The sequence below is a fragment of the Enterococcus sp. AZ104 genome, from assembly GCF_050546705.1.
In the GTDB taxonomy this organism is placed as follows: domain Bacteria; phylum Bacillota; class Bacilli; order Lactobacillales; family Enterococcaceae; genus Enterococcus; species Enterococcus faecalis.
Window position 1 is genome coordinate 1712571 of record NZ_CP172952.1, and the last position, 115343, is coordinate 1827913.

The 115343-nt window shown below is 36.1% G+C and carries 96 protein-coding genes, 1 tRNA gene, 1 other RNA gene and 2 other annotated features; of the genes, 20 read left to right on the forward strand and 78 right to left on the reverse strand.

The genetic code is table 11. The features are described 5' to 3' along the window. Nucleotides 1–288: 288 nt before the first annotated feature. The 4 genes from IGJ37_RS08290 to IGJ37_RS08305 all read right to left on the reverse strand — a co-directional run bounded on the left by IGJ37_RS08290 (nt 289) and on the right by IGJ37_RS08305 (nt 4482). Nucleotides 289–1152 (reverse strand): AraC family transcriptional regulator, encoded by an 864-nt coding sequence (locus IGJ37_RS08290; RefSeq protein WP_016634797.1) that lies wholly within the window; start codon nt 1150–1152, stop codon nt 289–291. A gap of 84 nt (nt 1153–1236) precedes the next feature. Beyond that, a complete protein-coding gene (locus IGJ37_RS08295; protein ID WP_002362072.1) occupies nt 1237–3318 on the reverse strand; it encodes a DNA topoisomerase III in 2082 nt (693 codons plus the stop codon). 130 nt (nt 3319–3448) lie between these two features. Beyond that, nucleotides 3449–3814 carry a DUF1033 family protein gene (locus IGJ37_RS08300; protein ID WP_002409799.1) on the reverse strand — a complete coding sequence of 122 codons (366 nt, stop codon included), beginning with the start codon at nt 3812–3814 and terminating at the stop codon, nt 3449–3451. A gap of 98 nt (nt 3815–3912) precedes the next feature. After that, on the reverse strand, nt 3913–4482 hold the full coding sequence (locus tag IGJ37_RS08305; RefSeq protein ID WP_002356965.1) for a TetR/AcrR family transcriptional regulator: 570 nt from the start codon (nt 4480–4482) through the stop codon (nt 3913–3915). 132 nt (nt 4483–4614) lie between these two features. Between IGJ37_RS08305 and IGJ37_RS08310 the strand changes: the two genes are divergently transcribed. Together IGJ37_RS08310 and IGJ37_RS08315 are read left to right on the forward strand one after the other, a co-directional pair. Further along, nucleotides 4615–5130, forward strand: a complete 516-nt coding sequence (locus tag IGJ37_RS08310; protein ID WP_002356963.1) for a YbhB/YbcL family Raf kinase inhibitor-like protein — start codon at nt 4615–4617, stop codon at nt 5128–5130. A 16-nt stretch (nt 5131–5146) separates the two neighbouring features. Next, nucleotides 5147–6379 (forward strand): multidrug efflux MFS transporter, encoded by a 1233-nt coding sequence (locus IGJ37_RS08315; protein ID WP_002369152.1) that lies wholly within the window; start codon nt 5147–5149, stop codon nt 6377–6379. 186 nt (nt 6380–6565) lie between these two features. Here the strand turns inward: IGJ37_RS08315 and mnmA are convergent, their stop codons facing one another. The 4 genes from mnmA to IGJ37_RS08335 form a co-directional block, all read right to left on the reverse strand. Further along, a complete protein-coding gene (gene mnmA, locus IGJ37_RS08320; protein WP_002356960.1) occupies nt 6566–7690 on the reverse strand; it encodes a tRNA 2-thiouridine(34) synthase MnmA in 1125 nt (374 codons plus the stop codon). Nucleotides 7691–7915: 225 nt separating this feature from the next. Then, complete coding sequence (locus IGJ37_RS08325) at nt 7916–8260, reverse strand: DUF1831 domain-containing protein (protein ID WP_002356959.1); 345 nt, start codon at nt 8258–8260, stop codon at nt 7916–7918. Nucleotides 8261–8327: 67 nt separating this feature from the next. Continuing rightward, nucleotides 8328–9473, reverse strand: coding sequence for a cysteine desulfurase family protein (locus IGJ37_RS08330; RefSeq protein WP_002360007.1), 1146 nt, complete (start codon nt 9471–9473; stop codon nt 8328–8330). Between the two features lie 156 nt (nt 9474–9629). Further along, complete coding sequence (locus tag IGJ37_RS08335; protein ID WP_002362076.1) at nt 9630–10604, reverse strand: ribose-phosphate diphosphokinase; 975 nt, start codon at nt 10602–10604, stop codon at nt 9630–9632. 212 nt (nt 10605–10816) lie between these two features. On the opposite strand from IGJ37_RS08335, the gene IGJ37_RS08340 reads away from it, so the two are divergent. From IGJ37_RS08340 to IGJ37_RS08350, 3 genes are read left to right on the forward strand one after another with little or no spacing between them, the layout of a single operon-like run. Further along, the gene (locus tag IGJ37_RS08340; RefSeq protein WP_002360005.1) at nt 10817–11566 is read left to right on the forward strand and encodes a metal ABC transporter ATP-binding protein; all 750 of its coding nucleotides are present in this window, start codon (nt 10817–10819) and stop codon (nt 11564–11566) included. Then, nucleotides 11563–12432, forward strand: a complete 870-nt coding sequence (locus IGJ37_RS08345) for a metal ABC transporter permease (RefSeq protein WP_002369145.1) — start codon at nt 11563–11565, stop codon at nt 12430–12432. The genes IGJ37_RS08340 and IGJ37_RS08345 overlap by 4 nt, the downstream gene beginning before the upstream one ends. Then, on the forward strand, nt 12419–13345 hold the full coding sequence (locus IGJ37_RS08350) for a metal ABC transporter substrate-binding protein (RefSeq protein ID WP_002356954.1): 927 nt from the start codon (nt 12419–12421) through the stop codon (nt 13343–13345). Before IGJ37_RS08345 ends, IGJ37_RS08350 begins: the two co-directional genes overlap by 14 nt. 54 nt (nt 13346–13399) lie before the next feature. Here IGJ37_RS08350 and IGJ37_RS08355 read toward each other — a convergent pair whose 3' ends face one another. The 5 genes from IGJ37_RS08355 to IGJ37_RS08375 all read right to left on the reverse strand — a co-directional run bounded on the left by IGJ37_RS08355 (nt 13400) and on the right by IGJ37_RS08375 (nt 19138). Further along, a complete protein-coding gene (locus tag IGJ37_RS08355) occupies nt 13400–14938 on the reverse strand; it encodes an ABC-F family ATP-binding cassette domain-containing protein (protein ID WP_002362078.1) in 1539 nt (512 codons plus the stop codon). A gap of 369 nt (nt 14939–15307) precedes the next feature. Further along, entirely contained in the window at nt 15308–16501 is a 1194-nt protein-coding gene (locus tag IGJ37_RS08360) for an amidohydrolase (RefSeq protein WP_002360000.1), read from the reverse strand. A gap of 14 nt (nt 16502–16515) precedes the next feature. Next, the gene (locus IGJ37_RS08365) at nt 16516–17349 is read right to left on the reverse strand and encodes a MetQ/NlpA family ABC transporter substrate-binding protein (RefSeq protein WP_002366917.1); all 834 of its coding nucleotides are present in this window, start codon (nt 17347–17349) and stop codon (nt 16516–16518) included. A gap of 19 nt (nt 17350–17368) precedes the next feature. Beyond that, entirely contained in the window at nt 17369–18049 is a 681-nt protein-coding gene (locus IGJ37_RS08370) for a methionine ABC transporter permease (RefSeq protein ID WP_002359998.1), read from the reverse strand. Nucleotides 18050–18067: 18 nt separating this feature from the next. Next, on the reverse strand, nt 18068–19138 hold the full coding sequence (locus tag IGJ37_RS08375; protein ID WP_002374501.1) for a methionine ABC transporter ATP-binding protein: 1071 nt from the start codon (nt 19136–19138) through the stop codon (nt 18068–18070). A gap of 85 nt (nt 19139–19223) precedes the next feature. Then, nucleotides 19224–19474: a binding site (T-box leader), on the reverse strand. Between the two features lie 199 nt (nt 19475–19673). Next, nucleotides 19674–19919, reverse strand: a binding site (T-box leader). Between the two features lie 263 nt (nt 19920–20182). Between IGJ37_RS08375 and IGJ37_RS08380 the strand changes: the two genes are divergently transcribed. From IGJ37_RS08380 to IGJ37_RS08390, 3 genes are all read left to right on the forward strand, one after another. Continuing rightward, nucleotides 20183–20255: transfer RNA gene (locus IGJ37_RS08380), tRNA-Thr, on the forward strand. Between the two features lie 157 nt (nt 20256–20412). Further along, nucleotides 20413–21903: a glucosyltransferase domain-containing protein gene (locus tag IGJ37_RS08385; RefSeq protein WP_252671326.1), complete on the forward strand. Its 1491-nt coding sequence runs from the start codon at nt 20413–20415 to the stop codon at nt 21901–21903. A 212-nt stretch (nt 21904–22115) separates the two neighbouring features. After that, a complete protein-coding gene (locus IGJ37_RS08390) occupies nt 22116–22295 on the forward strand; it encodes a hypothetical protein (RefSeq protein ID WP_002383739.1) in 180 nt (59 codons plus the stop codon). A gap of 87 nt (nt 22296–22382) precedes the next feature. Here IGJ37_RS08390 and IGJ37_RS08395 read toward each other — a convergent pair whose 3' ends face one another. From IGJ37_RS08395 to IGJ37_RS08560, 34 genes are all read right to left on the reverse strand, one after another. Next, nucleotides 22383–23348: a hypothetical protein gene (locus IGJ37_RS08395; RefSeq protein ID WP_252671328.1), complete on the reverse strand. Its 966-nt coding sequence runs from the start codon at nt 23346–23348 to the stop codon at nt 22383–22385. 175 nt (nt 23349–23523) lie between these two features. Beyond that, entirely contained in the window at nt 23524–23814 is a 291-nt protein-coding gene (locus IGJ37_RS08400) for a hypothetical protein (protein ID WP_002359936.1), read from the reverse strand. A gap of 47 nt (nt 23815–23861) precedes the next feature. Beyond that, nucleotides 23862–25100 carry an aminoacyltransferase gene (locus IGJ37_RS08405; protein WP_156235161.1) on the reverse strand — a complete coding sequence of 413 codons (1239 nt, stop codon included), beginning with the start codon at nt 25098–25100 and terminating at the stop codon, nt 23862–23864. 310 nt (nt 25101–25410) lie between these two features. Further along, nucleotides 25411–27219: a glutamine--fructose-6-phosphate transaminase (isomerizing) gene (gene glmS, locus IGJ37_RS08410; protein WP_002356940.1), complete on the reverse strand. Its 1809-nt coding sequence runs from the start codon at nt 27217–27219 to the stop codon at nt 25411–25413. A 442-nt stretch (nt 27220–27661) separates the two neighbouring features. Continuing rightward, the gene (locus IGJ37_RS08415) at nt 27662–28495 is read right to left on the reverse strand and encodes an energy-coupling factor transporter transmembrane component T family protein (protein WP_002359933.1); all 834 of its coding nucleotides are present in this window, start codon (nt 28493–28495) and stop codon (nt 27662–27664) included. Continuing rightward, nucleotides 28492–30198, reverse strand: coding sequence for an ABC transporter ATP-binding protein (locus tag IGJ37_RS08420; protein WP_002378495.1), 1707 nt, complete (start codon nt 30196–30198; stop codon nt 28492–28494). Before IGJ37_RS08420 ends, IGJ37_RS08415 begins: the two co-directional genes overlap by 4 nt. Before the next feature lie 100 nt (nt 30199–30298). Next, a complete protein-coding gene (locus IGJ37_RS08425) occupies nt 30299–30850 on the reverse strand; it encodes an ECF-type riboflavin transporter substrate-binding protein (RefSeq protein WP_002356937.1) in 552 nt (183 codons plus the stop codon). Nucleotides 30851–31079: 229 nt separating this feature from the next. Further along, nucleotides 31080–32435 (reverse strand): phosphoglucosamine mutase, encoded by a 1356-nt coding sequence (gene glmM / locus IGJ37_RS08430; RefSeq protein ID WP_002356936.1) that lies wholly within the window; start codon nt 32433–32435, stop codon nt 31080–31082. Further along, nucleotides 32428–33591 carry a CdaR family protein gene (locus tag IGJ37_RS08435; RefSeq protein ID WP_002362088.1) on the reverse strand — a complete coding sequence of 388 codons (1164 nt, stop codon included), beginning with the start codon at nt 33589–33591 and terminating at the stop codon, nt 32428–32430. The genes glmM and IGJ37_RS08435 overlap by 8 nt, the downstream gene beginning before the upstream one ends. Then, nucleotides 33588–34472, reverse strand: a complete 885-nt coding sequence (gene cdaA, locus IGJ37_RS08440; protein ID WP_002389035.1) for a diadenylate cyclase CdaA — start codon at nt 34470–34472, stop codon at nt 33588–33590. The genes IGJ37_RS08435 and cdaA overlap by 4 nt, the downstream gene beginning before the upstream one ends. A 195-nt stretch (nt 34473–34667) precedes the next feature. Further along, nucleotides 34668–38399, reverse strand: a complete 3732-nt coding sequence (gene nifJ, locus IGJ37_RS08445; RefSeq protein ID WP_325814869.1) for a pyruvate:ferredoxin (flavodoxin) oxidoreductase — start codon at nt 38397–38399, stop codon at nt 34668–34670. Nucleotides 38400–38655: 256 nt separating this feature from the next. Beyond that, on the reverse strand, nt 38656–39996 hold the full coding sequence (gene glnA / locus IGJ37_RS08450) for a type I glutamate--ammonia ligase (protein WP_002356929.1): 1341 nt from the start codon (nt 39994–39996) through the stop codon (nt 38656–38658). Between the two features lie 42 nt (nt 39997–40038). After that, on the reverse strand, nt 40039–40422 hold the full coding sequence (locus IGJ37_RS08455; RefSeq protein WP_002388239.1) for a MerR family transcriptional regulator: 384 nt from the start codon (nt 40420–40422) through the stop codon (nt 40039–40041). A 202-nt stretch (nt 40423–40624) separates the two neighbouring features. Further along, the gene (gene hflX / locus IGJ37_RS08460; protein ID WP_002356926.1) at nt 40625–41866 is read right to left on the reverse strand and encodes a GTPase HflX; all 1242 of its coding nucleotides are present in this window, start codon (nt 41864–41866) and stop codon (nt 40625–40627) included. A gap of 3 nt (nt 41867–41869) precedes the next feature. Continuing rightward, nucleotides 41870–42799 (reverse strand): tRNA (adenosine(37)-N6)-dimethylallyltransferase MiaA, encoded by a 930-nt coding sequence (gene miaA / locus IGJ37_RS08465; RefSeq protein WP_002362093.1) that lies wholly within the window; start codon nt 42797–42799, stop codon nt 41870–41872. Beyond that, on the reverse strand, nt 42800–43546 hold the full coding sequence (locus IGJ37_RS08470; protein ID WP_002362094.1) for a glycerophosphodiester phosphodiesterase: 747 nt from the start codon (nt 43544–43546) through the stop codon (nt 42800–42802). It abuts the gene before it with no gap. A gap of 108 nt (nt 43547–43654) precedes the next feature. Then, on the reverse strand, nt 43655–45466 hold the full coding sequence (locus IGJ37_RS08475; RefSeq protein ID WP_252671334.1) for a DUF3329 domain-containing protein: 1812 nt from the start codon (nt 45464–45466) through the stop codon (nt 43655–43657). Next, nucleotides 45463–46437: a GDP-mannose 4,6-dehydratase gene (locus IGJ37_RS08480; protein WP_002395291.1), complete on the reverse strand. Its 975-nt coding sequence runs from the start codon at nt 46435–46437 to the stop codon at nt 45463–45465. The genes IGJ37_RS08475 and IGJ37_RS08480 overlap by 4 nt, the downstream gene beginning before the upstream one ends. A 180-nt stretch (nt 46438–46617) precedes the next feature. Next, nucleotides 46618–48042 carry an O-antigen ligase family protein gene (locus IGJ37_RS08485; RefSeq protein WP_002362097.1) on the reverse strand — a complete coding sequence of 475 codons (1425 nt, stop codon included), beginning with the start codon at nt 48040–48042 and terminating at the stop codon, nt 46618–46620. After that, the gene (locus IGJ37_RS08490) at nt 48042–49172 is read right to left on the reverse strand and encodes a glycosyltransferase (protein WP_002389251.1); all 1131 of its coding nucleotides are present in this window, start codon (nt 49170–49172) and stop codon (nt 48042–48044) included. Before IGJ37_RS08490 ends, IGJ37_RS08485 begins: the two co-directional genes overlap by 1 nt. Continuing rightward, nucleotides 49172–50704 (reverse strand): lipopolysaccharide biosynthesis protein, encoded by a 1533-nt coding sequence (locus IGJ37_RS08495; RefSeq protein ID WP_002362100.1) that lies wholly within the window; start codon nt 50702–50704, stop codon nt 49172–49174. Before IGJ37_RS08495 ends, IGJ37_RS08490 begins: the two co-directional genes overlap by 1 nt. Nucleotides 50705–50737: 33 nt before the next feature. After that, the gene (locus tag IGJ37_RS08500) at nt 50738–51706 is read right to left on the reverse strand and encodes a glycosyltransferase family 2 protein (protein WP_086318079.1); all 969 of its coding nucleotides are present in this window, start codon (nt 51704–51706) and stop codon (nt 50738–50740) included. Nucleotide 51707: 1 nt separating this feature from the next. Then, nucleotides 51708–52763 carry an NAD-dependent epimerase/dehydratase family protein gene (locus IGJ37_RS08505; RefSeq protein WP_002362103.1) on the reverse strand — a complete coding sequence of 352 codons (1056 nt, stop codon included), beginning with the start codon at nt 52761–52763 and terminating at the stop codon, nt 51708–51710. An 11-nt stretch (nt 52764–52774) separates the two neighbouring features. Beyond that, nucleotides 52775–53476, reverse strand: a complete 702-nt coding sequence (locus IGJ37_RS08510; protein WP_002384310.1) for an IspD/TarI family cytidylyltransferase — start codon at nt 53474–53476, stop codon at nt 52775–52777. A gap of 463 nt (nt 53477–53939) precedes the next feature. Further along, nucleotides 53940–56621, reverse strand: a complete 2682-nt coding sequence (locus IGJ37_RS08515) for a DUF5776 domain-containing protein (RefSeq protein WP_252671336.1) — start codon at nt 56619–56621, stop codon at nt 53940–53942. 242 nt (nt 56622–56863) lie between these two features. Further along, nucleotides 56864–57712, reverse strand: a complete 849-nt coding sequence (locus IGJ37_RS08520) for a LicD family protein (RefSeq protein WP_002362106.1) — start codon at nt 57710–57712, stop codon at nt 56864–56866. A 15-nt stretch (nt 57713–57727) separates the two neighbouring features. After that, nucleotides 57728–58486 (reverse strand): glycosyltransferase family 2 protein, encoded by a 759-nt coding sequence (locus IGJ37_RS08525; RefSeq protein WP_002356910.1) that lies wholly within the window; start codon nt 58484–58486, stop codon nt 57728–57730. A 134-nt stretch (nt 58487–58620) separates the two neighbouring features. Beyond that, on the reverse strand, nt 58621–60018 hold the full coding sequence (locus IGJ37_RS08530; protein ID WP_252671338.1) for a sugar transferase: 1398 nt from the start codon (nt 60016–60018) through the stop codon (nt 58621–58623). A 105-nt stretch (nt 60019–60123) separates the two neighbouring features. After that, entirely contained in the window at nt 60124–61425 is a 1302-nt protein-coding gene (locus IGJ37_RS08535) for an EpaQ family protein (RefSeq protein ID WP_142665376.1), read from the reverse strand. A gap of 28 nt (nt 61426–61453) precedes the next feature. Then, nucleotides 61454–63457: a DUF7657 domain-containing protein gene (locus tag IGJ37_RS08540; protein WP_002383759.1), complete on the reverse strand. Its 2004-nt coding sequence runs from the start codon at nt 63455–63457 to the stop codon at nt 61454–61456. Beyond that, on the reverse strand, nt 63458–65599 hold the full coding sequence (locus IGJ37_RS08545; protein ID WP_002378512.1) for a glycosyltransferase family 2 protein: 2142 nt from the start codon (nt 65597–65599) through the stop codon (nt 63458–63460). Nucleotides 65600–65610: 11 nt separating this feature from the next. Continuing rightward, entirely contained in the window at nt 65611–68754 is a 3144-nt protein-coding gene (locus IGJ37_RS08550) for a glycosyltransferase (RefSeq protein ID WP_010709670.1), read from the reverse strand. Beyond that, the gene (locus tag IGJ37_RS08555) at nt 68744–69961 is read right to left on the reverse strand and encodes an ABC transporter ATP-binding protein (RefSeq protein ID WP_002356901.1); all 1218 of its coding nucleotides are present in this window, start codon (nt 69959–69961) and stop codon (nt 68744–68746) included. Before IGJ37_RS08555 ends, IGJ37_RS08550 begins: the two co-directional genes overlap by 11 nt. A 12-nt stretch (nt 69962–69973) precedes the next feature. Further along, nucleotides 69974–70768, reverse strand: a complete 795-nt coding sequence (locus IGJ37_RS08560) for an ABC transporter permease (RefSeq protein ID WP_002356900.1) — start codon at nt 70766–70768, stop codon at nt 69974–69976. Between the two features lie 247 nt (nt 70769–71015). Between IGJ37_RS08560 and IGJ37_RS08565 the strand changes: the two genes are divergently transcribed. Then, on the forward strand, nt 71016–71357 hold the full coding sequence (locus IGJ37_RS08565) for an EamA family transporter (protein WP_002356899.1): 342 nt from the start codon (nt 71016–71018) through the stop codon (nt 71355–71357). 46 nt (nt 71358–71403) lie between these two features. Here the strand turns inward: IGJ37_RS08565 and IGJ37_RS08570 are convergent, their stop codons facing one another. From IGJ37_RS08570 to map, 14 genes are all read right to left on the reverse strand, one after another. Then, nucleotides 71404–72282, reverse strand: a complete 879-nt coding sequence (locus IGJ37_RS08570; RefSeq protein WP_325814871.1) for an acyltransferase family protein — start codon at nt 72280–72282, stop codon at nt 71404–71406. Between the two features lie 14 nt (nt 72283–72296). Continuing rightward, a complete protein-coding gene (locus IGJ37_RS08575; protein WP_258078091.1) occupies nt 72297–72440 on the reverse strand; it encodes a hypothetical protein in 144 nt (47 codons plus the stop codon). Continuing rightward, complete coding sequence (locus tag IGJ37_RS08580) at nt 72433–72798, reverse strand: DUF2304 domain-containing protein (protein ID WP_002362112.1); 366 nt, start codon at nt 72796–72798, stop codon at nt 72433–72435. The genes IGJ37_RS08575 and IGJ37_RS08580 overlap by 8 nt, the downstream gene beginning before the upstream one ends. Beyond that, on the reverse strand, nt 72798–73523 hold the full coding sequence (locus IGJ37_RS08585) for a glycosyltransferase family 2 protein (protein ID WP_002359897.1): 726 nt from the start codon (nt 73521–73523) through the stop codon (nt 72798–72800). The genes IGJ37_RS08580 and IGJ37_RS08585 overlap by 1 nt, the downstream gene beginning before the upstream one ends. Before the next feature lie 58 nt (nt 73524–73581). Continuing rightward, nucleotides 73582–74424 (reverse strand): dTDP-4-dehydrorhamnose reductase, encoded by an 843-nt coding sequence (rfbD, locus tag IGJ37_RS08590; protein WP_002362114.1) that lies wholly within the window; start codon nt 74422–74424, stop codon nt 73582–73584. A 92-nt stretch (nt 74425–74516) separates the two neighbouring features. Next, nucleotides 74517–75545 carry a dTDP-glucose 4,6-dehydratase gene (gene rfbB, locus IGJ37_RS08595; RefSeq protein WP_002359895.1) on the reverse strand — a complete coding sequence of 343 codons (1029 nt, stop codon included), beginning with the start codon at nt 75543–75545 and terminating at the stop codon, nt 74517–74519. Nucleotides 75546–75569: 24 nt separating this feature from the next. Then, complete coding sequence (rfbC, locus tag IGJ37_RS08600) at nt 75570–76142, reverse strand: dTDP-4-dehydrorhamnose 3,5-epimerase (protein WP_002356893.1); 573 nt, start codon at nt 76140–76142, stop codon at nt 75570–75572. 12 nt (nt 76143–76154) lie between these two features. After that, the gene (rfbA, locus tag IGJ37_RS08605) at nt 76155–77021 is read right to left on the reverse strand and encodes a glucose-1-phosphate thymidylyltransferase RfbA (protein WP_002364387.1); all 867 of its coding nucleotides are present in this window, start codon (nt 77019–77021) and stop codon (nt 76155–76157) included. Nucleotides 77022–77142: 121 nt separating this feature from the next. Continuing rightward, the gene (locus IGJ37_RS08610; protein WP_002362119.1) at nt 77143–77856 is read right to left on the reverse strand and encodes a glycosyltransferase family 2 protein; all 714 of its coding nucleotides are present in this window, start codon (nt 77854–77856) and stop codon (nt 77143–77145) included. Nucleotides 77857–77859: 3 nt separating this feature from the next. Next, complete coding sequence (locus IGJ37_RS08615) at nt 77860–78687, reverse strand: glycosyltransferase (protein WP_252671340.1); 828 nt, start codon at nt 78685–78687, stop codon at nt 77860–77862. Then, on the reverse strand, nt 78687–79475 hold the full coding sequence (locus IGJ37_RS08620) for a glycosyltransferase family 2 protein (protein WP_002359892.1): 789 nt from the start codon (nt 79473–79475) through the stop codon (nt 78687–78689). Before IGJ37_RS08620 ends, IGJ37_RS08615 begins: the two co-directional genes overlap by 1 nt. A 121-nt stretch (nt 79476–79596) precedes the next feature. Further along, nucleotides 79597–80733: an MraY family glycosyltransferase gene (locus IGJ37_RS08625; protein WP_002366956.1), complete on the reverse strand. Its 1137-nt coding sequence runs from the start codon at nt 80731–80733 to the stop codon at nt 79597–79599. Nucleotides 80734–80839: 106 nt separating this feature from the next. Then, nucleotides 80840–81751, reverse strand: coding sequence for a YihY/virulence factor BrkB family protein (locus IGJ37_RS08630; RefSeq protein ID WP_252671342.1), 912 nt, complete (start codon nt 81749–81751; stop codon nt 80840–80842). Between the two features lie 15 nt (nt 81752–81766). Then, nucleotides 81767–82531 carry a type I methionyl aminopeptidase gene (gene map, locus IGJ37_RS08635; protein WP_002356886.1) on the reverse strand — a complete coding sequence of 255 codons (765 nt, stop codon included), beginning with the start codon at nt 82529–82531 and terminating at the stop codon, nt 81767–81769. Nucleotides 82532–82705: 174 nt separating this feature from the next. Between map and IGJ37_RS08640 the strand changes: the two genes are divergently transcribed. Beyond that, nucleotides 82706–83149, forward strand: coding sequence for a flavodoxin (locus tag IGJ37_RS08640; RefSeq protein ID WP_002356885.1), 444 nt, complete (start codon nt 82706–82708; stop codon nt 83147–83149). Nucleotides 83150–83223: 74 nt separating this feature from the next. Here the strand turns inward: IGJ37_RS08640 and IGJ37_RS08645 are convergent, their stop codons facing one another. Next, nucleotides 83224–83697 (reverse strand): TspO/MBR family protein, encoded by a 474-nt coding sequence (locus IGJ37_RS08645; protein WP_002356884.1) that lies wholly within the window; start codon nt 83695–83697, stop codon nt 83224–83226. 157 nt (nt 83698–83854) lie between these two features. Continuing rightward, nucleotides 83855–84427, reverse strand: coding sequence for a TetR/AcrR family transcriptional regulator (locus tag IGJ37_RS08650; RefSeq protein WP_002356883.1), 573 nt, complete (start codon nt 84425–84427; stop codon nt 83855–83857). Between the two features lie 250 nt (nt 84428–84677). Here IGJ37_RS08650 and IGJ37_RS08655 point away from each other — a divergent pair, with 250 nt between their 5' ends. Then, a complete protein-coding gene (locus tag IGJ37_RS08655) occupies nt 84678–85916 on the forward strand; it encodes an aminopeptidase (RefSeq protein WP_252671344.1) in 1239 nt (412 codons plus the stop codon). Nucleotides 85917–86175: 259 nt separating this feature from the next. Then, nucleotides 86176–86556 carry a PH domain-containing protein gene (locus tag IGJ37_RS08660; protein WP_252671345.1) on the forward strand — a complete coding sequence of 127 codons (381 nt, stop codon included), beginning with the start codon at nt 86176–86178 and terminating at the stop codon, nt 86554–86556. A 91-nt stretch (nt 86557–86647) separates the two neighbouring features. Here the strand turns inward: IGJ37_RS08660 and ffs are convergent. Beyond that, an RNA gene (gene ffs, locus IGJ37_RS08665) (signal recognition particle sRNA small type) lies at nt 86648–86734 on the reverse strand. A gap of 39 nt (nt 86735–86773) precedes the next feature. Next, complete coding sequence (gene tadA / locus IGJ37_RS08670; protein WP_002362126.1) at nt 86774–87295, reverse strand: tRNA adenosine(34) deaminase TadA; 522 nt, start codon at nt 87293–87295, stop codon at nt 86774–86776. A 77-nt stretch (nt 87296–87372) separates the two neighbouring features. Here tadA and IGJ37_RS08675 point away from each other — a divergent pair, with 77 nt between their 5' ends. Further along, entirely contained in the window at nt 87373–88224 is an 852-nt protein-coding gene (locus tag IGJ37_RS08675; protein ID WP_174121147.1) for a PucR family transcriptional regulator, read from the forward strand. A 56-nt stretch (nt 88225–88280) separates the two neighbouring features. Next, the gene (locus IGJ37_RS08680; protein ID WP_033593133.1) at nt 88281–89126 is read left to right on the forward strand and encodes a PhzF family phenazine biosynthesis protein; all 846 of its coding nucleotides are present in this window, start codon (nt 88281–88283) and stop codon (nt 89124–89126) included. A 26-nt stretch (nt 89127–89152) separates the two neighbouring features. Here the strand turns inward: IGJ37_RS08680 and IGJ37_RS08685 are convergent, their stop codons facing one another. Together IGJ37_RS08685 and IGJ37_RS08690 are read right to left on the reverse strand one after the other, a co-directional pair. Continuing rightward, a complete protein-coding gene (locus IGJ37_RS08685; protein WP_002356871.1) occupies nt 89153–89491 on the reverse strand; it encodes a hypothetical protein in 339 nt (112 codons plus the stop codon). Nucleotides 89492–89574: 83 nt separating this feature from the next. Then, on the reverse strand, nt 89575–90279 hold the full coding sequence (locus tag IGJ37_RS08690) for a zinc metallopeptidase (protein ID WP_002384290.1): 705 nt from the start codon (nt 90277–90279) through the stop codon (nt 89575–89577). A 198-nt stretch (nt 90280–90477) separates the two neighbouring features. Between IGJ37_RS08690 and IGJ37_RS08695 the strand changes: the two genes are divergently transcribed. Then, nucleotides 90478–90831, forward strand: coding sequence for a YxeA family protein (locus tag IGJ37_RS08695; RefSeq protein WP_002387247.1), 354 nt, complete (start codon nt 90478–90480; stop codon nt 90829–90831). A gap of 37 nt (nt 90832–90868) precedes the next feature. On the opposite strand, the gene IGJ37_RS08700 is transcribed toward IGJ37_RS08695, so the two are convergent. Together IGJ37_RS08700 and treP are read right to left on the reverse strand one after the other, a co-directional pair. Next, nucleotides 90869–91873 (reverse strand): nucleoid-associated protein, encoded by a 1005-nt coding sequence (locus IGJ37_RS08700; protein WP_002356866.1) that lies wholly within the window; start codon nt 91871–91873, stop codon nt 90869–90871. Nucleotides 91874–92000: 127 nt separating this feature from the next. Next, a complete protein-coding gene (treP, locus tag IGJ37_RS08705) occupies nt 92001–93467 on the reverse strand; it encodes a PTS system trehalose-specific EIIBC component (protein WP_002388267.1) in 1467 nt (488 codons plus the stop codon). Between the two features lie 211 nt (nt 93468–93678). On the opposite strand from treP, the gene gloA2 reads away from it, so the two are divergent. Together gloA2 and IGJ37_RS08715 are read left to right on the forward strand one after the other, a co-directional pair. After that, nucleotides 93679–94059: an SMU1112c/YaeR family gloxylase I-like metalloprotein gene (gene gloA2, locus IGJ37_RS08710; protein WP_002356864.1), complete on the forward strand. Its 381-nt coding sequence runs from the start codon at nt 93679–93681 to the stop codon at nt 94057–94059. A gap of 21 nt (nt 94060–94080) precedes the next feature. Continuing rightward, a complete protein-coding gene (locus IGJ37_RS08715; protein ID WP_252671347.1) occupies nt 94081–94563 on the forward strand; it encodes an SRPBCC family protein in 483 nt (160 codons plus the stop codon). Nucleotides 94564–94606: 43 nt separating this feature from the next. Here IGJ37_RS08715 and IGJ37_RS08720 read toward each other — a convergent pair whose 3' ends face one another. Next, nucleotides 94607–95719: an FUSC family protein gene (locus IGJ37_RS08720; protein ID WP_078130995.1), complete on the reverse strand. Its 1113-nt coding sequence runs from the start codon at nt 95717–95719 to the stop codon at nt 94607–94609. A 172-nt stretch (nt 95720–95891) separates the two neighbouring features. Here IGJ37_RS08720 and IGJ37_RS08725 point away from each other — a divergent pair, with 172 nt between their 5' ends. After that, nucleotides 95892–98033, forward strand: a complete 2142-nt coding sequence (locus IGJ37_RS08725; RefSeq protein ID WP_325814873.1) for a GH92 family glycosyl hydrolase — start codon at nt 95892–95894, stop codon at nt 98031–98033. 40 nt (nt 98034–98073) lie between these two features. Here the strand turns inward: IGJ37_RS08725 and IGJ37_RS08730 are convergent, their stop codons facing one another. The 8 genes from IGJ37_RS08730 to IGJ37_RS08765 all read right to left on the reverse strand — a co-directional run bounded on the left by IGJ37_RS08730 (nt 98074) and on the right by IGJ37_RS08765 (nt 111683). Next, nucleotides 98074–99555, reverse strand: a complete 1482-nt coding sequence (locus IGJ37_RS08730) for a response regulator transcription factor (RefSeq protein ID WP_002359882.1) — start codon at nt 99553–99555, stop codon at nt 98074–98076. Between the two features lie 11 nt (nt 99556–99566). Continuing rightward, complete coding sequence (locus tag IGJ37_RS08735; protein WP_002387241.1) at nt 99567–101297, reverse strand: sensor histidine kinase; 1731 nt, start codon at nt 101295–101297, stop codon at nt 99567–99569. Continuing rightward, nucleotides 101251–101886, reverse strand: coding sequence for a YesL family protein (locus IGJ37_RS08740; RefSeq protein WP_002362905.1), 636 nt, complete (start codon nt 101884–101886; stop codon nt 101251–101253). The genes IGJ37_RS08735 and IGJ37_RS08740 overlap by 47 nt, the downstream gene beginning before the upstream one ends. Before the next feature lie 70 nt (nt 101887–101956). Then, nucleotides 101957–103423, reverse strand: a complete 1467-nt coding sequence (locus tag IGJ37_RS08745) for an ABC transporter substrate-binding protein (protein ID WP_002359878.1) — start codon at nt 103421–103423, stop codon at nt 101957–101959. Between the two features lie 23 nt (nt 103424–103446). Continuing rightward, nucleotides 103447–104370, reverse strand: a complete 924-nt coding sequence (locus tag IGJ37_RS08750) for a carbohydrate ABC transporter permease (protein ID WP_002359877.1) — start codon at nt 104368–104370, stop codon at nt 103447–103449. Between the two features lie 11 nt (nt 104371–104381). Continuing rightward, on the reverse strand, nt 104382–105338 hold the full coding sequence (locus tag IGJ37_RS08755; protein WP_002356852.1) for an ABC transporter permease: 957 nt from the start codon (nt 105336–105338) through the stop codon (nt 104382–104384). Nucleotides 105339–105876: 538 nt separating this feature from the next. Further along, nucleotides 105877–110394: an isopeptide-forming domain-containing fimbrial protein gene (locus tag IGJ37_RS08760; protein ID WP_430598900.1), complete on the reverse strand. Its 4518-nt coding sequence runs from the start codon at nt 110392–110394 to the stop codon at nt 105877–105879. 473 nt (nt 110395–110867) lie between these two features. Further along, complete coding sequence (locus IGJ37_RS08765) at nt 110868–111683, reverse strand: MerR family transcriptional regulator (protein WP_002383586.1); 816 nt, start codon at nt 111681–111683, stop codon at nt 110868–110870. Between the two features lie 66 nt (nt 111684–111749). Between IGJ37_RS08765 and IGJ37_RS08770 the strand changes: the two genes are divergently transcribed. Together IGJ37_RS08770 and IGJ37_RS08775 are read left to right on the forward strand one after the other, a co-directional pair. After that, the gene (locus IGJ37_RS08770; RefSeq protein WP_002370396.1) at nt 111750–113477 is read left to right on the forward strand and encodes an ABC transporter ATP-binding protein; all 1728 of its coding nucleotides are present in this window, start codon (nt 111750–111752) and stop codon (nt 113475–113477) included. 52 nt (nt 113478–113529) lie between these two features. Next, nucleotides 113530–115308, forward strand: coding sequence for an ABC transporter ATP-binding protein (locus IGJ37_RS08775; protein WP_002388273.1), 1779 nt, complete (start codon nt 113530–113532; stop codon nt 115306–115308). Nucleotides 115309–115343: the final 35 nt, after the last annotated feature.

Sequence of the window (115343 nt, forward strand, 5' to 3'; positions counted from 1 at the left end):
CTTGTGATGAAAATTACGGATTGCTTGTGGTGATAGTTTGTTTTTTAACAACATGGCTCTAAAACAAATTTTTTGAACTTAATGCAATTTCTTGAGTTTTGGTACCATTCTAAACAACATGACTCTAAAACCTCGGAGAATTATTTTTTCTCCATGATTCCGTATTCGCATCACTTATCCATAGCTAGATTTCAGTTTAGAAGGTCTGATTTTTTTCTTCACGTTTATTATACCAAACTTTCTCCTTCTTGGCGGAAAAACCCACCATTTTTCAATGGTGGGTTTTCTTTATTTAGTAGCTGTAACAGCGAGCCAGATTTCACTATACTTAGCTTCTGCTGGTCCTTGATATTGCGTAAACGAAATTTCTGGTGCTGCAACGACTTGGTAACCAGATGAAGGCAACCATTCAGAGAATATCCTTGCCCAGGTTTCTTGTAAAGTTTGTGGGAAAGGACCTTCATTTGGAAAAACCGCCCATGTATGAGCAGGTACGCTTAGTTGCTCCAAATCTTCATAGGTATTTTCTTGCGAAGTGGCAAAGCCAATCATGTGTGTCATTTCTCCACCCTCTATTGTTCGTCTCTCTTGAAAGTCAAAAGAAGCATTTACTACTTGATGAGGATATACATCATCAAATGTATGCATTTCCGCTCGTTGTTGTGGTGTAATGCGCTGTGCTAATTCCATGATTGCTTGATTTTCCCCTTGATACTGCAAGGGAACCTTCTGACTAACTCCGACTATTTGAAACGCTGGTTTTTCAATCAATTTAACATCCATTGATTGTCCTCCTTTAATATCAATATAGAAAGAGAATTTAGGGAACGTTTTTTGGATTTGTGTTTTCATTACTTCAGAAGGGGCTTGTCCTGACCAATCGCGAAAGGCTCTTGAGAATCCTTCAATACTTTGATAACCATATTTAAAAGCTACATCTGTCACTTTTTCACCAGCAAGTAATGCTAAATTTGCTTCCGCCAAACGTCTCTTTTTAATATACTCAGCCAGACTCATCCCCGCAATAAACGAAAAAGTTCGTTTAAAATGGTAAACAGAAATCCCTGTCTTTTTTGCCAATTCATCGAAGGATACTTCTTCCGTTAAATGTTCTTCAATATAATCCATTGCTTGATTTAAATTTGCGAGCATCCGTGTCCCTCTCTTTCTATTTGAAAGTTTACTAAAGACCAACAAGGATGACTTGATTATTTAGAGCCAACATTCGTCAAGTCGCTACTCTTGATTCATAGCGGCTTTTAAGGCCTGCGCTAAAGCACTTTCTTCTGGTTCGTCTGGTTGTGAATATTTTTTCATCAAACGACGTTCTTCATGTTTAGTCATTTTTTGTTTTCGTTCTTTTTTATCGGGAATTTTTTCAGTAATCGAACAGAATTTACATTTGAAAGAACGACCATTTTTTCCTTCTATGATGACCATTTTTTTATGGCATTGTGGGCAACGGTGATTGGATACTTTAGGATCTTTTCGCCGACGATAAGAACATTCTTGGTTTGTACAAACGTAAATCTTCCCATCTTTCGTATTTTTCTCCCGTAAGTTTGAGCCACAATCTGGACATTTTTTTTGCGTAATGGAAAAATCTTGATATTTTTTCTCGCTTTGTTTAATTTCACGGACTAATTTTTTCGTATCCTCTTCAATATCCTTTAAGAAAAGTTGACTCTTTTGTTGACCCGAAGCGATTGCTTCGAGCGACTTTTCCCATTTTTCCGTTAGTTCAGGTGTCACAAGTGATGGATTCACCAAGTCTAATAGTTGCTTTCCTTTGGCAGAGACACTTAAACCGCTATTGGTTCGTTCCATCAATTCTGATTTAATCAGTTTTTCAATAATTTCAGCTCGCGTTGCCGGTGTGCCTAAACTGTGTTTCTCCATTTTTCCTAACAACGTTCCTTCGGTTAATGGTTTTGGCGGCGACGTTAATTCTTTGTTAATGGTAAAGTTTGGCGCAACGGTCATGCCTTTTTGCCATTGGACAGTGGATAGCGGCTGTTCGGCTGTTGTTTTCCAGCCAGCAACAACTACTTTATTTTGATGAAAGACAAATGTTTCTTTTCCAAAAGCGACTGTAACTTTTGTTTGTTTGGTTTGATTTGGCTCAGCAAACAAACCTAAGAATCGTTGAACAATCATTTGATAGATTTTTTGTTCATCATTGCTTAGCTTTTCATAACGAGGACGTTGTTCAGTTGGAATCAACCCATGGTGATCCGTGACTTTTGCATTTTGGAAAACTTTTTGTTGTTTAACAACAGCCCCATTTTTAAGGTAGCCTTTCACTTCTGGTGAAAAATCAGCAATGGCTTGAAGGCGCTCTTTCATCGTTCCTTTCATATCCGTTGTTAGATATTTGCTGTCAGTTCGAGGATAGGAAACAATTTTATGGGTTTCGTATAAACTTTGTACAAGAGACAACGTTTTCTTTGCAGAAAATTGGAATCGCTGGTTGGCTTCACGCTGGATTTCGGTTAAATCATATGGTAACGGCGCATTTTCTGTTTTAACTTTTTCTTGGATATCGGTAACTAAGCCCTTTTGTTTTGAGAGTTCTTTGACTAATTGTTCTGCTTCCTGCCGTTCTTTTAAAGCGTATGGATTTTTTTGGGTCATCTTTGCTTTTTCTGATTCAACAGATAACGAGATAGTAAAATAAGTTTGAGGCTTAAATTGTTCAATCGTTTTTTCTTGTTGGCGTACCATTGCTAAAGTTGGTGTTTGAACACGACCTGCGGATAAGTTATCTTGATATTTCACTGTCAAGGCCCGTGTGACGTTTAGCCCCACTAACCAGTCAGCTTTTGCGCGCGCCAAGGCAGAGTAATACAAATTATCGTAGTCTTTCGCTGGGCGAATTTTCTTAAACCCGTCTTTAATGGCTTTGTCTGTTTGAGATGAAATCCATAAGCGTTTGACTGGTTTGTTAAAACGGACATATTCTAAAATCCAGCGGGCTACTAATTCACCTTCACGACCAGCATCGGTGGCAATCACGGCTTCAGAAACATCTTTACGATTGGCTAATTGTTTAATCGCTTTTAATTGATGTCCCGTTTTCGGTAACGGTTTAATCCCTAAATTCTTAGGAATCATCGGTAAAGTTTCCATTTGCCACGTTTGCCATTCTTTGTTTAAATCTTCTGGCATTTTTAGTCCTAAGAGATGGCCTAAAGCCCATGTGACAATCACGTTGGGTCCTTCATAATAATTCTTATTTTTTTGATTTGCTCCTAAAACGCGGCTTAAATCTTTTGCTACGCTAGGTTTTTCAGCAATAATTAATTGTTTTGCAACCACTAGTTTCGCTCCTTTTTGAGTGCTATCTTTTCGTATTATACCAAATATTAGCTCGATTTTCTCTAAATTCCGAGAATAGAAAAAGAGTTTAAAGAAAATTCCCTGAGGTTTTTCTTTAAACTCATGCGTTTCAAATAACTTTCCGTTTGCAGAATTTTGTTTTGCCAAAATGATTGGATATTGTGGTAAACTCAGCTTTATTTTCAAAAGTAACCGCATGATGATTTTCTAGTAATGCTAAACCGAAGTATTGTTGTAAATCTTCATCGCATTCTTCACACCAGCGTTCTTCCCCATCATTCCAGAAAGCCGTTAAATAGTTAGGCTTTGTGTTGACGTATGTATAATTCTGAGAAAGTTTTTGCCAAACTTCCACATAATATGTCTCTGCATCGGTCAAGTTATCGAAGTTTTTTTCTTGAACAATGTCCTCTTGCCAATCATCAAAAAACCACCAAGGTTCATTATCGCCATACATTGTAATTACTTGATACATTGAACCGCTCCTTTTTTTTGCTACTGTAGGTATCATAGTCACTTTCTGAAAAAGTTGCAAGGATTTGGTTTCGGACTGAGAAATTTTTGAAATTTATTTTATCCTGCCACTTCTAAAGAAGCAATAAAATCTTCAATCATGCGACGATAACTTTCTTCCGGCGTGGCTTCTTCGCGTTGAAAATAACCTAAAAAACGTAAGGTAATATAACCATGGATTAAGCTACGTAATTCTCGGCTTTTGTGCAGTCGTTCTTCATTATTAAATGGATAAAAAGCTAAAAGTTGTAAGATAATTTGATTGGTTTCATGGATGCCTTCAATTAATTGTTGGTTTTGCGTTTTCGGCACACTGATAAGTAATTCATAGACTGCAGAATTTTCAAAAGCAAATTGTTGGTACGTTTCAGCATATATCCGAATTGCTTCTGCGCCACTCTTACCCACTAAGGCTCTTCGCAATGCATCATTTAATTCTTGAATTAACAAGTCCACTAGAGCATTTTTTACTTCAGCAATATTTTTAAAGTGATTATAGAGTGAAGGATACTTGATGCCTAAATCAACGGCTAAATTTTGAAAGGTTAATTGTTGAACGCCCAATTCTTCCGCTAGGTTGCGGGCACTTTCAAGGATTTTGGCTTTCGTTAAATTCCGTTTTTTTGCCATCTTTCTGACGCCTCCAATTCTTAAATTTTGGACAAGTATTAGTTTATCATATCTATTGACTCTTTTTAAACTATAAATTATAGTTTATAATAATAATTTGTAAACATTATTTTTGAAAGAAGGCTGTTTGGCATGCATATTACCAACCGTTCTCATTTGGCCGATCGTTATGGCAAACGAACCAGTGCAGAATTTTTATTACACGAACGTCCTATTTTATCTTTTCCTATTTCTTTAGCGGCCATTCCTAAAGAAGCCCGTTATTTATCCTGGGAATTAATTGATTATGACACGATTCCTCTAATTGGTTTCCCTTTTATTCATTGGTTAGCTGCCAATGTTCCTGTAACCAATGAGATTCCTGAAGACTTTAGTCGAACAGCACTCAAGCCTACCATTCAAGGAAAAAATAGTCTTGCTTCTCCTTTGGGGAAACAGATGATTCCTGCGCTTGCCACTGAAACGTTACCTGAGTTAACCGAACGTTATCTGGGGTTAAGCCCTCGCTCTGGTGTGCACACCTATACGTTATATGTGTACGCTACAAAAAATCCACTAAATTTAAAAGAAGGCTTTTTTGCGAATGAATTGCATCAAGCATTGAATGATCAACTACTCGCCAAAGCCAAATTTGAATTTCTTTACTAGAAAGTGAGGAAATAGAATGTATGAATTAATTAAAAGTAAAATTTTCCGTCCAAGACAACCTTGGGAAAAAAATCTGCTCGTTTTATGGTTTGGCACATTTATGGCTGGTATTGGCTTTAGCTTAGTGATGCCATTTATGCCTCTTTATATCAACACATTAGGTACTTTTACCCACCAACAATTGAATTTTTGGAGCGGAATCACGTTCTCTTCCACTTTTTTAGTCACAACCATTGTTTCACCTTGGTGGGGCCGTTTAGCCGACCGAAAAGGACGCAAATTAATGTTATTACGTGCTTCATTAGGGATGGCTATCGTCATTAGTTTAATGGGCGCAGTCACAAGTGTTTATCAATTGATTGGCTTGCGCTTATTACAAGGTGTTTTTTCTGGTTATATCAGTAATGCGACTGCGTTAGTTGCTACAGGCACACCTAAGGAAAAAAGCGGTCAAGTTCTTGGTACTTTAGCCACTGGTTCTGTTACCGGCACATTGCTAGGTCCTCTTTTGGGCGGTGTCACTGCTTCTATTTTCGGTTATCGGCCAACCTTTTTCATTACTGGTACGATTTTATTACTCGTTTTTGTTTTGAGTCTCGTCTTTGTCCATGAAGAGTTTGTGCCAATTGAAAAAAATCAAGCCGCATCTGGGAAACAAATTTTAAAAAAACTAGAACATCCCCACGTGATTCTTGGAATGTTTATTACGACATTAATCATTCAAGCTTCCAATAATTCAATTAGTCCCATCATCAGTTTATATATTCAACAATTGTTGGGTGGTCACGGAAATGTCACCTTAATTAGCGGAGTCATTGCTTCTATTCCAGGGATTGCAACGTTAATAGCCGCCCCTCGTTTCGGCCGGTTAGGCGATCGTATTGGCAGTGAACGCATCTTGACAATTGGCTTAATTTTAGCCATTTTCGTTTACCTACCAATGGCCTTTGTTCAAAATGTCTGGCAGCTTGCCATGCTTCGTTTCTTAGTTGGGATTTCCGATGCCTGTTTACTACCAGCTGTTCAAACGTTGATCACTCGTTATTCCCCAAGTGACGCTGCAGGTCGTATTTTCAGTTACAATCAATCTTTCCAAGCGACAGGAAATGTGATTGGTCCTATGATTGGTTCAAGCGTATCTGCCGCTTTCGGTTATCGTGGAGTCTTTATTTCCACTTCTTGTCTGGTTCTCCTTAACCTTCTATGGGTTCGTCGAAGCACCGCCGAATTAAAAAAAAGAGAAAAATGATGACTAAGTTATACACAGAAAAGTTATCCACAATTTGAATTTTTAATTTTTCTCTTTTTCTTATTTTAAAAAAAATAGGCATATAAAACAAAAAAGAAAAGCGGATATTTACTGGTTTTATGACCAGCATATCCGCTTTTCTTTTGGTTAACTCTGCGCTTTTTGTTTCACAACTCGTGAAACTTTTTAGACGTATTGTAGTTCTTTTTCATCTTGGTAGGCGCGATCAATTAAGCCGCCCCCTAAGCATTCCATTCCATCATAAAAAACAACAGCTTGACCTGGAGTGACTGCGCGGGCTGGTTCCTTAAACGTAACGGTTGCTTTTGTGCCATCTTCAGATAAGGAAACATGCACTGGGATATCTGCTTGACGATAACGGAATTTAGCCGTACAGTCAAACTCTTTTGGCATTGGTGTATCAACAGTAAAATGAACCTCACTAGCTTCTAAATGTGTTGCATATAGTTTTTCATGGTGAAATCCTTGTCCCACATATAATGTATTGGTAGTTAAATCTTTCCCAATCACAAACCATGGTTCTTGTGTTTTACCGCCGCCACCAATTCCTAAGCCTTGGCGTTGACCGATAGTATAATACATCAGACCATCATGTTGTCCTTTGATTTCGCCATCTTCTGTCACCATGTTGCCTTTTTTAGCTGGTAAATAATTACTCAAAAATTCTTTGAAATTCTTTTCACCAATAAAACAAACGCCCGTTGAGTCTTTTTTCTTGGCTGTGGCTAATCCAGCACGGTCAGCAATTGCACGAACTTCTGATTTTTCCATGCCACCCAATGGAAACATTGTTTTTGCCAATTGGGCTTGTGATAATTGGCTTAAAAAATAGGTTTGGTCTTTATTATTATCAATTCCACGTAACATATGCACTACGCCATTTTCATCCGTTTCTACTTGCGCATAGTGGCCAGTTGCAACATAGTCAGCGCCTAGTTGCATAGCATAATCTAGGAATGCTTTAAATTTAATTTCTTTATTACACATGACATCTGGATTTGGTGTCCGTCCTAACCGATATTCTGCTAAAAAATATTCAAACACACGGTCCCAATATTCTTTTTCAAAATTGACCGAATAATACGGAATCCCAATTTGATCCGCTACTTTTGCGACATCTTTATAATCCTCAGTTGCGGTACAGACACCATTTTCGTCTGTATCGTCCCAATTTTTCATAAAGATCCCAATTACATCATAGCCTTGCTCTTTTAAAAGCAACGCTGTGACAGATGAATCGACACCGCCACTCATGCCTACCACGACACGCGTTTTGCTGTTATCTGCCATTTTATCACCATCATTTCAATTAGATTCTGAAATCATCCACGATTTGAAGGTCGTAACTTTTCAGTGCTTTTCATTATACTATTTTTTTGAAATAAGTAAAGCAAGCCGGGCGTATAATGAGAAAATACTTGGAACAAAGACACAGCCAACAAGCTGTTGCTTTCAAATAAACAGAAAACCTGAAGGAACAAGCTACTTTCACTTGTTTCTTCAGGTTTCTCTAAATTATTCTACTTTCTCTAATACACCACGGCTAATTAAGCCATCCATTAAGAAAAAGTATTTTTCTTTACTCATTTCATGTTGTTCATTCTTGAAAATATTCATTGGTTTTAAACCATTTGCCGTTGTAATGGACATTTTCAACTCTTTTAGATCAGCAGTGATCGTAATTTTCAATTTGAAGCCTTCATTTCTCTGAGGCGTTGGATCTAAGGAACGAATCAATTGAAAGTTCCCTGATTTTGTTTCAGTAAAGCCGTTATCTTTTAATGTATAGCGTTTTGCACTAGGATGTACTTTGTAAAAAACTGTTGAGCCTTCAACAGCAGCCGTTGTTGTAAATGCCATGGGTTCCACCTCATTATTTTCATTGTTATCTTCATTATAGCGAAAACCTGTAGCTGCCGCAATCAGATTATTTTTTCAATTGTTGAATCACTGCAACTAGTACTTCAGAAAAAGTCGCAATTTCTTCTGGTGTGTTCCCGTAGCCAAAACTAATCCGGATTGATTCTTTAATAGCTGAGGAATTTTCTCCATACATCGCTGTCAACACGTGCGAAGGATCCACAGTTCCCGCTGTACAAGCCGAGCCTGTTGAAATCGCAATACCTCTTAAGTCCAAATGCATTAAGAGCAAATCACTGGGAATTCCTTTTAAATGAAGATTTAAGACATGCGCTAAACGATTCGTTGGTTCACCATTAATTGAAAAATCAATATTGGCTTCTTCTAACGCTTTTAAAATAATCGTTTGAAAACTTTGATAGGCTGTTTTTCTTGCTTGCTTTTCTGCAGAAGTTAGTAATGAAACGGCAGTACCCATGCCAATAATTCCAGCTAAGTTTTCCGTGCCCGCACGTCGTTTTTCTTCTTGTTCCCCACCATGTAAAAGAGGTGGTAATTGGATTGCATCGCTTTTAAATAAAAAACCTACGCCTTTTGGACCATTGATTTTATGAGCGGAAATACTTAATAAGTCGATCCCTAATTCATGAGGTAAAATGACTTCACTTCCATAAGCTTGGACGGCATCTGTATGAAAAATCGCCGAATGATTTTTAAGAATTGCACCAACTTCAGCAATTGGTAATCGATTTCCAATTTCATTATTGCCATACATCATTGAAACCAAGATCGTTTCTTCGCGTAAAGACTTTTTGAATTGATCCATTGAAATCTGACCATTTTCATTCACAGGCAAGTAAGTCACTTCAAAGCCTAACGTTTCTAAGTATTCCATCGTTCGTAATACAGCGGGATGTTCAATTGCCGTAGTAATAATATGTTTTCCTTCCTTTTGACGAGAAAAAGCAACTGCCAAGATGGCTGTGTTATCCCCTTCTGTGCCACCACTATTAAAAATAATTTCGTGGGGTTTGGCTTGTAAGCTCTCGGCAATCGTTTGACGCACTTCTTCCAGAAGACCGTGTGCCTTTCGTCCAAACTGATGAATACTTGATGGATTGCCAAAAGTCGTTTGCATATTTTCAGTCATCGCTTGAATGACCGTTGGATGAAGCGGTGTTGTTGCCGCATGATCTAAATAAATGGGTTCCAAATGACTCGTCCCTTTCCTTATGTTCTGGCGTTATTCTAGCATAAAAAGCTTAAAACACAAAATCAGAATACTTTCTCTTCTATTTATAAAAGAGATAAGAAAAATAGGCCCAACACTATTAAAGTTGTTAGACCTATTTCTAGTTTAAGGAATCACTTATTCTCCTTTTGGTTCTAAACGGAATAATGGACTCATTGGTTTATTTTCATGGATACGAAGTAACGCTTCCCCCATTAACTCAGCGCAAGAAATAATATTCAAGGTTGCTGGTTGGCGGTCTGCTGTCGTATAAACAGAGTCAGTAATACTAATTTCCTTAATTGGCGCATTTTCTAAGGTTGCTTTTGCGCCTTCTGATAACAAACCATGCGAGGCGCAAGCATACACTTCTTGCGCACCATTTTTCATTAAAACTTCCGCCGCTGTGGCTAACGTTTGACCAGTATTCAAAATGTCATCAACAAGAATACATTTTTTCCCAGCGACATTCCCAATAACGTAACCTTCTTGGCGCACCCCATCAATCTCTTCATGGTCTACAATTGCTAAGGTCGCATCTAAGTACTCCGATAAACTACGTGCGCGTTGAACGCCACTGTTTTTAGGCGAAACAATCACAATTTCTTCCCCTACTAATGCTTGTTGACGATAATAATGAGCGAACAAAGGCATTGTAAATAAATTATCTACTGGGATATCAAAAAATCCTTGGACTTGAACAGTATGCAAGTCTAATGTTAACAAACGTGTTGCGCCTGCCTCTACTAACATATTAGCAACTAATTTCGCAGTAATGGGCTCTCTTGGTTTCGCTGTGCGGTCTTGGCGAGCATAACCATAGTAAGGCAAAATAACATTAATTGTTTTTGCGCTAGCACGTTTTAATGCATCAATTAAAATAAGCAATTCCATCAAATGATCATTTACAGGAGCATTCGTTGCTTGGATGATGTAGACATGATCGCCACGAATACTTTCTTCAATATTAATTTGAATTTCGCCATCACTAAATTGGCGCACGGTGCTTTTTCCTAATTCTGTTCCTACTGATGCTGCGATTTTTTCAGCAAGTGGTCGATTTGCATTTAAACTGAAGATGCGTAAGGTGTCATCTTGATAGTTTTCGGTCATGATATCCTCCGTCAATATAAAATAATAGTCGTTTTCATTCATATTCTACCATTTTTTGTCATAAAAATCATGGGATCCTCCTTAATTTATTGAAAGAAACGGTTTTCTTTGTGAAAAAAGCGCTTGTATTTAGGTGCACCTAAAAATTATTTGCATTTTCTTAAACTATCCCTTATACTGATTTTAAGGCAAACCTAAAAAGGAGGAATTTCATGAGAAAAAGCTTTAACTTAGCTGTTCAAGCGTTAACCGTTCAATATCAAGGACGGACCGCTTTAAATAATATCCACGTTACTATTCCCTCCGGTAAAATTACTGGAATTATCGGACCAAATGGTGCTGGAAAGTCAACATTTATTAAAGGGTTATTAGGCTTGATTAAAACAAAGGAACGTGATGTTTTGTTAAATAATCAAGCGATTGACCAACAAAAAACAACCATTGCCTATGTAGAACAACGTAGCGCCTTGGATCTTAGTTTCCCAATTAGCGTTTTTGAAACGGTCTTGCTAGGAACCTATCCAAACTTGGGACTATTAAAACGCCCAGGAAAGAAAGAAAAGCAAGCAGCCATGGCTGCATTAAAAATGGTGCAATTAGAAGACTATGCGCAACGCCAGATTGGCGAACTTTCTGGTGGCCAATTACAACGTGTGTTTATCGCCCGTGTTTTGGCCCAAGGTGCTGAGGTGATTTTTTTAGATGAACCTTTCGTCGGCATTGATATGTCTAGTGAAAAAGTGATTATGGATATTCTTAAATCATTAAAAAATCAAGGTAAAATGATTATCATTGTTCACCATGATTTGCACAAAGTGTCCCACTATTTTGATGAATTAATCGTTTTGAAAAACCGGCTAATTGCTGCGGGTCCTGTTGAACAAACATTTACTGCAGAAACGCTCCAAGAAGCATACGGTGATTTGTTAGGTGATTTATTAATACAGGGGGTTGCAAAATGATTGCTGCATTTATTGATGGTTTATTCCGTTATCAATTTTTACAAAATGCCCTTTTGACGTCTGTAATTGTCGGACTCATTTCAGGGGTAATTGGTTCATTCATTATTTTACGTGGGATGTCTTTGATGGGTGATGCGATTTCCCATGCTGTTTTACCAGGGGTCGCTGTTTCTTATATGTTTGGTTTCAATTATATTTTTGGCGCTTCTATTTTTGGCTTATTAGCTGCATTATCGATCGGCTTTATTACCCAAAAAAGTCCACTAAAAAATGATACTGCCATTGGTGTTGTCTTTAGTTCTTTTTTTGCTTTAGGGATTATTTTTATCTCTTTTGCAAAAAGTTCCACCGATTTATATCATATTCTGTTTGGAAATGTATTAGCGGTCGCAGATACCGATATTTTAATTACTTGTGTCGTCGGTGTGATTGTTTTGATTTTTGTGGCATTGTTTTATAAAGAGTTGCAACTCACTTCTTTTGATCCCACAATGGCTCAGGCTTATGGTTTAAATATTCAATTTTTCCACTATGCATTGATGTTTTTACTAACATTAGTCGCTGTTTCTTCTTTGCAAACCGTCGGAACTATTTTAGTCATTGCCATGCTGATTACACCAGCGGCAACAGCTTATCTATTAACAAATCACTTACCGACAATGATTGGCTTAGCCTCTACTTTTGGGATTTTAAGTTCAGTGATTGGCCTATTCTTTAGTTATTCTTATAACTTAGCTTCTGGTGCGACGATTGTTTTAACCGCCGCCTTATTCTTTTTATTGGCTTTCTTTTTCTCACCAAAGAAAGGCCTAGTATTTGTAAACCGTGAGAAAGAAATGGAGGAATCAACGAATGAAAAAATTTAGTTTATTTTTTTTAACACTTTTAGCAGGGTTAACGTTAGCTGCTTGCGGGAATCAAGCCGCTGAAAAGAAAGAAAAATTAGCAATTGTGACAACGAACTCGATCTTATCCGATTTAGTGAAAAATGTTGGGCAAGACAAAATTGAGCTGCATAGTATTGTGCCAATTGGGACAGACCCTCACGAATATGAACCGTTACCAGAAGACATTGCGAAAGCTTCTGAAGCGGACATTTTATTCTTTAACGGCTTGAACTTAGAAACAGGCGGAAATGGCTGGTTTAACAAATTAATGAAAACGGCCAAAAAAGTTGAGAATAAAGATTACTTTTCTACAAGCAAAAATGTTACGCCACAATATTTAACAAGTGCCGGTCAAGAACAAACAGAAGATCCGCATGCTTGGTTAGACATTGAAAATGGCATTAAATATGTAGAAAACATTCGTGACGTGTTAGTAGAAAAAGATCCAAAAAATAAAGATTTCTATACAGAAAACGCGAAAAATTATACCGAAAAACTTAGCAAACTACATGAGGAAGCCAAAGCTAAATTTGCTGATATTCCTGATGATAAAAAATTATTAGTTACAAGTGAAGGTGCCTTTAAATATTTCTCCAAAGCTTATGATTTAAATGCCGCTTATATTTGGGAAATTAACACAGAAAGTCAAGGAACACCTGAACAAATGACCACGATTATTGATACCATTAAGAAATCAAAAGCACCTGTGTTATTTGTTGAAACCAGTGTCGATAAACGTAGTATGGAACGGGTCTCAAAAGAAGTGAAACGACCAATTTACGATACACTTTTCACAGACTCTCTTGCCAAAGAAGGAACAGAAGGCGATACGTACTACAGCATGATGAACTGGAATTTAACAAAAATCCATGATGGCTTAATGAGTAAATAAATAATAAAGAAGAAAGAACCAAGTTGACTCCCCCTCAACTTGGTTCTTTCTTCTTTATTTAACTAATTCCTCAATATCAATTACTCGATCCACAATTTCCTCATAAAAATCTGCTTCATGGGAAACCAGAAAAACCGTTCCTGGGTAAACGTGAATTGCTTCTTGTAAACTTTTTTTGGCCGCTTCATCAATATGATTGGTTGGCTCATCTAAAAATAACAAATTACTTGTTTGCATCATTAGTTCCGCTAGTTTTACTTTTGTTTGCTCACCACCACTTAACAGGGCTAGCGACTGCATTGCTAACTTATCTGGTAAACCTGCTCTAGCCAAATGACTTCTTCGCTCTTTAATCGTTGTATCTGGAAAACGATCTGATAAATAGTCTAGCGGCGTTAACTGCTCATTAGGCCACGCCAAGTCTTGGGTAAAATAAGCAATTTTGGTATTCAGCGGATAATGAAATTCTCCATCTAATGAAGGAATCACTTTCGTCAACGTTTTAATTAATGTTGATTTGCCAATCCCATTAAAGCCTTTCAATGCGACTTTTTCACCGACATGAACCATTAAATCTAACGGTTCTAACAAAGGTTCCCGATAGCCGACAACTAACTTCTGGGTCGTTAGTGCTTGCGTTGCAACTAACCCTTGATAAGGAAATTCAATCGCTGGCTTAGTCAAGGAACCTGGCGGAGTCAATCGTTCCAACCGGTCCAATTGTTTTTGTCGACTTTTAGCCATCGTTGCTCGATTTCCAGCTTTGTATTTACGAATATAGGCTTCCATTTTTTCAATTTTTTCTTGTTGGGCCTGATACTGTTTCAAATAGGTTTGTTTATTCTGCTCTTTTTGTGCAAAAGATTTTTCTACATTTCCAGTATATTTGGTTAATTTGCCAAACTCAATATCTGCGATGCAATTCGTCACTTCATTTAAAAATTGATAATCATGAGAGACTAATAGAAAGCTTCCTTCAAAATTATTCAGATAGCGAACAAGCCATTGAATATGTGTATCATCTAAATAGTTGGTGGGTTCATCTAAAAGTAACACATCAGGGGCCTCTAACAATAATTTTGCTAAAATCACTTTTGAACGTTGACCACCGCTTAGCTCCCCTAACTTTTTATCCAAACCAATTGCTTGTAGTCCTAACCCATTGGCTAAATCCTGAATAATCGTGTCGATTTGGTAAAAATTACTTTCATCTAAATCTGTTTGTAATTTGCCTGCTTGTTCTAAAAGTTTTTCCGAAGCCGTTTGACTGTATTCTTCATAAAGCTTTGTCAGTTTCGCTTCTTTATCAAAAAGTTCTTGAAAGGCTTGTTTCAAAAAATCAACCATCGTTAGTGATTGTTCTACAGAAACATGCTGATCCAAGTACCCAATCTTACAATTTTTTTGCCACTGAATCGTTCCTTCGTCTGGCAATACTTCCCCCGTTAAAATTTTAATTAAGGTGGATTTGCCGACACCATTTTGGCCAGTTAAGCCTAAATGATCCCCCTTATTCACTTGCAATGAAGCCTCTTCATACAAGACCTTTTCGCCAAATCGATGCGTTAAATGTTCAATAGTTAAAATACTCATTTTCGTCACTTCTTTCTTGTTAACTGATTATTTTGGGACAACAAAAAAAGAACCACGTCTGCACGTCGTCCATCCTGACAGAAATCCCGACAACCGCTTGTACGTACACTCAAATAAGACTAGCTTTTCTAGTCAAAAAATGTCCTATCAAGCGATGAAGAAATTAATTGCTCGGCTCCACAACAGTGCTTCATCTGTTCTTAAACTATCGGGAGCTACTTTTCTTGTTAATTTATCAGTTAAAACAAAAAACATGTGAATCACCTTTCTTATGCTTGTATTCTACCATAGAATGACAAGAAAGCAAGCCACGTTGGTTTATAACGAAAGGAGCCCACAAACCATCATTTTGTCGGCTCCCTATCCCTGTTATTCTGATAAATAATTTAATGCATAGCGTACGTGGTACTCTGCTGCTAAAAGTAAGGCACGTTCATCAATATCAAATTGTTCATGATGGTGTCCAAAATGAGTAGCAGGATTTTCAGGGTTTCGTGAACCGACCCGTCCATAGATACCAGGAATTACCGCTAAGTAATCAGCAAAATCATCCGCCCCTAAACTTTTAGGATGATCGGTCACAACATTTTCAAAACCAACAATTTCACTGGCTACCTGCTGTGCACGGTTGGTTGCTTGTTCTTCATTAATTAATGGATTCGCTGCCGCATAAACAGAAAAATCAGCAATTTCTGTTCGATGAGACTGGGCAATTTCATGGGCAATTTCTTCGACTCGTTGTAAAACAAATTGGCGCGTTTCCTGACTAAATGTTCGAACAGTGCCTTCAATGGTTGCCTGGTTTGCTACAATATTATAGCGTGTTCCTGCTTGTAAAACGCCAATTCCTACTACGACGGAATCTAAAGGATCAATCTCGCGCGCTACAATTTTTTGTAATTCCACAACGATACTGGCCGCTGCTAAAACAGCATCCCGGCCATTCTGTGGTTGGGCGACGTGACTACTTTGACCACTGACTTCAATTTTAAAAATATCACAAGAGGCGTTGGTGGCGCCTTTGGTAGCGACTAATTTTCCGACCGGCACACTAGAATCTAAATGAATCCCAAACACTTGGTCGATTGCTTCTAAATAATTTCCTTCCACAAATTGTCGAGCGCCTGCACCAATTTCTTCAGCTGGCTGGAAGGCCAGTTTAATCGTTCCTGAAAAGGTATCCTGATGTTTTTTGAGCACTTTAGCTGCACCTAGCAATGCTGCCGCATGACCATCGTGTCCACAAGCATGATTGAGTCCTGGATTTTTAGAAGCATAGGCAGTACCTGTTGCATCTGGTAATTCCAACGCATCAATATCTGCACGTAATAAAATCGTTTTGCCAGCGCCAAGACCTCCTTCAATGGTTGCTAAAACACCCGTTTCCCCTACTTCTACAAAAGGAATAGCTAAGGCTAGTAGTTCTTCTTTAATTCGCTTAATCGTTTCATATTCTTTTAAACTTGCTTCAGGATATTGATGAAAATGACGTCTTAAATGGATTATCCATTCATTTTCTGTAGCAATAGCTTCTTGGATTGTTTGAATCGTTGTTGTACTCATTATAAATGCCTCCTTTATTTTTTACCAAATGTTTCCCAGGCTGGAACATTGGCGCCTTTTGATGTTTCTGCAATGACCTTTTTCGTTTCTTCTTGTTGATATTCTTCTACAACTTTTTGATAAAGTTTATTCTCTTGATCTTCTTCTCGGGCCACGACAATGTTCACATAAGGTTTCGCTTTTTCGTTTACAGGTTCTAAGAAAATAGCATCTTTATCTGGTGTATACCCAGCATCGACAGCCATGCCGCTATTAATCACTGAAGCATCGACATCTTGTAAAGCACGCGCCGTTTGCGTAGCATCTAATTCAGTTATTTTCAATTGGCGTTTATTTTCAGTAATATCACTGACAGTCGGTAATTGCTGTTTCGCAGGATCAACTTTTATCAGTCCTGCAGTTTGTAATAAAATTAATGCCCGCCCACCATTCGTTGGGTCATTAGGAATAGCAATTTCTCCGCCGTCTTTAATTTTCGTGATATCTTTCAATTTATTAGCGTAAATTCCCAATGGTGCATTGACTGTATTGCCAATTGATACTAATTTCGTCCCATGTTCTTTATTGTAATTGTCTAAAAAGATTTGATGCTGAAAGGCATTTAAATCAATTTCTTTTTCTGCTAATGCTGCATTTGGTTGCGTATAGTCTGTAAATTCTACCAATTGTAAATCAATATTTTTCTTTTTCAAACGGTCTTTGACCGATTCCCATTCATCATTTTTTGTTCCTACAACCCCTAGTTTAACGGTTTCTGTCTTAGTATCCTTCGCAGACCCCGATGCACAACCTGCAATCGTAAAAGCTAATACCCCAATAAGTCCAATCAATTTACTAAATTTTTTCATTTGTCATTTCTCCTTTTTTCTAATGTGATGTTTTTTTGATTAATTGATTACTAATGGCTTGACTGATAAATACCATAATTAAAATAATTAACGTGGCCATAAATGTCACATCGGTTTGAAACCGATTGTATCCTCGAGTAATCGCTAAGTTGCCCAGACCACCGGCTCCAATCGCTCCTGCCATGGCTGTTAATCCAATCAAATTAATAATTGTCACCGCTGAAACACGAATAATACTTGGTAACCCTTCAATTAGATAAACCCGAAAAATAATCCCTAAGGGACTCGTCCCCATGGCTTCTGCCGCTTCAATAACGCCAGGATCCACTTCTAATAACGCATTTTCAATTTGGCGCGCGAAAAACGGGATTACGCCAATAACTAATGGGACTAACGCTGCGGTTGTACCAATTGTCGTTCCTGCCAAAATTCGTGTTAATGGTTGAATCAGTGCGAGCATAATAATGAAAGGAATAGAGCGGCAAACATTAATAATTTTTTCTAAGACACTATACAGGGGTGGATTTTTCAAAACACCACTGGGGCCAGTACTGACAAGCACGACACCCAATAAGACTCCTAACACACCAGCAATCAATGCTGTCCAAAAAACCATGTATAATGTTTCCCATGTACTTTGAAGAAACTCTTGTTTTAATTGGACAACATTCGGAAAATATTTCTCAAATAATTGATACATTCTCAGTTCACTCCTTTTTTAAATCACCTGTAAATTCTGCTTTCTCTTCGTTTGCTGATAGGTTTTCAAAACATTGGTTCGCACGCCTTGTTTCGCTAAATAAGCAAGGGCTTGTTGACGCTGGGCCTCATCACCAGAAAGCACCACAATTAAATGGCCAATAGGAACATTTTGAACAATTTCGACATTGCCATAAAGGATATTCGTATACACCTGATATTGGCTATACAATTGTGCAATTAATGGCTCGTTCGTTTGATCTCCCACATAAGAAAACTCAATTAATTCTTGATTTTTATCTAAATCAGCTAATTTAGGATGTTCAAGAATCGTGGTTAATGCTTGATCAATATGAGTTGCTGTCCGAATAAAATCTTTGGTTAAAGGTTGTTGGGGTTGACTAAAAATCGAAACAATATCGTTTGATTCGACAACGCAGCCATTTTCCATCACCGCGACTTTATTACAAATTTCTTTAACCACTTGCATTTCATGGGTGATTAAGACAATCGTCAAGTTCAGTTCTTGATTTAACTTTTTTAACAAGGCTAAAATCTGTCCCGTTGTTTTTGGATCTAACGCACTCGTCGCTTCATCACAAAGTAAAATTTCAGGATCATTTGCTAAAGCGCGGGCAATCGCAACCCGCTGTTTTTGCCCTCCTGATAGTTGACTGGGGTAAGCGTCCCGTTTTTCACTTAGTCCAACTAGCTCTAATAAATGGCTGATTTTTTGACGCCGTTCACTTTTACTTAGCCCAGAATATTTTAATGAAAAATCGATATTACTAAATATGGTCCGCTCTTTCATCAAATTAAAATGTTGAAAAATCATTCCAATCTTTTTTCGTTGTTGTCGTAATTCCTTTTTAGAAAAAGTTAAAATATTTTCTTTGTTAATAATAACGGTGCCCGCTGTTGGTCGTTGCAATAAATTAATTACCCGTACTAGCGTACTTTTTCCAGCACCGGAATAACCAACGATTCCGTAGATATCCCCTTTATCAATTGTCAAAGAAACATCTTGGACAGCCTGAATTTCTTGTTTTTTTTGTTGAAATGTCACACTGATATTTTTTAGTTCAATCATTCTTTATCCCCCTTCATTCTTACCAACCTGCATTTTTTCATAAAAAAGAAAAAAGCATCCTCAACGACACAACTCGAGTTGTATCGTTGAGGACGCTTTTTTGCGTGTTACCACCTCATGTTCAGAATTTGCTCACACAAATTCCCTTTTCAAGTACGGAACAATATGTTCGATACCCTAGCTCGATAACGGGAGCCCCCGTCGCCGCCTTGTGTTTAACACTCGGAGCGCTTGCTCAATAGCCATTTTCCAAAACGTCTTTGTCACCTATTCTCAGCTACCTAGGCTCTCTGTTAGACAAATCAAGTCTTGTACTTACTATATCACTGCTTTTTTATTTCTATTCATTTTAAACTGATTTTCATCTGTTTTCAAAATTAAACAGACTAGAGTTAATGTTCTCTTCGAACAGCTTGTACTGTTCATCACTTACAAAGGCCATCCTGCGTCGAGTAATCGCAGACAGCATCTACTCTGTCGCTTCGCGCCAGTCGTAGTGATTCACAGCAAAAAGCCCTTCACTAGCGTTTTGCTAGTAAAGGGCGAATGATTCGCGGTACCACCTTTTTTCGAAATATAACTGATTCTTTATATCTCATCTCTTATCCAAGTCTTTATTAACTTGGTGCACATGGTAACGGGTGCTTATCCGAAATTGCTTACTTATCAGCAATTTATTCTCAGAGGCCATCTTCAACTTTTCTGAACCTTGTCCCTTTTCACCAATCAGGACTCTCTTTTGAAGGTCATCAAAATTTACTCTTCTCTTCAACGAATGAATAGTTATCTGTGATGTTGATTTACACTTTACTAGAGAAAAAAGAGATTGTCAACAGTTTTTCTTAGAAAAAAATCATTTTTCTTTTTTTACGAAAGAGCAATTGACAAACTTTCGTCTATACGTTATTCTATTTCTTGTGCACGAGATTTGTACGATTTTTCAAAAGGAACTTTGACGATTACTCGTCGCAGTGTAGCCTTTGAAAGTGAACTCTATGGGTTTCACTTCGTTGCAATCCTCGAGTTAGTTTAGCCTTTGAAAGTGCCGCCTTAGCTCAGTTGGTAGAGCACCACCATGGTAAGGTGGGGGTCGCCGGTTCAAGCCCGGCAGGTGGCTTTTTGGTAAAATCCCAACTCTTTAATAAAGAGTTGGGATTTTTTTGTTTTGCCTACCCTTAGTGTTCTGTCAAGATGAGAAAATAACAAAAGCAATTTCTTCATTCCACTCGTTATGGTATATTTTAATTGTTAAATAATTATTGGAGTGGAGTACAATGATGAAACAATTCCCTACAGAATCAAAAAAATTTGATTTAAAGAATTGGTGTATTGAAAATAAAGCCTATCTTCTATTGATCATTTTAATTTATCAAGTGGCAGTTTTATCCATCGGCATTATCAATTTCCCTTACTTAGATGATAATGCTCGCCAAGTCGCTGGAATGACAGATTTTGGTACGACTTACGCACGTTGGGGCAGTGAATTTCTCTCATGGTTTGTTCAAGGAAGTCGTCATTTGACAGATCTGGGCTTGACCACACCGATTCTAACAGGTCTTATCTTATCTCTCACAAGCATACTGGCAATTTATATCATCAATGACCAAAAAATTAGCTGGGGTTCCTCTTTAGTAGCTACTTTAATTGGACTCAATCCTTGGTTCCTCCAATGTCTTAGTTTCAGGTTTGATAGTCCCTATATGGCATTGAGTATTTTTTGTTCGTTTCTTCCTTTTTATTGGTGGCAGCGTAATTCTTTTACGTTTTTCTTGGTTTCTGTCTTTTCACTGTTTGTTATGTTTAATACTTACCAAGCATCGTCAGGAATTTATATAGTTATCGTCTTATTCCTTACTTTCAAGCAGTTACTTGCTGGAGAAAATTTCTTTGCTCTTTGTAAAAAAGTCGCACTTGCTGCTATCGCTTATCTACTTTCTATAGTCAGCTACCTTATCGAGTTAAAATTTGTACCTTCTGCAACAAACAACATTGGGGGCAGTCAGGCCTTACCAAGTTTGCACGATATTCCCAGTGTGGCTTATCAAAATAGTTACCATTATTTTTCAGAGCTATTGAACCAGAGTAATCGTTTATGGCTTTTATTACTGCTCCTACTGCTTGTTTTATTTTTTATTAGTCATCTATCAAATAGCAAAATCAACTTAGGCTTAAGTTTCCTTTATTGTATCTTGTATTTAGGACTTGCTTCTCTCTTAAGTTTTGGTATTTTTATTGTCTATTCAAGAAATATCGCTGGTGATGCGCCTCGCTATATTTACGGATTTGCTGTTTTTGTTACAATCAGCATGTTAAGTTTATTTAACAATCGACAAGTGAAAGCAATTTATCTAACTTCGTTACTTGTGGCCAGCTTGTTATCTTATTATATTTTATCGTTTGTTTTGGTGTATTCTTCCACATTAAACTATCAAAAAGAAGCATTCAATCGCCAAGCAGCTGTTTTAACAGATGATTTAAAAAATGTTGTAACAAACGAACGTAAAAAAGTTTATTTAAATACGTTTTTCAAAAATTCAACTGTTTATGCTAATACAAGTCGAAACTACCCAATTCTTTCAAAAATTGTGCCACCAAATGACGGTCTATATTTCCCTAATTACGTTTGGTTCAATACTTCATCGAATTTAGGAGTAGAGATGGCACCACTGACCGATACGGATATGTCTAAAAATCAAAAAGTAGTAAGTAATCACTTTTATGACATTTATACAAACAACAAAGAAATATTTGTGTTTATGAAATAATTTGTTTCATCCAAAAACACTTCTTTTGCAATAAACGTGACTGTATGGTTTGATTAAGATGGATTAAGTATTCTTTTCGGTAAAGCTAGTACTTCCTGAGACTTGCTTATTTCCCATTTTTCTTATGAAGTAACAAAATTTTTGAGAAAAAACAGCTCGTTTTCTATGTTATGATAGAGAAGTGAAAATCACCAGAAAGGTTGTTGCGGACTATGAGAACTCGTCAGAAAAAATTATTTTTATTTTCAATGATTTTATGGTTAGTTGAATTTTTAATTACACGGATTTCTGATTCTTTTCCAGGAGCAACGCCATTGTTCGTTGTGATTTGCTTGATTCAAGGAATTCTTTTTACTTATTTCTGTCTTGCTTTTTTCTATTATCCGCAATAATCAGTCAAGAAAAGCAATTAGAGCAGATTCAGCAAATTTCTGAAACCGAAAAAATGGCACGTCCTCGTTTTTAGGACGTGCCATTTTTTAAAGCATTATTTGTGTAAAAGCCGTTCGTATCGGCTGTTGAACTTTTTGAACAGCAGCGATTTGATGGCCTTTTGCTTCAGTCAATTCTTTTTCAATATATTCAGGATAGTAGGTTGCCAAATAACCCAAGACCCAGATAGTTGGATCTGAAATAACCGTCTCTGCTAATGGATACAAATAGGCAAAATGCAACCGAATTTCTTCTTCCAAATGCTGTAGCATAATTGGATCATCATTTTCTAAACGATTCCTAAGTTCAGTATAAATTTCGGAATAGATCGGCGTATTTAACGGTCCAGTTTTTCCTTCTAGTAAGACTGTCTGAGGCTGATTGTCATACCAAAGAAAAGTCAGTGGTTCTGAAAATTGCAACAGTGCTAATTCTTCAATGAACCATTCCCGAGCAAAATAACTAAGTGCTTGGTTCATAACTAAATCTTTTGCGACTTCCACAAATACTGGTTTAGGCAAATATAAACTGGTTTTAATGTTCGCTAATTGTTGATAAACGGGCAATTGATCGCTTACTAACAAGTTCCTTTTAATTGCTTGAATTTGCTGCGTTTCTAATTGTCGATACGCCTCTTCCACTTGCATTAATTGCTGTTCTAACGTTTTTTGTTGTGCTAGCGTTATTTTATTAGTTTGAAGTAGTTGCTTCAATAAAATATATCCTTCAATAAAGCGACGGCTCTGACTATAAATTTGCATATAAATTGCCGCTGTTTCAAGGTTCTCAAAATAAGTCTCTTGGAACGCTTCTGCCAATGCTAGTGCTTCGTTAGCTTCACCCATTTCCAACAATAATTGGACAATTTTTTGGTTTACTGGCGGCGTTTGTTGTAGCTGATAGGCTTGTTGAAAATTTTCTAAAGCGGCGATCTGATTATGTTCTACAAGTGCTTCTTCTCCTTGTGCAATAAAACGTTCATAGTTTTTTGGAAATTCATGAATGGTACTCATATCTAACCTCCTTTATTTCTTATTTAAAGCAGATGAGCCTGGGACAAAAATCACTTTGGATTTTTGCTCCAGGCTCAAAACCTGATAACCGGCGGGAACAGAACTAACACTACGCGTTGCTCGGAGCTATACACTTCTGTCCCAACCTCGATTTTAACTATTCAAACGGACTTTTTTAGTAAAGATTACGAATAATAATTGCCGTTTCTAGGTCGCCTTCAGCGTTCATCTTCTCCGCCTTTTCTTCTAAACTATACCCAGCAAAACTTTCGTTTGTTAAAACATCTGCTACTGTAAATTTAGCAACTTTTTCAATACTGACTGCATCTGGTGCTACTTCTTGCACGCTATCCCAGCCTGTATCAATAAAGACTTTTGTATCTTCTGTAATCGCTTCGTTTGCTTCTAACGCCTGCATAATTTCTTTTAACTGTGCATACGTCATAACCTCAACTTGATTTTCCATTTAAACGCCTCACTTCGTCCATTCCTTTTAAGGATTAGATTTTAATTTTAGACTTTTTCTTTAATTGTTTTTAATGCGTGGTATAAGGCATATTTCATTGGTTTGGCTTTCCATTGAAAATTGCCCATTAATTCTTCGACATGACCGCCAAAGGATTGTTTGAATTTAAGAACCCCATCACTTCCATCAAAGACACCGTCAACGCCATAAAAATTATATTTGGGAATGTTATTTTCTACTGTGTAAGTTAACATTTTATGTTGAATTAAATACGGTGCATAGTATTGTTTATATTTTTCATACGTACCACTAAACAAGTAAACCACTTCTTGTGGATGAACAATGAATAAGGCGCCTGCTAAAATTTCAGGTTCATCTGATGTTTTCATTTCTTTAGCTTCGTCAATCCGTTTGCGCACGGTACGAACTTCATCTTCAAATTCACGTTTCTGGTTATTTTTTTTACGGCTTTTAGGATTGGCAATTAACGCTTCATTGACTTCGTTGAGTGTCTCTTGTAATTTGCGTAATTTCTCATGAAGATTTTCTAAATAAGTAGCAAAATTTAGTTCCGCCACCATAAATTTCGCTCGTTCGCCAAACTCTTCATAAACAGCTTGGTAATAAGCTAAATCCTTATCTTCAAAATTACGTCGTGCACTTGTTTCTTCCGTTAATTTCTTAAAGAGAGGTAACTCTTCGTAACGAAGTTCTCGGGTTGTTACTCCATATTCCCATGTTTTCTTGATGTCATATTTAGCATCTTTTCCATAAGATTTCCAAAGATTTTCTTCTGTTAATCCAGCCATATCTTTGACAAACAGCCAACGTGGCGCGCCATCAAAATTGTGCACATCAAACCCTTGGTGTTCAAAACCAATTGATGTGAAATAGTCAAATGTTTCTTGATTGACCTTTTCAACTTCACCGCCATTAAAATCACGTAAACAAATTTGTTTATTTGGAGTAAAGGTTAAATAAAGGCCATCATTTTTTTTCACATATTTTTTTAAGCCTGTGAAAAAGGCTTCTACACATTTTTTATCTGTATAATCCATCAAAATTCCGCCGTCAATGTCGAAAGCATAACCAATTTTGACTTTTTTCTTGCTTAGGATACACGCAGCAATTAGTTGGCCTTCTCGTTTGACGCCAACGTATTCACAATGCCAGCCACGTCGTTCCAATAAATGTTTCATTTCGGGTGTTTCTAAAAAGTTACCTGCAGGATGTGTCATTGCAAAGGTAGTAAATTCTTGTTCAGTTAATGTACTAAACTGATCCATATCAAACAACTCACAATCTTTTTTTGTTAAATAAATTAGCACTTTTCAGCTTAACCTACTTTTTGCTTTCTTTCAAACAAAGTTACCTCACTGGCTAATTCTTATTTTTCGGTTCTTATTAATTATATCTAATTTTGCTAAAATGCAAACAGTTTTCAACGGAAAAAAAGAATTTCTTTGGAATCTTTCATTTTTGACTGAATATCTTTCTTTTATAAAAAATATCTGAGACAAAAATCTAAAATGATTTTTGTCTCAGATATTAAAACTCATGAAAACCCGTTGAACATCTTTCTCTCAGGTTCTTGATTTACTCAACAGTTACACTTTTGGCTAAGTTCCTTGGTTTATCAACATCGTAGCCTCTTTGTAAGGTTGCATAGTACGCTAATAATTGACCTGGAACAATGCTAACTAAGGCAGAAAGTAACGGATGAACATCTGGAATAATCAGTTGGTCCTGTGGTTTTGCCAAGGATTCCAAGGCAATCACAATATTTCTTGCTCCACGACTTTCGACTTCCTTTAAATTGCCTCTTGTATGGGCTGCGACTTTGGCATCTGTCACAATCCCAATCACAGGTGTTCCTTCTTCAATTAAGGCAATCGTTCCATGCTTCAATTCACCTGCCGCAAAGCCTTCTGCTTGAATGTAGGAAATTTCTTTCAACTTCAAGGCCGCTTCCATCGACACATAATAGTCGACTCCTCGCCCGATATAGAAGGCATTTCGAGTATACGTCAGATAATCTTCCACTAAGGCTTTCATTTGTTGTTTTTCATCAATCAAGGTTTCCATGACAGCTGCTACCACGCTCAATTCGTGAGCCACATCAAATGAGACGGCTGCTAATGTTTGGCGTTCTTCACCAATTGCTTTTGCTAAAATAGCTAAAACAGCGATTTGAGCAGTATAAGCTTTGGTGGAAGCGACAGCAATTTCTGGTCCTGCGTGTAATAACAAGGTATCGTCCGCTTCACGTGATAATGTTGAGCCAGCAACATTTGTTAATGTAAGTGATGGATGCCCTAATTCATTAACCTGTACCAGTACTTGGCGACTATCTGCCGTTTCACCACTTTGACTTAAGAAAATGAAGAACGGTTTTTCAGATAAAATAGGCATGTTGTAGCCAAATTCGCTTGATAAATGAACTTCCACAGGAATACTGGCAATCGTTTCAATTAAAGATTTTCCGACCCAACCTGCATTATAACTTGTCCCACAAGCAATAATGTAAATTCGGTCACATTGATTAATTTTTTCAAGTAACGCCTCATCTAAAGTCACTTTTTCACCTTGAGTATACGCTTGAACAATTTTGCGCATCACTGCAGGTTGTTCATCAATTTCTTTGAGCATATAAAACGGATATGTTCCTTTTTCAATGTCATTTAAATCTAATTGCGCTTCAAAAGGTTCTCGGTTGATTACTTGTCCTTCTGGCGTTTCGATTACTACTTTGTCCGCTGTAACAGTTACAATTTCACCATCAACAATCTCAACAAATTGATTGGTTTCTTTAATCATCGCCATCGCGTCACTACAAATAACATTAAAGCCTTCACCTAGACCGATAAGTAATGGGCTTTTATTTTTCGCTACATAGATAGTATTGGGGTCCATTTTATCCATTAATGCAAAAGCGTATGAACCTTTAATTTCGGCTAAAGCCGCTTTAAAAGCATCTTTTGTTGAAAAACCATTTTCAGCAAAATGAGCAATTAATTGAACGACGATTTCAGTATCTGTATCACCAATTAAGTGAGCACCACTTAAAAATTGTTCTTTTAATTCTTCAAAGTTTTCAATGACACCATTATGCACTAATGCAAAGCGTTGATCGCTTGAAACATGGGGATGTGCATTGGCGACAGTTGGTTCGCCATGAGTGGCCCAACGAGTATGACCAATACCAACTGTTCCATCGATTTCTGGCGTTAATTTTGCTGCTAAATCGGCAATGCCCCCAACTGCCTTAACTACATGGGGCTGTTGGCTTTGATCATTCACACAAATCCCAGCAGAATCATAACCTCTATATTCCAATTTTGTTAATCCTTGAATCAAACTTTCCGTGACATTTTCTTTCCCAATCATTCCGACAATTCCACACATAATGCTAATTCCTACTTTCCAATTGAAATTCTGTATTTACTAGGTCCTGTTTAACTAGCAAATCCCATTATATGTTTCTACCTGCGTGATAACCTCTTTGTTCTAACTTCACAATTAGTTTTTCTTTGTTATCTGTAGAGTGCAGTCCCTAGAGCCACCCGCCGAATCTTCGATAAGCTCTCTCCTCGTCACCTGAACGTTCAGGTCTGGCGCTATCCGATATTGGTCTATATACCTCCTTTGTAAATATATTCCGTAGAAACATAAACAATCATACAATTAAAAGTAGGTACTTGTCAACAAAAATCTAAAAACCGAAAATTGGTCTAGTTCTTTAAAGTTACAAAAAAAGAATCTAGTACACTCATAGTAAGAGAAAGTACTAGATTCTTAATAATAAAAAAATATCCGTTCTATTTATAGAACCTTATCAATTTGTTATTTATTGGAATGGATTATAAAACCGGCCACCATTCACATGGAACAACCAGAAACTGATTCCTAATAAGCATAAGGCAAGTAACATTACCGAAAAATCACGCAGATGAAAAGGTTGTTGCGCATACCACGTTCGATTTTTCTTTTGACCAAAACGCCTTAATTCCATAGCGGTACTCACAGTTTCAATTCGATCTAAACTAGATAGGATTAAGGGTAAAACGATTTGTGCTACGCCTTTGATTCGTTGGCCTAACCGTCCCTTTTTAGACATCTCATAACCTCGCGCTTGTTGTGCTAAAGAAATATTAAAAAAATCTTCTTGGATATCGGGAATATAACGAATAGCCAGCGCTACTGCATAACTAATCCGATAACTCACACCAATTCGATTCAGGCTGGAGGCAAATTCACTAGGATTTGTTGTTAATAAAAAGATTAATGCCAACGGAATCGTACAGAAATATTTTAAAACTAAATTAAATTCATAAAATAATTCTTCTTGTGTCAAAGTAAACCGTCCGATTCCTTCCCAAATCACGGTACGTGATTGATATAAATCAACCCCATATTCAGGTGCAAAAAGGTAAACCGTTAAGATATTTAACAAAGAAAAAATAGCAATAAATTTAATAACAAAAGATATTTGATGCCATTTAATATTTGATAATTTTAACAAAACAAGCGAAACCACAGACATTCCTAACAGATAACGAGTATCATACGTGGTCATACAAGCCACAGAGACAACGATTAAAAAGACTAATTTGCTTGTGCCGTTTAAGCGATGAATCCAGGTTGAATCAGGATGATAGCCTAACATTTGTCGTTCACTCATCCAAAACGCACCTCACGATCGTAAGCAACAAATTTTTCCGTAAATAGCAAGGGATTTTCCAAGCCTAACGCTTTAGCAAAGGTAAACAAGCTCGTTTCTTTTAAAGAAGCTGCTTGAATTAATTTTTCATCTGTTAAAACAGCAACTGGAGTCGCATCTGCTAGTAAACGTCCATCACAAACTACTAACGCACGTGTTGTATATTCCAACATTAAGTGCATATCGTGAGTGATCATTAAAATAGTCACACCTAAGCGGTTCAATTCTTCTAAAAATGTCATCATTTCTGTATAATGTTTAAAATCTTGTCCAGCTGTTGGTTCATCTAAAATTAATAATTCAGGTTCTAAAACTAAGATTGATGCAATAGTTACCCGTTTTTTCTGCCCAAAACTCAACGCAGAAATCGGCCAGTTCCGGAAGGGATACAGCCCACAAATATGTAAAATATTCGTCACACGTTCCTCAATTTCTGCTTGTGGCACATCTCGTAAAACTAATCCTAAAGCTACTTCTTCAAAAATCATTTTTTTAGAAATCATTTGATTGGGGTTTTGCATCACATAACCAATTTTATCTGCACGTTCTTTGATTGAATAATTGGAAAAATCCTGTCCTTCCCATAAAATCTTGCCCGATTGAGGCGTGATGAACCCGCAAATTATTTTAGAAAGTGTAGACTTCCCGGCACCATTTTTTCCTACAATGCTGATCATTTCTCCATGATGAATAGTTACTGAGAAGTCATCTAACACTTTTTCACCGTGACGATCATATTGATAGGACACTTGTTCCAAACGTAATAGTTCAGCTCCTTTGACTGCACTAACTGAACTAGGTTGGACAGACCACTGTGTCATTTTAGGCAAAACCATTTCGCCTGATACTTCGGCTAATTTGTCTAAATGACTAACTTGTGTTAAATCAATCCCAGCATATTTCATGGCTGTAACGTACAGAGGTTCACGAATCCCTTGTTGGGTCAACGTATCTTGACGTAACAATTCATCTGGCGTTGTATCAGAAATAATTGCGCCCTCATTCATGACAATAATTCGATCAACTGATTCGCAAAGAACGTCCTCTAAGCGATGTTCTATTATTAAAACAGTCGCTTTTGTTTCTTGTTGAATGGTGTCAATCAAAGTCATTGTTTCTTGTCCCGCTCGTGGGTCAAGATTAGCCAAAGGTTCATCAAAAAGTAAAATTTTTGATTGGTTAATTAGAACGCCCGCCATAGATACACGTTGTTTTTGACCACCTGACAAATCTTGTGGACGGTGTTGCAATAACTGATTCAGCTCAACAATCTCGGACCATTTGTGGACCGCTTTTTTCATTTCTGCTTGTTCAACTGCATCGTTTTCTAAAGCAAAAGCAATATCCTCAGCAACCGTTAAACCGATAAACTGCCCATCGGTATCTTGTAAAACAGTTCCTACATCAAAAGACAAATCAAATAGACTTGTTTCTTGGATATTTTTACCAGCAACCGTAGCTGTTCCTTGAATCTCACCTTCATAAATATTGGGAATTAACCCGTTGATACATTGCGCCAATGTTGATTTACCACTACCACTAGGCCCAACGATTAAAACCTTTTCTCCTTCATAGATGGTTAATTGAATCCCCTTTAATGTTGGTTCAGATTGGCTATGATATTGAAAGGAAAAATTATTAAAAGTAATGATTGGTTTTTTCATTCGGCCTCACCTCAGTTTCTCCATAAAAGAAAGGGTCTGAGCATTAGCAAAGTAATTACTAGGGCAGACCCTTAACCATTTAAATTATTTCGACAGTTTCTTAATCTTTTGATAAACTGCCTTTCTTTGTTCTTGTTGATGCATAAGCTTTCATCAACAATGTTCCAATAATCCCCACAGCGACAATATTTGAAACAGTCGCGAATACGCCTTGTGTAAACACTTTACTTGCGGGTTCACTATAAATCAAAATATCCAAGCTAGGCGCGATTAAGCCCCAAACGACGATATTGCCAAAGGCTTGGAAAATATTGAAACGCACCATGTCATTTGTTGTGAATTCACCATGTTGAAGATCCATTTTACGACCAGCGAAGCCAAAAATAATACCAATAATTCCTGAACAAATAATCCAGCTCCACCAAGCGCTACCATACGTCGTAAAATCTTTTAACGTGTGACCGATCAAACCAATTAGCCCTCCAGCTACTGGTCCAAAAACAACTGACATTAAAGCAAGAAATGGATACGACGTTTCTAAGTTCGTATTAGGAATCCCAGTTGGAATCACAACGAATCGACCTAAAATAACAAAAACTGCAGAGCCAATTCCAATTGCTACAATTGTCTTGACGGACATTTTTTCTTTCATTTCGCTCCTCCATTCTATAACTCCATTGATTTACAGCCGCTCCCTTCTTGATTTTATCGAATAAAAAAAGAAGATACGCGGTGCATCTTACTTCTAAAATAGTACCCTTTTAACCGCTCTATGTCAATGATAGACGGAGCTTATTAGCTATTTTCTTTTTTTGATTTCCAACAAAGAAACCAGACACTTAACGCAAGCTAGCATTAAGTGTCTGGTTTCTAATTGGTTCTTATTCAACGCCGATTTCTGCACGTACTACTTCAGCAATTTTATCAACGTAATAATCAACTTTTTCTTGTGTTGGCGCTTCGGCCATCACACGTAACAATGGTTCTGTTCCAGAAGGACGAACTAAAATACGACCTTCGCCATTCATTTCTGCTTCTGCTTGTTCGACAACTGCTTTGATTGCCGGAACTTCCATTGCACCATTTTTATCTGTGACACGAATATTGACTAATTTTTGTGGATAAATCGTCACTTCATCCGCTAATTCAGATAATTTTTTGCCCGTTTGCTTCATAACATTCAACAATTGTATCCCTGAAAGCATGCCATCACCTGTTGTGTTGTAATCTAAAAAGATCATGTGACCAGATTGTTCGCCACCAAAATTGTAATCATTTTTACGCATTTCTTCTACAACATAGCGGTCACCCACTTGCGTTACCACATCTTTTAAGCCAATTTCTTCTACAGCTTTATGGAAACCTAGATTACTCATCACTGTTGTAACGATTGTATCTTTTTTCAAACGTTTTTTCTCAGCTAAATATTTGGCACAAATATACATGATTTTATCACCATCGATAATTCGTCCTAATTCATCGACTGCAATAATTCTATCACCGTCGCCATCGAAAGCCAAACCAGCATCTGCGCCTTTTTCAACAACCATTTCTGCCAAAGCTTCAGGATGAGTGGAACCCACACCATCATTGATATTCAATCCATTAGGACTTGTTCCCATTGTATAGAAATCTGTCTCTAAATCCGCGAAGACACGATTGACTGCTGTTGCAGTTGCTCCGTTGGCCGCATCTAAACAAACAGTCATATCTGCTAAATCGCCAGGAATACTTTGAACTAAAAATTGCGAATATTTTAGTAAGCCTTCTGGAAATTCATCTAATGAGCCTAAGCCTTCTGCAGAAGGTCTTGGTAAGGTGTCTTCTTCTGCATCTAACAATGCTTCAATTTCTGCTTCTTGATCGTCTACTAATTTGAAGCCATCTGCCCCAAAAAACTTAATCCCATTGTCTTCCGCAGGATTATGTGAAGCTGAAATCATTACGCCAGCGGATGCTTTTTGTAAACGAGTTAGATATGCTACACCAGGTGTTGAAATCACCCCTAATTGGAAAACTTCAATCCCGACTGATAATAACCCAGCAATCAATGCTTGTTCCAACATCTCACCTGAAATACGTGTATCGCGGCCCACGAGAACACGAGGTTTTCTTGAACTATCTTCATGTTGACTCAACACATAACCACCGTAACGCCCTAATTTAAAAGCTAATTCAGGTGTTAACTCCTTATTTGCAATTCCTCTTACACCATCTGTTCCAAAATATTTACCCATTTTGATTCTCCTTAGTCACTTGATTCTCTGTATTTTCAGTTGAACCAGCAGTTGTACTTTCTACTGTTGATCCCTCACTTGTTGTTTCAGAAGTATTTGATTCTACTTGACTGGATGTACTTGGTTGTACTGCTTGGCTACCTGAGCCAGCCGTTGTTGAACTTGCAGGTTCCCCTGAAGTTTCATTTGTATTTGATGACTGTTGTTGATTGTACACGGGGCTCAAAGAAACGTCAACCTCATCTGGTGTAACTACGTATTCTCCATTAACGGGAATAGTCACTGATTGTTTTGTTTCTTTACGAATATCAGAAATATCTACCGGTACCTCAATTGATTCTAGCGTATCTAAAATTGATTGCGGGCCACTGACCCTAACTTGGTACGTTGATAAACTATAATTGTAATGAGCGATCCCAGCAGGTGGCGTACCTGTCATACTAACATTCAGTGGTACATCTTTTGTTGGCGCAGTTAAGCCTACCGTTACTTTGACTTGTGGTGCTGGATTTTCGATACTTAGGACTTGACCTTTGGCATCTAGCGCTTGGACATTTACCGTTTGTTTAATCGTATCAATTGTTTGTTTGGCACTTGAGACTGGCGCAATCACTTTGTCAATTGCTTTCGCTGTTTCTTCTCCAGTTGTTACTTCTACAGTTTTTGGATCTACAGAAATATTTTTTACTTTGTAGCCTTCTTTTTCAATGTTATCAGAAAGTTGTGCTTCTACATCGAATTTTTTTGTTACTCTCTTTTCAATCGTTACAGTCACTGTTTTCGGTTCAATTTCAGCTGTAACAGCTGAACTTAGTCCCCGAACTGTCAAAGGCACTTCCGAAGTCCCTAATGGCAATTTGGTTAAGTCTGCGACCACTTGGAAATTTCGTGTGTCAGCATTTGATTCCATGTTTAATTGAATGCGGTTCGCACTACGCAAATGAACATTCACACTCTCTTCAAATCCAGAGACATAATATTTGTCTTTATCGTATTGGACTTGGACAGGAATATTATTCAATGTTTCACTATACGTTTGGCTTGAACCTGAATTGGAGGGATTATTGCCTGTTGCATTGGCATTAAAAAATAACAACAATGCAAACAGCAATGAAAGCAAACCATTAAACCAGCTTTTTTGGGAGGCTTTTCTCATTTGCGTTTAACCCCCTTTGTAACATCATCGATAAAATGCTGCAAAGCACTTTTTTTATCTTCCGATGATTCCGAAATTAACTCCTTACGCAAAATTGTTAAATACTCTTCTTGCGTTAGGCCAGGAATTAATTCATTGTTCAACGTCAAACTAACGTCACCAGTTTCTTCAGAAACAACAATCGTAATGGCGTCACTGACTTCACTGATACCGACTGCGGCTCTATGGCGCGTTCCAAATTCTTTTGGAATTAAATTGCTCTCTGATAGCGGTAAATACGCACTAGCAACAGCAATTTTTTCATTTTTGATAATCACTGCACCATCATGTAGTGGTGTATTTGGAATGAAAATATTAATCAGTAATTCACCAGTAATATCGGCATCCAAATCAATACCTGTCTCAATGTATTCATCTAAACCAGTATTGCGTTCAATGGTTATCAAAGCACCAATTTTCCGTTTTGACATGTACTGAATGGCTTTGTCAAAGGCCTGAATAATACGCTCATCTTCTTGTTGCGCACCTTTATTCGGGCGGAAAAACGAACTTCTCCCTAGATGTTCCAGCCCTCTTCGCACTTCTGGTTGAAAAATAACAACCGCGGCGATTACACCATACATGATGACTTGATTCATTAACCAAGATAATGTATGTAGACCAATTATCTCACTTAGAATGCGGATAATGATAAAAACAGCGACACCTTTTAATAGTTGGACTGCTTTTGTTCCACGAACAAGCATGATTAATTTGTAAACGAGGTACCATACGACTAGGATATCTATGATATTGATAACAAAATCCTTAGATAAGAAATCCGTTGAGATGACTTGCTGCCAATAATTCAAATCTAATAATTGATTCAATTGAAACGACATCATACCCCTCACTTCTCTCTCAAGATTTCCTAACAAGTATACCACATTATTTTCTTTCATCACAGAACGCAAGCGGAAACATCAAAAAAATTTAGGAACTTTTTCAAATAACTTGAAATTTTTCATCAAAAAATCGCATTTCTAACTAAAAAACGTGTCTAAGCAAAAGCTCAGACACGTTTTTTTGATTTCTATTTAATCTTGCCCACGTTGTTTTCTCTTGGCTGCTCGTTCAGCGCGACGGGCAGCCCTTCTTGCTTCCGCTTCCGGATCAACTACGCGTTCTTTTTTCACTCGTGGCTTCTCGTTCTCTGGCGTATTTATTTCTGGTTCACTTTGTTTTTCTAGTTTTGCTCGAATTTTTTCTTCTTGACCAGCTAAACGAGCATAATTATAGAACCGTCTCTTAGCATCATTAATTGTTTTATTAAATAACAATTCCGCTGTATCTGGTTGACTGGATTCTAAGGACGCAAAGCGAACTTGTTGGCGCATAAACTCTTTCATTAATGAAAAATCTGGTTTTTTGAAATCCAATGTCATTGGTTCTTTGCCTTTTTCTCGCAATAATGGATTATAGCGATATAAAGACCAGTAACCTGAATGAACCGCGTCTTTCGCTTCTTTCAACGTTTGACTCATCCCACCTGCTAAACCATGTGTAATACATGGTGTATAAGCAATAATAATCGATGGTCCAGGGAATTTTTCTGCTTCTTCAAAAGCTTTAATCGTCTGCATTTGGTTTGCACCTGAGGCAATTTGAGCGACATAGACATTTTCATAAGTCATTGCCATCATCCCTAAATCTTTTTTAGAGGCATACTTCCCACTGGCAGCAAATTTCGCAATCGCTGATGCCGGAGTTGCTTTGGAAGTTTGGCCACCTGTATTGGAATAGACTTCATTATCTAGAACTAACATATTTACATCCGCGCCACTAGCTAACACGTGGTCAATACCGCCGTAGCCAATATCGTAAGCCCAGCCGTCTCCACCAATCATCCACTGACTTGGTTTAACAAAAAGATCTTGATCGTCATAAATTGCTTCCAATAAAGGTTGATTCGTTTTTTCTTCAAGCAAAGCTGCACGTAATTTAGCTGCACGTTGTTGCGTACCTTCACTTTCGGACAGATGTGCTATCCAATCTTCCATCAATAAACGTAAAGAATCACTGGCTACAGAAAAAGCTTTGGTCATTTTACTAGCTAAACGTTCGCGACGCGCTTGCGTTGCTAACAACATGCCGTAACCAAACTCGGCATTATCCTCTAAAAGAGAATTTGACCAAGCTGGACCTTGTCCTTGTTCATTAGTAGTGTAAGGTGTCACACCCGCTGCAGCACCCCAAATCGATGAGCAACCTGTTGCATTAGCAATCAGCATTCGGTCACCAAACATTTGCGTCAATAATTTAACATAAGGCGTTTCGCCGCAACCAGAACAAGCACCAGAAAACTCTAATAAAGGTTTATTAAATTGCGAACCTAAAACAGTATTCGGTTTTGCTGGGTTTTCCTTTTGACGTAACGTCATAGCAAACGCCCAGTTCATAGCCTGCTCTTTTTCTTCTTCATAAGGTTTCATTACTAAAGCTTTCCTTTTAGCTGGACAGGCTTCAACACAAAGACCACAGCCAGTACAATCTTTGACTGAGACTTGGATACGATATTTCAAGCCGTCGGCACCACGTAGATCACGCACAATGAATCCTTCTGGCGCTTCAGTCATTTCTTCTTCATCGGCTAAGAATGGTCGTATCGCCGCATGAGGACATACAAAGGCACACTCATTACACATAGTACATCGATCGCTAATCCACTCAGGTACTTCTAATGCAACTCCACGTTTTTCAACTGCCGCAGTTCCCAAAGGCATCCGCCCATCTGTCATCCCATTTTTCGCTAGTGTCGCAACAGATAACGCATTGCCTTCTTGACGATTAATCGGTTCAACAATTTCATGAACAAAATCACTAACATTTTCTGAACGTTTTCGAGGTTGAACTTCAAGCGTTCTCCACTCTGCTGGAACAGGTACCTGATGCAACAATTCAACGGTCTTATCGATTGCTTGAATATTTTTTTCGACAACTTTCATGGACTTATGACCATAACTTTTCAGTGCTTCTTCTTTTAAAATTGGCAACACTTGCTCAAAAGGCATAATTTGCGCTAATTTGAAGAAAGCTGTTTCCATCGCGGTATTAATTCGCCCGCCTAGTCCGACTTCACTAGCTAATTTCACTGCATTGATTGTATAAAACTGAATCTCATTTTCAGCTAGATACCGTTTTAATTGATTGGGTAAAAATCGTGCGAGTTGTTCATCATTCCAAATGGTATTTAAGAGGAAAGTACCACCTTTTTTTAACCCTTTTACTAAATCATAGGTATGCAAATAAGCGGCTGTATGACAAGCCACAAAATCAGAATGTTCAATGAGGTACGTTGAACGAATAGGCGTCTCGCCAAAACGTAAATGAGAAACGGTCAACCCGCCTGATTTTTTTGAATCATAATAGAAAAAGCCTTGAGCATACTTGTCTGTATGATCACCGATAATCTTAATTGCTGACTTGTTCGCCCCTACTGTCCCATCAGAACCAAAGCCCCAAAATTTAGCTTGATAGGTTTTCGGATTCGTCAAATCAAGTGGTTTGCCAACTTCTAATGAAGTATAAGTTAAATCATCATCAATCCCAATTGTAAAACGCTTCTTCATGGCAGAACGTTCTTTCATTAATTCATCAAAAACCGCAACAATTTGATTTGGCAGCACATCTTTAGAACCTAAACCATAGCGCCCACCAATAATTGTTGGGCGAATGTCCGCTTCATACATCGCACTTTGGACATCCAATAATAACGGTTCGCCACCAGCACCGGGCTCTTTCGTCCGATCCAAGACAGCAATTGCTTTAACTGATTGTGGTATTTTTTCAAGAAATGTTTCAACTGGAAATGGTCGATAAAGATGGACATTAAGGAAGCCAACTTTTCTTCCTTGTTCTTGTAAATAATCAACCGTCTGTTCAATTGTTTGTGCAACTGAACCCATCGTGACGATCACTTCTTCTGCATCTCCTGCGCCATAATACGTCACTAAATCATAATTGGTTCCCCGTAACCGATTAATTTCTGTCATATATTTTTGAACAATACCAGGTAATTTTTCATAATAAGGATTTATTGTTTCTCGTTGTTGAAAGTGAATATCTGGATTTTGGTTCATTCCACTAACGGAAGGGTGATTCGGGTTCATGCTCCGACGACGAAATTCGGCTAATTTCTCTTGGTTTACTAAGGGTGCTAATTCTTCATAGTCAAGAACTGCCACTTTTTGAATTTCATGACTTGTTCTAAAGCCATCAAAAAAGTTCATAAATGGAACACTCGCTTCAATCGAAGCTAAGTGAGCCACTGGTGCCAAATCCATCACTTCTTGCACACTGCTTTCTGACAACATAGCAAAGCCTGTTTGGCGCGCGGCCATTACGTCTCCTTGATCACCAAAAATATTTAAAGCATTTGTGGTTAAAGCTCGGCTCGCCACATGAAAAACAGATGGTAATAGTTCTCCAGCTATTTTGTACATATTAGGAATCATTAAAAGTAACCCTTGTGAAGCCGTATAGGTCGTGGTAAGCGCGCTTGTTTTTAAAGAGCCATGGACCACGCCGGCAGCACCAGCTTCCGATTGCATTTCGACTACTTTCACAGGTTGACCAAAGATATTTTTCTTACCTTCGGCCGACCACTGATCAACAAGTTCAGCCATCGTTGAACTTGGTGTTATTGGATAAATGGCTGCTAATTCTGTAAAAGCATAGGAAATATAAGCTGCTGCTGCATTCCCATCCATTGTTTTCATTTTCCGCATGTTTTTCTCATCCTTTATATCTAAAAAATAGAATAGTTGCACGCATATTCTTGTTTATTATAGCGGAATTTCACAAATTATGAAAGATTTTGTCAATTTTTTTGCTTAAAAATAAAAGAGAAATTGAGAAAAACCCCCTTCCCCCCTATAAACAAACTATTTCACTGAATTAAAATTACTTTATTTTGTGAAATAGAAATTATCTATTCGTTCACAAACTAAAAAATGAAAGAGGGAGATAAGCGTTTCGACTTATCTCCCTCTTTCTAAACATTAAGATTATTAAAAGTAACAGCTTTTAGTACAACTCCAAATATTGTTCTCTTTCCCATTCAGAAACGGTTTGACGGAAGGCTGCCCATTCCATTCGTTTCGCTTCTACAAAATTGGCAAAAATATGACGACCTAATGCATCAATCATTACTTGATCTTTACGTAATTCTTTGATGGCATTGTGTAAGGTTGATGGCAAATCTTCAATTTGTGCATGTTGACGTTCTTCCTCATTCATCACATAAATGTTACGATCAACTGCTGGCGGTGGCGTAAGTTCATTACGAATACCATCCAAACCTGCTTGTAATAAGACAGCCATTGTTAAATACGGATTCGCTGAAGGATCGACAGAACGTAATTCTAAACGAGTCGATAAACCACGAGATTCAGGAACTCGAATGAGTGGTGAACGATTTCTGCCGCTCCAAGCTACATAAACAGGTGCTTCATAACCTGGTACCAAGCGTTTATAAGAGTTCACTGTTGGGTTACATACCGCAGTATAGGCACGGGCATGTTTTAATAAACCACCTAAGAAATGATAAGCAGTTTGGCTTAAGCCCATCTCTCCTGACTCGTCATAAAAAACATTACCTTCTTCATTAAATAATGACATATTGCAGTGCATACCAGAACCATTAATTCCAAACAAAGGTTTTGGCATAAATGTTGCATGCAAGCCATGTTTGCGCGCAATAGTTTTCACAACTAATTTGAATGTTTGAATATTGTCACAAGCATCAACTACATCAGCATATTTAAAGTCAATTTCATGTTGACCAGGTGCTACTTCATGATGCGAAGCTTCCACTTCAAAGCCTAAACTTTCTAACTCTAAAACAATATCACGGCGACAATTTTCACCTAAATCGGTTGGCGCAAAATCAAAATAGCCACCTTTATCATTCAAGTCAGTGGTAATTTCACCATTCTCATCTAATTTAAATAGGAAAAATTCTGGTTCTGGTCCTAAGTTAAACGAAGTAAAGCCTAATTCTTTCATATCTGCTAAGGCGCGTTTTAAATTACCGCGGGGATCTCCGGCAAAAGGGGTACCATCAGGATTGTAAATATCGCAAATTAAGCGCGCAACTTTTCCATGGTCGCTTTCCCACGGAAAAATCATCCATGTAGATAGATCAGGGTATAAATACATGTCACTTTCTTCGATACGAACGAATCCTTCGATGGATGACCCATCAAACATCATTTTATTATCTAATACTTTATCTAGCTGACTCACAGGAACTTCAACATTTTTAATTGTTCCCATAATGTCGGTAAACATTAGTCGTAAAAAACGTACGTTTTCTTCTTCTGCAATATGTTTAATCTCTTCTGCCGTTTTGGCTTTTCTTGTCATCGGTCTGATCCCCATCCTTCATTTTTATTGGCTGCTGAAACGTTAAAGCCTTGGTACATTCGATTGGAACGGATTTTGCTGAGTAAGTCCTCCTTGCGAAAGGATTTCGTCGTATAAAATCTGACGAACATCTGCATCGGTTAACGGACGAGTTGCCTCGGCGGTGTTTTTTTGTTCTTCTAATTTCATTTCATACACACGCTTAATCCCTGCCATGTTCAATCCATCAGATAAATAATCTTTAATTTCTAACAAAACATCAATATCATTTAAAGAATACATGCGTCGGTTGCCCTCACTACGTTCTGGATGAATCAATCCCTGTTCTTCATAGTAGCGAATTTGTCGAGCGGTCAAATCCGTTAGTTTCATAACTGTACCAATTGGAAAAACTGACATGGAACGGCGTAACTCTTTTTCTCTCATCTCCATCCTCCTCTCTTAGTTATTTCTTAGAATAACAATAGAATGACAAATTGTCAAGAACTTATGTTAGATTTTCTAACATAAAACAATAAACCTGATAAATATGGACTTTCCCATCTTTTCATGGCTGATTTTCTCCTGCTAACCAAAAAAATAGAAATGATTTGTTTTTACAAATCATTTCTAATCAACTTACCATTTTTTATTCTTTTTCGGATTCAGCCAACCATTTAGACTCTTTTTTCGCAAAGCCTTTCACGATATACCGATTTTCATTTTCAGCATATTCTTCTGAAATCATTAGTGTCATCCGGCGAAGTTCACTTAATAGCTGTCCGTCAGTTGGGCTAATTTCTAATTGATAAGGCTCGAGTAATTCCATCATTTGGGCACGGATAGCTTGAACCAGTCGTTCTTTATCTTCAGAAATTTTAGTTGAGATCAATACATTGGGAAATAAGGTTGGGACAAATTCTTTGCTGTCCACTTGATCTCTTTTATTATAAACCGTCAAGCATGGAATATTTTCCAACGCTAATTCTTTAATCAATGTTTGAACTGTGCGTTCATGTTGTAACCGATCTGGCGCACTTGCATCCACCACATGGAGCAGTAAATCCATCGTCCGACTTTCTTCCAATGTCGACTGAAAGGCTTCAATCAGTTGTGTTGGTAAATCTTGAATGAAGCCGACCGTATCGGTCAGCGTAACTTCCATGCCTTGAGGCAATTGCCATTTTTTAGTTAAAGGATCTAACGTTGCAAACAATTGATCCTCTGAATAAGTTCCTGCTGTTGTCAACATGTTGAGAATGGTTGATTTGCCAGCATTGGTATAACCAATCAAGCCAATTTGAAATAGTTCTGAATTTTGTCTTTTCTGGCGGCTTCGTTCACGATGAGCAGTGACTTCTTTTAACTCACGACGGATGCCTAAGATTTTATTCCGAATGTGTCGGCGGTCCGACTCTAATTTCGTTTCACCAGGCCCGCGTGTCCCAATACCTCCTCCAAGTCGTGACAACTGTTTTCCTTGACCAGCCAAGCGAGGCAATAAATAATCCAATTGTGCTAATTCAACTTGTAACTTTCCTTCTTTGGAGCGCGCACGCAAAGCAAAGATATCCAAAATTAATTGTACACGATCAATTACTCGCACAGCTAACGCTTCAGATAACAGTTGATTTTGACGCGGTGTGAGCTCATGATTAAAAATCACAAGATCCGCTTCATAGGCATCTGTTAATTGAATTAATTCTTCCAATTTCCCCTTACCGATTACGGTTTGTCGATCAACTTGTGGTCGTTTTTGTGTTAAAACAAACACCACTTCTCCATTAGCGGTTTCCGTTAAATTCGCCAGTTCCTCCATTGATGCAGAAAATGTCTGATAATTTTTTTCCGTTTCAACTCCTACTAGAATCACTTTTTCATGAGTGGTCATCGCCTACTCACTCTCCTTCTGTTGTAGCCATTCCGCTACTTCTTTTTCCAACTTGGGCAAATCTGTTGGCTGTTGAACCAAATCCCACCAATGCGCAGCCATTCGATTTCTAAACCAAGTCAATTGACGTTTGGCATATCGCCGCGATTGCTGTTTGACTGTTTCAACCGCCATCTCTAATGATTGTTCACCGGAAAAATACGGAAAAAATTCTTTATAGCCAATACCTTGAGCTGCTTGTGCATGTGGTTGCTGAAACATCTGTTTTGCTTCTTCCAACAGTCCTTCTGTCATCATTTGATCCACCCGCTGATTAATACGCTCATACAATAAAGCGCGATCTGTTTCCAAACCTAACAAATAATAATCATAGAGACGAGCTGGTTTTTCCTTCGGGGTCAAAATACTATAACCGGTTTTATCAAAGACCTCTAACGCACGAATGACTTTTTTGCGATTATTAAAATGAATGCTGTCAGCCGCTAGAGGATCCTTTTGTTGTAATAACTGCCATAAGGCTTGATTCCCTTTTTCTTCCGCAAATAAATTATACGTTTCTCTAATTTCAGGCGAGTCATCTATCTCACGACTTCCTAGTTGAAAATCATAAAGGAGTGATTGAATATACAAACCTGTTCCTCCAACGATAATTGGTAGTTTCCCTTTTTCAGTAATTTCTTTGATTTTTTGACGACCCTCTTTCTGAAAATCAGCGGCAGAATATGTTTCGCTGACTTCACGGCAATCAATTAAATAGTGAGGAATTCCTTCTTTTTCTGTTTCTGTGACTTTAGCGGTGCCAATGTCTAACGAGCGATAAACTTGCATGGAGTCACCGCTAATAATTTCACCATTAAATTTTTTTGCTAAAGCAATACTTAATGCTGTTTTCCCCACCGCAGTGGGTCCTACAATAACTAATACTTTCTCCAATTATGTTTCTCCTTCTTCTTGCCAATTTTGACGAGCAAATTTTGCTTCCTCAGGAAAATCTGTATGAACGCCTGCCAATTTTAGCTGAAAACAATTTTCCATTTCTTCCATCCGATTAACAGTCCACGGCCGCAGCGGTTTGCCAATTGCGATAAGTTCTTTTTCATGAGCCAACACCCAAGACATTTTTGGATGTAAACTATCGACAAGCGCGAATGCCGGTCCCGCTTGACTTAAATCCTCTGCAGATTCATAAATAAAGGCAATTTCTGTCTTAGGATCAGCTTTTTTTAATTTAACTAAACTCGGAAAATAAAAACTGGAATATAAATAACGAAACGGCCAGTTTTTTTGCTTCATTTGTTGGACGACTTTTTTCTCAATTCCTTCATAATGGATAATATCCGTTTTAAGTTCAATATTCAAAAAACCATTGAATTGTTCTTCTACAAGACAATTTAAAACATCTTCCAATGTTGGAACACATTGAACAGAAGGATTTTTCTGAAACCAGCTTCCAGCATCTAGTTGTTTTAATTCGTTTAATGTTAACTGTTGGATTTCACCATGACCATCTGTCGTACGATCCACCGTTTCATCGTGCATAACGATTAAATAACCATCTTTAGAAAGGTGAACATCTAATTCAATTCCTTCAGCACCAACACGAACAGCCTCTCTGAAAGCAATACACGTATTTTCAGGGTGGGTGCCTTTGCTTCCTCGATGTGCAATAATATCTGTCATGCTCTCACTCCAATCTTGTTTATTGTACCATTGGAGTGAGGTGGGTTCAAATAATGTAGAAAAAAGAAGCCTCTCACAAATGAGTGGCTTCTTTTTAATATATAACAACTAACGCATTCCTGGAGCATTTTTTTCTGTAATATCAAAATTTACCGAATCAATAACTTTGTTAGTATTATTATCAATAATCACAAAGTTCAAACCTTTTTTATTTCTAGACATTTCTGTATCATTTATTTTTACAGAAGCGAATGTTTGATTTTCATAATTAGTATAACTTGAGAATACATCATAATTTAAAGCTTCAAATTTACCAGATAGTCTCGATAATTCTGCATTTGTTTCAACTGTTTTATTGTCTTTTGAAATCACTGCACTTAAAGTCCACGCATTGTTACCTTCGAATTTTACGTCTACCCCTAAGTCTTTTAAAAGCGACTCTTCCGCTTGTGAAAGATAGACTTGATTACCATAACCACTTAATAAAATAGTATATTGCGTATCAATTAATTTTTGTAAATAATCATTAAGATTAAAAATATTCATCAACTCTGGGTTACCATTTCTATATATATTGTCCCAATCTTTTTCTGAAACACTTCGCACAGACTCCAAGCCGTAATATTTTGCAACAGAACGATTAACTTGTGCATCTGAATTAGTTTTTACATGCGATAAATGATTAGAATAAGCTGAATATTTTGTTGTATTACTATATGATATATCTGGAAACACAGGATTGATATTTCCTTTTTTCTCTTGCTCAACTAAATAACTATATTGTTTTGTCAAATCTAATTTTGACAAGAATACATCACTTACACCAACCATTACGTTCATGAAGAATGTACATACCAAAATCACATACAAAACACTGTAAATTGGAGAAAACCTGATATTTACTTTATAATTTGGCAGTGACATAGAAAAAGCGATAATCAAGAATAATACGGCTCCATAATATGAACGTCCGTAATCTAATGCTGCTGGAGAGATGGCTAAAACTAGCATAGTAGCCATTCCAGAAATAAAATATACAACACTTAGGTATACTCTTTTTTTATCTTGACTAATATAAGCATATAAAACAAGCAACAAAATCAGTATAACTAAAAATAATGATAAATTTTCTTTCATTTGTTCAAATATTGTAATGATTCCTGTCATGGCCTTTCTTGGTAAAGACCAAGTACTTCTAGCAAAATAAGTAGCGCGAATCTTATTTCCTGGTGCTAAAGCCATTAACGCCAAACCTATAGCGTTACCAGCAACACCCGTGAACATCCATAAAGAAAGCTTTCGTTTTGTATAAAACTGCCAGCCAAGATACCCTAAAACGATAAGCAAAGCTCCTCCAGAGGTATTTTCATTACACCAACCAGCCAAAATTCCTAAAGCAAACATCAAAAAAATCATTAATTTTGTTTTCGTAAAGACGTGTTCTTCAATGATTTCTCTATGATACACATAAAGGAACGAAAGAATAATTAAACTTCCCCAAAGATAATTAGCTGAGCCTGTCTCCCACAAAAACACTTCTCCAAAGGCTGGGGTAAACAACCAAAATAGCACTTGAATAATAATAAATCTAAATGAATTATACTTTTCATCTTGCTTTTGTAAAGTAAGTCTATAAACTAAATATGTTACTATTGTGTATGCCAAAGCATTAAAAACATTAAAAATCCCTTTTGGTAACAATAAAAATATTCTTGCAATTACATGGACCACTGAACGTCCTGTCCATGTCATGTATTGATTGTATTCATCTATAAGTATCGTCATCCAACTTTTCGTTTTATAAAGGTATTCATAGTCATCTGCAAGTAATGGTGTTAAATTATTTAAAGTAAGCATCACCAAAAATGTAATAATAATTGAGCATATAAATATCTTCTTTTTATTCAATTTAACTTTCATCTCTGCTTACCTTCCGCTTTTAGTTCATACTTAACATATTTATCCAAACCGGATTGAATACTATATTTCGGTTCATAACCAATGGCACGTAATTTAGATATATCCGCTAAGGAATCTTTGATGTCCCCGGCTCGCGCTTCTTTGTATTCAACTGGCAAAGTGACTTTCATAATATCATTTAAAGAAGAAATTAACTCATTTAAATCGGTTGCTTTCCCTGTTCCGACATTATACACTTCCCCAAGTGATTGGTCAGAATGAGCGACAAGATTCAATGCTTGAACCACGTCCTCAACAAAGACAAAATCACGAGATTGTTTTCCATCACCAAAGATATTGAATGTCACTTCTTGATTGGCTAATAAGCGTTTGTAAGAGTCCATCACAATCGAAATAACGCCAGAATAAGGCGAATTAGGGTTTTGGTTTGGCCCATAAACGTTAAAGAAGCGAACAGCGCTTGTCGGAACATCATATAAATGACAATAGTTTAACACATATTTTTCAGAAGCAAATTTATCCACTGCATAAGGCGTTAATGGACGAATTACTGATTCTTCCTGTTTTGGTAAAGTTGGCTCATCACCATAAACCGCTGCAGAAGAAGCAAACACCAAACGTTTTAAATCTTTCTGGTACTTCCGAATTAATTCCAGTAATTGTAACACACTCTCAAAATTCACTTGGTGTGTTTCTACTGGACGTGCTACTGAATCTGCTACACTAGCAATCGCTGCTAAGTGAAAAATGTAATCGAACTGATACTCTTGTAGTACTTTTTCCATTAATTGTTGATCAATCACGCTACCTTCAATGAACGTGATATTTTCAGATGTGTTTAAATTTTCAGTTTGGCCCATTGATAAATCATCAATGACCACAACTTGATTGTCTTTACTATAATAATTTGCTAAGGTTGAGCCGATAAAGCCGGCACCGCCTGTGATTAAAAAGTTCCTCAAGTTTCCCACTCCAATTAAATTCATTTTGGTCTGCTTTCATAATGAACGGATATATTAAAGCTTTTTTATACCACTTACCCTTTTAAACTCTATTTAGCAGTATAAGTTTACTATAAGTATAAGAATTAATATAGATTGTATATTTAAAATCTAAACATAACACACATTATTGTACAACTTTTGGCAAATTTATTTTTGACTTCTTTTTATTGAAATTTCCTTTAGATATCCATTTAATGCACCTAAATAACTCCAAAACAAGAAAGAGCCTACTGTATTTACTAAAATAATTTCATTATTAAACAGACCTGAAAAAACTAAAATGATTTGAATAGTAAGTAAAGTTAAAAATTGTAAATTTAACTCCCTTTGATAAAAGTAATAACAAAATATAATTTTTATCCCATTAAATATCAAAAATATCATAAAAGGAATAAACCCAAGTAGACCAACGCTTGTTAAGATATTCAAAAAAGTATTATGCACTACTATTGACTTTTGGGAAATAAAAGTATTTGGCAATTTATCATGAGCATACGATAATAGATTTCTTGGAGAAGTTCCATAGATAGGAGAAGTTTTGAATATTTCAACCGAACTTTTCCAAATAGAGAAACGCATGTTTGATATATCCGAATTATCCACAACATCTTTACGATCTAAACTTATAGGTTCTTTTCTCTTTCCCGTAATTTCTCCGTTGACCTCTTCTTTTTTATACACTGCTGAGTAAATCTTATTAGGTACAGTAACTAACACATCTTTTGTTCCATTCTGAACTATTAAATAACCGAACAAGACTAATAAAGTAAACATACAAGAATATAAAATTTTTTTTAATACAGGTGTCTTTTTAACCCCTTGTTTGTAAAAAATTATTGAAAAAGCAAGAAACCCTACTGCTAAATAGCTTAAAAGTAAAGCGCTTCTCGATCCTGTTAATAACAAAGTAAAGAATTGGACTACAATATTGACTACTAAAAAAATTTTGATAAATATTTTTTTTGTATTTAAATACTTAAACAAATAATATAAACATAATATAATAGTAACTAAAGCAGTAGTTGCACCATAATTAGGATCTCCAAAAACTCCAAATAATCTAGATTCTAGAAAACCTATTCTTATGTGGTCTCTAGGTCCTGGTCCATAGACATAAACGTAACTGTATTGAAAAAGATACATAACTAGAGATATAATTGATAATAGAAACATCCCTACCATGACAATATAATTTATATAATCTATTATTAGAAAACTATTCTTTTGTCTTTTGACAAATTGGTATATTCCAATCACATAAATACTATTCCATACTAGCAATTTTAAATTACTACTCATTCCGTAGTTCCTATTTAATATTATAGATATCAGGAACGCAAGCAAAAATATCAAAATTAACCAATCAGTCCAATCTTTATTTTTTTCTATTAAAAAATTATATAATTCATAAAGAACTACAAAAAAACCTAAAAAAGCTAAAAAGGAAAACAGGATGCTGTCTAATGTTGATGGCAACAAGCTGTATATATTCATAGATCTAATAATCAATGAAAAAATCAAAATAAGTAAATATGATTTTTCCAAATAAAAAATTTTTTTTAAATTATCCATTATTTCACTCCTAAATTGTCTAAAAGTTGTATCCAATGTACTTTTATTTCGTCCATATTAAAATCGTTAACTCTTTTTAAAGAGATATTCTGCCATTTTAAACGCTCTTCATAACTATTACATAGTTTATTTATTTCACTAGACATTTTATTAATTTTGTAGTTTTCAATTAAAACACCATATCTACCATTATCTAAAATTTCTTTAGCTCCACTATGTTTAAAACTTATTACTGGTAACCCGCACTCCATTGCTTCGATTAAGACAAGCTGAAATGATTCAATTCTTGAAGTAGATATAAAAATTGAACTATTAACATAATGATCTATTAATGCCTCCCCATTCAAAGCTCCAACATATTCAATTACATTTTCTACGCCATTTTCTTTTATAAGACTTAAGAATTTTTTTACTTGATTCTTACTACCATTTGCCGCCACTCGTATTTTCCAAGTACTAGGTATAGTTTTTGCTACTTCAATAAGATAGTCAAGCCCTTTAATTTCCACATCTAATCTAGAAGTAAAAGAAATTACTCTTTCCGTTAATTTAGACTTCACACTAGTATTAAAAGTAACAGGATTATGAATTATTACTGAATTATGATTGAATTTACTGTAGGCTTTTAAATCTGTTTGTGTTAAACAAACTATTCTATCAACACTTGCTAAAGATTCTTCATATGACTTTAAATAGTTTTTAACTAAAGAGCCAAAAGTCTGTTCTGCAGATTCATGCATCCATGCTATTTGTTTAACTTTGGGATATTTTTTTTTCAAAGGAATTGCAAAAATAGATACCGCAGTAAAAGAATTTAGAATAATACAATCTATATTAAATGTTTCTATTAATTCGGAAAGCTGTTTTATTTCTCCTTTATAGTATTTATATGGCGTAAACTTTCCTCCACTAAAGATATACTCTGTACCTTTTTTTAACTTATCTAACAATTTGCTATGTCTTCCTTTAAAAAAATATATTTTTTCTTCAGGAAGATTAGAATAATTGTCTGTATACTTGTATGAATAATATACTAGATTGTGATTCTTGTTCAGTTCTTTCCCAAGTGTTGCAGCAATGATATTAGATCCACCATAACCAAGAGAAGGACTGACTATGCAGATATTCATCAAGATTTCCTCCCTAAGACTTTTTTTGCAATATTCAGTAGATATTTAAACTCACTTGAGCGTGAGTAAAAAACTAAATACAGAACTCCACCAATAAAAATTGATATAATTGCTTTGTATATTATACTAACTAAACCACTATAATCAATTAAAGATTGTGTGTAAACAGTGATTAGAGTTGCTAGACCTAACAAAAAGCAATATTTTGAAAATAACTTTATATATACAGACATACTTACCTTAAGCCCATACTTAAAAATGTAAAATACTTCTACCCATAACACATAGCCTAGTGAAGATATTAATGTACCTAAAAGCACACCGTTTATGCCCATATTAAAAAATATTAATAAGATCAATGAGCAAGTCAAATTAATTGTGGCTTCAATAATAGATTTCCATCTTTGAATCCAATATAGACCATATGAATCTATAAAGACAAAGCTTGTATTTCTAAACATTTGAACCACTAAATTAATAATAATTAAAAAAACTGTAAAAGAAGGCAAAACATATTTATCACCAATCCACCAAATTATAAATGGATTAAGCACTGAAGCAAGAATTAAAGTAGAAAAATATAACATTGAATAATTTACAAATAAGTGTTTTTTAAACAAATCCAATGCATCTTTTGTGCTTGCGCTAACAATATAATTACCGATACTAGCAGTTATTGAGTTAGTTACTTGTTTACATAGATTTTGTACATTATTAACTATCATTGTATAGTTCGAGTAAAAACCGACTGCTGATAGACCAACAAAACTAGAAATTAGGATACTGTCAGTTCCCATAACAATAACTCCGCCAATTTTAGAACTCATATTTCCAATTACATTTTTTTTAATACTATTCATTTTTTCTTTAGATAGTTGTTTTTTTGAGTATCTTTTCAATTCATTGTAATCTTTATCTACTTTTAAAGAAATACTTACATTTCCCAATAGTGTAAAAACTAGTTGGACAATTAGATATAGTGAAAAACTTTTATAATGTATAAGTAAATATATTTGAAAAACATTACTTAACAGTAAAAAAACAAAGTCATTCAAATTTACAATATACGTTCGTTGATGTGCTATCAACAGTGATCGCTTATACGTAAAAAAATAACTTAAAACAGAATTTGATAAGTACAATAAATAATACAAAATAAATTGATTACTAATTGAATAGTCACCAGAAATATAAGGGAAAAGCGGGATAATGCTGACTCCTATAACCGCAACTCCAACCCCTATAAAGTGATAAGCTTTCTTATATAAATCCATTAACGCATTTATCTCTTCTTTATCACCTACTGCTATAGGCTTATACATAGAATATACAATAGAGGTACCTATTCCAAGTTCAGCTAAAGATAAAATGCTAAGTACATTCGTAAAAAGACCATTCAGTCCTAAATAAGTTACCCCTAAATATCTTATAAAGAATGTCCGTACCACAAATTGCATAATTAATTTTAGAAAAAATACTAAAGTAGAAATAGATGAGTTCATTATTGAATAGTAAAGACGTGATTGTTTCATATAACCCCTCCGCTTTAATTTTTACAAACTCAACTAATCAAGTTTTTTCAATCGATACTCTACTAGTTTTTTATACCATACACTTCCAAAACTTAAAGCAACAATTGCAATTTTTCTTGATTTAGTGAATCCTTTATAAGATAATATAAAATTTCTATTTTTTTTTAAAAATTCAATAATTTCTTTTGTCTCGGGAATTTGCTTATAGTTACTTGATAAAATTAGCTTATCTAAAACATAAAAATACGCCCAACATAATCTACGATTATACGAATCTTTTAAATCAGGAAAATGATTCAATATTTTTTTCTGATTATACTGCCAAGCCTTTATGACATCCAAAGTTTTCTTAGAAAATTTTTGGCCCATTATACTATCATTTCTTTGTAAATAAAAGTATTTTTCTTCATTTGATACAATGATTTTATCAGTTTCAAGTAATATATCTATAATTATATAGGCATCTTCAAAAGTTTCACCCTCTAAATATCGGTTGTTATAAAAAAGTTCTTTACGATAAAGTTTATTCCAAGCATATGCATAAAAATCTGTTCCTTCTAAAACCGACTTTATCGCTTCTTTTTTATTTAATAGAATTTCTTTTTTTTCTTTGCTAGTATTCTCGTACTTATCATCACGAAAAGGAATTATTTCCACAGAACTAATATCGGCATCATAAAATTTCAAATTCTCATATAACACCTCATACATATCTTCAGCAATATAATCATCACTGTCAACAAACCCCAAATATTTTCCTCGGGCAATATCAATTCCAGCATTTCTAGCGCTACTTAAGCCACCATTTTCTTTGTGAATAACACGAACACGACTATCTTTTATTGCGTATTCATCACATATTTTACCACTATTGTCAGGAGAACCATCATCGACCAATATAACTTCAAAATTAGTAAATGTTTGTGCTAAGATTGAATCCACACATTTTCTTAAATATGGTTCTACTTTATAAACGGGAACAATAATACTAATCTCACACATTTCACTTCTCACCTTTAACTAATTCTACTGTATTTTTCAAAGACTCTCTTAATTCAAATATTGGGTACCACCCATTTTCTTTAATTTTCTTATTATCAAGTATTGCTGTACTAGCTGTTGAAAAACCTTTTTGTTCTATGCCATCTGGCAAATCAAAAATTACTTTTTTATCACTGATTTCAGCTAATTGTTGCGCTAGTTCTTTTAATCGCAAATCAAAATTTTCTGAAGAAACGTTGTATGCCTCTCCCTTTTTACCTTCAAGTAACAAATGAAGAATAGCAGAAACAGCATCCCCCACATAGATATATGAAAAATACTGATTTCCTTCACTTTTTAAAATAATATCTTTTTGTTCAACAGCATTCAAAATAAATTGTGAAGAGGCTTTCGTATCAGATAAAAGCATTGTGGGGCCAAATGTACGACAAAGTCTTGGAATCACAATATCAAGATCATATTTTTCAATATAAGCTTGACATAATGACTCACTAACTCTTTTCCCTTCAGGATAACCTGCTCTCAAAGTGTTGCAATCGATATATCCACAGTAATCCTCTGTGAACTTTTCTACATCACCACGATTTTCCCCATAAATTTCTACCGTTGATAAGAATAACACTCTAACAGGACGGGTTGCTACAGCATGCTTCAATACTTGCTCTGTACCAACAAGATTAGTCATAATTGTACCAATTGGATCGGTTACGTAAGCTCTGGGGTGCGTATTGCTCGCACCATGTATCAAATAATCAGCTTGAACCTCTTTTGGTATAGAATTCGTGACATCACCTTCAATAATTTCAAAAGTGTCTAACTCAAGATACTTTTCAAACCGCTTTTCAAGTTTTAAACGGTTCCTTCCCATTGCATATATCTTGATTTGTATTCCTAATTGTTCATTTGCAGCCATCAACGTGTCTATCAAAAAAGATCCTATCATTCCAGAAGCACCAATCATCAAAATTGATTTTTTATCTAAATTAACCAGATTAACTGCGTGATTCATCACTTTTTTCAATTCAGATTGATAAATTGGATTATCTATTAACTCCATGCCTATATCTCCTAATCCTTCATCTTTAAATAAGCTTTAAATAGTTCTAAGTCATCCGATGTAGTCAATTTAATATTTTTATCCGAACCCGCAGCAAAATACAATGTTTCGCCTAAATCCACCATCATAGTATTTGTGTATGACGATTCAGAAATACCAATATTCTCACGGAATGCTTTTTCGTAAGCCCAAGTTAATTTTTCAAATTTATAGGCTTGTGGTGTTGACACGCGACGTAATGTTTCACGATTAATATATTGTCGAGTTGTTTCCTCAGTTTCTTTTACAAAAATTTGTTCATTATATGGCAACGAAGTCACTGCATTTCCGTATTCTTGACACTTAACAATTACATCAGATAAAACTAATTCATCAACTAATGGGCGAATTCCGTCATGGATAACAATAGTATCTTCTGGGTTTGAATGTTCTTTTAAGAAATTAACCCCATTGTTAATTGATTCTTGACCAGAATTTCCTCCTGGAATAATCCATTGTAATTTGTCAATATGGTACTCTTTTGCATAGGCATCTAGTGTTTGTTCCCAACCTTTTTTACACACAACTAAGATTCGATCAATGAGTGGATGCTTTTGAAAAGATTCCAATGTGTAGATAATTATCGGTTTTTCCTCTACCATAATAAATTGTTTAGGAATCTCCTGCCCCATTCGTTTACCGACCCCACCGGCAATAATTAAAGCTGTAATCATTTGATACAAAATCCTTTCTCTAACTAGTCAACCACTAGTTTTATTTCAATTTTGTTTAACTTATATATTCATCAACACAGCCAAAACTGCATTCAATCTTTTACATTTTCTCATAACTATCAGTAAGTTTCAATAATTTATCGTAGACCTTAATCGAACTGTAAATATTGGCGGTGTTTTATTTTATATATTTTAATAGTCTTAGGCTTTATCGTATTTCTTTTTTTATTTAGATATTGATTGAATAAAAAGATGATTGTTATGCTTTTCATCAATTTTAACAACACTTTTAGCCCCTTTATAAATAGCGAAAATTTTTGACCAATAAAATCTTTTTCTCTATAAAAAAACACCTTTGTCGAACTCGTATAAAAATAAGTCCAACAAAGATGTCAATATATATATTTAACCTTTCAAATATTCTCTTTACTTTAATTAATTAGGCTGTTTATTGACGGAGAGCTTAACCTACTTTTGCTACATACCACTTATTAGCAGTTAAATACCCTTGGTTCGTCTTTAACCTTGGTATACCATTATTCGTATATTCGATTGCTTCAACTTCAACAATCGTATTCTTCTTAACGGCCTGTCCTTTTTTAGTAAACTCAACATTATTGTAGAAGCTATCATCAATTAAGAGCTTAACTTTTTTTGGATTAGTAACAAAGTAATTGTTATTGGTATTTCCAGCAGCTGTCACATAGTTTTTATTTGCAGTAAGATAGCCTTCTTCTGTCTTCAAGCGAGGAACACCATTAGAGGAATACTCAATGCCCTTAACTGGAACGACAGTCCCAGAGGATAAGGTTCTGCTAGCATTACTAAACTCTACATCAGTATATAGTTTATCTGACACTCGCATAATAATTTGGTGCGGGTTTTCAGTAAAGTAATTATCTGAATTTGATACCAATTTTGTAACATATGTTTTGTTAGCAGTTATATAGCCTTTTGCAGTCTTTAATCTAGGCAATCCGTTTTCAGTATAATCAACACTTAAAACTTTGATTAATGTATCTTTGGAAACAGACTCACCTTTTTTACTGAAATTTACATCTTGATAATAATAATCATTTGTTTTCATAACTACATACTCTGGATAATCATATAGATAATCTTTGATATTTGGTACAACTTTTTGGGCATAACTTTTATTCGCTGTTAAATAACCATTTTGGGTAATCAAACGAGGAACTTGATTTTCACGGTATTCGATTCCCACAACAGGAACTAAACTTCCCTTGGAAACAGCCGATCCTTTATATAAGAAGTCTGGATCCCCATAAAAATTATCACTATTTTTCATAATAATTTGCCCTGGATTAACCGTATGATAGTTGGCAATCCAAGATCCAGTAGCTACTACATAGTTCTTGTTAGCCGTGAAATAATACCCATTTGCCGTCTTCAATCTAGGAATTCCTGATTTTGTTTTCTCAATAGCAGTTACTTTTAAAACACTGCCTGCAGTTACTTTATTTGCTTTTGTCTTGAATTCTACATCTTTGTAATAGGTATCTTCATTTCTGGTAATTACTTGTCCAGGATTAGATGTGTAGTAAATATCTTCTAACCCTTTATATTGTTCAACTATATTTTTATTTGCAGTCAAATATCCTTTCGCCGTTTTCAATCGAAATATACCACTTTGAGTATAAGCTAAATCTTCAACTTCTACTATTGTTCCCTTCGAAACCTTAGACAATGTTTGCTTAAATTCTGGGTCAGCATAGAAATAATCATCGCTTTTCAAACGAACTTTTTTAGGATTTGTCGTAAAATACAAATCAATATTGCTTTGTGCCGCTAATACATAATCTTTATTTGCTGTTAAATAACCTTGGTCTGTGACCAATCGAGGAATTCCTGCTGAACTATATTCAATCCCCTTAATGGTAACTAGTGTATTTTTTTTAACTCGCCAACCAGGAGTTCTAAACGCTACATCTTGGTAAAAAGTATCGTCATTTTTCATGATCACTCGACCTGGATTAGTTGTGTAATACTTACTTAAGTCAGGCCCACTACTATTACCCATATTTAAAAAATTACTATAGGTCATGGAAATATCAAACGGACGCCCTTCATAATTAGCTAAACCAGGGAAATACATTTGCGAAGACCATTGCCAAGCACCATGGTCATTATTCCACTGCATGGAACTATCTGGAGTATATGGATATTGCGCTACCCATACTCTGTCTCTTCCGAAGGCGGAGGTGTCGATATAGCCATTTGTTAACCACCATTTGCCAACATACAACGCATCATTTTTATACCCTAGTGCCTTTAATTGCTGGTTAAACGCAACAGAATTAGCATGGGCGTTTCGCCCATTGTTTGTAAGCGTTGGATCTTCCGCATCATTAAACATTATGGTATTTTTATCTAAGCCAGAGTTAGCCGCCGCCTGAGCAAAATATCTTGCTTCATCTTGTGCTGTCGCAGCAGAGACATACATACTATAGTGATATGCTGAAACTTTTAAGCCCGCAGCTTTGGCATTTCTAATTTGGCCCGCAGCATATGGATTAACATACCAAGTTCCTTCTGTCAATTTAATCGAGACACCTGTTACACCATAGCTTTTAATTTTTTGATATTCAGCTACTGAAATGTCTCCATTCCAACTAGAAACGTCAATAAAATTCTTGCCAGGCAAATTAGGATCATTCGCATAGACGTTCGCAACTGTTGCTCGCGCTACCCTAGAAGAAAGGCCGTTTTTCATAGCATATGTTCCTTTTTTATGGTTCGTTCCTTCACGTGCTGCTTCTTGATAATCCGCTTCATCTTGGTCAATGGTCTTTTTTTCTACTTCAGAGCTTTGTGAGGCTTCTGTTTTACTATCTGTTGTGTTTGTTTCTGAAACAGAAGAATGTTCTTCCGTTGTACTATTTGTTGAAGAATCAAGAGACTCTTCTTTTGTGCTTGAAGTAGAACTATCTCTTTCAGAGGTATTTTCTTCTGTAACAGAAGATGTATCCTCCGTTGAATTAGTCGTTGTTTCTGACGTAGCTTGAGTGACCAAGCCAGTCTCCCCCGTTGTTTCTGTTTTTACAAGCTCTTCTCCTGATGCAATCACACTAAAACTATTTAATAATACGGTACAAATTAACATACCTGAAATGATTTTTTTCATGAAACTCTCCTTATATATTTAATAATATGTATCTTTCTTAAACACTTGCCATTCGCTCTCGAAAATGTGTATCCTATAACCTTCAACTAATTGTTTTCACATTTTAAAACTAACACCAATTATTATCTCATACCTTTATTTCAAATTCAATTACGCTTTTTTAACATTCCTATATCAATTTTTTACTTTTAAATGGTAAAAAGATGAAAACAGATCTTTAATCGATTGTTTTCATCTTTTATTTATTTTTTAAGATATTCTGTGTACGATTTTTTAGTATCAACAATTAGCGCTTCATGATGGGGTTGGCGATCTTCCTCTGGTGGCAATTGCATATAATCCCCAAAAACCTGTGTTAAGTAGCGCTTGTAACCCACTGGTATTGGCATTTTTGTATCTTCAAATGGAACAAAAATAGCAGATTTAAAATCTTCCAAATGATAAATATTACCCATGTAGCGTGGTCCGACACATAATTCTGTAACATAAGGAGTGGAGCCGAAGGAATACTTAGTCATTCTTTTTTCAGCAAAGCGCCAAATATGATAGCGAACCTTTTTCGATGGAAAGATATTCAATAATACCCGACTCCCCGTTGCTAAAATGCCACCATGTTTTTCTGGTACCACTTGTGAACAGAATAAAGCATAAATTAATGCCCAAATTTTTTGTTTCTTCCTTTGAAAATTTCCTTTTGGCGCACCATCTAAAGGAAAAATATCGATAGGAATACCATGAGGAATCGCTAATCCATCTTGATAGGTTTTAATAAACGTTGTCTGTGCATCCCTAATTGTCATAAATGAATTATGATCATTATAAGTTTTTGAAGCAACTAACAATGGATAACGTTCTGTATCTGCATATTTAGGCCAAAGCACTTTCAATTTTTCATAATCTGGTCTTGGCATAAAGAAATCTAAGTCATCATCCCATGGAATAAAACCTTGACTGCGGATTGCTCCAATACAACCGCCTCCACAAAAATAACAGGTTAGATTATGTTCTTCACAAAAAGCCACAAAATATTTTGACATGCGTAAAACGACTTGTTGAATTTCTACTAATTGCGTCTGTGTTGTTTGTTCCACTTTTCCTTTTCCTCCCTATTCATTCTTTGCATATTTAAATGTTGTATAGAATAAAAAACGCATTAAGTAGAATGAACTTTTAATAACTGAAAATTGTTCATTTTGACGCAAAATTTTCCAAACCCAACTGATTGTATTCCATTTGTTAGAAGATGTAGAGGTGGTTAGCTTACGATAAATGGCTAATTTTTCGTTAATAAAATAGACCGTATTTATTTCTTTCAAAATGTTTAACCAAGTAGCATAGTCTTCATGTTTTAAATCCGGCATTAAATGGCGTTTAAGCAGATTAGATTCGACTACGACTGTTAAGCAGCCGATAGTATTTGTTTTTAAAAGATCTTGATAGGTTTGTGGTCCCTCACTAAAATTACGCTCATGAGTAATGTTGCCATTTTCATTACATACAAAATAAGAACTACATGTAAATAAAAGTTTTTTTTCTTCCATCCACTTGATTTGAACTTCTAATTTATTAGGAAGCCATAAATCATCACTATCTAAAAAGGCAATATATTGTCCCTTTGAAGCTTCAATTCCTTTATTTCTGGTCTTTGCAATGCCCATGTTCTGTTCATTTTTCAGTAAAAAGATTCTTGAATCTTTTTCCATAAAGGCAAGTGCAATATCAATAGAATCATCTTTACTTCCATCATCAATGAGTAATAATTCCCAATTCTGATAGGTTTGTTCCAGAACGCTTTCAATAGATTTTGATAAAAATTTGCCTGCATTGTACATGGGCATAATAATTGAAACAAGTGCTGTTTCCATTTGTTCACTCCTCGTTGCATTTTATGTAAGAATGTAACAGTTTATATTATCGCATAGCTCTTTTATTATTTCAACATTCCTTGTTTCCAAAAAAAGTTTGAGACATAAGCTTAAATAACTTATGTCTCAAACTTTTAACGGTAAATTCTAATAGCATTCTCTTTACAATAATCCATCGTCAATTCTTCACGTTCTTCAGACTCATCCAATCCTCTTGATGATACTTTATCAAAGAGAATTTTGATGGTTTGAAGCAGAATTTTCATATCCAACAGTAATGAATAATTCTTGATGTACAGTAAATCAAAGTTCAATTTACTATTGTAGTCAGAAGCATACTTCCCATAAACTTGGGCATAGCCAGTAATCCCCGCACGTACATTGTGACGTAAATAGTAATTCGGGTTTTCCTGATTAAATTGATCAACAAAGAATGGTCGTTCAGGACGTGGTCCGACAATGGACATATCCCCGCGAATAACATTGATTAGTTGTGGCAACTCATCAATACGTAAAGCGCGCAAGTATTTACCAACTGTAGTGACGCGACTGTCGTTACTTGTAGATAAGACTGGACCTGATTTTGCTTCTGCTGTTGCCGACATCGTTCTAAATTTTAAAATCGAGAACTCACGTTGATTTAATGTAATCCGAGTTTGTTTGTAAATCACTGGTCCCGGTGAGGTTGCTTTGACTAAAATCGCTGCAATAAGCATTAAGGGTGAGGTAATCACAAATAGGCAAACAGAGACTAAAATATCGAATAAACGTTTAATAAAATTCTCTTCTGGTTGGATTTCAAAATTTGAGACTTCGATAATACTTTCATCTTCAAAGTTCATCATGTTTGGTTTTAACATAATTAGATTTTCAAAACTTGTATCTAAAAAGATTTTTTTCTTGTGTTTGACAATTAATTGATACAATTTTACTTTTTCGTTCTCATCAACATTACTTGAAACATAAACAATATCGATTTCATCGATAATTTTTTTTAAGTTTTCATAGTAATTGCTGACAACAACGCTCGTTACTTTATGCTTGTTATTTTTATCAGACATAAAGTTTTGAATTGACCGCATAACTTGATTTTCTTTACCTAGTAAAACAACTTTTCGCTCATTGCTGACCTTTAAGTAAAGATAATAAACAAGAATTCGCCAAAGACTTAGAACAATAATTCCGATTATAAAGGAATATCCTAAAACAGAACGCGGGAACGTAAACCAACGTCCGGCAAATGTCACAATCATAATCGTTAAAGTCATTAAAATTTGACCAATCACCGTGACAAAAATGATGTCACTAATTTTGCGATTATAAAAAATATACGCACCTAACAACAAATTCAAAAAGATAAAAAAGATTGAAATGTAAATTGCAGATTTTTCATAAGCCACAAAGTTAAATGAAGGAATTTCTCGGCCAAATTTCACCATAAACCCTAAGATGATTGATAAATTATAGAGCAAAACGTCTGCTAAAATAATTACAATTCGTCTTGCATTACTCCATTCACTTTTTGATGTCATTAAAAACTTCCTCTCTTCACTTCCAGTAATTACATTATTTGTAATAACATGCAACCCCTATAATACCATAATGTCAGCGGACAAGAAAGTTCTATAGGATGAAAATTATCTGCGATGTCTTTGGACACGACTTAATTCTTCAGGTTGGTCCCAGCCCTCTTCGTCAACAGGTGCTATCGGGCGCTCTTCATTGCTAACAGGACTTGTTTGTTTCACTCGTTTTCTTCTTTTAGATGTCGTTGGTCTTTCATGTCTTCCTCGTTTTTTCTCTGGCCGGAAGTAGAAGGCTAGCCCAAGGAAACTATAAACAATCGGCATCCAATGAGGCGCTAATAAAATATCTTCCATAAATGAATGAATCCAGATTAAAAGGAAGCCTAAAAGTAAACTAACTTGCAAACGATCCAATGTTTTTTTGCGGAAACCAATCAATAAAATCATACTGACTAAAAAACCAAATAAAATCAGATAGCCAATGACACCAAAATTACTTAACGTAAATAGAAAAGCATTATGTGTCCCCAGCGGTTTCCATGAGGCCACAAAAGGCTCCATACCGACTTTAATATGTTGAGGATCAGATAACCATTTAGCAAAAAACTCATGCCAAATTCGTTCTCTTCCTGTAAATAAATCAACAGTATCCGATTCCGCACATAAGTAAAACAACAATGGTCCCAATGCAGCTACTCCGACAAAACCAAACAGCCAAACTTTCGAACGTTGCAAGAAACGTTTTGGTAAAAGATTATCCACCAGAATAAAACCAACTAAAATGGCAAAAGAGGTTTTGGATTGACTGACCCATGTACCTAAAACACCACCAATGTATACAGGTAAAAGCAGCAGGTTAAAAACCTTATTTCTATATGCTTTGATCAAACTACTGGCCATCATTGTTGAAAACATCAACGTTGCACCAATCGTATTGGTATTAATCCAAATACTTTCTAGTTTATTTGATTCTTTAAAAATTTCGTCTGCTGGAATCAACTGAGGCAACTCCACGGACATCCGATACAAAGTCGCACTCAAAGCAACTAAAGAGACAATTAATAAAAGCGTTTGATCCAAACGATCAAAGACACAAACTTTAAAACAAAGGACCAACAAAATAATTAAAGGAATCATTGTATCTGTTTGCATCGTGCTATGACGGATTGATTCCGTAAAGTGAAACAAGAGCCAGGTGGCTAGCGCCAACGCTACGGTCAGCCAGTCAATAAATTTTAATTTCGTACAATTTAATAGCAGTACAAGTATTACTGCTATTAATAATAAAATTGAACTATTGGCATACATATATTTTGTGACTGGCGCATCAATTCCTACGACCCACATCGTATACGAGCCGATCATTGTAACTAATAAAATAAGTCGACCGATTCTATTCAATACTTTTCCCATATTCAAACCTCATTCCATGAATGAATCACTAGTCGTTTATTCGATAAATATATGCCCCGTTCTGATCAGGTCCATATAATTTTTCAAAATGAATCGTTGGTGTGTCTAACGGTTCTAATGGTTTATAAACGACCGCATATTTAATCCCATATTCTTTTAATTTTTCTGGAGATAAACGAGCAATAATCGCATCTTTTTGCATCAACTCTAAAACAGGGGTCTGATTTCCTACTTCAACATTGATGTGCGCATAGCGATTATAAATAAATGTGTCTTTTCCTTTTGGATCTAATGGTTTCCAAGCCTCTAAGTCAGGTGTAAAAGCAACACCGTTAAATGTATGCACACCTAACATTGGCAAATAGCCATACATCAAGCGTTCGCCCACCCACAATTGGTTGGGGTCTTTTTTGTTAATTTCTTCCACTTCTACCGCTAATTTTTTTCCATAGACAGCAGAAACGCCTCGAGAAATTGGATTAACAAAGGCACCAGAAACCATAATGATTCCTAATAAGACAAGGACAAATAACGTGCGCCAACGTTTAAATAAAGCAACAATTAAAACGGTAGCGACAACTAAGACACCAATGATGTCCATTCGTGTAACGTATAACCGTAAATTGCCCGTATATAAAACAAAGAAATACAGAACAACATTTAATCCTAGCGCCCCTAACCAGGCCATCATTGGAATTTTTGCTTGGCGATTCCATAAATAATCGATGAACCATAAACTTAACAACACAGCGGCAAACCCGAAGGATAACATCGCCCGTTGTTCTGGCACATAAGACCACAATGTCAACTTAGCAAAAATTGTTGGAAATTGAACGCTCATCCAAACTAAGTTAAATAAACAATACACGAATAAGACAAAACCGTAAATGTTTTCTTTGATTTTTTTATAAAAAATAAATGGTGAGAGCGGCAAAATAACAAAAAATAATTGATAAAAACTACTGATTTCCGAATTATTTGAATATGGAACATCTTGAAACGGCATTTTCCAATTTGTTAAAAATAACAAAATATCGCGTTTAGGCATATCGCCACCTAAACTTACCCGTTTTCCTGGATAAGCGGTATCCATTACTGCTTTTAAGGAATCCAATGAGCCATATAACGATCCGCCAACAATAATCGCCGTCATCAAGAGTGCCCCACCTATCAGGACCCCATCCCACTTATCCAACTTAATTTTTTTACGAAATTCTAAAAAGAATAAAATTAAAAATAATAAAATCAAATAACCAAGTGGTACTTGTAACGCAGGATAAATAACTAAAACAAATCCTGAAGCCATAATAACAGCCGTTATCGCACAAATGACACGACGTCGAACACTACTATGATAATAGAAATAATTATAAATTCCCACTAAAAAACCTAAGCCAAAAAATACTAAATCTCCAACTGGCGAGACAAACCACCATTGAAGGGCCGAAGAAAACGGAATCCAAACACTTGCTAACAAAGCTAAATATTTATTCCGCCGTGTGACGATCAAACCAATTTCAAAAGAAAATAAAATTAAGCCAATTAATTTAAGATTCCAATACCATGATAAGCCATATTCTTTGCCTAATAGTACATAGCCCCACGTAAAAGGTTTCGCTAACGTGGCCAAATTCCACGCTGGTGAATTATAGCCTACCACCATGTCTTGCCCATTTAACGTAATCACATCATTATGTGTTTTCAAACCTGTTTGTGTTTGTGAGAGGCTAAAGGGGGTTTGAACGAGCCATTCATCCGAGCGAACACCTCTTGGTTCACCAGCAATTAATGAACTTTTTTGGCCATCCGCATATTCAGAAACATACGCATCCCACATGTTTAATGAACTACCATGGACTTTAAAGGCGACCAGTAAAATAAAAATGACTGCCGCTAGCAGATAGCGCCAGCGTAACAAATGATCAACCAAGCGAGCGCTCTGCTCAGCTTGGTTGCGTAATGGTTGTTTTTCTTTTCTTGTAGTTAGTTGTTGTTCCATCTTTTCGCTCCATTTCGTCATCCGCAATTGCATCTAGTCAATTCGTAATGAAAAGTTGGGAATATCCCTTGTCAGATTAGGATTATAAAATGGATCATTTTCAATTAAAGGTCCCCATTTTTCTTCCATCATCACTTTTTCTTGTTCAAAACGTTTTTTCTTTTTGCCTTTATCATCATATCCACGAGTTTGAGATTCAAAATGATAAAGCTCTGCTTCATGAAGCCAGACGTTGTCACGTCCTAAAGCTTGGACTTTCAGGCATAAATCAACATCATTGAAAGCTACGGTAAACGCTTCTTCAAAACCACCAACTGCATCAAAATCTGCTTTTTTCATAAGTAAGCATGCGGCAGTTACTGCTGAATAATTAACATTAATAGCTAACCGACCAAAATAGCCTAAGTCACCATGGGGATAACCATAATGACCATGTCCAGCGACACCACCTAATCCTAAAATAACGCCTGCGTGTTGGACCGTATTATTTGGATACAATAATTTCGCACCTACACAGCCAATCCGTTCTTGCTGAGCAAATGAAACCATCAAGGTTAACCAATTCTCTGTAATCACTTCGGTATCATTATTTAAAAATAATAAATACTCTCCGTGCGCTTTTTTCGCTGCACGATTGTTAATAGTTGAGAAATTGAATGGAATATCGATTGATTCAACGAAAAAGCGACCAGGTAATTGTTGTTCAAATTCTGCATATAATTCGTGCATTTTTGGATCTGTACTTCCATTGTCAGCCATAATAATCTCGTAATTTTGGTAGGTTGTTTTTTCAATAATCGATGAAACACAACGTTGTACGTCTTTATAGCCATTTTTAGTTGGAATAATAATTGAGACTAACTTTTCAGATTCAATGTCATAATAAACATCGTATAAGCCATTCGCCGCCCCATGCGTTGCATGACCATTAATTCCTCGACGAACGAGCGCATCTTGCACGGCTCTTAGCCCCGCTTCAAAAGCATAACCTTTGGAGCCCTGATCCACTGCTGTTGAGGTTGGCAGCATCCGCCAATAGTAAAGAACTTTTGGAATATGTTTGATGCGTTCTTTTGTCGTTTTTTCAGTAAATCTTAAGACTAAATCGTAGTCTTGAGAACCTTCGTAACCTTTTCGAAAGCCGCCAATTTCTTCTAGAATACTCCGACGATACACGCCTAAATGCGAAATGTAATTGGTTCCTAAAAGTAAATCAGGTGACCAATCTGGTTTAAAGGCTGGATCAGAACGATTTCCATCCATGTCAATCTTATCTTCATCACTATAAATTAAATCCAGTTCTGGGTTTTCATTCAGCACTTTAACCACTTCATAAAAAGCATTGATCGCTAATTCATCATCGTTGTCTAGTAAGGCGACAAATTCTCCGGTAGCAATCGCTAAAGCAGAGTTGGTTGCTTCGGAAATATGACCATTTTGTTCACGAAAGACGACCCGAATTCGCTCATCCAATTGCTGGTACTCTGTTAAAATCTTTTTGACATTAGGATCTGTTGAGGCGTCATCGGCCATACATAATTCCCAGTTAGTATAGACTTGATTCAAAATAGAATCAATGCACAACCGAAGCCATTTTTCTTCAACATTATACACTGGCATCGCAATGGAAATTTTAGGCTGATAATGAAATGTTGCGATTTCTTGCGTCATCGCTTCTATGTCTAGTACTTCATTTCTAGCTAACCAGTTAGGATACGAAGCTTGATTTCTTAGTTTCTCAATTTTCGCTCGTTGAATGGTATGAGAAATACCATTTTTAGCCATATACTTAAATCCTTTTTTGGCTTTTATCCAAAGACGAGTTACTTTATCTTCTGTCCCTGGAATCACTGGATATTTTTTATTCAAGGGAAAATCCACCGTTATAACATGTGCTGATGATTGAAAATGAAAAGGGAGTACTTTTTTTTGTTTAATTCCTTCAAGTGTAACAACAAAGCCAGCTTCAATCGCAGGCTCTGTTTGATAAATTTGATTAACATCTTCACGTAAAACGCGCTGAATGTTATAAGCGGACACTTGGTTTTCATTATTAATTGTGAAAGTTGGGCTTTCTTTAGTGATTGTATCTAACGCCCAACCTGTAATGGTTAAATTATTTGTTGTTTTGTCGCGATAGATACTATCAAAGATCACCTTAATGTCTTCATTCATGTGCATTCTCCTTATAGATGTTTCGGATTTCGGTAGGGATCAACTAAAGCTTCCGCGGTCCATTTTTCCGCAAGTTCTTTATAAGATCCTTTTTTATCATGGTTTTGCATTTTTTCGTCTGCTTTCAAAATTGCATAGGACACATATACATTTCGTTTACCAGCGCTAGCAAATTGTAACGATAAATCGACACCCATCCATTCTTTTCCTAAGCTTTCGTTAATTCCTTCTAAATTTAGGTAAAGTTGTTTGTTGAATAGTAAGCAGTCTTCAGTTGCTGCTTGAATATTTCTTGGTAAAGCAATTCTGTAATAGTAACCTAAGCTTTTACCAGGGGTGCCTTTTTCAGGATAAAGTAATCGACCTTTGTCTGTATCAACTGATACTCCCACTGTTTCCACGCGATAGCGTGCGTCAACTACGCGGCCAGTCACTAAACCAGAGGTCTCTTGTTGACCAATGTTCATTAACTCTTTTAACCAATCATTTTTCGTTGGTACCAATCCAGCATTTAATAAAGCCACATATTCTCCCTTAGCAGCTTGAATCATGCCATGACGAGTTTCTGTTGAAACATAACGAAGACGGTCATTTTGGATATTTATTTGATTCTCGAAGCGTGCAGGCAATAGAATTTCATAATTTGTATAGGCAGTTTTTTCTAATAATTGACGTAAGTAACTACTCATATTCTCTGTATCATTCGTAATAATCAATGATACCATCGGCACATGATCATAAAGATAGTTAATTTTATAGGAACCATAAAATTCGGCAATCTCTACTTGTGCTTTTAAGCCACGGCGTTCCGTTGCCGCTTGGACCGCTTTTTGACCAGCTACATAGGCGTAACCTTTGCTTTCAGGGTTTAGAGCAGTCGATGATTCAATGGCACGCCAATGATACATCATACCAGGAATGTGCTTGATTTTCGTTGCTTGTTCCGTTGCTCGCAATACGAAATCATAGTCTTGAGCGCCGTTATATGCTGAGTTCAGTCCGCCTACTTTTTCTAATAAATCACGTTTCACAACAACAAAGTGTGTAATGTAATTATGGTTTAAAATCAGTTCTGGATTCCAGTCCGATTTGTAAAACGCGTTGAAGCGACGACCATTTTCTGTAATTTTATCTTCATCAGTATAAAGAAAATCAATCGTTGGGTCTGTGTTTAAAGCTTTGACCACTTCATATAATGCTTGTGGCGCTAATTCATCATCGTTATCCATGAAACCAACAAAATCGCCAGTAGCAATCGACAAAGCTGAGTTAGTTGCTTCTGAAATATGTCCGTTTTCTTCGCGATAAATAACTTTGATTCGTTGATCTAGTTCTTTATATTTTTCTAGCATGGGCTTAATATGTTCGCTTGGCGATGCATCATCTGCTAAACATAACTCCCAATTTTCATAGTACTGATTTTGTAAAGAAGAAACGCACGCTGCAAGCCATTTTTCTTCGACATTATAAACAGGTACAGCGACAGAAATTTTAGGCTGAAATTGGAACGTTTTAATTTCCGCTAAAACTGCCTCCACGTCAACAGGGGCTTCTGCTTTTTCTTGTCGTTTAAAGTACCACTTCACTGAGCCCATCAAACCACGTGTCTGAATCGAACGCCATGCTCGATCAAATTTCGTGCCTGGTTGAACCATGTTTGGACGCTCCACCACGTATTGAACCTTCTGGCCTGATTTGGTGTCAATGTTTAACGTGTAGGCTGGTAAATCTTCTGGATCTTTAATCGTAATTACAAAACCATAATCTTGATCGCCTTCTAATTCAAACATATCAATAACATCACGACGGTATTCTGTTTCCACCGTATAAGTGACTGATTCACTAGCTTCTGCAATGCTGAATCTTAGCGGATAATTTGTTTGTTTGTCATACGCCCACCCTCTGATAACAGAAACGTTATTTTCTACATCGCGAGCAATATCATCGATGGTTAAATTAATCATTTTATCAAATTTAGTTAACGTGATTCGTTTATATTTTCCAGTAGGCATAGGGGCAGTCTCCGTCTGTTTATTCATTTCTTCTAAAAATTGATTTCTTTCATCTAACAGTGCATGAATAAAGGTATTTTCACGTTCTGAATAGTTGCCTTCAAAGAAATAATCAATGTCTACTGTCAGGTCTTTGCCTGCCATTTGTGCATCGGTTACTTCGATTACAGGTACTTGCGTATCTAAGAAATAATAGATATTCTCTTGTACCAGAAAAGCATTCGTGGCTGCGACTGGGACTGTCTCGCCGTCTATCGTCATGGATAATTTAATAATTGCCCCCGTTAAACTTGGGAATAATTTTATCAGTTGGACGTCTTCTGGTATCTTCAGTTGGAACTGTTTTGTTTCAGGTTTTTGTAAATCAACTGGTTGATCCAACTCAGTCTCTTTTTCTTCGCCGCAATTAATTAAAATATGAACGTTTTTTTCATTGTATGAATTTACTGGTGTCACTCGCTCTGGCTGTTCTACTGGTTCAGCAGTCAAGGCAAAAAAGTACTGATACACTTCGCCAAAGGGACGCGCTTTAAAAGCTGCTTGTACTTCTACAGGTAACGCTTCATACGTCGTAGGAATTTCGTTGTAGCCAACTTGATTAAATGTAAAATCTTCTTTGGCAATGTATAAACCAACTTCTGCAAAAACTTTTTCAAATCCTTCTTGTAAATAGAATGATTTATGCGTAGCATCCAACAGCCCAGTTTCATTCCACGTTAAACGATTATTAAATAAATCAATTAAGACAGAATTATGCGCCAAATTAGGGAAAGTGATTAAGATTTGACCGCCTGGTTTTAAAAACGGTTTGACTTTTGCTAAGGCGCTTTGAGGATTCATTAAATGTTCCAACACATCTGCAAAAACGATATAATCAAACGTCTTACCAGCAAAGTATTCGACCCAATCATTTTCATCAATATTGCCATAAAAGGCATCTGTTGAAAATTGACTGACATGATCATAAAGTTCTTTGTCTAATTCAACAATTGAGACCTGGCACTTTTTTTCTTCCATCAAATAGCTAGTCATTCGCCCATTACCTGGACCAAATTCCAAGACATCACTATTTTCTTTGATTTGTGCTACGATTTTCCCAACACTGGTACTCTCGTCTGTTTCCATTTCAAAATCATACTTCATCTTTTGTCGTATCCTTCCATTTATGATCTAAGATGACAATTCCTTCTCCGGCATAACGACCGGTAATAAACATCGTCACGTATTTTGTTTTGTAGACTAATGGGACTGTTGCATGTTCCTCAAAGAAAGCAATATCAAAATAATATTCACCTGTTAATAATGACATTTTTTCATATTCTAAATAAAAAACATTCCGTCCTTTTTTCCAAGGAATTTGCACACCATCTAATAACGTATTTAAGCCACAGACATAATGGTTGTCCACTGTTCGAATAGCGACTCCACAAACAGGCTTCTTAATTTGGTCATTTTTGACAGTATATTCAATTTTTACAATCACTTTTTCATCTTGCGTTACCATTTCTAATGGTTCATAATCCGCATTTAAAAGTTCCGCATGATCCACTTCAATAATATCTGGTGTTGGGGTTTCATCTTTCATGGTCGCTTCGCGGTCAACCGTTTTAATTGATTTCTTTTTCAAAAAGTTTTCGTAGTTGGTCGTCACGTCCATCGTATCTCCATATTCAACGACTTTCCCGTGTTGCAACCAAAAAGTTCTGTCACAAAAACGACGGATGGAGTTTACATCGTGAGAAACAAATAAAATTGTTTTACCAGAATTTTTAATTTCCGTAAATTTTTCCATACATTTTAATTGAAACTCTAAATCCCCGACAGCCAACGCTTCATCGACAATTAAAATATCTGGGTCCACGTTAATAGCTACCGCAAAAGCCAAGCGGACAAACATACCACTAGAGTACGTTTTAACTGGTTGATACAAATGATCGCCGATGTCAGCAAAATCAATGACATCTTGGACACGCTCTTCCATCTCTTCTCGGGAAAAACCCAAGACCATTCCATTTAAGAAAATATTTTCATATCCTGAATATTCAGGGTTAAAACCTGAACCTAATTCAAGCAACGCTGAAATTTTCCCATTAATCACCATGGACCCGGAGGTTGGCGTTAATACTCCTGTAATAATTTTTAACATGGTTGATTTTCCAGAACCATTTTCGCCGACAAAGCCAATCATCTCGCCTTTTTTAATTTGCATCGTGACATCGTCTAACGCATAAAACAAATCGTGGTAGGATTTTTTGGTTGGACTAAGCGCTTCTTTAAACCGATCGGACGGCTTTTTATACATGTTGTATGTTTTGGTAATATGTTGGATATCGATTGCATATTCTGACATGTCGTTCTCTCCTTATAGTACATCTGAAAAATGTGGTTTTAAGCGTCTAAACACGGTTGAGCCAATTAATAGTAAAACAATAGTAACTCCCCAGAAATATAAGCTATATTGCCAATGTTCCCAGAACCATGCACCGCCTAAATAAGATTCGCGGTATCCTTGAACAATATAATATAATGGATTGATTTTTAAGATTGTCGCAATCATTCCAGTTGGTTGCCATAAAATTGGCAATGTCCACATAACTGTTTGCATAATGATATTGATAAATTGCATAATATCAGGTAAAAATGGTTGTGTTGAAGCAGTAATCCACGTAATTGCTGTTAAAAAGACTAATAAACAAGCTAAGTAGTAAATTAATTGCAAACTGTACAGACTTGGGTAATAACCGTTAGCTGTAGTAATTACAAAACCAATTAGAATGAAAAACAAGTGGGTGTACAAGTTCGATAAAATTTTAGATGTTGGTAAAATTTGTACATTAAACACGACTTTTTTAACTAAATAACTATATTCACGAAACACATTCGTGGCTGATAATAACGAATCTGAAAAGAAGAACCAAGGTACCATCCCTGTTACTAAATAGACAATGAATGGCATATTGTCGCCAGCTCTAGAACGAAGGCCTACAGAAAAGACAAACCAATACGTCAAAACAGTTACTAATGGCGTTAAAAACGCCCAGACAATTCCTAGTGCTGAACCAGCATACTTGGCCTTAAAATCATTAAATGAAAATTGTAATAACAATTTTTTGTTCTGAAAAATATTCTTGAAAATTGAAAATGTTTCTTTAAACATATACTTATTCCTTCCGTAATAAACTATTTTTATCTAAAATTTTTGGATACAAAAATGCCATTTTAAACAACATTTCTATTTTATCGATAAACGCCTAGCTTTTCAATAGTAGACCCCTTTTTATAAAGAAAAATTTAACTGATTTCGCTATATTAAAAAATCTTGTCCAATTTTTAGGAGATTATGCTACAATAATGGAGGTCTTGCATTTTTTTGCACGGAAATTATTTTTGAGAGAAGGGAAATTATGGTTCTTTTTATTATTTACGTATTTCTGTCTTCTGCTGGTCTGGTCTTATTTAAACTAGGTTCTAGCAGTTTGAACATCCAACTCCAACAAACAATCTTTTCAATGAATATCTCACTTATATCTTTATTAGGTTTATTTTGTTATTTAATTAGTTTTATTTTATGGATGTTAATTATTAGTCGTTCCGATGTTTCTTACATTGTTCCTTTAGGCGTTGCCTGTACAAACATCGCTATTTTAATTGCTTCAAATCTTATTCTAAAAGAGACAATCACAACGAATGCCCTTATTGGTGCTGTGGTTATTATTGTCGGCATTGTGATTATGAATCTTAAATAAAACAACAAAGACCTTAAACTCCAACTTAAGGTCTTTGTTGTTTTATTTAATATAGATTTTTAAGCCAATAAAACTGTCTCAGTTCACTTAATTTAATGATAATATAACTAAAAACAATTAACAAAAAAACTTGTACAACATATGTTTTAAAGTTATCGTACGTTAACTTTTGAATCCCTAATTGACTAGCTGCATAAAATAGTAAATATTTTATCGGATTTTGCGCTAAATAAATAATAATACTAGATTTTCTTAAAAAGTCACTTCCAGGAATACGTATATTTTCTAAATTAAAACTTAAAATAACCACTAACACAGCAACTATTGGTAACGTAAAATAATTTTGTGCATCATAAAAAACACCTAATTGTTGCGCAAATTTCACTTCCTTTAGTCCTACATAAGAAAAAATAACAATACCTAAAACTAAGAATAAATTATTTAAAGGCTTTTCAAATACATAGTTTGCTAAAAAATAGCCTATAATCACATAACAAATCGTAGAAATCATCGAAAAAGATATAGAACCATAAAAAGGCACTTGTTTAATCCATTCAATGTCAAAGTACCACTTACCATAAGTAGAAGTAAATACTCCTATCAGAAAGCTAACAATTCCAATTGTTAATAATACTTTCTCACCAAAATAACTTCGGATGTAATAAATAATAAATACACTCATTACTAATGCGATTAAATACCAAGAAACACCTATTCTGGGGACATAGCCTAATAATATGCTCAGTATAAATGATATTTTTCCTCTTAAATCCATTTCCCCTTTAACAAAATTCATAATAGATACGATAAAGAAGGGAATGTAAAAGATAAACCACGAAAGATATACTTTTAAGATTCTTTTTATATAATTGAATAGTATTTTTTTATCTTTTTCTTTTTCTCTAAAAGAAATTTTTTTAAACAAAAAATATCCAGATACTATGAAAAAAACGGAACAGAAAAGCGGGCTAATATTTTCAAATCACTACCCAAAATAGATTTAGAGGGAAAGGTATGAATTCCAACTACACTTAATGCAGCAATAAATTTGAAGGCATCCAATACATCATTGTTTTTAGTCATTTTTCCCCTCTCTATTCTCCCATTTTTCTTCAGATTTCATGATAGATAATTCTTGCAATAATGTTTTAATGCGATTTTCGTGTTTTGAAATCAACACAGAATTTTTAATTTCCATGATTAACAGGACAATCACCGCAGCTGATAATAAGAAGTTTGATGTTGTTTCAAACCCAAAGACCATTGCTAACCATTCTGCCACATGCGGGAAAATAGCAAAAATAATTAAAACAATTGAGATTAATAACCAAATCAAAGCATTTTTTAGGAGAAAAATATTTTTATTAATTCCTCGAATAATGTATAAGAAAAAGCCAATTGCAAATAAAAATAAAGCTAGCCATAACACGGTTGGTAGCATTAATCTCCCTCCTTCATAAAGGCAGCAATCAGAATTGCTGAGCCGACTTCTAGCATATACTTCACAGAAGCCAAGGCACGAATCGAAGAAACACCACCAAGCCGTTCCATCATATTGACAGGTCTTTCAACAATCACAAAACGTTTTTTAATTAAGTGAACAATCGATTCTGGCTCAGGATAATTTGTCGGATAACGCTTTGCAAAAAAAGCAATCACTTTCCGATTTCCCGCTCGATAACCAGAAGTCACATCATAAATTGTTTTACCAGAAGCCATTCGAATGCAAAAAGATAACAAACGAATACCAAAACGGCGCATTTTCGTACTTTGAAAAGCCGCTTCGTTTCCAGGAATGAAACGAGAGCCAATCGAAAAATCACATTTACCCTCTGCTAATGGTTCCAGTAAAATAGGTAAACTATTGATATCATGTTGACCATCACCATCAAACTGAACCGCCACATCATACTCATTTTCTAAGGCATATTTATAGCCGGTCTGTACCGCCCCGCCAATACCTAAATTCAACACTAAATGAATGGCATTAATTTGGTTGACTTCTAAAATTTGTTTGGTTCCATCTGTCGAGCCATCATTAATTACCACATAATCCAATTCATGTTGAAAATGCGTAACTTCCTGTTTAAATGTTTCAATGGAAGCAATCGTCCGCAAAATGTTTTCTTCCTCATTGTAAGCAGGAATGATTAAAAGTACCTTCATAAAGAGAAACACCTTTCCACTTTTTCTCTAACAAAACCCCTCACTTACACAAAACAATTTATTGTTGAACATTTTCTAACATTTGTGCTAAGGCTTCTTGCCAAGTAGGAATTTTAAAGCCTAACGCTTCTGTTTTACTTAAATCCATGACAGAATATTGTGGTCTTTGCGCCTTTTGTGGAAATTGAGTTGAATCCACTGGCAGTACTTCCACTTCAGTATCTTTTAAAATTTCTTTAGCAAACTGATACCAGCTACAGCTGTTTTCATTAGACAAATGATAAACACCAAATGGCGCTTTTTCTGCAATAACAAATGCCATAAATTCGGCTAACGTTCTTGTCCAAGTTGGGCGGCCAAACTGATCGTCCACTACCGTTAGTTGGTCTCTTGTTTCCGCTAATTTTTGCATGGTAAAGACAAAGTTATGACCGTATTGACCAAATACCCATGATGTTCGAATAATATAATAATCGTCCAGGATTTCTTGGACCGCTTGTTCACCTAATAACTTCGTCCGACCATACTCATTTAAAGGATTCGGTTGATCATCAATCGCATAGACGCCTTCTTTTTTAGTTCCATCAAAAATATAATCTGTACTTACGTAAACAAGTGTCGCCCCCACTGCTTTAGCAGCTTCTGCAACATGACGTGTGCCATCTACATTCACTTTTTCATCTAATTCCTTGCCTTCGTCTTCTGCTTTATCAACAGCTGTATAAGCGGCACAATGATAAATGACGTTTGGTTGAATTTCTTTCACTTTTGCCAACGTACTATCCGCATCAGTAATATCTAATTCTGTGGAATCCGTTGAAACATACTCAATTCCTTGTTCGTCTAATAGGTGACGTAATTCTGTGCCCAATTGGCCATTTCCACCAGTAATTAAAATCATTATTTTCGCTCCTTCTTGAAAAAAAGGCAGGGCAAAGTAGCTTTTGTACTTTGCCATCGCCTTTCGACTGTTATCTCACATGTCAGAAAAAATTACTGACCATTTTGTGCATATTTTGCTTCAACAGCTTCTTTATCTGCACGCCACCAGTCTTCATTTTCTGTATACCACTTGATTGTTTCTGCCAAGCCTTCACGGAAATTCGTGAATTCTGGTTCCCAACCTAATTCTTCGCGTAATCTGGTTGAATCAATCGCATAACGTAAGTCATGTCCTGCACGATCGTTGACATGCTCATAGGCATCAACAGGTTGTCCCATTAATTCTAAAATTAATTCCATCACTGTTTTATTGTCTTCTTCACCATCGGCTCCGATTAAATATGTTTCGCCAATTTGCCCTTTTGTTAAAATTGCCCAAACAGCCGAAGAATGGTCGTTTGTATGAATCCAGTCACGAACATTTTTACCAGCACCATAAAGTTTTGGTGTAATGCCACTTAAGACATTGGTAATTTGACGAGGAATAAATTTTTCAATATGTTGATATGGACCATAGTTATTTGAACAGTTTGAAATTGTTGCTTGTAAGTTAAAAGAACGGACCCACGCTTTGACTAACAAGTCAGATCCTGCTTTTGTTGAAGAATAAGGGCTTGAAGGATTGTAAGGCGTTTCGGCAGTGAATTTTTCCCCTTCGCCTTCTCCATGTCCTGGTAAATCTTCTCTTAAAGGTAAATCGCCATAAACTTCATCAGTCGATACATGGTGGTAACGAACATTGTTTTTACGGCAAGCTTCGATCAATGTATACGTCCCAATCAGATTGGTTTGTACAAATGGAAATGGGTCGTTTAATGAGTTGTCGTTATGCGATTCAGCAGCATAGTGAACGACCGCATCTGTTTCAGCGACTAAACGATTAACTAATTCAGCATCAGCGATATCTCCTACGACTAATTCCACACGATCACTTGGTAGACCTTCAAGATTTTTTTCATTTCCTGCATACGTTAATTTATCTAATACAGTTACATGAACTTCTGGATGATTCTTTACAACATAATGAACAAAATTTGAGCCGATAAAACCAGCTCCACCTGTTACGATGATTTTTTTCATAATTGAAACTCTCCTACTTTTTTCTTAAATTTCGCCATAGATAAACGGATTTTCCGCTTCAAATTCTTTTAAGGTTGGATGTTTTTGATCCTTTTCTGACGTAATCGCTTTTTCTGGCGCAATTGGCCAATCAATAGCTAACGCTGGATCGTTAAAAGCAATACCGCCGTCTGCTGCCGCATTGTAGTAATTGTCACACTTGTACATAAAATTCACGTTCGGTGTCAAGGTGACAAAACCATGAGCAAAACCTTTTGGTACTAAAAGCTGACGGTGATTATGTTCTGATAAAATGTAGCCTTCCCATTGACCATAGGTTGGACTCCCTTTACGAATATCAACAATCACATCTAATACCGCACCTGTTACAACGCGAATTAGTTTTGTTTGCGCAGCTTCGCCTTTTTGAAAATGCAATCCACGCAAGACACCTGCTTCTGTTGATAATGAATGATTATCTTGGACAAAATCAAAGTCTAATCCATGTTCTGCAAATTTAGCTTTGGAATAACTTTCTGTAAAAAAGCCACGATGATCACCGAAAACATCCATTTCGATAATTTTGACATCTTGTAATTTTGTATCAATAACTTTCACGTTTCTTCGCTCCTATTCTGCTGCTAAACGTAGCAAGTATTGGCCGTAGCCATTTTTCTTCAATGGTTGTGCCAATTCTACCAATTGTTCTTTTGTAATATAGCCCATTCGATAAGCAATTTCTTCCAAACAAGCGACTTTTAAATTTTGACGTTTTTCAATTGTTTCAATAAATGTTGACGCTTCTAATAAAGATTCGTGTGTGCCTGTATCTAACCAAGCAAAGCCACGGCCCATTACCTCAACAGAAAGTTTATTTTTTTCAAGGTAGACTTTATTAACGTCTGTTATTTCTAATTCCCCACGTTCTGACGGTTTGATCCCTTTCGCAATTTCAACCACTTCATTGTCGTAAAAATACAAACCTGTCACTGCATAATTTGACTTCGGTTGTGCCGGTTTTTCTTCAATAGAAAGCGCCCGCATCTCTTCATCAAATTCTACCACGCCGAAACGTTCTGGATCATTTACATGGTAGCCAAAGACTGTTGCCCCTGACTCTTTAGAAGCCGCTCGTTGCAACATTTTTGATAAGCCGCCACCATAATAAATATTGTCCCCTAAAACTAAGCAGACACTATCATCACCAATAAATTCTTCACCAATAATAAATGCTTGCGCCAAACCATCTGGGCTTTCTTGTACCGCGTATTCGATATGAATGCCTAAATCATGGCCATCGCCGAATAAGCTTTCAAAACGTGGTGTATCTTCTGGTGTAGAGATAATCAAAATTTCATTAATTCCCGCCAACATTAACGTTGACATTGGGTAATAAATCATTGGTTTGTCGTAAATTGGCATTAATTGTTTTGATGTTGCTTTTGTTAGCGGATATAAGCGTGTCCCGCTTCCGCCTGCTAAAATAATTCCTTTCATGAACAATCTCCTTAAATACTTCTATTTTTAGTTTCTATAAAACCAAATATCCTTCCCTATTATCGCATTAAGCATAGGGTTTGTCATGTTTTTTACGTAAATTTTACAAATCTGTAAAAGTTTAGCGTTGTTCCTTTAAACGCTGATGTAAAGCTTTTAATAAATTCACACGCCAATTTAATTTTTGTTGGAAACTTGTTTTGGTAATAATAGGGCTGACATTCGCTCCATGTCTTCGGTAAAGCACTAATGGTTCTTTAATGAGACCCGTTTGCTTTTTCCGTGCAGCTAATAAGCCAATCCACATATCATGCATAGGAACTTCTGGCGGAATGGGTAAAATGACGTTTTTCATCTCTTGACGAAAGGCCATACCTGCCCCAATATAGCCACTTTTTATCGCATTTCGCCAAAACCCTGGTTTGACTTTTCGAAACTTAAAATAAGAGGGATTGGTAACTTGTAAATCCGCATCAACAATTTTCAAGTCACTAATAACTACTTGGATGTCAGGGTGCGTTTCAAAATATTCTGTCACCGTCGTTACTTTATTTGGCAACCAAACGTCATCTTGATCTGCTAAAAATATTACTTCGCCTTTCGTATGCGTAAGCGCAAATGCAAAATTAGCAATCACTCCTTGCCCTGGACCTTGTAACAATTGAATTTGGGGATAATTCGCTGCATACGTTCTCAAAATTTCCAACGTATGATCAGTAGAACCATCATCTGAAATAATTAGTTCATCTTCTTCACTGACTTGTAAAAGAATACTATCTAATTGTTCCGCGAGATATTTTTCTCCATTATATGTCGCAATACAAACTGAGATCATAGATTATCCTTTCATTAACTTGAGAAATTCTGCCAATGTTTGCCGCCAAATTTGGCGATTTTTGACAGTTAAAAATTGCTTACTACTGCGTAAAAATAAATGACGTCGATGATGGGAAAACTTTTCTTGATCATATCGACGATAAAATAACGTTTCTGCTTCAATAATAGAGCGATAACGTTGAGAACTCATTGTACGATAATCTAAAACAGACAATTCTTGTTTTAGGTGGACTGGTAAGACTTCAATCTTTTTATTGGCTTGATTCAATTGATAAAAGAACCAATGATCTAAATAGTCCAAAGGAAATTCTTCCGAAAATCCTTCCAACCAGCGCAGTGTTTCTGCCGTAATGACTGTACCAGAATTGATAGCCATCAACGGTTGGTTGGCTATCCCTGCTGTTGGCTTTGCTCCTTTAAGTCCAACATATTGCTCACTATAAACTGGCGAAATTTGTTGTCCATTTGCTTCTACAATTGGAACATAGACTGCCACAGTCGGATCTAACGGCATGATGATCAACGTATCAAAATAAGAAGCTGGCACTTCTGTGTCTTGGTCAAGGAGCAACAATAATTCACATTGATTCGTTTGACTAAAAGCAATCGCTTCATTATAAGCGGTCGCTAGTCCTGGATTATCAGGATTATGTCGATAAGTAACATTTTGTTGTAAAAATAATGCATCTTCTTGAGGAAGTGGGCTGTTGTCATAAATAAATAAGTGCAATTCGGGGTGATCTACCACTTCTTTTAATAACAAATAATTCGGCGTATCAGCCATTTTCATTTGATATAAGACGATGACTACCGCTAATCTTTGACTCATTAAAAGAACCTCCAGCCCCATTTGTTAAAAAATTTTCCCATTGATTGCATAAAGATTTTAAACAATTTCCGACTTTTATGGGCGCCCTTTTCATACATGTGAACAACCGTTTCAAAAGGCGTATAGAGAATCCGATAGCCTGCTTTGCCAAAACGTAAACATAAATCGTTGTCTTCAAAGTACATGAAGAAACGTTCATCGAACCCACCAATTTCAACGAATTTTTCACGATCAATCAACATAAAACAGCCTGAGCCCATTTTAATATCCGTTGTTTCTGTATCCGACAAATCGCGACATTCATAAATACTCAAACGTTTATCAAAAATTTTCTTTACAAATTGAAAGGGAATAAAACGTAACATATAATCGAAAACATCTAATTTTTGACGAACTAAATATTGCGTCGTGCCATCTTCATTTAGCACTTTAGGGCTAACGACTGCAATGTTCTTATCTATTTTGATACGGTCTAATAGACGATCAAGCACGTCTTTAGTAACCAAAACATCGGGATTAAAAATAATTGCATACTTTGTCGAAGCATTGAATAACACTTGATTATGACCATGACCAAACCCTTGATTTTCTTCAGCGCGATGGATAGTAATAAATGGTTCATATGTTGTTAATTTTTCAAGATACGCTGTTTCAGAATGATTGTCATAGATATGAATATCATAGATACTATCAGTACCCAGTTCGGCTTTTAATTGGTCTAGTACATTAAAAATGTAACGACTATTATAAGTGACAATCGAGATTGTTACCATTTCTTGCATGCTCATTTCTCCTTACTACTGAAACATCGTCTTAAAAAAAAAGCATATGTTTCACACATATACTTTTTTAAGTTTAATGGAATTATATCATAGGTTTACGCTCTCGCAAAGCAACCTAAAGATTTCTTTACTTTCTCTTAGAATGCTTGCCAAGTCGCTTTTTCATTTGCTCCTGACGATATTCACGATTCCCTAAAATCCGTAACAAATACATCAACGGTTGATGTCCTTCGCCAACTAGACCGATTAGTTCAATGAATAGTTCTAAGCCAATTAAACAAAAGACAATTAATAAAATTGATGCTACTGTACTTGAATAGCTGAACAATAAAGAGACAAAGGAAAAAACTAACGCTAATGCATAAATAGTCATGACCGCCCCTTTATGGGTAAAGCCTAAAGATAACAAGCGGTGATGCAAATGCATTTTATCTGCTGAGGAAATGGGCTTCTTGTTCAATAGCCGTCGAATAATTGCATAAACCGTATCCGTAATTGGCACACCTAAAATCACCATTGGCGTAATTACCGTAATAAACGTAGCATTTTTTAAGCCCTGTAACGACATTACTGCAATCATAAACCCGAGGAATAACGCCCCAGTATCTCCTAGAAATATTTTAGCCGGATAAAAATTGTATGGGAAAAATCCCGCAATGCTAGCAACTAAAATAAAAATAACAATTGGAATATAGACCGTTTTAGCATGTAGGAAAAAATACCCTGTAATACCAATCGTGGTTAATCCAATAATGGATACGCCTGATGCTAAACCATCCAAACCATCAATTAAATTTACTGCATTCGTAATCGCTAAAATCCACAATAAAGTTAATGGTAAACTAAACCAGCGCAAATCAATCATTCCAACAACTGGCAACGTCACAAAATCTATCCGAATTCCAGCAACAAAATAAATAACTAATGCTGCTAACAAAATACCGATTGTTTTTTTCATTGGAGTAATCTCTTTAATATCATCAATGAGGCCTGTCAAAACAACCATTCCACCAGCCAAAATAATCGGCCAAATATAATCTTGTGGGATAATCGAACGAAAAATCAATAAACATGAACTAGCAAAAGCAATGTAGATTGCAAGTCCTCCTGCTGTAGGCATATTTTTGGTATTGATTCGTCGCTCTCCTGGTGCATCATAGGCGCCAATCCGAAACGCTAGAAGCTTAACAAGTGGTGTTAATAGCAAAGATAAGATAAATGTCATAAATAAACGTATCAAAACTTCATAAATAAATAGTGACATAGTCGAACCCACTTTCTTCTCGTTCAGGGTATATTATACCGTAAACTGAAGCATTTACAAGCTGAAACATGTGTTCTGGCAACGGTTTAGACTTTTTTAAAGAAATCTATTTATTTTTCTTTTTAAGCCATCTAAACAAGCGTTGTTCAAAACTTGGTTGTTTCTTTTCTTTATCTCCAGATAAGTATTCATCGACGACAGCGTTGACAATTGCTCCTAAAATAATAATCGTGGCAGCAAAATTCAGCCATAACATCAAGATGATAAAACTCCCGATGATTTGATAACTTGCGATTCTAGAACTAAAATATTTTACGTACAAACCAAAAATTTGTGATAATAGCATCCAACCGACTGTCGAAAAAATAGCCCCTGGCAAAATAGAACGTAACGATAATTTCCGATTAGGAACGACCGCATAAATCAAACACATAATCACTAATAAAACAACGGTCGTTAACGGCCATTTTAACGCTTGGAAAGTATCGATCACAGACGTTGAGTAATGGAAAATTGGTTGCAGTAATTCAATAATGTACTGACCCAGACCTAAAATTACTACTACACCAACAATCGCTACCATAAATAACAAAATAACTAAAAATGAGACCACTCTTACGAGAATAAAATTTTTCCTTTGTTCGACACCAAAAGCTTTATTCATCGCGTTTTGTAGTGCATTAATACTTTGACTGGCACTCCAAAATGCTGCTAAAGCGGAAACAGAAAGCAACCCGCCTGAACGTTGAGTCAGTAGTGAACGAATCGCTGGTTCTAAGTTCTTATAAACATCTTTCGGAATCGCCTCTGCAATATAAGGCAACACAGAATTAGGGTCGATTCTTAAATAAGGTAAGACATTACCTACCGCAATCAGTAATGGAAACAGCGAGAGTAATAAATAATAGGCAACAACCACTGAGCTGTTGCCTATTTCGGCTGTGACCATGTGACTTTGCGTTGTCTCAATAAAACGCATCAAAGATTGATTCTTTTTGATGTTGTCGAGAAACTTCATCACACACTCTCCTTATTAATAAGTCAATTCTTCGCCTTGTGACGTTAAGATTCTTGGACCTTCTTTCGTAATCGCTAATGAATGTTCATATTGACAACTTAGACCGCCATCTTCAGTATAAGCAGTCCAACCATTTGGGTCCATTTTCATGCGCCAAGTTCCTGTGTTAACCATTGGCTCAATGGTAATAACCATTCCCTCTTTTAAACGTAGTCCTTTACCTGCTTCACCATAGTGAGGAATCATTGGACTTTCATGGATAGTTGGGCCAATGCCGTGGCCTACAAAGTCGCGAACAACCCCATAGCCTTCTCCTTCTACATACGTTTGAATTGCATGACCAATGTCGCCAATTCTATTTCCTACTTGTGCTTGTTCAATCCCAAGATATAGCGCTTTTTTGGTTACTTCCATCAAGCGATCAATTTCAGGTGTTGATTCACCCACGACATAAGACCAGCATGAATCAGAGATTGCGCCCTTTAAGTCGACACACATATCTACTTTGATTAGGTCGCCATCTTTTAATACTTTTTTACGAGGAAATCCGTGGCAGATTTCGTCGTTGATACTACAACAGGTAGCATATTTGTAGCCTTCATAGCCAATTTGAGCCGCCACGCCACCATGACTTTCAATAAAGTCTCTCACAAATACTTCAATATCCCAGCTTGTAATGCCAGGTTTAATAAACGTCCGTAAATGACGGTGAACATCCGCTAATAATTCCCCTGATTCATCCATCATTTCAATTTCTCGTGGTGATTTTAATGTAATCATACTATCTCTCCTAAACTTGTTTCATTCAAATTATTTTATCACATTTTTTGCAAAAAAGATTGTTCAAACACCAATTTTCAAAAAGTCCCTTAATAAAAGCACTCGCTAGTCTTTTATAAGAAATGCGCATCTGCTATAATAAGTGACAGAATTGTATGAGGGGGAAGAAAGTTTATGACGTTAGCTAAAATTGTGTATGCAAGCATGACTGGGAATACAGAAGAAATTGCCGACATTGTTGCAGAAGCATTTGAAGATTTAGAATTAGAGGTCGAAATTGATGAGTGTACGCAAGTCGATGCCGCTGATTTTGAAGAGGCCGATATCTGTGTAGTAGCTACATATACGTATGGCGATGGCGATTTACCTGATGAAATTGTCGACTTTTATGAAGACTTACAAGAGATTGATTTATCAGGAAAAATCTTCGGCGTTTGTGGTTCAGGAGACACGTTTTATGATGATTTTTGTAAATCGGTGGACGACTTCGAAGCAGTCTTTACTCAAATTGGGGCAAAAAAAGGCGCCGACAGCGTTAAAGTTGATTTAGCCGCTGAAGAAGACGACATCCAACGTTTAGAAGAATTTGCGAAAAAATTAGCAACTGCCGCAGAATAACTACGTTAAAATAAACAAAAAAAACACCAGAGAAAAATGGCTAGTTCCCATTTTTCTCTGGTGTTTTGATATTCCTAATTTAAAAATAAAATACTGTAATTTAAAGCTGCCGCAAAAGTAACCCAAAGAATATAAGGAATCATCAACCAGCCACGCGTTATTAATTTATAACGCAAGTAGTCCCACTGTTGAACTATTAATAATAGCCATAACAATGAGATATCAATCACAGATAATAAATTATTTTGTAAAGAAAAAAAGAAAAATGTCCAGAAAAAGTTCGCAATAAATTGTAAAATAAATAGCGTAATCATCCGTTTTTTCTGTTGTTTATTTGGATGAACTAAGATGAAATAAAAAGTAATGCCCATAAAAATATACAACACCAACCACACTGGTCCAAATAACCAGCCTGGCGGAGCAAAACTTGGTAATCTCAACGCTTGATAATATTCTCTCGCATTTACTGAAAATAAGCCCGACAAGAGCCCTAGTCCGGTAATTCCTACAATACTTAGCCATAAACGCTTATCTTTCACTCGGTTCATGTTTTTTGCCCCTTTCTATTTCTCTTCTTTACTGTAGCATGGTTGCGAATAATCTACCATTAATACACTTAACAAAAAAAGACCGTTCTTTTAAGAAACAGTCTTTTGCTGTAACCTCACAGAAGTTATCAGCATGAGGTTACACTTTTTTTAATTTTTATAGGTCAATATCAATTGGTTCATCTCGTTCAAGAATTGCTTCAATACTATCTTTCATTAAATGAATGATTTGTTCTTCTGAAGGATGGATAATTCCAGAAGTCATCAATGCAGCCACACCAGTAGCGACCACCCATGTTCCCATGTGTAAAGAGTCAATTTGAACATCGTTTAAATTAGCATACTCAGGATCAGCTTTTACCGCTTCAGTAAAATAGTGATAAGAGAATTCTTGCATTTTTTTGCCGCCACCATATTCTTCTAAATAAAGCGCACGGTATAACTTACTTTCACTTGTCGCAAAATGAATATAGTTTAAAGCCAAATCAACAATTGTATTCCCGGTATGTTTTACTGGAAATACTTCTTTCGCTAAGTATTTATGAATTTTTTGGAATAAAGCATCGCGTAAATCATCCATGTTTTTAAATTCCAAATAAATCGGTTGGGTGGAACATTTCATTTTATTAGCAATATTACGTGCAGTGAACTTCGAAAATCCTTCAGTGGCGACTACTTCATAGGCAGCTGTTAAAATCTGCTCTTTCGTAATGGTTTTTTTTCTTGCCATAATTCCCTATCCCCTTTATTCATTCATATACAACGCTTCCAAATAAATGCTTATGGTTATTGTAACACGATTTTTCTATTATGCAAAATTAGAACAACTCTTTGTACAAAAGTTCACTGAGCGGGAGCACGACAACTTTTACCCCAACTTAAAATAACAGTTGATAAAGGCTTTATTTCGTTGAGTTCCCTGCTCTTCCGTGTTATGATATGAGCAGTCATTACCCATGAAAATGAAGGAGGAATCACGAATGACCTTAGAGAATTTTAATGAAAATCTAAAGAAATATGCACGTTTAATTGCTGAAACGGGTGTCAATGTTCAGGAAAATCATACGGTTGTTTTACAAATCAGTGTTGATCAAGCGCCCCTTGCCCGCTTAATTACGGAAGAAGCTTATCGCTTAGGTGCGGCCGAAGTAATTGTTCAATGGAGCGACGAAACCATTCAACGTGAATTTTTAGCTCATGCTGCAACTGATCGTATTGAAAATGTTCCTCAATATAAAATTGATCAAACCGATGATTGGATTGCCAAAGGCGCAAGCCGAATTAGCGTGGTTTCTTCTAATCCTGATGCATTAGCTGGCGTGGATGCACAACGTGTAGCAGCTTTCCAAGCGGCTAATGGGAAAGCATTGGTCAACCTACGAAAAGCAACGCAAGCCAACAAAGTAAGTTGGACTGTTGTAGCTGCTGCTAGTGAAGGCTGGGCAGCTAAAGTCTTTCCAGAATTAGCAACAAGTGAAGAACAAGTTGATGCACTTTGGAATGAAATTTTCAAAACAACACGAATTTATGAAGAAAACCCAGTCATTGCTTGGAATATCCATGATAAAAAATTACAAGAAAAAGCGGCTGAATTAAACGAACAACAATTTACTGCTTTACACTACACAGCTCCTGGGACAGATTTAACGATTGGTTTGCCTAAAAACCATTTATGGGAAGGCGCTGGTAGTTATAACGCTCGTGGGGAAGAATTCATGGCTAATATGCCAACAGAAGAAGTTTTCACCGCTCCAGATAGTCGCCGCGTTGATGGTTATGTCTCTAGTACAAAACCACTAAGTTATGCTGGCACAATCATTTCGGGAATGAAATTTACATTTAAAGATGGAAAAGTTGTTGACTTCTCAGCTGAACAAGGCGAAGAAGCATTGAAAAATCTCTTAGCTATTGATGAAGGTGCCAAACACCTAGGGGAAGTTGCTTTAGTACCTGACCCTTCACCAATTTCACAATCCGGTTTGATTTTTTATAATACATTGTTTGATGAAAATGCCTCTAATCATTTAGCCTTTGGTTCGGCCTATGCCTTCAACTTACAAGGTGGCACGGAGATGAGCGAAGAAGAATTAGCTGAAGCTGGTTTAAATCGTAGCCAAACACATGTGGACTTTATGGTAGGATCTGACAAAATGAATATTGACGGCATTAAGGAAGACGGGACGATTGTTCCAGTTTTTAGAAATGGCGATTGGGCATAGTCCTACCAAATGTTGAAACCAAAGTTTTTAGCTCCAAGAAATAAGAAGAAACTGCTTTTATTCAGTAGGTTCTTTTAAAATTTAGAAAGTGAGGCCTAAGTTGCAGCGATTTAGGCCTCACTTTCTTATGCTAAAAAATCAATTGCATTCGAAGGACCTTTAACGTTATAATCAAATTGAAAGCGGATTCTTTTACACGATATAAGTTTACTTTTAAATAAAAGAATTTTTTTCAAAAAAGTAGAATTGGAGAATTAACATGGGATTATTTGATGGATTGTTAGGGAATGCAACACAAAATAACAATGAAACAGCTGAAAAAGAATTACGGGATGTTTTAATCCCTAACGAAAAAGTGGATATGGCCTTCACTTTAGTAAGAGATTTAATTGTCTTTACAGATAAACGCTTAATTTTAGTCGATAAACAAGGAATTACAGGTAAAAAAGTTGATTATAAATCGATTCCCTACAAATCTATTTCACGCTTTTCTGTTGAAACTAGTGGACATTTCGACCTAGATGCAGAACTAAAGATATGGATTTCAAGTGCTGAGTTTCCTTCAGTAAGTCTTCAATTTAGAAAAGATAAAGATATTGTTGCTATTCAACAAGCTTTAGCAGCTGCTGTATTATCTTGAATCCACAAAAAAAGACAGGAAAGCGACCAACTTTCCTGTCTTTTTAATTTTAGATAAAATAAAAAAGGCTTCTCAGCCTTGATACGTTCCTTATTCAATCAGACACATGGCGGCACTTGCTTAGTGCTGCTTCCTTCCGGATCTGACACAATTCACTAGCCCGCCATTGTCCTAGCCTTTCGGCAAAACCTAGTATAACGTATTTTTATTCTTTTGACTAGTCTTTCTTTTGATTTTTTAAAAGTTTCTCTTCTTTTTTCTTTGCCCGTAACTTTTTAAAGAACTGAACTAGCAATAAGCGACACTCTTCTTCTAAAACGCCTGCTTCGACATAGGCCACATGATTGAAGCGTTCATCTTCTAATAAATTCATCAAAGTCCCAGCAGTGCCTGCTTTAGGATCGGTTGCGCCATAATAAACTTCTGGAATTCGTGCTAAAAGCATCGCCCCACTACACATTGGACAAGGCTCTAAAGTTACAAATAATTGGGTTTCTTCTAGACGCCAATTTTCTATCCCGCGACACGCTTCTTGGATTGCATACATTTCTGCATGCGCCGTTGCTTCTTGCCGTGCTTCTCTCAGATTATGCCCGCGGCCAATAATTTCCCCTTGCCGAACAATTACAGCTCCAATAGGCACCTCAGCCAAACCTTCTGCTTTTTTCGCTTCTGCAATGGCTTCTCGCATAAAAAATTCTTTTTCTTCTTGTGTTAACGTTGTTTCTTTTTTTCCCAATTAATTTCCACCTTTCGGCTTTTTCCCACTAAACTTCTGTCTTGCTTCATGGTACAATAAATCAGTGAGGTGTGTCTATGATTATTGAAAATTTATCTCAGCTTTATCCCAAAGGCTATTTATCAAAAACAATTGGTTCCGAAGCCACCTATTCAATTCCTGTTGACGACCAATTTTTCATTGTGAATAAAGCTTTCTTAAGTATTAAAGAACAGCATTTGTTGGAAGCGCTTTTCCCGATTTCTGAAAACCCAACAATTACTGGTAACCATCCTTGGTTCAGTTACTTATTTCAACAGGAAAAATTACCTGCCGAAGGGACCTTTCGTATGTTGCAAATTCAAACGAATGTCACAAAAGAATTACAAGCTGAATGGCAATTTAATTTAACAAAGATGTTTCCAGATACAGTTGATTGCTTCAGTCCAAGTAATAATATGTATATTTTAGTTGAAGAACAGTCAAAAAATACCTTTCAACAAGAAGAAATTCAAGGAATCTTTTTAACATTAGATACAGACTTTGATTGCACTAGTGCTGTATTTGTTGGCAATTTTTATTCCTCTGAAGACATTCTCCGGCGTTGTTTCCATGAAGAACAACGTATTTTTTCAGAAGAACTTAATTCCTCTAGTCGGACGACTGTTTTTAGTTTAACTGATGTTGCCCTCCACTATTTTACCAAAGAAGCCATGAGCCAAAATGTACTTGTTGAGTATTATCGTCGTTTATTAAATAAAGACACCGATATTCAGCCAATCATCAGCGCTTTGTGGAAAAATCAAGGCAATATCAGCTCCACTGCAAAAGATTTATTTATGCATCGAAATACTTTACACTATCGGTTGGAAAAGTTTTTTGAACAAACTGGCTTATCTTTAAAAAAAATGGATGATTTAATCTTTTGTTATTTGTTATTAAGAAAGTAGCACGTCCATTTTTTACTCGTATGTTTTTTATTCCCAATTAGAAAGTAGGCGTTCCAATGAAAATTACCGCATATGTCGCTAGTGCATTTAGTAAAAACCACGAAGGTGGCAACAAAGCAGGCGTTGTTTTTATGACACAGCCCTTAACGAGAACCAAAAAAATGGCCATCGCCAAAGAACTAGGATTTGCAGAAACTGCTTTTATTTCAGACTCAAAGATTGCTGATTTCCGCCTTGAATATTTTACACCAAAAGAAGAAGTCGACTTATGTGGCCACGCGACAATTGGCGCTTTCACCATTATGAAGCACTTAAATAAATTATTGCAAACAGAATATACAATCGAAACGAACAGCGGTTTGCTCGCAATCACGGCGAACGGTGAACAACTATTTATGGAACAAACTGTCCCAACTTTTTATGATACGCTCACTTTAGAAGAATTGAGCGGCTGCTTTGATTTAAACGCAGTGGCAACTGCTTTTCCTATCCAGATTGTGTCAACGGGCCTAAAAGATATTTTGGTTCCCATTAAAAATGCGCAATTATTACAGGATTTACAACCAAACTTTGAAAAAATTAAGTTACTTAGTCAAAAGTATGGAGTTATTGGGATGCATCTTTTTGCTTTGTCTGAAGAAAATATCATTTGTAGGAATTTTGCACCCCTTTATGACATCGATGAAGAAGCCGCTACTGGTACATCAAATGGTGCGTTAGCTTGTTATCTGTACCATCACCAAATTTTACAAAAAACCAATTACACCTTTGCCCAAGGTTATACCTTAAACGCTCCTTCAGAAGTCTTAGTGCGTTTGAACACTACATCCCAAAAGACAATTGATCAAGTTCTAGTTGGTGGCAGAGGCTATTATGTTGAAACAAAAGAATTATTTTTATAAAAAAAAGATGGCCTAGGCCATCTTTTTTACTTCATTGCATCTTCAATAAATGTGAAAAAGCGTTCTTTTAAAGAATCTGTATTGTCTTTAACTTTTTCGCCATATTCAGCTAATTTTGAACCGCCATCTTTCACACGATCAACAACATTTAAAACAGAATCTAATTCATCATCGGATAAATCATCGACAATCGATAATAATTTTTGGTTTCCATCAAATTTATCGTCTACAAACTTTTTAACTTTATAACGATTGGAAACATGAGATACCTTCTTAATAATTTTTTCAGAAGCGATGACTGCAACAGAGACACTTGCAACTGCAGCAATGCTTAAACCGATACCAATTTTTGTTGATGCTTTCATTTCCTTCAGCTCCTCTGTTATTTTCTACTTTAATCATAACATATTATTACTTTTATGCGTAATAGAAAGACCTTTACTAGCACTTAGTCTCGTCGGTTATTGCCACCAAATAAAATAACCAAACGTAAAAGTTGTAAAAAGGTCGAAAGCGCCGCTGCTACGTAGGTAAGTGCAGCTGCAAAAAGAACTTTTCTGGCCATTGGGACTTCTTCTTCTGTTAATAACCCACCTTCAGAAAGAATACTTAACGCACGTCTAGACGCATTAAACTCCACCGGTAAAGTCACCAATTGAAAAATCAAGGCTAATGAAAAAGCCAAAATTCCAATGTTGATTAATGTTTGATTCCAACTAAATAAAACACCAATCAAAATTAGTGGAAAGGAAATGGTTGAACCGATGTTGGCAACTGGAACAATAGCTGCACGAAGACGTAAAGGCACATAGTTCGTATGATCTTGTACCGCATGTCCGCATTCATGAGCCGCCACGCCAATAGCCGCGACCGATGTCGATTGAGCAGTGGCTTCGGATAAGCTCAACATTTTGTTTCCAGAATTATAATTGTCAGTTAAATCACCAGCAATTTGCTGAACTCCAACATCATTAATTTGTTCTTTTTGTAAAATATATTGTGCTGCCTGCGTGCCTGTAACATGTTTACTGCTTCGTACTTGATCATATTTACGAAAGGTACTGTTAACATATGCGGAGGCCGCACCAGAAATCGCAATTCCGATAATTACCAATATATAGGTTGGATCGATTCCAAAATAAAAGGGCATCATTGTCCTCTACCTCCATCTTTTTTTCTTTATTGTAGCATGATAGTGAAAAAAAGGGAGCGACAAACGTTGTCTTTTGTTTAAAAAAATAATGAATTTTTCAAGAAAGTGCCGAAACTAACAAAATTGTCACTCAATTAACGGAAAAAAATATGGCAAATTTCCTAAAAAAAAGGCATACTATTCCTTGAGGTGAGGAAAATGAAAACATTACTAAAAATATTAATTCCCATAGTCATTTTAGCCGGTGGTAGCTGGGGCGTTTATAATTACTATTACGGTGGAGAAGCCTATTATACACAAATCACAACATCTGGTGAAAAGAAAGATGAAAAAACAAATTCTGGTGAAGCAATGACCATTTATTACTATCAACAACCTGCGTTTAATAAAAACGGTGAAGAAAAAACCGTGGAATTAAACGAATCCCGTGATCAACCTTTGCGTATGAAAGCCTATCTAAAATTGAAAGTTAATCCCCGTAAAGGCGTGATCAGCTGGAATGAAGTGACAGAAAAAGAAGTCCCTGAAAAAGCTTTAGAAAAATTAAAATAAAGAAAAAACCGTTGGCAAGCGACCAACGGTTTTTTCTTTATAATTGATTACTAATTTTTTCGATATTTTTTAGCATAATGGACACTGTGCCATCTGGATTATTAACAAATTCAATTAAATCGCCATTGCGGTAAACATCTAACGGAACAATTAATTCAATACCGTTATCCATTTTTAACTTCTGTTTGCCAAATTTCTTTTCAGAAATTTCGCGAGATTCTCTGACTGGCGGTGTTTTGTCGACAAACTTCGACTCATTCACTTCTTCTTGGTAAGCTAATTTAGCTGATACATTTTCTTTAAACACTTGCTCAGCAATTTGCTCATTGTCAATCGTTCCCGTTTCCTCAATACTATCATATACCGCTTCTTTTACAGAAGCCATTAGTTCAAACTCATCTTCGTTAAATTTCTTTCCAATGCGTTTGACTGCCTTTTTAATTTCTTTGATATTTTCTTCCATGGAAGGTGCCGCTTGCGTCTCAATCACTTTTTCAGAGAAATACCAGATTTTTTCTCCTGAAAATTCATATCTTTTCTCTAGTAATTCAAACGCTAATGTATCTAAGTCAACCGTAATCCCTTCATCTGGTTTTTGTGATTTTGAAGACAAAATTGCTCGGTTGATAATCAGTTTGTTATAAACGGATTCTTCTTCATAGTCGACGTAATGCGTGTAACTTTCTTTATAGTTTAATTTAATCATTGCGACATGTAACACCGTATCTAATTCATATAAAATGAACAAAATATCAGCACTAGGCGCATCTTCGCTTCCTGAATAAACATCATACCAATGTTGGGTAACTTCTTGGCTTTTCTTCACAAAATCACTAGGAATCCCACGTAACGTATCAACAAAGGAACTATTTTCCGCCAATGTTCCAGTCTTTGTTTGTGCAGTCGAAAGTTTTGAAATTTTTGCAGTTAAATACGTTCGAATATACTCGGTCGTTAAATCTAGTTCCTTTTCAGAGAAAACCGGCGTCCCAGTTTCTCGATCAATAATGTGTAAAATTGCTTTTTTTAAATAAATATCCATTTTTACGCTCTCCTTTTCTCAACCTTTTTAGTCTAACTGAAAGAGAGAAAAAAGCCAATAGTTTCTATAAAAAGAAGAAGAATTCGTAGACAAATGTCTACGAATTCTTCTTAACTTCAAAAAGCGATTACCCTTCTTCGCTGTATAACATCCCTGTTGCTTCATCAACTGGATCGACTTTATTAAAGATGCCTTTCTTTCTGAAAATATAAGTTAAGCCCATTGGTACGATAATCGCAATCACCATTGCGACTAAAAACGGCAAGTAATATTGTGGCACAATAGATAAAATTCCTGGCAAGCCACCGACGCCGATACTGGTCGCACGAACGCCCATTAAAGTGGCAAACATTCCTGCCATTGCTGAACCAATCATGCCCGCAACAAATGGATAAACATATTTTAAGTTGATCCCAAACATCGCTGGTTCAGTCACACCTAGGTAACAAGAAATCATTGCTGGAATCGAAACTTGTTCTTCTTTTTTGTTTCCACGATGCATAAAGATAACTGCTAAAACCGCTGAACCTTGTGCAATATTTGATAGAGCAATCATTGGCCATAAGTTGGTTGACTGAAAGTCAGCAATCAACTGTAAATCAATCGCATTACTCATATGATGCAACCCAGTGATGACTAATGGTGCGTACATAAAGCCAAAGACGGCGCCAAATAACCAATTAAATGTTGACGTTAATCCAGCATTTACAATATCAGAAACCCAACTACCAATCGTCCAACCGATTGGTCCTAAAATGACATGTGCAGCCAATACTGTTGGTACTAAAGCAAACAATGGGACAAAAATCATTGAAATTGCTTGAGGAATCACTTTTCTAAAGAAAATTTCAAGATAGGCAAGCAAGAAGCCGGCTAACATAGCTGGGATAACTTGCGCTTGATAACCAATCATGTTAACTTGAGCAAACCCAAAATCCCAGAAAGGAATTTCTGCTGCTTTAGTCGTCGCAACTGAATAAGCATTCAGAAGTTGTGGTGAGACTAATGTAATCCCTAGGACAATCCCCAAGATTTGTGTGGTTCCCATTTTCTTCGTAATACTCCACGTAATCCCAACTGGCAAGAAGTGGAAAATTGCTTCGCCGATTAACCATAAGAATGAATTGACTCCATTCCAAAATTGAGAAACTTCCACGATTGTTTGACCATCAAGAAAGCCAAATGGAACCCCTTCCAAAATATTGCGGAACCCTAAAATCAATCCCCCGATAACAAGTGCAGGAATCAATGGTGTAAAAATCTCAGCTAAAACAGAAACAACTCGTTGAACAGGACTCAAATTACTTTTGGCAGCTGCTTTCCCTTCTTCTTTTGAAACCCCTTCTAAACCGGAAATTGCAGAAAAATCATTATAAAATTGTGGGACTTCATTCCCAATAATTACTTGAAACTGTCCAGCATTTGTAAAGGTTCCTTTTACAGAAGGAATATCTTCAATCACAGGTACATCCGCTTTTTTTGGATCTTTTAATACAAAACGCATTCGAGTTGCACAATGAGAAACAGCTGAAATATTTTCTTTGCCTCCTACTGCTTTCAACAACTGTTGTGCATCGCTTTGAAACTTACCCATTTTACATTCTCCTCTCAAACTTGTATATACAATTAAGTTGTATATACATCATACTCGATTATTCTTTTTTTGGCAAGCGCTTTCTTTCAAAAAAATAATTTTATTTTTTTACAAATCCCTTGTCTTTTCTTAAAGAGTCAAACAGAACGCTTTTTTAGCTGCTTCTTTATTGCTATACTACAGAGGGAAAAAACGAAAAGGAGTATGAAAAATGTTTTTTAAAGAAATTCATCACGTGGCAATCAATGCCTCAAATTATCAAGCAACTAAAAATTTTTATGTCGAAAAGTTGGGCTTTGAAGTTCTTCGCGAAAATCATCGTCCCGAAAAAAACGATATTAAATTAGATTTAAAATTAGGCAGCCAAGAATTGGAAATTTTTATTTCTGATCAATTTCCCGCTCGCCCCTCTTATCCTGAAGCTTTAGGATTACGTCATTTAGCTTTTAAAGTTGAACATATTGAAGAAGTGATTGCTTTTTTAAATGAGCAAGGAATTGAAACAGAACCGCTACGAGTAGATGATTTTACGGGTGAAAAAATGACCTTCTTTTTTGATCCAGATGGACTACCTTTAGAACTTCATGAATAATAAATAAAGGAGAGAAACAAAATGAAAGATACCTTTCGCTTAGAAAACCAGACGATTTATTTTGGTACAGAACGGGCAATTTCAGCCAGCCCTCAAACGATTTGGCGCTACCTGACTGAGACAGACAAGCTAAAACAATGGTTTCCAGAATTAGAAATTGGTGAATTAGGTGTTAACGGGTTTTGGCGGTTTATTCTGCCCGATTTTGAAGAAACAATGCCTTTCACTGACTATGCAGAGGAAAAATATCTGGGCGTGACTTGGGATACTGGTATCATCTATTTTGACTTAAAAGAACAAGCACCTCACCAGACCCTGTTAGTCTTTTCAGAATCTCTCCCAGAAAATTTTACAACACCTCGCCATAAAGATATCGCTGGTTGGTCAATTGTTCTCACTCGCTTGAAGCAAGTAGTTGAAACTCCTGATGCAGCACCAGAAAAAATAGATTTTCCGCAAATAGAAAATCATTACTTGGAAAAATTAACGAATTTAGAAAATTAAAAAGTGTGGCACAACGGGTAAATCACCCTCTGTGCCACACTTTTTAAAAACGTAAAATACGCTGATAAACAAATAAACCTAAATCAATTAAACAAACAACAAAAATTGCCAATAATACAAAAGAGACCCGCAACTCTGCGGCGTACATCCCTCGTAAACTAATTGTTGCCAAACATAACCCAAAAATCGTTGCCATTGTCACTTGTAACACGGTTCCTGGTTTTAGGGCATAAACAAAAATGCCAATCAAACTAGAAACAATGAGGTGTGTCAGTGGCAATTGAAGCCAATTGACAACAAACAGACTAAGGAAACATCCTAAAAGAGTCCCCCAAAAACGTGTCTTAATACGCGTATTCATTTCTGCTTTCACTGGATGCAAGAGTAGAAAAACATTCATCGGAATCCAAATTATTTTAATGCCTCCTACACTCCACATTAAAATAAAACTCAGCGTAATGGTGAAACTCATACGAATAGCTAAACGAAATCGTTGCACCCTTTCGTCAGGACTTTCTAAAAATTGTTTGAAACTTGTAATCCCAAAAAAAGTCTGTTGTAAGTCGTGCCAGAAATTAATAACCGCCAATTTTTGTTGCTTCATATTTAATTGAATGCTTTTAAAAAAGCGAACATGGCCTCTACTCTTTAAGCTGGTTAGCTGACTTAATCCTGTTTGCCACCAAGCGTTTAATGTTAAAGCCAATAAAAAAAGACCAATTAAAAAGGCCACAACTTGAGATTGCATCAAAAATGTATTTCCTTTAACCTGAATTAACTGACAAAACGTAAACATCATCAAATAACTATGGTACCGCATCGGTGTCGCAGATGAATAAAATAAATAAACAATTAAAAATGTCACACTACTATTTAAAATAATAGACCAGCTAAAGGAACTACTAGCTATAAATGCTAAAAAACTGATCACAAATTGCCTGATACTCATTTTGAGCAGCGCTACAAACGAATAATCTTTTTTATAGTTAATTTTAAACATAATAGTAAATACAGGCACCATAATTAAATAGCTTGGGGAAAATAAAAAATCCAATGTATAAAAACTAACCAAAAAAAAGGCGATGACTGGGAAAATGGCCCAAACATACGCAAAAAATTGCTGACTTTTTGTACTAAAAAAATAAATAACAATCACTCCAATATCGATTCCTTATCCATTGTAACATGCTTGTCAATTCCCTCCTCAAATTGAATATACCAATTCGTTAAAAATAAATAAAAAAGCAAATAAATACGCTTTCATTTCTTGTTTTTTGTGCTATAATCAGCCTATATGATATATCATTTAAAACAAAGGAGCTACTTTCATGAATATTCAAGCGATTGATACGCGACACGGAACTGCCAACCAACATAGTTTTTCAAATGGAAATTGTCTACCCTATACTGGCGTGCCATTTGGGATGAATTTTTACGCCCCGCAAACAACTGACCAAAAAGGCAGCTGGTGGTTTCATCCAGAAGATCGAACATTTCAAGGCTATCGAGTAACGCATCAACCAAGTCCTTGGATGGGTGATTTTAGTCATTTATTAATGACCCCTGTCAGTGGTTCATTGTCGGAACTTTCTTTATTCCATGCCCAAAGTTCTTATCGTCCAGAAGAAAGCCTTTTTTCTCCTGTCGAAATTAATTTAACTCAATTACGCTATCAAATAACTTCTCAATTAATCCCAAGCATGTATGGTGGTATCTTAACCATTGATTATCAACAAAAAGATAATCACTTACTACTAACTCTGCCTGGACGTTATCAAGTAAAACAATTAGATGACCATCAAGTGGCTGTAAAAGTCATCAACTATTCTGGTTGTGAAGATCCAGATTTTAGTTTTTATTTTGTGCTTCATTTTGAACAGCCTTTAACCAAATGGTTTGCCCCTTCTTCAGGTGAAGATGGCAAAATCCTTCTTTCTTTTGGAAATATTGCTCAACAAGTTGTTCATTTTAGTAGTTCATTTATTTCTGAAAAACAAGCGCAGTTAAATTTAGCGCGAGAAATCTCTTTGCGTTCTACTGAGATGCTGCAACAAGGAATCGCAGATTGGCATAATTATTTCGATCGCCTTAAAGTAACGCATGAAAACCCTGAACATACTAAAACGTTTTATCATACACTGTATCGAACATTCCTATTTCCGCAAACCTTTTATGAATTGGACGAAAATCAGCAGCCGATTCATTATGATACGTTCTCGCAAACGGTTCGTCCTGGTATACTATATACCAATAATGGCTTTTGGGATACTTATAAAACGGTCTACCCATTGTTCTCACTAATTGCTCAAGAAAAATACGAAGAGATGCTAGAAGGCTTTTTAAATAGTTACAACGAAACAGGTTTCTTGCCAAAATGGTTATCCCCAGATGAGCGTGGTTTAATGCCCGGCACCTTGATTGACGCTGTCATTGCTGATGCCGCCGTGAAAAAGATTCGTCCTGACTTGATGCCTCAGTTCCTAGAAGCGATGAAAAAAGGCGCCACACAACAAAGCGAACGAGAAAATTATGGACGTCAAGGAACTCTGGATTATCTAAAATATGGCTATGTTCCTTCAACCTATCATGAATCTGTCAATCATACCTTAGACTATGCGTACAGCGATTTCTGTATTTCGCAAGTTGCAAAAACATTGAATGATTCAGAGACCGCAACGTTTTATCGTCAACAAGCCTTGAATTATCAACAACTTTTTAATCCTGAAACTGGCTTTATGCAAGCAAAGGATACTGAAGGCCATTTTCGTCCTGACTTTTTAGATATTCGTTGGGGCAAAGATTACGCCGAAGGAAGTGCTTGGCAATCAAGTTTTGCGGTTTATCAAGATTTTGCAGGTTTGATTAAGCTATATGGTAGCGAGTTAGCTTTCGAAAAAAAATTAATTCAGCTATGCAATCAAGCGCCTAACTTTAACGTTGAAGGCTATGGTTTTGAAATTCATGAAATGAGTGAAATGGCGGCAATTGATTTTGGTCAATTAGCCATCTCAAATCAACCAAGTTTCCATTATCCGTTTCTATTCAGCTACATCGGCAAACCAGAGATGGCTCAACCACTTTTAAAACAACTAATGCAAACATTTGATGCTTCACCAACTGGCTATCCAGGTGATGAAGACAATGGTAGCATGTCTGCTTGGTATATTTTTAATAGCTTAGGCTTTTATCCCGTCACACCAGGAACTGGTGAATATGTAATCGGGATGCCTTTAGTCCAGACGGCGGAAGTAAAACTATCAAATGGTAAACAGTTAACCATTCAGACATCACCAAACAAAGTCCAACAACAATTTATTCATGAAATTCAGTTAAACCAAGAAAAACATAATGCGCCTTATTTTACTCATCAAGAACTATTAAACGGCGGGACTTTAGATTATCAATTAGGGATCGTCCCGAATCCACAAAAAACAGCAGAACGACCGTTTTCATTAAGTACGGAAAAATAATAAAAAGAAAGATGTTCATAAAAATTGAACATCTTTCTTTTTATTCTTCGACACCTGCGTAATTTGATTGGTATTGCTCTCGAAATTCTTTTGGCGTAATTCCATTTAATTTTTTAAACATTTTTGAAAAATAGTTGGTATTGTTAAATCCTACTTTTTCTGAAATTTCGTTGATTGTATCATCCGTGTACAATAATAATTTCTGGGCATGCTTGGTACGCACTTGATTCAAATATTGAGAAAAACTCCGCTTGGTTTCTTTTTTAAAAATTTGGCCTAAATAACTAGGGTTCAAATGAAGCTCATCCGCCACCGTTTTTAAGTTTAATTCTTCTAAATAGCCTTGTTCAATTCTTTCTACAGCTTGGCTAACACTTTCTGAATATTTTTTTATTTTAGGTTTATTTTTCACTTCTGCCAAGACTTGCTGCATTAACGCATACAGTGTATTAAGATTGTTGCTGGCTCGAATTTCTTCCACGATTTTTTCATAGTTTTCTTCTAACACAGTTGGATACTGACGGGAAATATCTGAAAAAAGTAAGAAGACTACATAGCGTACATATTCTGGCGTAGCGTGTTGTTGACTTAACTGATTGAAAATAGCATCTAATTCCCGTTGAATGGTCTGCATATCCCCAATCATCAAGGCTTGGTTAAACGCTAGGAAAGTAAAATCTTCTGCCGAACGATTCATTTGTTCTTTTTGATTATTTGGCAGAAATTCTTGATAAAACGTTTCAATTGCTTGCAACTGTTTTACTTTCTCATAACTTTCATAAACCGTTTCCCATTCATTGACAGATTCCCCTACAAAAATCTGACCTTGACCAGCTAGAATCGCTTCAATTTCACGAATAAATAAGAACGCTTCTTGTCTGGCCCCTTTATAGATAAGTAACAATTGATGGTACGTACTCATCCAACTTTCAATGAATAACAGTTGGCCTTTTTTCATAAATAGTTCCTTGATTGTTTCTAAAAATGGCATCTCAGCTTCAACCAATAAAACGGTAAAATCACCTGGTTTTATAGTCGCAAATTGCTGCATTAACTCTTCGTATTCCCCTTCGCTGATTTCATCATTAAGCCAACGCATCAAGCCATTTTCTAGATATAGACGCACGCGGGCATGGGATTTTTTTTGTTGGTCCAATTCTGTTTTAATTCTCTGGATATTGGCTAATAGTTCTTGTTTATTGACTGGTTTCAAAAGATAATCTTGGACCTGTAAAGCCATGCCTTTTTTGACGTAATCAAACTCTTGATAACCTGATAAAATTAAACTAATAAATTGATGTCCTTTTTTCTTTGCTTGCTCAATTAATTCGATCCCACTCATTTCCGGCATCGTAATATCTGTTAATAAAACATCAATAGATTCTGTTTCTAAAAAAGCCAATGCTTCTTGCGCACTACGCGCTGTTTTAACAATTTCAAAGCCTAACTCTTGCCAAGGAATAATCCATTTTAAGCCTTCTAAAATCATATATTCATCATCAACAAACATCACTCGATACATCTTTTCACCCCTTATGCTACAAACGAAAGACGAATTGTCGTCCCTTCTCCTTCTTTCCCTTCAATGGTTAAACCATAACTCTCCCCAAAAAAGCGTTGTAAACGTTCATGAACATTTCTTAACCCAATGGATTGTTCCGTGTCTATTTCTGTTTGATTTAAACGTTCGCGAATTTCCTCTAACCGATTGGCGGTAATTCCTTTTCCATTATCCACAACAGCCACAATAATTTTTTCGCCTTCTCGGTAGGCGTGGACCTTGATAGCATTGTCTTGTCGTTGATAGTCAATTCCATGCACAAAATAATTTTCGACAAGCGGCTGAATGATAAACTTAGGAATTTCAACATCAGCAATTGTTTCTTCTATTTCGAACTTATAGGCAAATTGGTCGGGATAACGCATTTGATACAAATACACATATTTTTCGCAAAATGAGATTTCCTCTGCCAAGGTCGTGGTTTTTTCTTGGTTAATATTATTCCTAAGTAACGTTGAAAAAGCATAGACAACATCAGCTAGTTCTTCTTGTTGCCGACTCAAGGCATACATGCGAATATATTCCAACGTATTATAAAGAAAATGAGGATTAATTTGCGACTGTAATGCTCTCATGTGGGCATCGCGTTGCTTAATTTCTAAAGTATAAATATCGTGAATGTATTGATCTAAACTGTCTACCATAAAATTAATCGCAGAAGCAATATCATTCAATTCTTCCTGAACTTGATTCGTGTCAATTCGTTCTTTTAAATTGCCATCGCCAATGGCTCGTGTCGCTTCTAAAATTAATTGGACTTGTTGAGAATAGCGTTTAAACAGGCGGTTTAAGCCCACTAATAAAATAACAATCAAAAGTAACCCAATCCCTAAAATGGCCGCATAATTCATAAACAATTGTTGAAATAAGACTCGGCGGCTTGTTAATAAGAGAATGGTACTCCGGCCACTGCTTTCTATTTCCGTAATATCGTAGCGATTATGAAAAACCTGTTGAATGTCACTATCGGTGTGCATTCTTTTATCTAGTTGCCGCTCTTCTTCTTTGGTAAATTGTGCTTTTTCAGAAAAAATTTGATTTCCAGCACTATCATAGATAAACGCATTAATACCTGATTTTTTCAATAAGTCTGCTTGGTTGCCTAGCAACTCTTGACTTGAAAACACAGTGTACAACTCTCCCAGCGGTTGTCCTGTATAAGGATCGGAGATAATTCGCATTAGTTGAAAGCCATGTTTTTTAATTGATGACATATCCATTTTTTTCCCATTTGTAGCTGTGCGATTGGCGAACAAAACCTGATCAAATTCATCTAAGCGAATAATCACTTCTTCTAAGTCAGGAAAGGTGCTAAATAATGTACTTAAATTATTTCCAAAGTGGGTACTGACCCGATCTTCCGACCATTGGCTGTAAGTATAGTCAAAATACTCAGGAGGAGAAAGTTCCATATATTTTCGCATGTTTTCAATTTTACTTGCAGAGCCAGCTAATTCATTAATCATATTCGTCGCCGCATTATTTTTATTCGTTACATAGCTGTCAATTTGGGAAACGGCGTTATTTTTTTGTGAATCAATTGATAAGTTAATTGTATAAGTAACATAAACGCACAAAGCAGCCACCGTTAACAAAATAATACTTGTTAACAGTAGACTGTATTTTTGTACTAATCGATTTAATAAATATTTTTTTTTAAACAGTTTTTTGAAGATTCGCTTCATTTTGTTCCAACTTTCCATCAATAAACTGGCGATTTTTACGCGTGACATAGGCACACCACATCATAATTAAGGCAAACGAAGCAAATAGTAGCAGTCCTTTCATTTTCCAAGTTAAAGCAACGATACTAATTACACCGAATAAGACTTTAAAAAATACACCGAGGTTTAAAAAGATACTGATAAATGAAAGCTTCATTAAATCAATAGTTGAGATAAAATAGCTTCCTTCATATAGTAGCATATAAATGTAAAAAATAACGAGTATTAGGGAAACAAAAAATAAAATAAATGTAATAATTAACCACATTATTCCGGTAAATTGAACGGCTAAATAAATATTATAAAAAACAAATCCTAAAGTGAAGAGAAAAAGTAAAAAATAACAGTTACTTCTTTTAAAATGTGCTTTCCATGATTCAAATGCTCGTTTAACGGTGATTGCTTGATAATTCATGCCCTCTTCCAAAATGAAATCAGTCATCATTTGGAGTGCTGGACCAACACCAAAAATAATCCCTCCAGCTAAACTAAATAAAACAAACAGTAAATTTAGTTTGATTACTGTCCAGGAAAGGTAAAACAACCGTTGAATCCCTGTACTTTCCATCTTCCTCTTCCTTTCTATTATGTAAAAGGCTAAGCCAAAAGCGCTCAGCTAATGCCTCAGCCTCCTGTGATTATTTTTGAGATTGGATATATTCGTCTAATTGTGTTTGCATTTCTTTTTGAACTTTATCCCAGCCAGCTGTTTTTAGGTCATCCATTAATTTTGGAAGTGTTTCTTCTGGATCAACAGTTCCTGTATTTAAGCTTGCTGCGTAACGGTTCATAACTGTAGCAACGTTAGTGATTTCAGTTTTCACTTTATCATTTACAAAAGTAAAACCAAGAATTGGTGAATCTTTTGCTTCTTCGATGCTCTTATCACGTTCTTTAACCATTTCTTCAGTGACAGATTCTTCTGGCCAAATGATTAAGTTGTTTCCTGTGTTCCAAGCACTCAAATGAGTTGTTGGTGTGTAATCTTTCAATAATTTCACGCGATCATCGCCAACTTTTTCATATTGTTTGCCTTCTTCACCATAAACAAGTCCGTTTAACAATTCTGGATTGCTGTTTAATAAGCCTAGCAATTCAACAGCTTTTTCTTTGTTTTTAGACGTATTTGCAACAACATAGTTAGCCATTTGCGCTTGTGATGTTGTTTTTAATGGTTCTGTTAGTGGACGAGAAACAAGTGGTTTGCCAGCAGCTTGTGTTAAGATTGTATCACCATAATCCATAGGTCCTTGTGTTTCTTGACGCATGAACCAAGTATTGGTATTTAAGTCATATGGTGTTGTACTTGTAGCAGCATCTGTTGGAATCAAGCCATCTTTATACCATTGATGTAAGACTTTTAAGTTATTAATCATGTCTTTGTCGGCATATTGGTTAATAATTTTTGGTGAGCCAGTATCAGTTGTTTTCACTGCAAATGGATATTGGTTACCAATAGGGAAGTCATAATTACCTGTTGCAAAGAATGTTTGGCCGATAGCAAAAGCAGCAATATTTGGTTCTTTTTTATGGAATTCTTTTAGAACTTCGGTTGCACTTTCATAACTACCATCAACTTTACTAATATCTAAATTGTATTTATCGACATATTCTTTATTAAAAGTTAAAACTTGTTGACCGTAAGAGTTACCTAAAATTGGGAACGCATACAGTTTTCCATTGATCGTATTTCCTTTAATATAGTTATCTGGTAATTGATCATAGGCTTCTTTGGCATATTTAGGTGCTAAATCAGTTAAATCAGCATAGGCGCCTTTTTGTGCATTCGTTGCATAATTTTGTGCTAATGAAATATCATAGCTTTCACCAGAAGCAACGATTGTTGACATTTTTTGGTCCCAATCGCCCCAACCAACAAATTCCATTTTTAATTTTGCCCCAATTTTTTTCTCGATAATTTTATTCGCATTATCGATTAATTGGTCATAATTATCTGGTTTGTCCCCAACACGATACATTAATAACGTTGGTGTACTATCATCACCTTTTGACGCTGCATCTTTTGAAGATTTACCGCACGCGCTTAGTCCTACAGCTAAAGCTGCTGCGCCAGCTACGGCTAATCCTTTTTGCCATTTTTTCATTCCTTATTTCCTCCTGTACAATTTTATTCTTTCACGCCGCCGATTGTTAAACCACCCACGAAATATTTTTGGAAAAATGGGTAAGTTAACGCAATTGGTAACGTAGATAAGACAACAATCGCCATTCGAGCCGATTCACTTGGTAGAACGCCTAACCCTTCTTGTGCTGCTGCACCCATATCCGTACTTCTTGATAAGAACTCTAAGTTGTTTTGAATTTTCATCAATAAATACTGTAATGGTACCAAGGTATCTTTTTGAATGTAAAGTAACGCATTGAACCAATCGTTCCAATAACCCAAAGCCGCAAACAAACTAATTGTGGCAATCCCTGGAACGGCTAGCGGTAACACAATGCTGACAAAAATGCGCATTTCACTTGCGCCATCAATACGTGCCGATTCAATAATACTGTCAGGCACGGTTTTCTTGAAAAACGTTCGCATCACTAAAATATTAAATGGTCCTAAAGCTAAAGGCAAAATTAACGCCCAAATTGTATCTTTCAATTGCAATAAGTTTGTCATTACTAAATAGTTCGCAACCATCCCTGGTGAAAATAACATTGTAATTAACGCAAACAATGTAAAGAATTTTTTAAATGGAAAGTTGGAACGAGAAATGACATAGGCATATAATGACGTCATTGTTGCATTGACAATCGTCCCTGTCACCGTAATGAAGACCGTTACCCCTAAGGCATGAATAATGCGTTGACTCATTGCCCCTTGGAAAATGTAACGATAGGCCTCCAATGAAAATTCTTTTGGCCAAAACCGGTAGCCGTTTGCTGCTAATGATCCTTCACTTGTCAATGAAATCATAATAACAAAGAAAAACGGAACCACACAGGAAATAGCAAAAATAGCAATGACAATATTGAAAATCAAATTCGCTGTCGGGTTGAAGGATCGAACGTTAACGCTAGTGACTTTTTTCTTTTTCATAATCCTTCCTCCTAAAATAGTGCTGAATCTGGTTCAATTCGACGAACAACTAAATTCGCAATTAATAACAAACATGCCCCAACGACAGATTGATATAACGCTGCAGCTGCCGTCATGCCTACATCACCAGTAGCCGTTAAGCCATTGTAAATATAGGTATCTAACACACTTGTCACGTTGTAAAGCGCACCTGAGTTTCTTGGTACGATGTAGAACAAACCAAAGTCTGCTCTGAAGATACCGCCGATGTTTAAAATTAATAAAACAGACATCATTGGCAAAATTTGTGGAATCGTAACATTTTTTATTTGTTGCCATTTGTTGGCACCATCCACCATCGCTGCTTCATAGTATGTCGGATCAATCCCCATCACAGAAGCATAGTAGATAATACTGTTGTAGCCTAGACTCTTCCAAACATTTAGGAAGACAAAAATTACTGGCCACCAACGTGGATCTGCATACCAGTTAATCATTGTGCCGCCATTACCAGTAATCCATTGATTCAAAATCCCTTTATCTGGACTTAAAAAGGCATAAACAAAATAGTTAATAACCATCCAAGATAAGAAATATGGTAGCAATGACATCGTGTGATAAACTTTAACCAAGCGACGATTTCTTAATTCACTCATAATAATAGCAAAAGCAATCGCGAAGAATAAGTTAAAGGCTAAAAAGACGACATTGTACAAAATGGTGTTTCTAGTAATTAACCAAGCATCTTTTGACGCAAATAAAAATTTAAAGTTTTCAAAACCAACCCAAGGACTTTCTCTTAGACTAGCTAAGAAACCATCTGGTGAAATATGAAAATCTTTAAATGCGACCACATTGGCTAAGACTGGTATATAGAAGAAAAATATAAACCAGATAAATCCTGGTAACGCCATAAGGATTAAGGCCTTATAACGCCATACATTTTGAAAAAACCCGTTTTTCTTCTTCATTCGTTTCGCTCCTTTCATAAATATAATAGCGTTTTCATAATATCTTTTTAAGGAACAAATTATAGGATTTGAGAAACAAATTATAGATTTTGTGTCATTTTAAGGTAAAAATTTACCGAAATGACTGTTCTTTGTGAAAACGTTTATCTGATATTTTTTTTACAACTGTTTAAGAACCTTAAAAACAATTGGCTAAACCTCACTCATAAAGCGATTTTGCTAGCGTGTATTTGTTTTATAAAATCTGAGAACTTGATAGTTTCACAAAGGATATCCTCTAATTATTTTTGAGGAGGACTATTTTTGAATTTTATCCGTAAAAAACACTAGAGCAATTCGTTTAATTATAGTTTATTTTTTTGCAGTTTTAATGCAAGCTGGTTCTTTATTATTACTAGCTATTTCACTACTATTTTTCTATTTGCCTTTATGCACACACAATATGTTGGATTTCTTGTTATAAATCAAAAAGAGTTGACGACATAGGTCATTTTGACTTATGTCGTCAACTCTTAAATTTTCAGCTAATTAGTCGTTCTAAAACAATCGATTTTGTTTACTCCTCTTTTTCTTTGTTTCTCTTTATAACATAGAGAATTAATACAATTAAGATCAGTCCTACACCCAGATACGCAAATATTTTTTGAACTTTTTCTCCTGTTTTTGGTAAATAGGATGATTTAGACGTTTCTTTCTTGTTTATGGCAATTTCATTTTTACTATTTTTTGTAGGTTTGTTCTGGTCTGTAACAACTTTTTTTGTTTCCTTTTTATTTTTCGCTGGTTCTTCAGGCGTAATGGGCACTTCTGGTTCTTCTGGTGGATTGATGCCATCACCTACTTTGGCTTTGTTGAGAATTGTTTCGCCTGCCTTGGCTTCTTCATTAACGATCACTTTGAAACGAATACTCCGCTCTTTCGTATCGGTGATACTTGGGTATTCCGCTGTGATTGTGCCGTTGGCTTCTTTCAAGCTGGTTGGTTTTGGTGCATCACCGACACTTGTTAGGCTATCTTTGACATACGTCAGTCCTTTTGGTAGTTGGTCTGTGATAACTACTTTGTTTAGGATGCCATTTTCGATGGTATTGCGGAAACTGATTGTGTATTCGATTGCTTCCCCTAATTTTGGTTTGGCGTTATTAACGGTTTTTGTTGCGGTTAGTTTGCCTGCGTTCGTTTCTGGTACCACAGGCACCTCTGGTTCTTCTGGTGGATTAACTGTGTCATCTACTTTGGCTTTGTTAAGAATTGTTTCGCCCGCTTTGGCTTCTTCGTTAACGATCACTTTGAAACGAATACTCCGCTCTTTTGTATCAGTGATACTTGGGTATTCCGCCGTGATTATGCCGTTGGTTTCTTTCAAGCTGGTTGGTTTTGGTTCATCACCAACACTTGTTAGGCTATCTTTGACATATGTCAGTCCTTTTGGTAGTTGGTCTGTGATAACTACTTTGTTTAGGACGCCGTTTTCGATGGTATTGCGGAAGCTAATTGTGTACTCGATAGTTTCGCCTAGTTTTGGTTTAGCGTTATTAACGGTTTTTGTTGCGGCTAGTTTGCCTGCGTTCGTTTCTGGTACCACAGGCACCTCTGGTTCTTCTGGTGGATTAACTGTGTCATCTACTTTGGCTTTGTTGAGAATTGTTTCGCCCGCTTTGGCTTCTTCGTTAACGATCACTTTGAAGCGAATACTCCGCTCTTTCGTATCTGTGATACTTGGGTATTCCGCTGTGATTGTGCCATTAGCTTCTTTCAAGCTGGTTGGTTTTGGTTCATCACCGACACTTGTTAGGCTATCTTTGACATACGTCAGTCCTTTGGGTAGTTGGTCTGTGATAACTACTTTGTTTAGGACGCCGTTTTCGATGGTATTGCGGAAGCTAATTGTGTACTCGATAGTTTCGCCTAGTTTTGGTTTAGCGTTATTAACGGTTTTTGTTGCGGTTAATTTGCCTTCTTTTACTCGAGGTGTGATTGGTTCTTCGGGTGTAATGGGTACCTCTGGTTCTTCGGGCGGATTAACTGTGTCATCTACTTTGGCTTTGTTGAGAATTGTTTCGCCTGCCTTGACTTCTTCGTTAACGATTACTTTGAAGCGAATACTCCGCTCTTTTGTATCAGTGATACTTGGGTATTCCGCTGTGATTGTGCCGTTAGTTTCTTTCAAACTGATTGGCTGGGGCTCATCACCGACACTTGTTAGGCTATCTTTGACATACGTCAGTCCTTTCGGTAGTTGGTCTGTGATAACTACTTTGTTTAGGACGCCGTTTTCGATGGTATTGCGGAAGCTAATTGTGTACTCGATAGTTTCGCCTAGTTTTGGTTTAGCGTTATTAACGGTTTTTGTTGCTGTTAATTTGCCTTCTTTCGCTTCTGGTACCACCGGCACCTCTGGTTCTTCGGGCGGATTAACTGTGTCATCTACTTTGGCTTTGTTGAGAATTGTTTCGCCCGCTTTCGCTTCTTCGTTAACGATCACTTTGAAACGAATACTCCGTTCTTTCGTATCAGTGAGACTTGGGTATTCCGCTGTGATTGTGCCGTTGGCTTCTTTCAAGTTGGTTGGCTTTGGTTCATCACCGACACTTGTTAGGCTATCTTTGACATACGTCAGTCCTTTTGGTAGTTGGTCTGTGATAACCACTTTGTTTAGGACGCCGTTTTCGATGGTATTGCGGAAGCTAATTGTGTACTCGATAGTTTCGCCTAGTTTTGGTTTAGCGTTATTAACGGTTTTTGTTGCGGTTAATTTGCCAGTTACTTGTTCGTCCGCAATTTTTGCTTCTACTATATTAGAAGTTTCGTTGACTTTTGCAGATGTTAAAATATCTACTGCCTCAACGGTTGCGCTATTAGGCACTAATTCATTTGCTTTTGCTCGTTCATTTATCTGCGCTTTAAATTCGTAAATTGTTTCAGCTGTATCAGCTTTGTAGCTACCTCCTTGTGTAGCAGTTGCATCATTGCCGACACGGACTATAATTTGTTTATTGGTTTCATCATATTCAGCTTGATCATCGCCTAAAGCATCCGTTTTTTCACCAGAATTTGGTCCACTAATAATTTTTAAAGAGCCTGGCAAATAATTTAAGCGACCATCTAGTGCATCCTTCGAGACTGAATTTATCGCTTCAGAATCAGTTTTTGTATTTTTTAGTGAGACACGATACGTGATCGTTTCACCAACTTTGTAAGTTTCTTTTGGTTCCACAATTTCTTTCTTAATTTCAAATTCAGGCGTTTCTGCGTTTACAGCAAAACCAATCGCATTCGTAGAATAATCGTCACCACTACTTGTTGTTCTAAAATTAATTTGGTTTTGTCCAGCATTTAAAACACCTTCGGGAATTGCCATACGATCGATATCAATATCTAAAAAATTAGGATGATCCGGCGCAAATTTTCCTGGATACTTATCTACCATATGTTCATCGTTGTCTGTCACAGTTGCGTTCATAGCATTATTAACTGGATTAAGCGTGTTCGAAATATTTGCCCAAGTTCCTGCGCTATTTTTAATTTGTGCGTTGTCTCCAGTCCAGTATTTATCTCCTTGAACAGTAAACCAGGTCACAATTGGATCAAGATTTCCTTGTTTTGCTGTTAAAAAGTTGCTCATAGTAAATTCATTATTGGTTCCAGCAGCATTACCACGTGCTCCATAGTAAATACTAAAAGCTCTTGACTTACTTGCCTGATCCTTTGTAACAACAAACAAACTCCAACCACTAAAGTTATAATATTGATATTGACCATTTAAACTACTTGTCATAGGAATATCTGCCAACGTATAACTCCCTGTCGCACTTTTATCCCCTTGTAAAATTGAAGTTACATCTGCATAATTAGAAAATCCAGTGTTATTGTACCCGAAACGTTGTCCTGGGTTTGTTGCATCTTGATCGATACGATGGTACCTTTGGGGCGAAACACGCTGTACGGTTCCATTTGGTGTAGTAAATTGAACTGGTGCACTAATTTCTTCATCAGAAAGATTTGTTCCGTAAGCAGGGCCTTTATATCTAGATGCACTCCAAAATAAGCCCGCCCAAGCAATCTCTTTTGCACCATTTAAATCAATATAAGCCCGACTAGAGTTATACGTATTTGGATCATTGTCAACATCTGCAAATTCTAAAGGAAAATTGTTAATTGCATAACCACTACTTGCTCCTCGTGTGTTTAAAAATGTTTGTGCAGCCGCCGTATTTTCATTCGCAATTTTTAAGTTGGTATTTCCCGTTGAAAAAAGTTCTCCTTTATGAACGCTTTGATAAATCGGTGTATTAAACCCCCGACCAGGTGTTGGTGGCACTAACGGACCAGTAGGTTGCGCCTTTAATGGAGGTTGCTCAGGACTTTCGGTAGCCTGCGTTAGTGCAGTCTCTTGAATACTTTCTGTCGCCTTTCCTGCTTCAGGCTTTGTTTCGTTACTAGTAGTTGCGGTCATTTCATTTGTAGAAGAGACTGTTTCGTTTGCCTGATTTTCTACTTTTGTTTCTGAAGTTTCCTGTTTTTCCTTCGAAACCGACTCTTTATCTGCTAGTATATCTTTACTAGGTAAATCAATTACTAGTGTTCCTTTTTCATTATCTTCTATTAGTACGCTGACCAATAACTTGCTCGACGCTTTTGTAGTTATTTGCCCATTTATGGTAATCTTTCTTGTCGAATTTGGTTGAAGGTTAAGCAGTTTAATATCGGTTGTTTGATCTTTCTCATTTGTTTCAACCTTTGCTTGTTCTTCTAAAGACGTAGGTCCTCGCTCTTCGCTTAAAGTATCTAATACAAATTTGATTGGACTATCATTGGTATTTTTTTGTTTTAAAATGAGATCTTTGATTGGTACATCTCGCGTATTTGTTACTTCGTAAGTGACCGTTTTAATATCTTCTTGAGACGATGTATCTTCTATTTTCCCTATTACTTTGAGCCCGTCTTTTTCAACAGTCTTCTCAGCATCACTTGTTACTTCTTGAGCAAATGCGTTCATCATTGGTAACAAATTTAAAATAAACAGCATGGTAATCATAAGGTAACTCACAAAATTTTTAACTGCTTTATTCATTTACATTCTCCTTCGTTCTTTTCATTTACTTAAACAAATCATCTTCAAACAACTTTTACAATTACTAATTGTTTCTCAACATCCACCTCCATAAAATACTTTTCAACCTTCAATTCTTTCTTTATTTAGCTACAACAACTTTTTTTAACGTACGATTTTCCGTTTCTCCTTATAATCAAAAAGTAACACATTATATTAGCTAAAAAAAGAAAAAAACCCGATATTTCAACAAAAAATCGTGAATTAAATAACACGTTTTATATGAAGCAAATATATTGACTTTCCCTAAAAAAATACAAACATAGGTAAGTTCTAGCTTTAAGAGTAATTTTTTTATTGTTTTCCCTTTAATAACATTCGTTCTAAATTGTTTTAAAAACTAAAACTTTTTTCATGTAATTTTCATTACATTTACCAAAAAAAGAAACTAGCTTAGCTACATTTGCTATTGCTAGTTCCTTTTTTTAATTGTTTTACTTTTCCCCTAAAATTTCAATCCAACCATAATAATATTCAATATATTGATTTTCCTCTTCTAGTTGTGTCAAGATATGCTCTCCGACAACGATGCCTGTTTCAAATCCTTGTTTTGCTAAACGCTTTTTTACTTCTTCGATATTATTCAAACGGGTATCTTGTGTATTGACTTTTAAAATAAAGCCTTTGTATTGGCTACTTGATTCTTTGAGCCAAATCACTTTATCTAAACTTTTTTTATTCACATGATTTGCCAAACAAATCCCATACGTCAGTTCATTGGATTCACTTAAATCCCCGTAAATACCTAAAGTTGAAATGTGTTCCATGTAAACTTTCATCTCTTCTGGATCCTCAATATCAACAACAACAATTTTATCAAAAGGAATTGGTTCATCTGAAAAAACCAATGTTTCTAAATCAATTAACGCATGTAAATGTAATTTTCTTTTCTTGATTTCTTTGTATTTATGCTGAAGCCTTTTTATTTCTTGCCCCAGTTGTTCTTCTGTTGCTTCCATGGTGGCATAGAGATCGGTAGGTGTCTTTTTATATAAATTCAACATATCTTTGATAGGAATCCCCATTTTTCGATAAAAATCAATATCATATATTTTGAACAAATCTTCTAAATCAAAGGTTCGATATCCGTTTTCTTCATTGCGTGTTGTACTAATCAACCCTTGCTCGTCCCAATAACGAATCGTGGACTTAGGGATATTTAGCAACTCAGAAACATCTTTTATTGTGTAATTTTTTTCCATACTGTTCCCTCCATCAAAAAGTTTAGCATTTCTACTGTTGACATTCAAGTTACTTGAACGTGTACAATGACTCTTTGTAACAGCTAAAACGGTATTGTTTAAGGAGGAAATTTCATGAAATTAATGAAAGAGTTTATTAAAGAAAATAAATGGATTGTTCTTGCGACAACTTTAACCATCTGTTTGCAAATCGCAGGAACCCTTGGCGTCCCTAAATTAGTTGGCAAGTTGATTGATGTGGGCATCGTTAGCGGTGACCAACAAGTAATTAAAACGATTGGCATACAAATGTTTCTTGTGGCATTCATTGGAACAATTGCCGCAATTATTTCTAGCTATTTGTCTGCTTTAGTAGCTGCTAAATTTGGTTTTCAAGTTAGAGGATTGTTCTTTAAAAAATTTCAACAATTCTCGATGAAAAATGTTGATAAATTTGGTTCAAATTCTTTGCTAACTAGAATGACCAACGATGTAGATAATGTTCAAACAATGATTGTGCTATTTTGCCAATTAATCTTTCCAGCGCCTATTATTAGTTTATTTGCCTTAGTGATGACATTTTCTTATTCAGTTTCACTCGCTTGGGTAACATTGGCTTCCATCGTATTTTACTTAGTCGTTGTTTATTTTTTAATGAAAAAAGGTACCCCTTTATCTTTAAAAATTCAACCAAAAATGGATCGAATTACTACGACTTTACGAGAGTTCTTTACTGGAATTAATATGATTCGTGCGTTCAATAATCAAGATTTTGAAGAGCAGCGAACCAATCAAACATTTAAAAATTATGCTGAACGCATGAGCAAAGTGAATCGAATCTTTGCTTGGATTACTCCCGTTGCCTTTTTATTAATGGGCGTTGTGTATGCCTCTATTTTGTGGTTTGGCGGTAATTTAGTGGCGGTAGGCACCCTACAAATTGGCACCGTTACAGCTGTGATTGAATATACGCTTCTAACTTTGGCCTACTTAATGATCGCGGCTATGGTATTAGTTGTCATTCCACGGTCCGTTGCTTCCTTGAATCGCTTGCAAGAAGTTTTGTCAGAAGAAATTGAAATTAGCGATCCTCACACTGAAGCAACCATTGCTTATCATCCTGAGAAAGCCTTGATTTGCTTCGATCACGTCACGTTTCAATACACAGAAACAGCTGATCCTGTTTTAGAAAATGTTAGTTTTGTCATCCCTAAAGGAAAAACAACGGCGATTGTTGGGGCAACTGGCGCTGGTAAAAGTACTTTAGTTAAGTTACTTTTACGAATAAATGAGGTCACAGCCGGCACGATTAGCTATTCTGGCACAGATATCCGCTCATTATCTCAGCAAACGATTCGTAAAGTCATCAGTTATGTGCCACAAAAAGCCTTTCTTTTCAGTGGGACAATCTTATCAAACTTATTAATGGGAAATGCCAAAGCAACTACAGAAGAAATAAGAACGGCACTAGAAATTTCACAATCTTCTGAATTTATCGATTCCTTACCACAAGGGATTGAAAGTTTCGTAGCACAAGGCGGGTCCAACTATTCTGGTGGTCAAAAACAAAGAATGTGTATTGCACGAGCCTTAATCAAACCGGCAGACGTTTATATTTTCGATGATAGCTTTTCCGCATTAGATTACAAAACTGACGCTGCTCTACGTGCCGCTTTACATGCACAAATGTCGGACAAAACTTTACTCATTGTTGCTCAACGGTTAAGTACAATCATGAACGCTGACAATATTATCGTCCTAGATGAAGGAAGGATTGTTGGTCAAGGCACCCACGCTGATTTACTTACCACTAATAGCTATTACCAAGACTTTGCTAAATCGCAAGGTATCTTACCCAAGTAATTAAAGAAAGGATGTGACTGCTTGAAAGAAAGTTTTCTTTTCAAGCCATACAATGAAAAAAACAATGAATCTTCAAAGCTTTAAACGTTTCTGGAAAATGATTAAACCTGAACATCCAATCTTTTATGGTCTAATGATCTGCAGTTTAATTGGAAACTTATTAATTGTTGCCATGACCTATATTATGGCAATCGGGATTGATAACCTCTTAGAAGCTATCAAGCGTGTCGGACTCAAAGGTATGACACTTCCTTTAGTTGAAGAAGCGCTCTTAGGTCCCGTCTTACTTTTAATTCTCTTTTCAATCATTAGTAGTATCACTTCTTTTATTCAGGAACGAGCAATGGCTTCTTTAAGCGAACGGGTTACTTTAAGAATTAGAAAAGAAGTGACAAAAAAGTTTAAAACTTTACCAATGGCCTTCTTTGACAATCACCAAGTGGGCGATATCATTAGTCGTTCAACAACTGGCTTAAACCAATTGTCACAAGTTCTTTTAACAGGCATCAACCAATTTTTCACTTCCGTCGTGACTATCCTTTTTGCAGGAATTATGTTGTTCTATATTGATGCAAAATTAACCATTTTAGTGTTGCTGCTAATTGGCGGCAGTACTTTCATGACGACAAAAATCGCGAATAAAAACAAGGTGTTTGCTGATCAAAGTCAAGCTGAATTAGGTCAATTAAATAATAAGATGGAAGAATATTTAGCAGGAAATTTGGTCACAAAGACCTTTAATCAACAGCAAAATGCTGAAAAAACAATTGCTGCTGTTAATCAACAACATTATCGTGCCTTTAAAAAAGCACAGTTTCTAAATTTTGCGATTTATCCAGCAATTCGTTTTATTAATCAGTTGGCTTTTATTATTAGTGCTATCTTAGGCGCAATGCTCGTTTTATCTGGTGGTATTACGATTGGTTTCTTGCAAGCGTATTTGCAATATATCAACCAAATTTCTGAGCCGATTTCTACCGCTTCTTATGTCATTAACTCAATTCAAGCAGCGATGGCTTCCATTGATCGGATTTTTGTTATCTTAGATGAAGCTGATGAACAGCCAGAAGCAACTCATTTAGAAACTATTTCTTCTCCTAAAGGAGCCATTGAATTTAAAAATGTTCAATTTGGCTACACACCAGAAAAAATTTTAATGAAGAATGTTGATTTTTCTGTTCAACCGAAAAAAACAGTGGCCATTGTAGGACCCACCGGCGCTGGTAAAACAACATTAGTCAACTTATTAATGCGTTTCTATGAAATAAATCAAGGTGCCATTACTTTTGATGGGATTGATATTACGAAACTTTCTCGACAAAATCTAAGAAATTTATTTGGCATGGTTTTACAAAACACTTGGCTATTTGAAGGAACCGTAGCAGATAATATTGCCTATGGAAAAAAAGATGCTTCTCGTGAAGAAATAATTGAAGCAGCTAAAATTGCTCAATGTGATCATTTTATTCGGACCCTTCCTCAAGGATATGACACAATTATTTCTAGCGAAAATGGTGCATTATCACAAGGGCAACAACAGTTATTAACCATCGCCCGAATCATTTTAGCAAATCCGCCCGTTGTTATTCTCGATGAAGCAACTTCGAGTGTGGACACACGAACAGAAGCCCATATTCAAAAAGCGATGGAAACTGTCACAGAAAATCGAACAAGCTTCGTTATCGCTCATCGATTATCCACGATTGAAAATGCTGATTTAATTTTAGTGATGAAAAATGGCGATATTATTGAAAAAGGAACGCATCAGGAACTATTACAAGCTCCGACTCTTTACGCCAGCTTATATAATAGTCAATTTCAAACCACTTAAAAAGAACTGGAACAAGTCATTCTTCTTTTGACTCG

Coding starts and splice junctions, on each gene's coding strand:
- IGJ37_RS08290 (WP_016634797.1), bottom strand. CDS start 1,152: ATGCTCGCAAATTTAAATCAAGCAATGGATTATATTGAAGAACATTTA.
- IGJ37_RS08300 (WP_002409799.1), bottom strand. CDS start 3,814: ATGTATCAAGTAATTACAATGTATGGCGATAATGAACCTTGGTGGTTT.
- IGJ37_RS08305 (WP_002356965.1), bottom strand. CDS start 4,482: ATGGCAAAAAAACGGAATTTAACGAAAGCCAAAATCCTTGAAAGTGCC.
- IGJ37_RS08310 (WP_002356963.1), top strand. CDS start 4,615: ATGCATATTACCAACCGTTCTCATTTGGCCGATCGTTATGGCAAACGA.
- IGJ37_RS08315 (WP_002369152.1), top strand. CDS start 5,147: ATGTATGAATTAATTAAAAGTAAAATTTTCCGTCCAAGACAACCTTGG.
- mnmA (WP_002356960.1), bottom strand. CDS start 7,690: ATGGCAGATAACAGCAAAACGCGTGTCGTGGTAGGCATGAGTGGCGGT.
- IGJ37_RS08325 (WP_002356959.1), bottom strand. CDS start 8,260: ATGGCATTTACAACAACGGCTGCTGTTGAAGGCTCAACAGTTTTTTAC.
- IGJ37_RS08335 (WP_002362076.1), bottom strand. CDS start 10,604: ATGACCGAAAACTATCAAGATGACACCTTACGCATCTTCAGTTTAAAT.
- IGJ37_RS08340 (WP_002360005.1), top strand. CDS start 10,817: ATGAGAAAAAGCTTTAACTTAGCTGTTCAAGCGTTAACCGTTCAATAT.
- IGJ37_RS08345 (WP_002369145.1), top strand. CDS start 11,563: ATGATTGCTGCATTTATTGATGGTTTATTCCGTTATCAATTTTTACAA.
- IGJ37_RS08350 (WP_002356954.1), top strand. CDS start 12,419: ATGAAAAAATTTAGTTTATTTTTTTTAACACTTTTAGCAGGGTTAACG.
- IGJ37_RS08355 (WP_002362078.1), bottom strand. CDS start 14,938: ATGAGTATTTTAACTATTGAACATTTAACGCATCGATTTGGCGAAAAG.
- IGJ37_RS08360 (WP_002360000.1), bottom strand. CDS start 16,501: ATGAGTACAACAACGATTCAAACAATCCAAGAAGCTATTGCTACAGAA.
- IGJ37_RS08365 (WP_002366917.1), bottom strand. CDS start 17,349: ATGAAAAAATTTAGTAAATTGATTGGACTTATTGGGGTATTAGCTTTT.
- IGJ37_RS08370 (WP_002359998.1), bottom strand. CDS start 18,049: ATGTATCAATTATTTGAGAAATATTTTCCGAATGTTGTCCAATTAAAA.
- IGJ37_RS08375 (WP_002374501.1), bottom strand. CDS start 19,138: ATGATTGAACTAAAAAATATCAGTGTGACATTTCAACAAAAAAAACAA.
- IGJ37_RS08385 (WP_252671326.1), top strand. CDS start 20,413: ATGATGAAACAATTCCCTACAGAATCAAAAAAATTTGATTTAAAGAAT.
- IGJ37_RS08390 (WP_002383739.1), top strand. CDS start 22,116: ATGAGAACTCGTCAGAAAAAATTATTTTTATTTTCAATGATTTTATGG.
- IGJ37_RS08395 (WP_252671328.1), bottom strand. CDS start 23,348: ATGAGTACCATTCATGAATTTCCAAAAAACTATGAACGTTTTATTGCA.
- IGJ37_RS08400 (WP_002359936.1), bottom strand. CDS start 23,814: ATGGAAAATCAAGTTGAGGTTATGACGTATGCACAGTTAAAAGAAATT.
- IGJ37_RS08405 (WP_156235161.1), bottom strand. CDS start 25,100: ATGGATCAGTTTAGTACATTAACTGAACAAGAATTTACTACCTTTGCA.
- glmS (WP_002356940.1), bottom strand. CDS start 27,219: ATGTGTGGAATTGTCGGAATGATTGGGAAAGAAAATGTCACGGAAAGT.
- IGJ37_RS08415 (WP_002359933.1), bottom strand. CDS start 28,495: ATGAGTGAACGACAAATGTTAGGCTATCATCCTGATTCAACCTGGATT.
- IGJ37_RS08420 (WP_002378495.1), bottom strand. CDS start 30,198: ATGAAAAAACCAATCATTACTTTTAATAATTTTTCCTTTCAATATCAT.
- IGJ37_RS08425 (WP_002356937.1), bottom strand. CDS start 30,850: ATGAAAGAAAAAATGTCCGTCAAGACAATTGTAGCAATTGGAATTGGC.
- glmM (WP_002356936.1), bottom strand. CDS start 32,435: ATGGGTAAATATTTTGGAACAGATGGTGTAAGAGGAATTGCAAATAAG.
- IGJ37_RS08435 (WP_002362088.1), bottom strand. CDS start 33,591: ATGAGAAAAGCCTCCCAAAAAAGCTGGTTTAATGGTTTGCTTTCATTG.
- cdaA (WP_002389035.1), bottom strand. CDS start 34,472: ATGTCGTTTCAATTGAATCAATTATTAGATTTGAATTATTGGCAGCAA.
- glnA (WP_002356929.1), bottom strand. CDS start 39,996: ATGACAAGAAAAGCCAAAACGGCAGAAGAGATTAAACATATTGCAGAA.
- IGJ37_RS08455 (WP_002388239.1), bottom strand. CDS start 40,422: ATGAGAGAAAAAGAGTTACGCCGTTCCATGTCAGTTTTTCCAATTGGT.
- hflX (WP_002356926.1), bottom strand. CDS start 41,866: ATGACCACTCATGAAAAAGTGATTCTAGTAGGAGTTGAAACGGAAAAA.
- IGJ37_RS08470 (WP_002362094.1), bottom strand. CDS start 43,546: ATGACAGATATTATTGCACATCGAGGAAGCAAAGGCACCCACCCTGAA.
- IGJ37_RS08475 (WP_252671334.1), bottom strand. CDS start 45,466: ATGAAAGTTAAATTGAATAAAAAGAAGATATTTATATGCTCAATTATT.
- IGJ37_RS08485 (WP_002362097.1), bottom strand. CDS start 48,042: ATGGATAATTTAAAAAAAATTTTTTATTTGGAAAAATCATATTTACTT.
- IGJ37_RS08490 (WP_002389251.1), bottom strand. CDS start 49,172: ATGAATATCTGCATAGTCAGTCCTTCTCTTGGTTATGGTGGATCTAAT.
- IGJ37_RS08495 (WP_002362100.1), bottom strand. CDS start 50,704: ATGAAACAATCACGTCTTTACTATTCAATAATGAACTCATCTATTTCT.
- IGJ37_RS08500 (WP_086318079.1), bottom strand. CDS start 51,706: ATGTGTGAGATTAGTATTATTGTTCCCGTTTATAAAGTAGAACCATAT.
- IGJ37_RS08505 (WP_002362103.1), bottom strand. CDS start 52,763: ATGGAGTTAATAGATAATCCAATTTATCAATCTGAATTGAAAAAAGTG.
- IGJ37_RS08510 (WP_002384310.1), bottom strand. CDS start 53,476: ATGATTACAGCTTTAATTATTGCCGGTGGGGTCGGTAAACGAATGGGG.
- IGJ37_RS08515 (WP_252671336.1), bottom strand. CDS start 56,621: ATGAAAAAAATCATTTCAGGTATGTTAATTTGTACCGTATTATTAAAT.
- IGJ37_RS08525 (WP_002356910.1), bottom strand. CDS start 58,486: ATGGAAACAGCACTTGTTTCAATTATTATGCCCATGTACAATGCAGGC.
- IGJ37_RS08530 (WP_252671338.1), bottom strand. CDS start 60,018: ATGACATCAAAAAGTGAATGGAGTAATGCAAGACGAATTGTAATTATT.
- IGJ37_RS08535 (WP_142665376.1), bottom strand. CDS start 61,425: ATGGGAAAAGTATTGAATAGAATCGGTCGACTTATTTTATTAGTTACA.
- IGJ37_RS08540 (WP_002383759.1), bottom strand. CDS start 63,457: ATGCAATTGCGGATGACGAAATGGAGCGAAAAGATGGAACAACAACTA.
- IGJ37_RS08545 (WP_002378512.1), bottom strand. CDS start 65,599: ATGAATGAAGACATTAAGGTGATCTTTGATAGTATCTATCGCGACAAA.
- IGJ37_RS08550 (WP_010709670.1), bottom strand. CDS start 68,754: ATGAAGTATGATTTTGAAATGGAAACAGACGAGAGTACCAGTGTTGGG.
- IGJ37_RS08555 (WP_002356901.1), bottom strand. CDS start 69,961: ATGTCAGAATATGCAATCGATATCCAACATATTACCAAAACATACAAC.
- IGJ37_RS08560 (WP_002356900.1), bottom strand. CDS start 70,768: ATGTTTAAAGAAACATTTTCAATTTTCAAGAATATTTTTCAGAACAAA.
- IGJ37_RS08565 (WP_002356899.1), top strand. CDS start 71,016: ATGGTTCTTTTTATTATTTACGTATTTCTGTCTTCTGCTGGTCTGGTC.
- IGJ37_RS08575 (WP_258078091.1), bottom strand. CDS start 72,440: ATGACTAAAAACAATGATGTATTGGATGCCTTCAAATTTATTGCTGCA.
- IGJ37_RS08580 (WP_002362112.1), bottom strand. CDS start 72,798: ATGCTACCAACCGTGTTATGGCTAGCTTTATTTTTATTTGCAATTGGC.
- IGJ37_RS08585 (WP_002359897.1), bottom strand. CDS start 73,523: ATGAAGGTACTTTTAATCATTCCTGCTTACAATGAGGAAGAAAACATT.
- rfbD (WP_002362114.1), bottom strand. CDS start 74,424: ATGATTTTAATTACTGGTGGAAATGGCCAATTGGGCACAGAATTACGT.
- rfbB (WP_002359895.1), bottom strand. CDS start 75,545: ATGAAAAAAATCATCGTAACAGGTGGAGCTGGTTTTATCGGCTCAAAT.
- rfbA (WP_002364387.1), bottom strand. CDS start 77,021: ATGAAAGGAATTATTTTAGCAGGCGGAAGCGGGACACGCTTATATCCG.
- IGJ37_RS08610 (WP_002362119.1), bottom strand. CDS start 77,856: ATGATCTCAGTTTGTATTGCGACATATAATGGAGAAAAATATCTCGCG.
- IGJ37_RS08615 (WP_252671340.1), bottom strand. CDS start 78,687: ATGAGTCAAAGATTAGCGGTAGTCATCGTCTTATATCAAATGAAAATG.
- IGJ37_RS08620 (WP_002359892.1), bottom strand. CDS start 79,475: ATGAGCATGCAAGAAATGGTAACAATCTCGATTGTCACTTATAATAGT.
- IGJ37_RS08625 (WP_002366956.1), bottom strand. CDS start 80,733: ATGTCACTATTTATTTATGAAGTTTTGATACGTTTATTTATGACATTT.
- IGJ37_RS08630 (WP_252671342.1), bottom strand. CDS start 81,751: ATGAAGTTTCTCGACAACATCAAAAAGAATCAATCTTTGATGCGTTTT.
- map (WP_002356886.1), bottom strand. CDS start 82,531: ATGATTACATTAAAATCACCACGAGAAATTGAAATGATGGATGAATCA.
- IGJ37_RS08640 (WP_002356885.1), top strand. CDS start 82,706: ATGACGTTAGCTAAAATTGTGTATGCAAGCATGACTGGGAATACAGAA.
- IGJ37_RS08645 (WP_002356884.1), bottom strand. CDS start 83,697: ATGAACCGAGTGAAAGATAAGCGTTTATGGCTAAGTATTGTAGGAATT.
- IGJ37_RS08650 (WP_002356883.1), bottom strand. CDS start 84,427: ATGGCAAGAAAAAAAACCATTACGAAAGAGCAGATTTTAACAGCTGCC.
- IGJ37_RS08655 (WP_252671344.1), top strand. CDS start 84,678: ATGACCTTAGAGAATTTTAATGAAAATCTAAAGAAATATGCACGTTTA.
- IGJ37_RS08660 (WP_252671345.1), top strand. CDS start 86,176: ATGGGATTATTTGATGGATTGTTAGGGAATGCAACACAAAATAACAAT.
- IGJ37_RS08675 (WP_174121147.1), top strand. CDS start 87,373: ATGATTATTGAAAATTTATCTCAGCTTTATCCCAAAGGCTATTTATCA.
- IGJ37_RS08680 (WP_033593133.1), top strand. CDS start 88,281: ATGAAAATTACCGCATATGTCGCTAGTGCATTTAGTAAAAACCACGAA.
- IGJ37_RS08685 (WP_002356871.1), bottom strand. CDS start 89,491: ATGAAAGCATCAACAAAAATTGGTATCGGTTTAAGCATTGCTGCAGTT.
- IGJ37_RS08690 (WP_002384290.1), bottom strand. CDS start 90,279: ATGATGCCCTTTTATTTTGGAATCGATCCAACCTATATATTGGTAATT.
- IGJ37_RS08695 (WP_002387247.1), top strand. CDS start 90,478: ATGAAAACATTACTAAAAATATTAATTCCCATAGTCATTTTAGCCGGT.
- IGJ37_RS08700 (WP_002356866.1), bottom strand. CDS start 91,873: ATGGATATTTATTTAAAAAAAGCAATTTTACACATTATTGATCGAGAA.
- treP (WP_002388267.1), bottom strand. CDS start 93,467: ATGGGTAAGTTTCAAAGCGATGCACAACAGTTGTTGAAAGCAGTAGGA.
- gloA2 (WP_002356864.1), top strand. CDS start 93,679: ATGTTTTTTAAAGAAATTCATCACGTGGCAATCAATGCCTCAAATTAT.
- IGJ37_RS08715 (WP_252671347.1), top strand. CDS start 94,081: ATGAAAGATACCTTTCGCTTAGAAAACCAGACGATTTATTTTGGTACA.
- IGJ37_RS08725 (WP_325814873.1), top strand. CDS start 95,892: ATGAATATTCAAGCGATTGATACGCGACACGGAACTGCCAACCAACAT.
- IGJ37_RS08730 (WP_002359882.1), bottom strand. CDS start 99,555: ATGTATCGAGTGATGTTTGTTGATGATGAATATATGATTTTAGAAGGC.
- IGJ37_RS08735 (WP_002387241.1), bottom strand. CDS start 101,297: ATGGAAAGTTGGAACAAAATGAAGCGAATCTTCAAAAAACTGTTTAAA.
- IGJ37_RS08740 (WP_002362905.1), bottom strand. CDS start 101,886: ATGGAAAGTACAGGGATTCAACGGTTGTTTTACCTTTCCTGGACAGTA.
- IGJ37_RS08745 (WP_002359878.1), bottom strand. CDS start 103,423: ATGAAAAAATGGCAAAAAGGATTAGCCGTAGCTGGCGCAGCAGCTTTA.
- IGJ37_RS08750 (WP_002359877.1), bottom strand. CDS start 104,370: ATGAAAAAGAAAAAAGTCACTAGCGTTAACGTTCGATCCTTCAACCCG.
- IGJ37_RS08755 (WP_002356852.1), bottom strand. CDS start 105,338: ATGAAAGGAGCGAAACGAATGAAGAAGAAAAACGGGTTTTTTCAAAAT.
- IGJ37_RS08760 (WP_430598900.1), bottom strand. CDS start 110,394: ATGAATAAAGCAGTTAAAAATTTTGTGAGTTACCTTATGATTACCATG.
- IGJ37_RS08770 (WP_002370396.1), top strand. CDS start 111,750: ATGAAATTAATGAAAGAGTTTATTAAAGAAAATAAATGGATTGTTCTT.
- IGJ37_RS08775 (WP_002388273.1), top strand. CDS start 113,530: ATGAAAAAAACAATGAATCTTCAAAGCTTTAAACGTTTCTGGAAAATG.